We start from the raw sequence: 113,075 nt of genomic DNA on the forward strand, positions 1-113,075 counted from the left end.
CGTTTCGTCGCGCGCCGGGCCCGCCCGGTCTGGATCGTGTGCATGCTCGTGCTCCTGGCCGCGTGCGTCGGGGTGACGCAGCTCCGCGCCGACGGCGTGCCCGCGAGCGACCTGGTGCTGGGGGCGTCCGAGGCGCGTGACGGCCAGGCCGCGCTCGCCGAGCACTTCCCGGGCGGGTCGGGAAGCCCCGCGTACGTGCTGGTCCCCGAAGCGCAGGCGGCTCAGGCCGTCGAGGTGCTCGACGGAGCGACGGGCGTCGACGCCGTGGCCGTGCTCAGCGGCGACGCGCCCGGCGGTCAGTCGCCGGTGAGCGTCGTCGACGGCGCCCTGCAGACCACGGCGTTCGGCCCTCCCGGCACGCCCGCCCCCGCGCCCGCCGTCTCGAACGGCGACGTGCTGCTCGCGGCGACGCTCTCGGACACCGCGGATTCGCCCGCCGCAGACGAGGCCGTGCGGCAGCTGCGCGTCGATCTCACCGACCGGCTCGGCGAGGGCACGGCCCTGGTCGGCGGCGTCACGGCCACCGACATCGACTCCATTGACACGTCGATCCGCGACCGTTCGCTGATCATCCCGGTCGTCCTCGTGGTGATCCTGCTCATCCTGATGGCGCTGCTGCGCTCGATCGTGGCCCCGCTGCTGCTGATGGGAACGGTGGTGGTGTCGTTCGGCGCCGCCCTCGGGATCAGCGCCCTCGTCTTCGACGGCGTCTTCGGCTTCCCGGGCGCCGATCCCGCCGTCCCCCTGTACGGCTTCGTCTTCCTCGTCGCACTCGGGGTGGATTACAACATCTTCCTGATGTCGCGCGTGCGGGAGGAGTCGCTCGCGCACGGCACCCGCGCGGGCATCCTGCGCGGTCTGGTCGCCACCGGCGGCGTCATCACCTCGGCGGGGCTCGTGCTGGCGGCCACGTTCGCGGCCCTCGGCGTCATCCCGATCCTCTTCCTCGCGCAGATCGCCTTCATCGTCGCCTTCGGCGTGCTGCTCGACACCTTCGTGGTGCGCTCGTTGCTCGTGCCCGCCCTCGCGTACGACCTCGGTCGACGCATCTGGTGGCCCTCGAAGCTCGGTCGGCAGGAGCGGGCGGATGCCGACGCGCCTAGGCTCGAGGCATGACCCGGGCCCTGTTCATCGTCGATGTCCAGAACGACTTCACCGAGCACGGCGCCTTGGGCGTCGAGGGAGGGGACGCGGTCGCCGAGCGCATCTCGCGCTTCCTCGAGCGACACGCGGGGGAGTACTCCGTGATCGTCGCCTCGCGCGACTGGCATCACGGCGACGATGACAACGGCGGGCACTTCTCGTCGACCCCCGACTTCGTCGACTCGTGGCCCGTGCACTGCGTCGGTGGCACCCCTGGCGCCGACTACGACGAGTTCTTCGACACCTCGCGGGTCACGCACCACCTCAAGAAGGGGCAGGGCAAGCCCGCCTACTCGCTCTTCGAGGGAGTGTCCGACGAGGGAGAGACCGCCGCGCAGATCCTCGAGGCCCACGGCATCCGCGACATCGATCTGGTGGGGATCGCGACCGACTACTGCGTGCGCGCCTCGACCCTCGACGCGCTGGCGGCCGGTCGCGGGGTGCGCGTGTTCACCGACCTGATCGCGGGGGTGCACCCCGACTCGAGCGCCACCGCTCTCGCCGAGCTCGAGGCAGCCGGTGCACGGCTGACCCGCTCGGCGGAGTGAGTTCGACTACACGCACCCGGTCGGGTCGTCGTCGTCGACGCGGGGGATCGAGAGGGTCACCGTGGTGCCCTCGCCGGGTGCGCTGACGAGGCGCAGTCGGCCGCCGTGGGCGTTGGCCACGCGTTGCACGCTGGCGAGTCCGATGCCCTGACCGCCGTCGCCCTTCACGGCGTAGCGGCCGCGTTCGCCGTCGTTGGTGATCACCGAGAGGTCGTCGGGATGGATGCCGCGGCCGGTGTCGCGCACGCGCACGGCAGCGCCCTCGTCGGTCTCGAACACCGCGATCTCGATCTCGTGGTCGGAGTACTTGGCCGCGTTCTCGAGCACGTTCGCGATGGCGCGGCGCAGGCCCAGCACGTCGCCGCAGACGGGAATGGGATCCATCTGCGCGTAGACGACGCGCTCGGACGCGGCTCCCGGGAGGACCAGCGTGACGGCACCCCGGGCGATGAGATCCATGGTGGCGCGGTGGCGACCGCGCGCCGACTCCGGGTTGACGTTGGCCATGAGCGCCTCGGCCATCGCGACGATGTGGTCGCTCGCCTCGCCCGCCCGCTGCAGCAGGCGATTGTCGTCGCCGATCTCCTCGCCGATGAGGTCGAGGTAGCCGCGCAGCGCGGTCACGGGGGAGAGCAGATCGTGGGCGAAGGTGCGCTGCAGGGCGATCCGCTCGTCGGCGGCCTGCTTCTCGCCGGTCAGGTCGCGCACGATCTTGACGAACCCGAGCACCTGGCCCTGGTCGCTGCGGATCGCCGAGATCGTGACGCGGGCCCAGAACTCGGAGCCGTCGCTGCGCAGGCGCCAGCCGGTGTCTTCGACGTGGCCGTCGCGTTGTGCGGCGGCCAGCAGCGAGTCGGGCACCCCGCGTCGGCGGTCTTCTTCACGGTAGAAGCGCGAGAAATGCGATCCGAGGATCTCGTCTTCGCTGTAGCCCTTGATGCGCTCCGCACCGAGGTTCCAGCCGCGGACGAACCCGCCGCTGTCGAGCTTGACGATCGCGAAGAGGTCGACCTGATCGTCCCAGTCCTGGGGGATCGAGCGTCGGATGCTCGTCAAGGGGTGCGCCGTATCGACCCCGGGCGCGACGGGCGGAGTCGGGGGTTCTTCGGGCACGCTGCTCATCGGACGGCGCGGGCGCGGGTCGGGATACTCGCTGAAGCCATGCGTCGATCATGGCCCCCGGGAGGGGCGGACCGACAGCGATTGACATTCGCCGAACCGGTCCGCTCCCGTGTCACGAGACGGTGACGAGTGTGCGCTGCCAGCCGCTCGAGCCGTCGGGGGCGATGGGCGCCTGGTCCTGGATCTGCACGTTGCCCTGCGCGTCGGTCGCGCGGACCGCAATGTAGTGCGTGCCGGCCTCGGCGGTCCAGTCGAACTTCCACTGCACCCACGACTGGGCGTTGATGGGCGTCGAGAGCTGCGTCTGCTGCCACTCGCCGTTGTCGATGCTGACCTCGACCTTTTCGACGCCGACCGGCTGGGCCCAGGCCATTCCGGCCACGACCACGGGTCCGGCGGCGATCGGCGTGCCGATCTTGGGGGTGTCCACGCGCGACGACATCTTGATCGGCGCCTGCGCGGCGTACCCGCGAGGGGTCCAGTACGCCTCGTCCTTGTCGAAGCGCGTGACGGTGAGCTTGGTGACCCACTTCGTCGCCGAGACGTAGCCGTACAGTCCCGGAACGACCATGCGCACGGGGAATCCGTGCTCGAAGGGCAGCGGTTCGCCGTTCATGGCCACCGCGAAGATCGCGTCGAGGTTGTCGTCGGTGAGCGAAGACAGGGGAGTGGATGCCGTGAAGCCGTCCACGCTCTCGGAGAGCACCATGTCGGCATCCGCCTGCACGCCCGCCATCCGCAGCACGTCGCGGATCGGCAGCCCCGTCCAGATCGCGTTGCCGACGAGGTCTCCGCCGACCTCGTTCGACACGCACGTGAGGGTCACGCCGTATTCGTCGAGACCCATGTTGACGAGGTCGTCGAAGCTGAGCTCGATGGGGTTGTCGACCATTCCGTCGATCGACAGGCGCCACGTGGTGGGGTCGACGTTGGGAACGCTCAGCGCGGTGTCGACGCGGTAGAAGTCGGCGTTGGGGGTGATGATCGGGCTGAGGCCGTCGATCTGCCAGTTGGCGTCGTCGGGGACCGTGACCGTCGACCGCGCGGCAGGCAGGCGAAGGGCGTCGCGAGCGGCGGCGACGGACGAGGTCGCCGCGTTCAGCACACGTGCCCCGACGCCGACGACGACGGCACCGACGGCGGTGAGTCCGGTGAAGAGGAGGAAGTGGCGACGGTCGGTGCCCGTGGCCTCGACGTTCTGCGCGGTGGCGGCCGCGACCCAGCGACGCAGGCGGACCATGGCCAGCATCAGCACGAGGACGCCGGCGATGGTGCCGACGATCGGGGGGAGCCAGCTGAGGGCGCCGGCGCCGGTGCGCGTGACGATTGCGGCGGTGGCGAGGATTCCGCCGATGCCGAGCAGGACGACCCCGACGAAGCGGAAGCGGTATTCAAGAACGCCGGCGACGGCGGCCGCCACCGCGGCGCCGAGCCCGACGCCGGCGAGCAGCGCGATCTTGTCGCTCTCGCCGAACAGCGTGATCGCGAGTTCTTTCAGGGGGCGCGGGACGATGTCGACGATGAACGAGCCGACCGCGAGGATCGGGCTCGCCGAGCGGGCGACCAGTGCCGCGAGGGCCTCGGCGACGGCGAGCAGTGCTGCCGCCGATACGATTCCGGCGAGTGCGGCCCAGATCCAGGCGTGGGGGCGGCGCACCGACGTCTTCCGGTCGGTCTTCGCCGTGGTGTCGGTGGTCATGGCAATCCCTCGTCTCCGGCCGTCGCGCACGCGTGACGAGGCCTCACACCTCATTCGGAGCGGAAGGGGAAACGGATGCCGTTGGGGTGAGTGCGAAGACGGCGACGCCCGACACGATGAGGGCCAGGGCGAGGGCGAGACCCGCGGTGATCGGCTCGCCGAGCAGAGGGACCGCCACCACCGCCGTGAGCACGAGGCTGAGTGCGCCGGCCGCAGCGGGGATGCTGCTGCCGAGGTTCTTCACGGCGACGACGTAGCAGGCGGTCGAGAGCAGGCCGGTCCCGATGCCCTGCACGAGGGCGTAGCCGCCGAGGGCCCCCAGGTCGAGGGAGCCCGAGAACAGGTGCGACGGCAGGGCGCCGGTCGCGGCGAGCACGGCGGCGCCGAGGAGTGAACCGAGCGAGACGACGACGATCACCCCGACGGGGTCGAGGCGCGTGCGAGCGAGTCCGACCGTGTAGGCCGCCCACACGAACCCCGCGGCCAGCAGCACGGCGATGCCGCCGGGGCCGGCCGATCCGCCGGTGAAGACCGCGCTGGCGGCGACGCCCGCGACGATGGCAGCGAGGGCGAGGGCTCGACGGCGGGGGATGCCGCGCCGGCTGCGCGCGAAGAGCAGGAGCGTGACGAAGAGGGGCACCGTCCCGGGCACCAGCAGGCCGGTCAACGCGGCGGAGGTGAGGTGGGCGCCCCACGCGAACAGCAGGTAGTGGGGGAGTCCGGCGAGCAGGACCAGCGTGACGATGAGCGCCCGCTCCCGGCGAAGAGCGCGAAGCGTGCGGGGGATCCAGGGCGACAGCACGAGCGCGGGCACCGCGAACCGCACGATCGCGGCATCCGCCATCGTCAGTCCGGCTCCCTCGAGGGCTCGAGCCGACAGGGCGAACGACGACCAGAGCGCGACGACCGCGGCCACGGCAGCGAGGCCGATCACGGTGGAGCGAGCGAGCGCGGGGTGGCGCGGCAAGGCGAACGTGGTCACCCGCTGAGCGTAGGGATTCGCCGGTGGCAGCCGATTGCGAAAGTTGCCCGGGAATCGTCGGTCTTGGCAGAATCTGCCCGATGACGAGTGTTGATGGCATCGACAAGCGGATCTTGCACGAATTGCAGCAGAACGGGCGTCTCACGAACCAAGAGCTCGCGGATCGTGTCGGCCTCTCGCCCTCGCCGTGCCTGCGGCGCGTGCGCCACCTCGAACAGCAGGGGGTCATCGAGGGCTACCGTGCCGTCGTCGCCCCGAAGGTCGTCGGGCTGAGCATCACCGCGTTCGTGCGACTGCGCCTGGCGACGCACGAGGGCGCGACGGTGGATGCCGTGGAGCAGCGTCTGCGCGCGATCCCGCACATCGTCGAGGCGCACCTGCTGGCGGGTGACTGGGACTACCTCGTGCGGATCGTCACGCCGAGCTTCGCCGAGTACGAGCGTCTGCTGCGCGAGCACCTGCGTGCGATCCCGTCGCTGGCCTCGATCGACACCACGTTCGCCTTCGCCGAGACGAAGCCCCTGTCGCCGCTCCCGCTCGGTGAGGAGACCGCGCGCCGCTGATCGGGTCGACCGGACACTCGATCAGGAGAGGAACGCCACCGCCAGGTCGGCGATCGGGAGCCCCGAGGCGGCGATCTCGCGTTCGATCGCCGCGTGGTGTTCGGCGGGGGCGGCGAGCTGCACCTTCTCGATCCCGTCGATGGGCGTCCCGCCCCCGCCGAGGTGGAGCGCCGTCGCTCCATAGGTGTCGATGAGCCGGGTGAGGAGGTCGTGGTAGCGCTGTGCCTCGCCGGGGCCGACGACGACGCCCAGCTGCGGGCCGCTCACCTCCACGGGAGTGCCGGGGTCGACGCCCGCGGCCGTCCGCAGCGCGTCGGCGCCGGCGACGAGGGGGAGAAGGCGGTCCGCCGTCTCGCGGCCGTCGATCGTCGAGATCCCCAGGCGCGCATCGTCCCAGATCGCGGCCTGCACGTTCTCCCCGGGCGCGAGTCGGCCGATCTCGGTCACGACCGGGGCGGGATCGAACCCGACGTCGGGACACCCGCCGTCGGCCTCGCCCGCGAACGAGACGCGCGTGTCGGCGACGGTGACGACGTCGAAACCCCACGACACGGCATCCGGATACTCCGACGAGCACGCGAGGCGCCAGACCTCGTCGAGGTCGTCACCGGAGACGGTCACCGAGAGGGACGCGTGCGGCTGGACGAACAACGGCGCCTCGACCCAGCGTTCGCTCTGCACGTCCGTCACCCCGGGGATCGACGCGACGTGCGCGCCGAGTGCGTCGAAGGCGGGGTCGGAGCGCGGGAAGCGCGCCTCGTCGGCCATCAGGCCGAACATCATCACGCCCCCGCCGAGAACGGCGACCGCCGCCGTCGCAGCGGCGACGACGGCGATGCGGGACCGCAGGCTCGTCGGCATCCGTCGACCTCCTCACCCGGAGGGTACGAGGGTCGCGTGAACGCGGGGAGAACTCAGCGCGTGTTCGCGCGGTCGCCGCGCTGCTTGCTCATCTTCGCGATCACCTTGCGGCGGATCTTCTGCACCTTCGGGTCTTTCCAGACCCGGTAGGCGACGGTCCCCGCGGCGGCGGCGCGCCCGATGGCCGTGCGGGCGATGACGGCGCCCGCGAGGGCGACCGCTCCGGTCCCGATCCAACGTCCGACTCCCATGGTGACTCCTCTGCTCGCGTCGTGAGGTGTCCACCCCACACGATCGAGCAGCGGATGCCGTGCCGCTTGCGTCACCGCGGGCGATGTGCCTGCGCTCAGCGGACGGCGGCGCCCACGGGGGCGGCGAACGGCTCCAGGGCGGCGATCACGTCGTCGGAGAGCGTGGCCTTGCTCGCGTGCACCGCGTCGTCGACCTGGCTCGGACGCGAGGCGCCGATGATCGCGGTGGTGACCACGGGGTCGCGCAGCACCCACGCCACCGCCAGTTGCGGGATCGACAGTCCCGCCTCGCGGGCGACGCCCTCGATGCCGCGGATGCGCTCGAGGTAGTCGTCGGTGAGGGCGCTGCCGTCGAGGAAGCGGCTGTCGGCGGCGCGCGAGTCGGCCGGAACGGTGCCGTCGAGGTACTTGGCCGTCAGCAGACCCTGAGCGAGCGGCGAGAACACCGCGCTGCCGACGCCGAGGTCGCGCAGCGTCGGGAACAGGTCGGCCTCGGGCGTGCGGTCGAACAGCGAGTACCGCGGCTGGTGCACGAACAGGCGCACGCCCTCGGCGGCGAGCAGTTCGTGCGCGCGGCGGGTGAGGTCGGCGGGGTAGTTCGAGATGCCGACGTAGAGCGCCTTGCCGCTGCGCACGATGTCGGCGAGGGCGGTGACCGTCTCGTCGATGGGCGTGTCGGGGTCGACGCGGTGCGAGTAGAACACGTCGACGTAGTCGGTGCGCATGCGGGTGAGGCTCTGCTCGAGGGAGCGCATCAGGTACTTGCGGGATCCGCCGTCGCCGTAGGGGCCGGGCCACATGTCGTAGCCGGCCTTCGTCGAGAGGAACAGCTCGTCGCGGTAGGGGTGCAGGTGGCTGTCGAGGACGGTGCCGAAGGTCGACTCGGCGGCGCCGTAGGGCGGGCCGTAGTTGTTGGCGAGGTCGACGTGCACGACCCCGCGGTCGAACGCGTGCAGGAGGATCTCGCGCTGCGAGTCGAGCGTGCGGCCGCTGCCGAAGTTCTGCCACAGACCGAGCGAGATGCGGGGCAGACGGATGCCGCTGGCACCCGCCCGCGCGAACGGGACGTCGTCGTAGCGCGCGGTCGACGCGGAGAAGGCGGAGGTCAGGCGGGGGTCATCGGCAGCGATGGGCATGGACCGACTCTGCCACGGATGACCCCGCTCGCGCGTCAGGCCGGGACGCGCGCCAGTTCGTCGCGCAGGATGCGGGCGCCGGCGGAGAGCGCGCTCATCTTGTCGAACGCGACCTGGCGCGGCAGGGGGGCCATGCCGCAGTTCGAGCTCGCGATCAGCTTGTCGGCGTCGACGAACTCCAGGGCGCGCCGCAGGGTGTCGGCGACCTCGTCGGGCGTCTCGATGTCGTGGCCGGCCACGTCGACGGCGCCGAGCATGACCTTCTTGCCGCGGATGAGCTCGATCACATCGATCGGCACGTGCGAGTTGTGGCTCTCGAGCGACACGATGTCGATGCTCGAGCTCTGCAGCAGAGGGAACGACTGCTCGTACTGGCGCCACTCCGCGCCGAGCGTGGCCTTCCAGTCGGTGTTGGCCTTGATGCCGTAGCCGTAGCAGATGTGCACGGCGGTCTCGGCGCGCAGGCCCTCGACCGCGCGCTCGAGGGCGGCGATGCCCCAGTCCTTGGTCTCGTCGAAGAAGACGTTGAACGCGGGCTCGTCGAACTGGATGATGTCGACGCCCACCGCCTCGAGCTCCCTGGCCTCCTGGTTGAGGATGGTCGCGAACTCCCAGGCGAGCTTCTCTCGGCTGCGGTAGTGGCGATCGGCGAGGGTGTCGATCATGGTCATCGGGCCGGGAAGGGCCCACTTGATCGGGCGATCCGTCTGCTGCCGAAGGAAAGCGGCATCCGCGACGAACACCGGCCGGCGACGGCTGACCGCGCCGACGACGGTGGGCACGCTCGCGTCGTAGCGGTCGCGGATGCGCACCGTTTCGCGGTTCTCGAAGTCGACGCCCTCGAGGTGCTCGATGAAGGTCGTGACGAAGTGCTGACGCGTCTGCTCGCCGTCGCTGACGATGTCGAGGCCGCGGCGCTCCTGCTCCTGCACGGCGGCGCGCAGGGCGTCGCGCTTGCCCTCGGCGAGGGTGTCGCCCTCGAGTTCCCACGGCGACCAGAGCACCTCGGGGCGGGCGAGCCATGAGGGCTTGGGGAGGCTGCCGACGAGGGCGGTGGGGATGAACGAGTTCACGGTGGGGGTCTCCGGGGGAGTCATCGGGTCGGGAGGGCGTCGGCGACGAGCCAGGCGTCGAGCACGGCGCGGTGCGGGGTCACGAAGTGCTCCTCGGTGTACCGCCCCTGCGTGAGGCCCAGGCGGCTGCGTTCCTCGCGGTCGTAGGCGATGTCGGTGCGCGTGAAGTCGTCGTGCTCGAGGGTCGGACGGAAGACCTCGCCGGCGGGGGAATGGGCGTTGTAGATCTCGGGGCGGTAGATCTTCTGGAACGTCTCCATCGTGGCGATCGTGCCGGCCAGCTGCAGGTCGGAGTAGTCGGCGAGCAGGTCGCCCTCGAAGTAGAACGCGAGCGGGGCGACGCTGCCGTGCGGCATGAAGTAGCGCACCTGCAGGCCCATCTTGCCGAAGTACTCGTCGGTGAGGCTGAAGCTGTCCTGCTCGTACTCGAAGCCGAGCACGGGGTGCTCGACGCCGGTGCGGCGGTAGGTGCGGCTCGTCGAGACGCTGATGCACACGACGGGCGACTGCGTGTAGCGCTCGCGGTAGGCGGCGGAGCCCAGGAAGTGCTGGAAGAGCTTGCCGTGCAGGATGCCGAAGTCGTCGGGCAGGGTGAAGGGGCCGCCGTCCGCGTTGGCCGCCGGCAGCAGCACGCTGAAGTCGTAGTCGCGCAGGTACGACGAGAAGTTGTTGCCGACGATGCCCTGGTGGCGCTCGCCGGTGGCGGTGTCGACGACGTGGATGTCGAGCACCTCCAGCAGCGGGAACTCGCGGTCGGCTCCGGCGTCGTCGTCGAACTGCAGGTGGGCCGAGACGATGTCGAGCTCGACGCGGTACGTGTCCGCGCCGCCGCCGACGAGATCGTTCACGCGGCGGTCGATCATCGCGAGGGCGTTGCGCAGGTTCTGCTGACGGTGCTCGCCCCGGGCGAGGTTGGCGAAGTTGGTGGTGATCCGCGAGCTGCTCGACGGCGCGTAGTCCTCGTCGAAGCGGGTGGTGGAGATGCGGAACGTGATGTCGTTCGCCATGTCAAGCCAATCGAGAGGGGCCGGGTGGGCCGTGCGGTGATCGTGTCCCCATGGTGCGCTTCGGGCGGGGTCATCGGGTAATTCCGTTGAACTATGCGGAGGTATAGCCTTCGACTATGGCTAAGCGGTCGAGCGGCATCACCCTGCAGCAGCTGCAGTACTTCATCGAGGTCGCGGCGGAGGGCTCGATCAGCGCGGCCGCCGATCTGCTGTTCGTCGCGCAACCCACGATGTCGGCGGCGATGCGCGACCTCGAGACGCGCGTCGGTCGTGACCTGCTCACCCGCTCCGCGCGGGGGGTCACGCTGACCGTCGACGGTGTGGAGTTCCTCGGCTACGCCCGCCAGGTCGTCGAGCAGGCCGAGCTTCTCGAGCAGCGCTACCTCGGTCGCCCGCCCTCGCGGCGCCTGCTCGGCGTTTCGGCGCAGCACTACTCGTTCGTCGTCGACGCGTTCGTGCGCATGGTGAAGGCGACGGATGCCGCGGAGTACGAGTTCTCCCTGCGCGAGACCCGCACTTTCGACATCATCGAAGACGTGCGCACCCTGCGCAGTGAGATCGGCGTGCTCTTCCGTAACGACTTCAACCGCAACGTGCTCGACAAGCTGCTGCGGGACTCGGGACTCGCCTTCCATCCGCTCTTCCGCGCCGAACCGCACATCTTCGTCTCGCGGCGCAATCCTCTCGCCGGTCGCGAGCGCGCGAGTCTCGACGATCTCGCCGACCTGCCGCGTCTGACTTTCGACCAGGGTGCGAACAACTCGTTCTACTTCGCCGAGGAGATCCTCTCGACCCTGTCGAGCCGTCAGGAGATCCGCGTCTCGGATCGCGCCACGATCTTCAACCTCATGATCGGCCTCGACGGCTACACGATCTCGACCGGCATCATCAGCGACGACCTCGACCCCGAGATCGTCGCCGTGCCCCTCGAGGTCGACGAGCGCATCGAGATCGGCTGGATCGGTCGCACGGCCATCCCCCTCACCGAGCAGGCGCAGCGCTACCTCGTCGAGATGCGCGCCGTGGTGGCGGAGTTCGGGGTCGAGCTGATCGGCTGACGGCCGCGTCCTGCGGGTCGCGAAGGGCGACCGGATGCCGAGGTCAGTGGCGTTTCGAATATCGCTACATCCGCCGAAATTATCCTTCACGGTCGTGTCACGCTCCGGAAACGCCTCGTCCCTACTTTCGAGTCGAGCACCTCCACCCTATTTCGCTACTTCTACGCATTAATCGGCCTCCCCGAAGCAGCCGAGCGTACGAATCAGATCGGAGCCACCGTGTCCTTCCTCCCCTTACCCACCGCGCGCAAAGCCGGCGTCGGCCTCGCCGTCGTGGCATCCGCCACCGTTCTGCTGGCGGGGTGCGGCCGCGCCGACACCGCCCCCGCCGCCTCGGCGGTCTCGATCGGCGACGGGCCGGCCACCGGCACCGTGCAGCTGTGGGCCCCCGACGGAGACGCCAAGGCGCTCTCAACGGTGCTCGCCCCGTTCGAGGCGGCCAACCCCGATCTCGACGTCGAGATCACCCTCATCCCCTCGAGCGACTACAACACCAAGCTGCAAGCGGCACTCGCCTCGGGCACCGGCCCCGACATCGCGCAGGTCTACACCGAGGCGCAGACGCAGTTCACCGGCGGGGGCGACTTCGCGCCCGTTCCCGACGGTCTCGTCGACCCTGCCGCCTTCTTCCCCGGATCGTGGGAGGCCGGGGTCATCGACGGCGTCGCCTACTCGGTGCCGTGGTACGCCTACACCTACGCCCTCGTCTACCGCGCCGACCTCGCGAAGGCGGCGGGCGTGACCGCTCCGACCCAGTGGAGCGAGCTGTCGGGGTTCCTCAAGGGCCTGCAGAGTGCGGGTGCGGTCAAGGGCCTCGGTGCCGACGTCGGCTGGGACAGCTACAACGGCCAGGACCTCGCGCAGTACGTCTGGCAGGCAGGCGGAGACCTGCTCTCGGCCGACGGCAGCGCCTGGACGCTCGACACCCCCGAGATGATCGACGCGATCCGCTACAACGCCTCGTTCTTCACCGAGGGCACGGCCGACACCTCGGGCCCGGGATTCCTCGACGCGCAGCCGTACTTCGTCGAGGGCAAGACCGCGTCGATGTTCACCGGCCCCTGGGTCATCGGTCAGCTCGACGCCGTCGCCGGCACCGACGGGTGGACCGCGGCCAACGTCGCCACCGCGCCCGTCCCCGGTGGCGCGAGCGGCAGCATCGGAGCCGTCGCCGGCGGCAGCTGGGGCGTGCTCGCGAACAGCGACAACGCCGACGCGTCGTGGAAGGTGATCCGCGATCTGGCGGCCCCCGAGACGCAGGTCGCGCAGTTCAGCGCCATCGCCTCGCTCCCGGCCGTGCAGGCGGCGTGGAAGGACCCGGCGATCGCGAGCCAGCCGCTCCTCGACGCCTTCTTCACGCAGCTGCAGACCGCGCGCAACTACCCCCAGAACAGCACGTGGCCGCAGATCGCGACGCACATGGGCACGGTCATGGAGTCGGTCGCCAAGGGTGCCGAGACGCCCGAGGCCGCGGCATCCGACATCCAGGCCTTCGCCGAGAACCTCGGCACGGGGAAGTGAGACGCCCATGACCTCGTCGTCGACCCTGGGGACGCCGCGCGCGACGCGGCGGCCCCGGGGGCGGCGCCAGACCGGCGCCGCCTGGCTCTTCCTCGCTCCCTTCGCGGTGCTGTTCGTGCTGTTCACCGCGATCCCCGCCATCTCCGCCCTGGCCTTCAGCCTGACCGACATGCACGGCCGCGACCTTCGCGACCCGTTCTCGGTCAACCTCGTCTTCTTCGACAACTACCTCCGCCTCTTCGCCGACGAGCGCTTCGTCCGCGACATCGGCAACACCGTGCTCTTCGTGGCCGTGGGAGTCCCGCTCACCATGGCCGTGGGCTTCGTGCTCGCGCTCGCCCTGAACACCGGCATCCGGCACCTGCGGGGAACCTTCCGCGCCGTCTTCTTCGCGCCGGTCGTGACGAACATCGTCGCCGTCGCGCTCATCTGGCAGTACGCCTTCAACGCCAACGGCACCGTGAACGAGGTGCTCGCGGCGATCGGCTTCGCCGGACCCAACTGGCTCGACGACCCGAACCTCGCCATGCCGGTCGTGATCCTGCTGGGTGTCTGGCGCAACTTCGGCACCGCGATGATCCTGTTCCTCGCGGGTCTTCAGGCCGTGCCCGAAGACGTGCACGAGGCGGCCGCGCTCGACGGGGCGAACGGGTGGCGGCGACTGCGCCTGATCACCGTGCCGCTGCTCATGCCGACCATCCTGCTCGTGTCGGTGCTGCTGACCGTCTTCTACCTGCAGGTGTTCGACGAGCCGTATCTGCTCACAAACGGCGGACCGCTCGGATCGACCGAGTCGCTCGCGCTGTACACGTTCAACCAGTTCGGGTTCGGCAACTTCGGCACCTCGTCGGCCGCCTCCGTCATCATCCTGCTGCTCGTCGCGATCGTCAGCGTCGTGCAATTCCGTCTGCTGAGGCCCCGCACATGACACTCCTGCGCACCCCCGAACGCTCCTCGCTCGCGCCGTCGGCGGAGTCCGGCACCGCTCCCGTGCCCGCGACGCCCGAGTCGCCGCGCCGCGCCCCGCGCCGCCTCCCCGCGATCGCCCTGTACGGCGCCCTCGCGCTCGCCGCGGTGCTGACGCTGCTGCCGTTCGCGTGGGTCGTCAGCGGATCGTTGCGCTCGCTCGACGAGATCCGCTCCGACCCCGGCGCATGGCTGCCCAGTGCTCCGACGCTCGACAACTTCGTACGCCTGTTCACCGGCGAGGGGTTCGCGGTCTACCTCGTGAACAGCCTGGTGGTCGCGGCGATCGTCGTGGTGGGCAACATCGTCACCGCCTCGCTCGCGGGCTACGCCCTGTCGAAGTTCGACTTCCGCGGCAAGAAGCTCGCGTTCGGTGCGGTGCTGGCGGCGCTCATGGTGCCCTACACCGCGGTGTTCGTGCCGCAGTTCGTCGTCACCGTGAACCTCGGTCTGATCGACACGCTGGCCGGCATCGCGGGGCCGAGCATCACCCTGCCCCTGTCGATCTTCATCATGCGCCAGTACGCCTCGTCGGTGCCCGATGAGCTGCTCGAGGCCGCCCGGCTCGACGGGGCGGGCGAATTCCGCACGTTCTTCCGCGTGTTCCTCCCGCTTGCGGGGCCCGCGGTCGCCACGATCACGATCATGTCCTTCCTCAATTCGTGGAACAACTTCATCTGGCCGCTCATCGTCGCCCAGAGCACGCGCACCTACACGCTGCCGGTGGGGCTGGCAGCCACCAACAAGGCGGCCGCGAACCTCACCGACTACGGGCTCAGCCTGGCTGGTGCGCTCGTGGTCATGCTGCCGGTGCTGGTGCTGTTCCTCTTCCTGCAGCGCTACTTCGTGCAGGGCATCGCCGCGACGGGCATCCGGTGAGCGGCCGCCTCCCCGCCGCCGCGGGCCGTCCGACGCGGCGCATGCCGATGCGCGGCGTCGACCCGAGTGCGCTGCGCCGGCTGAACACCTCGGTGACGCTGCGCGCGTTGGCCATCGAGTCGGACCCCGTGTCGATGTCGGCCCTCGCCGAGGTGACGGGCCTCTCGCGTCGCACGATCGAGCTGATCCTCGACGACCTCGTCTCGGCGGGGTGGGTCGTCGAGCTCGAGCGCGTTCCGACCAGCGGAGGCGCGGGCCGGCCGCCGCGACGGTTCGAACTGCGGGCCGAGCACTCGGTGCTGGTCGCGGTGCGCGTGACCACGCTCGCTGCGACCGCCGTGATCGCCGACGCCCGCGGCCGCATCCTCGGCCGTGCGCACGACGCCCTCACCGACTACCTCGACCCCGCGAAGAGCCTCGACCTCACCGCACGCCTCGTCCACGATGCGCTCGCCGACGCCGGGGTTCCCGCCGACCGGCTGCGCGCCGGAGCGATCGCCGCCGGTGGAGCCATCGACGAGAGCGGCGTGATCCGCCGCCTCGTGCACGCCGAACCGTGGGTGGGCGTCGACCTTCCCGCCGAGCTCGCCCGCCGCGTGCCGGTGGCGTGGTTCGCCGACAACGACGCCAACCTCGGCGCCCTGGCGGAGCAGTGGCGGGGAGCCGCGCGCGATCACCGCGACATCGTGTGGGCGATCCTCGGCAACCGCACCGGTCTCGGCACGCTCATCCGCGGCGCCGTGCACCGCGGCTTCCGCGGGGCGGCGGGCGAGATCGTCGAGGCCGAGCAGCTCGACGCCCAGTCGTTCGCCGACCGGCCGATCGGCTACCTCACCTCCCCCCACGACGAGGAACGCCTCCTCGCGGCCGACGTGCTCGACCGGGCGCGCGCGGGCGCCGACGATGCGGTCGCCGAGGTCGACGCCTTCGTGCAGCACGTCGCCGCGATCCTCACGACCCTGTCGTGGACGATCGCCCCCTCTCTGATCGTGCTCGGCGGGGGCCTCGAGGCCGGTGCCGACCTGCTGCTGCCGCGCCTGCGCGCCGCGCTCGCCGAGGCACGCGCCCCCGACATCGAACTGCGCGCGAGCACCATCGGCCCCGACGGTCCGCTGATCGGTGCCCTGCGCTTCGTGCTCGACCGCATGGACACCGAACTCTTCGGCCCCGTCCTTCCTTCGGCATCCGACCATCAGACGTCGTCCGCCGCACCCCGCACCCCCCAGGAGCAGAACGCATGACCCCCACCAGCCACCCCGACGTCCTCATCGTGGGCAGCGGCATCATGGGCGCCATCGTCGCCCGTCTGCTGCGGCAGCACGACGCCGGAGCGCGCATCGTCATGATCGACGGCGGCAGTCCCATCGGCGACACCCCGGGCCTGCACCTCCACGACGTCGCCGATCCCGACCTGTGGGACCGCTACAACGAGCGGGTGTCCTCCGGCATCCAAGGCATGTACACCGGCGCGGAGGTCGTGCGCGAGGTGGCTCCGGATGCCGCGGACCTGACGCCCGGGATGTTCCACGCCCTGGCGCTCGGCGAGGACGCCGACGACATGCCCGCGAGCGCCCTCGCATGGAACGCCGGGGGAATGGGCATCCACTGGACGGCGGCGACTCCCTGGCCCTCCGGGTTCGAGACGTTCGCCGGGGAAGGGGACGACGCGTGGGCGGCGGATCTCGCGACCGCGCGCGAGGCGCTGGGGGTCACCCCCGTCGCGTTCCCGCCGACGGCGCCCGGGGCGATCGTGCTCGACGTGCTGCGCGGTCTCTTCGCGGGGGGCGGATCCGCCGACCGACGCCCGCAGCCGATGCCGATGGCCGTGCACCGTGCGGCGAACGGATCGCTCGCGCGTACCGGGCCGGCGACGATCTTCCCGCCGATCGGCGGGGAGGACGACGCGGACTTCTCGCTGATGACCGGGAGCCTGGCGACGCGCCTGCTCGTCGACGACGACTCCCGACGCGTCCTGGGCGCGCGCGTGCGCGACGTCGCCACCGGCGTCGAGAGCGACCTCTTCGCCCACGCCGTCATCGTCTGCGCCGACGCCGTGCGCACCCCGCAGTTGCTCTTCGCCTCCGGCATCCGCCCCGATGCCCTGGGCCGCTACCTCAACGAGCACGCCTTCCTGACCGGTCGCGTGCTCCTGGACCTCGACGCGTTCGGGCTCGAGCTGGCCGATCTGCCGCCGCTGCAGCGAGGGGAATTCTGCACCGACTCGCTCTGGCTGCCGCACAACGGAGCAGACCAGCCGCTGCACGGCCAGATCATGAACACCACCTACGCGGATGCCGCGGGCGAACCCCTCGCCTACTCCGTGGGCGTCTCGCTGTACACGCCCGTGGAGTCGCGGCCCGAGAACCGGCTGACGTTCTCGGAGACCGAGGTCGACGTGTTCGGCATGCCGCGGGTCGCGTTCGACTTCTCGTACTCCGAACGCGATCTCGCCCACATCGACGGCGCGCGGGCGCAGCTGCAGCGCATCGCCGAGAAGCTCGGCCCCTTCGACCCCGCCACGGAGTCTGCCCTGCTCGAGCCGGGGTCGTCGCTGCACCTGACCGGTACCGTCCGCTCGGGTGAGACCGACGACGGCGCGAGCGTCTGCGACCCCGAGGGGCGCGTGTGGGGCTGGCAGAACCTTTTCGTCGCCGGGAACGGGGTCATCCCCACCCCCGTCGTGGCCAATGCCACGCTCACCGGCGCGATCACGGCCGTCCGTGCCGCCCGCGCGCTCAGCCGTCTCACGGCGCCCGCTTCGCTCTGACACCCGCTTCCCCCCCCCCCCCCCCCCCGAGAGAAGGACTCCATGCACCTCGCCACCCGCGCGACCTCGTACCGCATCGACCTGCCCGCGTGGATCGACGACGAGCTCGTCGACGTCCCCGACGCCATCCCCGACCGCACCGAGCGCATGCGCCTCGTGCACCGCCTCGCCGCACGGAACTTCCGCGAGGGAAACGGCGGACCATTCGCCGCCCTCGTCGCCGAGACCGCCACGGGGCGGATCGTCTCGGTGGGGGTCAACGTCGTGCTGGCCAGCAACGTCTCGAGCGGTCACGCCGAGGTCACCGCGCTGGGCCTCGCGCAGACGGCGCTGGCGTCGTGGGATCTCGGGGGAGAGGGGATGCCGAGCCACGAGCTGGTCGTCAACTGGCGCCCCTGCATCCAGTGCTACGGGGCCACGATGTGGTCGGGCGTGCGGACGCTCGTCGTGGCCGGCGACGGACCCGAGCTCGAGCAGATCACGACGTTCGACGAGGGGCCGCTGACGGCCGACTGGGCGGCGGAGTTCGAGGCGCGCGGGATCGAGGTCGTGCAGGACGTGCTGCGCGACGAGGCCCTCGCGGTGTTCCGCGATTATCGGGCGATGGTGGATGCCGGCGGGGCCCTGGTCTACAACGCCCGGGGCGGTGCCGAATGAGCGTCCGTGCCGACCGCATCGCGCTCAACCCGATCCAGTGGGCGAACGTCAAGGCCGACCCGAGCGACCCCGACAGCGACGACCTGTGGCTGTTCGCGGATCCCGCGTTCCGCGCCGACTACCCCGGCATCCTGCGCGCGATCCGCGAGGCAGGCTTCGCCGCGGTGATGATGGAGGTGCTCGACACGCAGACCCTGCAGGACTACGCGCGCATGGTCGCGGACGCCGGGCTCGCCCTGGCGCCGGGATACGCGAGCATCGCTCTGCCCGAGGATCACGGTGTCGCGCTGGCGGCGGGCAGCGCCGAAGAGGTGCGCTGGTTCGACGGCGTGCGCCGCAAGGCCGAGGAGTCGAACTTCTTCGGCCTCGACACCGTCTTCCTCGCCCCCGAGATGTCGTGGAGCGACACCGCGGTGCGGAACAACGTGAGCGTCGCCGTCGGTGCGGCCTTCGACGCGGGCCGCCTCGACCGCGTGATCGACATGATCGGTCGCTCCGCCGAGGTGCTGCGGGCCGAGGGTGTTCGCGCCGGTCTGCACAACCACATCGGCACGTGGATCGAGACCGAGCACGAGATCGAAAGCACCCTCGCGGCGATCCCCGCCGATCTGCTCGGGGCGTCGTTCGACATCGGGCACCTGGCGTGGGCGGGAATCGACCCGGTCGCGATGGTGCGCCGACACGCCGATCGTGTGCTCGACCTGCATCTCAAAGACCTCGACCTGTCGGTCGCCGAGCGCTCGCGCCTGACCCCCACGCCGTACCGAGAGGCGACGGATGCCGGGATCTTCCTCGAACCCGGCCTCGGCGATCTCGACCTGGATGCCGTGCTGGCGGCCCTCCCCGAGGAGTGGGCGGGCTGGACGATCATCGAGGTCGACCGCGCGAGCATGGACCCGATCGCGAGCGCCGCGGTCAGCTGGGAGTGGACGGCGGCGCGGCTGCGCTGAGGGGTGTGGCCCGCGCTCGGTCGCGCTGGCGGCGAGGATTGCGGTCTCGAGCCCGCGGACGCCACCGTCGGAGATCCGTCGGTGTCCGACGCGTCGGTGTCAGGATGGGGCATGGCATTCGGGATGGCCCGCGACGTGTTGCGCCCCACGGACTCCTCGCGCGCGGACCGGGTGACGTACGTCGAGCTGTTCTTCGACTTGATGTTCGTTCTCGCGCTGACGCAGTTGTCCGCCTACCTCTTCGAGAACCAGACTCCGCTCGGCGCTTTCGAGGGCGTCATCATGGTGTGCGCACTGTGGTGGGCGTGGGTGTCGACCACCTGGGTGACCAATTGGCTCGATCCCGTGAAGCTTCCCGTGCGCGGAGCGGTCGTCGCTCTGGGTTTCGTCGCGCTCGTGATGAGCGTCTCGATCGCGGAGGCATTCGGTGATCGAGCGTGGGCGTTCGCTGTGGCGTACGTCGTCCTGCAGATCGGGCGCACGGGATTCATCGTGTGGGCGACCCTTCGTCATGACCGGCGGGTGGCGCACGATTTCGCTCTGATCCTCGGGTGGACCGTCGTCGGCGGCGCCCTCTGGATCGTCGGTGCCGTGCTGCCGCCTGCCTGGCAACTGCCGTTGTGGACCGCGGCTCTCGCTCTCGAACTGCTCGGCACGATCCTGGGGTATCCGATACCTGGTCGAGGAAAAGTGCTGCTGCAGTCGTGGGACCTGTCCGGTCCCCACATCGCCGAACGGACGGCGCTCTTCGTCCTCATCGCCGTCGGCGAGGGATTGCTCGTCACCGGCCTCGCGTTCGTCGAGAAGGAATCGTCCGCGTCCTCGGTGGCGTCGCTGGTGACGGCGTTCGTCGCCGCCGCGGCGGCGTGGTGGATCTACTTCGATCACGGCGAGCGCGTCGGCGCGGAGGCGATCGAGGCGTCAGACGAACCTGGCCGACTCGCTCGCACGGCCTACACCTGGGTGCACCTTCCGATCATCGGCGGGATCGTGTTGCTGAGTGTGGGCGACAAGGAAATGCTTTCGCATCCCGACCAGCGAAGTATCGCCGCGACGATCGTCATCGTCGGCGGGCCCCTCCTCTTCCTCGCCGGCACCGTGCTGTTCCGGCGCACCCTCGAAAGGCGGTGGCCGCGTGCTCAGCTGTTCGGCCTCGTCGGTCTGGCCGTGCTCGCGGGGATGGCCCTTCTCCTGCCTGTCCTCGACGCGCTCGGGCTGTCGATCGCGGCCGCGGTTCTTCTCGCCGGTGTGGCGGCGGCCGAGACCGTCGAGCGGGTGCGTCGTGGGCGCAGAGCGGGGGGATGAATGCACCTCCGCCACTTCCGCCGGTGCTGACGGTAGTGATCACGCTCTTCTCCCACGACGGGCCGCGAACCCGGTGACAGCGGACGGTCTGGGCCAGAAGTACGCCATAGTGGCGGCATGCCGATCGAGACGCGAGAGCGCAAGAGGGAGCGATCCTGCATGGTGATGACCATCGTGTGGGTGGTTCTCGGCTCCGCCATGATCGTGATCGCGGTGATGTCGGGAGAATTCTCCGCATGGCAGCTCGTCGTCACGGGCTTCTTCACCCTCAACGCGCTGCCGTGGTGGCTCTACCTGCGCCACGAGCGGCGCAAGCGCGAGAAGTTAGCGCAGAGCGGGACGCCACTATCTTCTCCATTCGACCGCGATCGGTATCCCCCGGTTTAGAGCGTGGTTGCGCCACGACGGGGAGTACAGTGGGCAGTCGTCCCGTGGACGCTCTGGGTCGTTCCCTCAGGAGTTCTGGCGCACGATAGCCCCATCCATGCGAGTGATGCGGTGCTCCACACGCCGAGGCCTCATGGACGTCTTAGAGCCATGATGCACCTCGGACATGACCCCGGTTCGAGGCGTTCGCCGCCGAGCGCGCCTAATTCGCTCCTGCTCACGGAAACAACGCCCGGAGAGACCATCAGCGTCACCAGCGTCTATCTGAAGCGAGTGCCATGACCAGCGCCAACCCCACATTCGTCTACGAGGTCAACGGTGCCTCGTTTGCCAACCTCCCCAACAGCCCGCGGTCCTACGAGGACAACCTGCGCCGCATGCTATCTCTGGTCGGGGAACCGGGTCGCTCCACGTTCGCGCTGTCCAAGCTGCCGGACGGTCAAAGCATTTGGGACGTCAAGCGGGAGACGTTGCCTAGCGTGTTCCTTCAGGCGGCAGGAACCGCGGAAGACATGACCGTTGAGTGGCGGCGCCTGGATCAGGACGGCGTGGAACGGCTATATACCGTCGGACGGGGGGCCGCGCGGGGGGCGAGCCCACGATGACCATCGAGTTCCTCGACGGCACGGGCCGCGCATTGGTGCACCCAGATGAAGCCTTCACCGCGGAAGAAGCAGGCGAGATCTTCGTGCACTACTTCCACACCCTCACTGTCCCCGCCCACTATGTCCTGCGCGAGGTCGACCTGCCCCTGCCGACAGCGTGACGATGCCCTTGGATGGTGAGACGCCGTTCAAGCCGACGAAGTGATGGGCGCCGAGTTCAACCCGCCGTTCGACGCCCTCATCGCAGCAGATGACGCGTTCCAAAAGCAACGCACCCCCGCCGATGGCGAGGGTGCTTCGATGTCTCAGGCGTCGCGTGAAATCCTGAACATCGCTTTGGGCGATATTTCGAGTAAGCGCAATATGGTGGGGCTTGTTGAGAGGTACTCGAGTTTCTTGATTCGTCTCTCATCACGTTTTCTCTTCGACGGGACGATAGTGTGCTTGGGGCGATGACCGCTATTGTGCGCGGGGGGACCATATCGCTTCGAGCCATCGGTCTTGACTACTATTCTCTGTCTAACAGCTTCGAGTATTTCAACCTTGCGTTCTATTCGCCGATACGGTGGGCGTGCTCTCAAAGTTTTCGGACGATAGATTGGGGGATCGGTAGCGAAGCTGCCAAGGCTAGTCGGGGCGCAACCTTGGTGCCGACGCGAGGTCTGGTGCGCCGTTAGGCGCCCCGTTTCTCGTAGTATTGCGGTTCGATATCCATGGAGGAAACGATGAACAAGAGCCTTTTACTCATCAAGCCGGATGGTCTGCGTGACGATCGCAAAACGCGGGCGGTTTATAAGGCGGCAAGTTCCCATGGCCTGCGTATCACGCGCGAGCTAGACACGCGTGTCGGGTCGGAATTAGTAGATGACATTTGGCCAAAGTTCTCTTCTCGGTCTCACCAGTTGGCGTCATTGATGCTACGGGCCTACTTGGGCAATCGGACAGTGCGGGTCCTTTATGTTGAGGCGGATAATGCGGTAATCGCGCGTAGCCGCGCGGTGCGTAAGGAGGTGCGAGAACAATTCGGCGATTCGATGTTCGCGAACGTCGTGCACACTCCAGCGGACGAGGAGGAGCGGATCGCCAATCTCTCCTTCTTCAGCGCACTAGAGCAGGGCGTAGAGTACCAAAGACATCTCGATCTTTCCGCCGGCCCTGGCCATTTTGGTCGATTTGCAGCATTCCCTATAGACGCTCTGCAACGCCTCGTGGAGCTCTTGTGGTCTGGGGAGGATGACGATTGGGGCTTCCTTAAGTCCTCACGTGACTTCGGGGAGTGGATTTACCTTCTGCCCGGAAGCGATAACTCCATCGACTACGAGGTTTCGGTTCTATGCGAGCTTTTTCCTGATCGCCCGGTCGAGTGGTGTGTTCACCGTTTTGTGGAGGCGGAGATCTTCGGTAGTGCACCCCTCGCGAGGTTAGATGAGGGGGCCCCCATTGATGTCTTGCGTAGATTTCAGGGTGAGGGCGTCCGTGCGGTCACAAGTAAGGACGGCTTTCATCTGACCGATGACGCATCTGAAGCCAAGCCGGGCCGCAGTGGACAGCCGCCCCGTACCTCGCCGAGCTCGACGACTGACTGACGCGGAGAAGATGGCGTTCGTTGAGGGCTACAAGCGGGGAGAGCTGGTTGCTGATCTAGCTCGGCAGCTCGGAGTCCATCGCACGACGCGTCCTGGTGGGACGTCGCTCGAGCCGGCCGCCCGTTGAGTTGGAGCCGTCAGGTGCCCTGAGGCTTCGGCGGTGTGCGCGAGGACTTCGGTGCCGGAGTGGCGTCAACGATCGCGGCGATGGCATCGCGTTTGCCTGCTGCCTCGCGTTCGATCTCGTCGCGGACGTCCTTCGCGCGTCGTTGAATGGCTGGATTGGCCCTGGTCTTGTCGATCCAGGCTTCGATAGCGGGGCGGACTTCGTCGGTGACGGTCCGGTCGTTGAGCTGGGCGATGATGTCCAGCTGCGTGCGGGTGGACTCGTTGAGTCTGACCCCGAGGGGTTTGATCGGGCCGTAGTCGAGTCCGTTGGCGGACGCAGCAGAGGCGGGCGGGGTGGTGGCGTTGGACTCGCTCATGGGCGAGTCACCTCCTTGACGGGTGCGGCCCGAGAACTCGATTGGTTCTCTCCAAGACCGCATACGGCAACGAAGCTACGGAGCGGGTGCCAGAGCTGAACTGCAGCACCCGCTGTGCACATTGAACGCCGAAATAGGCGGTACGCCAACCGTCCGATCGGCCCCCTCAGGGGAGAACGCAGACTTTGCACCTATCGGCCGGGGGCGCGATTTCTATATGTTTGCCCAAAAGAGGTCACTCAGCTCGCTCGTGAAAGGACTCTGGTGGGGCTCACATACATCGTTTCGTTACTATCCGCTGCTTTCCTCGCAATCGTGCCCCTCACGGCCAGCCCACCCGATGAACCCAATTCGACCGACTCTCCCACCGTAACTTTCATCGCAGTCGAGGACGCCACCTTCCCTGAGGTTCTGAAGTCGCTGAATGAATCCAATCCTTCCGAGGACGTCGCCGCGTTCCTGTCTGCGCAAGCCGACGACCCCAGTCCTGAGCTCGAGGAACTCGGGCTCACCGACGTGCCGATCGAGAGTGCCCGCGAGATGCTTGACGATGCGGCTGCGGTGGCGGCTGAGGACGCCGGGGTTGACCCCGGCGACGACAGCCCCCAGGCGTTTTCGGACCCGACCCACGTCGCGTTGATGGCACCCGCTTCGTTCTCAGCCTCGGGACCAGCCGTGAAGATGTCGATTGACACAGCAGGGGTGGCGGGCGAGGCAATCAACAACCGGTTCTCCTGGAAGCGATCCGATCGCGCCTACCTCCGGGAATGCAATGGGTGGTCCTGCTGGGCAAACTCCTGGCTCGACTGGCGCGTCGTGACAGACCCGGGCAAGAACAACACGCGTACCAATGTGCAGTTCCTCAAAGGCGGCGAAGGCAAGCTCGGAGCAGTCCGCCTGCGGACCGTCGTTCTGTCGAGCGGTAGGAACATCTCAAGCACCACGGCGCGGTGGAATGCGAATGTTTCGGGCCAGAACCAGTGGAACAGCAACCACCAGTCAACGCAGGGGCGCAACTTTCAGATGTACTACAAGCTGGATTTTATCGGTCCGAACAACTCGACCAGCTCTTATGAGTTCAAGTCCCGCATTACGGGCGCGTGCAACGACCCATACCCCGCCGCATACCGTTGCTTGTTCTGAGAGGAGAGTGCTTATGACCGACGCGGATGATGTAAAACGTCTCTCCTCAGCTGATCTTTGGCGTCTGGCGGATGAGCCGGGGCTATCGATGGAGGTGTGTAGAGCCATCATGGAGGTTGGTGAAGAGGCGGTTCTCGTCAGCCTCGCGTGCAACTATGAAGCGCCTGAAGCCGCGCTCTCGATCTTGGCATCCCGAACCGATCGGGTCGGGGAACTTGCTAGAGAAAATCCAAACGCTGCCGCTTCGGACAAAGACCGAGCACCGATCGGTAATTTCGGATCGTCTGGGATTGCCCGGTTCGCCGAACAGCGCCAAGCAACCTGGGAGCAAGCGAGAGCCCTCGCCGATGCCTACGACCGCGCGCCCCACCCGGGAGGGCCCCTCCTTGGGGATGTATGGCGCGACATCTTGGCGAGAAAGTGACTAGGCATCAACGGGTGAGCCGTTTTTTAACTCCACGACCTGGGCGTTCGAAGCTAACCGATAGTGCCTAGTCGCCTGCGCTGGGAGCCGAGCGTCGGCGTGCAATGCGCGGAAAATCTTACTGTCAGCAGCGATCACAATAGAGCGGCTTGGCGTGATGCCCGGTATGGCCGCAACCTAGCGGCCGCGGCTCTCTGGCCAGATACGTGTCATAAGCGAATTCGTCGGCCGCTGGGGCGGGATCGGAAGATGGCGTCAGAACCCATCTCGGACGACTGGATCTGGGGCCGAGGACTTTGGGGCTCTAGCGAATCGACCGTGCCGCGCCGGAGGATGAGGCTCTCACAGCGGCCGACGTCACTGAGCGCGTTCCTCTCCTGGCTTGTCGCGTTCGAGGTCGCGCTGATTGTCTTCCGAGAAGCCCATGGAAGCCTTGATCGCGCAGATTCGTAGGGTAAAGACCCCTGCGGGCGACCTCCTACGGTGAAGCTCCGCCTGCAGCCGCAACACGTGGGTCTGCGGTTCCGCCGCACGATCCTCGGCGAGTTGGTGTCGGCTGACGGCGCGATCTACGGCACATAGGACCCGTCCCGCCACGTCCCCCCCCTGGTCGGACCTCCCGCAGATGCGTCGCCCGTTCCGCATCGGCGTCGACTTCGCTGTTGCCGTCCTCGGACCGCTCGCCGGGTAGGACGAAGCGAGGCGCCTCACCGAACAGGTAGTCATCGGAGAGGGTCGCGATTTCGGCCGCGAGGGAGATGTGCAGGCGTGCGCGAGACTCGCCCGCGGCGGGCGGCTTGCCGAGCCCGGCGCGGGTGGCTGCGCCGACGGTGAACTCGCTGGCGGAGCTGCGTAACGAGCTGGGGATCGGCCATGGGCAGTCCTCTCGCAGCGCGGCGCTTGCGCGTCACGCACGTCTGGCGCTGAACGCGACCGTGACGATCGCGGAGTTCGTCCTCGACACGTGGCAGGCGCGGATCGAATCTGGGGCGTTGGAGCTCTCCAACTAATCTGTGACCGCTCCGAAATCACATCTGACGGATGGTCGCGAGAGCCGCGTCGAGGGTGTGGAGGGCGTGGAGGACCTGGATCGAGTGCGTGAAGATCAGGCTGATGAACATAGCGGCGTCTGTCTTGGCCATGACGGAGCGGGAGACGACCCAGGCGGCCGCTGATTCGATGCCGAACATCGCTCTTGGTGATATTTCGAGTAACGCTGACGTGGTGGGCCCGGAGGGGCTCGAACCCTCGACCCGCGGATTAAAAGTCCGATGCTCTGCCAACTGAGCTACAGGCCCTGATGTCTCCAGCGTACCGGGCGCGAACGGGCCCGCGTGTTCACCGGCGCGTGCGCGCCACGATCCAGAACAGGTACGCCCCGCCCACCACGCCCGTGACGAGCCCGACCGGGATCTGCAGGGGAGCGAGCGCCCGCTGCGCCACGACGTCGGCGATGAGCAGCACCGTCGCGCCGATGGCGGCCGACCCGACGAGGGGGATGCCGCTGGTGCCCATCACCCGCCTCGCTAACTGGGGCGCGGCGAGGGCGACGAAGCCGATCGGTCCCGCGACGGCGGTGGCCGTGCCGGTCAGCAGCGCCGCCACGACGACGAGCACGAGCTTGGCGCGGCCCGTACGGACACCCAGCGAGCGGGCGGTGTCGTCACCGAGCTCGAGCGCGCGGAAGTCGCGGTGCACGAGGACCAGCACCGTCGACAGCACGATCAGCGAGCCGAGGAGCAGGGCGACGTCGGATGCCGAGGCGGCCACGAGACTGCCGTAGAGCCATTGCGTCGCGTTGCGGGCGATCTCGAGGGGCGCCCGCGTGAGCAGGTAGTCGTTGAGGGCCGAGAGCAGCATGCTGAGCGCGATCCCCGCGAGGATCGTCTTCTCGCGCGAGATCCCGACCCGCCGGGCGATCATCATGACGACCACGACGGTGAGCAGCCCGCCCATCCACGCACCGGCCGCTGGCGACGCGGTGGGCGCGATGAGGGTCAGCCCGATCAACGCCCCGGTGGCCGAGCCGGCGCTGAAGCCGACGATGTCGGGGCTCGCGAGCGGATTGCGGGCAAGGGTCTGGAACACCGCCCCGGCGAGCCCGAGAGCGGCGCCGATCGCGAGCGCGGCCGAGATCCGAGGAACCCGCAGGCCCAGCACGACGAGCGAGGTACGCGCATCACCTGTGCCGGAGAGGGCGGATGCCACGTCTCCCACCGACGCCTGGAACGAGCCGGTCGTCAGCCCGACCACCGCCGCCACCACGGCGACGGTCAGCGTCACGCAGAGGGTGATGACGGGGCGGCGGGAGCGGCGCCGCACGAGCGCGGTCACGTCGACTTCCGCAGGATCAGCCACAGCAGCAGGGGAGCGCCGACGAAGGCGGCGACGATCCCCGCCTCCACCTCACTGGGAAGCGCGATGACGCGACCGACGACGTCGCTCGCGAGCGTCAGGGTGGCGCCGCCGACCGCCGCAAGGGGGAGCGAGGCGCGAAGGCCACCGCTCACGGATCCGCGCACGAGGTGCGCGACCAGCAACCCGATGAACGCGAGCGGGCCGGCCGCGGAGGTGGCGGCGGCGCAGAGGACGGTGATCGCGGCACCCGCGCCGAGGATCACCGGGAGCGGGGAGACGCCGAGAGCCCGGGCGAGGTCGTCACCGAGACGCAGCTGATCGAGGCCGCGCGCGACGACGATCGCCAGCACGATCCCTACGGCGGCGAACGGCAGCAGCTGCGCGGCGACGCCGGGATCGCGTCGCTCGAACGACCCGACCGCCCAGAAGCGGAACGACTCGAACGTGTCGTCGTCGGCGAGCGTGATGATGCGAACGAGCGCGCCGAGACAAGCGCTGAGGGCGACCCCCGCGAGCACGAGCCCGACGGTGTCGCTGCGTCGCCCGGGTCGGGCGGCGAGGGTGACGAGCACGGCCGCGCCGGCTGCCCCCGCGAAGGCGAACCAGACGTAGCCGCTCGCGGTACCGATGCCGAACACGGAGATCGCGACGACGACGCCGAGGGCGGCACCCGCGTTCACCCCGAGAAGTCCGGGGTCGGCGAGCGGGTTGCGGGTGAGCGCCTGCATGAGCACCCCGGCCACACCGAGGCACGCACCCGCGAACAGTGCGGTGATCGTGCGCGGCAGGCGCAGCTGGTGCACGATGACGCCCACGGCATCCGTGCGATCCGAGAACAGTGCCGAGACGACGTCAGCCGGTGAGACCGCCCGCGATCCGACGGCGAGACTCGCCACGATCACGCCCATCAGGACGACGGCGAGGCCCAGCGTGACGACCGCGAGGCGCGCTCTCGAACGGCGTCGCAGGCGCGCCGAGGAGTCGGCATCCGCAGACACGGCCGGGTGGATGTCGAGCACAAAGGTAAGGATAACCTAACCCTGTGACTGCTTTTCGTTCCCTGTCTTCCCGCCATCGTTTTCGTCCCCTCGTCGCCGCTCTCGGTGCCGTCGCCGTCGTCGCCCTCGCGGGCTGCGCCGGCCCCGCCGCCTCCACCCCGAAGGTGGATGCCGAAGCCGCGGCGACCGGAGAGTGGGTCGTCTCGCGCGACCTCGAGCCGGGCATGGGCTCCGACGAGGCCGACGGTGTCTTCCCCCGCGAGGTGACGCACTTCGCGGGGGTCACCGAGATCCCCGCCGCGCCGACGCGCATCGCGGTGGTCTCGACGGGGCAGCTCGATGCGTTGCTCGCGCTCGGCGACGTCCCCGTCGCCGCGACCCGGGCCGAGAACAGCGGGCTCGTTCCGCCGTACCTGCGCGACGCGTTCGCCGACGACGCGGCATCGCTCGACGCGATGACCGACATCGGAGAACGCACCGAGCCCGACCTCGAGGCCATCGCGCAGGCGGCGCCCGACCTCATCCTCATCAACTCGACGCGCGGCGAGGCGCTCTACGACGCGCTCTCGGCGATCGCCCCGACGGTGGTGACGAAGGGCAACGGCGTGAACTGGAAGAGCGACTTCCTGCTCATCGCCGACGCCTTGGGCGACGAGAGAACGGCTCGCGGCGAGCTGGATGCGCTGCAGAGCGACAGTGCGGACTTCGCCGCGACGCACGCCGCGGGGGAGCCGACAGTGTCGTTCCTGCAGTCGACCGGCGATCGCACGCGCATCATGGGCGTGCCCTCGTTCGCGGGCGGGATCGCCGAAGACCTCGGTCTCGGACGGCCGGAGTCCCAGCGGTTCGACGAGACATCGCAGGAGATCAGTGCCGAGCAGATCGACCTCGCCGATGCCGATCACGTGTTCTACGGGGGAACGGGGCAGGGCGTGTCGTTCATCGAGGACGCCCCCCTGTGGTCGACCCTCTCCGCCGTCGCAGACGGGAAGACGACGACCGTCGACTTCGACCCCTGGTTCATGAACGCCGGCCCCGTCGCGGCGCGGCTCGTGCAGGACGAGATCGTCCGCGTCCTCGGTTCCTGACGAACGAAAGCGAGCGCCGGACCCCCTCGCCTGGGGTCCGGCGCTCGCCGTCAAGGTCGATCACTGAGTGATCGGTCGGATGCGCGTCGCCGCGCGTCCGAGGACTTACATCGGGGGCATCAGCACCGAGTCGATGAGGTACACCGTGGCGTTGGCCGTCTGGACGCCACCGCAGATGACGTTGGTCGAGCCGTTGACGGTGATCGCGTCACCCGAGCCGGCGACGGTCACGTCCTGGCCCTCGACGGTGGTGTGCGTGCCGTCGATCTCGCTGGGCGAGAGCTGGCCGGGGACCACGTGGTACGTGAGGATCTTGGTCAGGGTGGCCGAGTCGGTCTTCAGCGAGTCGATGGTCGCGGCGTCGATCTTGGCGAACGCGTCGTCGACGGGGGCGAAGACGGTGAACTCGCTGCCGTTCAGGGTGTCGACGAGGTTCACGTCGGGGTTCAGCTGGCCCGAGACGGCTGCGGTGAGCGTCTTGAGGAGGGGGTTGTTCGACGCGGCGACCGCGACCGGGTCAGCGGCCATACCGGCGACCGAGCCGGCACCGGAGGGAACGGCGGCGGCGTAGTCGGCGCAACCGGGGCCCACGAGGTTGGAGGCCGGGTCCATGGCGCTGGACGAAGCCGACATCGACGGCGATGCGGACATCGACGGCATCGACGAGGACTCGTCGGTGGTGCTGCCGCCGGCGGTGGAGCCGCCCGAGCAGGCGGTGAGTGCGAAGGCCGAGCCCAGAACGAGGGCGAGACCAGCAATAACGGGCTTCTTGTTGGTGAGCATGACATTCCTCCGAAATCGTCCGGATCGCGTCTGCGACCCGTCAGGGACACCCCGGTGCGAGGGGCGGTTCGCCGTGGAGCGGCTTACACAGGGCATTCGGGACCCCCGGCGCATCGGATTGCGGAATGTTGCGATTCACCAGGCTCAACGGCATCCGGATCTCGAGAAATACCAGATCAGCGGGTTGAAAATATTCTCGAGAATATTTTTCGACGAGTTCGGTCCGCGTTCGGAAAGGGCGGGGAGGGCCGCGGGCGCTACCTCACGCGCGACGCGCGCGCACCCACGCGTGCCCACGCGGAGACGTACGCAATGATGGGACTCATGGTGATCGACGGCTTCGACCTCCCCGATGAGGGGCCTGCGCCTGCCGATCATGTCGGGGCCTTGCTGCAACGCGTGGCCGCCGGCGACCGCTCCGCTTTCGCCGAGCTCTACGACACGCTGTCCGCTCGCGTGTTCGGTCTCATCCTGCGCGTGCTCGTCGACCGGTCGCAGAGCGAAGAGGTTTTGCAGGAGGTCTTCCTCGAAATCTGGCAATCCGCTGCGCGCTTCACTCCGAACAGAGGGCAAGGAAGATCGTGGGTTCTCACGATCGCGCACCGACGAGCGGTGGACCGCGTGCGGTCGTCGCAGTCGAGTGTCGATCGCGACGTGCGCGCAGGATTCCGCGATATGGATGTCGCTTATGACGCCGTGTCGGAAAAAGTAGAGATGAAAATAGAAGGGCGGCGCGTCGTCGATGCATTGGCGGCGCTTCCCGAAGCACAGAAGGAAGCACTCACGCTCGCCTATTTCGGTGGGTACAGCCAAAGTGAGATCGCAACCCTCGTCGGGGCACCGCTCGGCACGATCAAGACCAGGATGCGCGACGGCCTGTCGCGCTTGAGGATGGAAATGGGGGTGGACAAGTGAACGAGAGGGATTTCGCCGACCTCGCCGTCGGACACGCGCTCAACGCGCTTTCCGAGGCTGATGAGCGCGCGTACCAGGAGGCTCTCGCGGGGAACCCGAACTGGGACCACCACGTGCGCCACGCCGTCGATGCGGTCGCCGCGATCGGCGACTCCGTCGAGCCCGTCGAGCCCCCGCCGTCCGTGCGTGCGTCGCTGTTCGCCCGCATCTCCGAGCTGCCGCAGGACTCAGCGGCATCCACTTCTTCGAACGAATCCGCCGTCGATGACGAGGACTACGCCGCGGCTGGGCCCGCCGTCGTCGAGCCCGAACGCGAGGCCGTCACCGTCGGTGCGTCCTCGGCATCCGGCTGGGGCGCCCGCCGCTGGTTCGCGCTGGCCGCGTCGTTCGCCGCCGTCCTCGTTCTCGGCTTCGGCGCCGTCACCGTCAGTCAGCTGTTCGCCCCGCCCGCCGCGGTCGTGGCCCTGCAGCAGATCGAAGACGCGCCCGACGCGCAGTCGGCCTCTGCCACCATGCCCGACGGCACGGTCGCCACGGCCCACTGGTCGCCCTCGAGCGGCAAGAGTGTGCTCGTCGCCGACGGCATGCCGGCGTTGCCCGACGGCAAGACCTACGAGTTGTGGTTCGTCCGCGGTGAGAACCAGATCGCCATCCCGGCCGGGATCTTCGAGCCGGATGCCGACGGCAACGCCACGGCCCAACTGGCGGGCGAGATGCACAGCGGTGACGTCATCGCCGTGACCGTCGAACCCGCCGGCGGTTCGCCCGACGGCACGCCGAGCTCGGCCCCCGTGCTCGCTGTCGCCACGGCGTGAGCTGCCCCGCCTGAGTCCGGCCCGGCCTCCCGGGGCGACGCTCTAGCCTGGATGCATGAGCGATTCCCCCCGCGAGTTCCACAAGCCGGTCCGGCGTCCCGCCGAGCTCTTCGACCGCCTGTTCTCCGCCGAGGATCCGGCTGAGGTGTCGCGCGTCGCGCACAGCACCGCTCAGGCGCTCCTGTCGCGGGTTCGCGCTGATCCGACCGTCGACGTGGTGGAGCGACTGGTCGCCTTCACCGACGACCACGGCATCGACGACATCGCCGAGCTGTGGTCGCGCTCGCCGGCGCGGTCGCTGCCCGGGGCACTGTGGCGGCTCTACCTGCTGCAGCTCATGATCCACGACGACGCCGCGACCGCCGCCCTGCTGTACGAGCGCGGCCGGGTCGAGATGGCGACGGTGGATGCCGTGGTGGCCGGGGCCCCTGCCCCCGCCGGGCCCGAAGAGCTCGTCGCGCTCATCGACACCATCCTGCGCGGTCTGTTCGAGGGGGACTTCGCCGTCGCCCTCGATCGCGCAGCGGCGTTCTGCCGAGTGCAGGCGGCGGGGTCCACCCATCTCGCCGACGACTACGAGAACACCGAGTCGGAGCGGGCGAGCGCCCTGACCACGCGTGCACTGCGACTCGCGACCTACGCCGAGGATCTCTCGGCATCCGCCGCTCTGTGGCGCCGCGACGCGCTGACCTGAGCGATCCGCGGGAGAACCCACCGCGGAAAAGAAAAGTGCCGGACCGCAGAACGCCTCTCGGCGCAAGGCCGCTCAGAGCGGCAGAAGATGGAGCCCGGGGTTACTGCGGCCCGGCATGAAGAGTGTAACAAGACCGGCGCGAAGGCATTCCCTCCGACAGCCCCGTTGACAAGCCCCGGGCGTGTCGCCTTGCGCGTCTAGGCTCGCGGTATGGCTTGGCGTTCCGCTCTTGTGCTCGACCCCGCGGCATCCGACGACACCCGAGAGGAGTGGGACGCGACGTTCCGCGTCGTCGACCCCGACGGACCCGTCCTTCCGCTCGGAGAGCTGAGCGCCCAGCGCGGCGACGGGATCTTCGAGTCGCTCGGAGTCGTCGACGGGCACGTGCAGGAGGTGGGTCCGCACCTGGCCCGCCTCGCGCGCTCGGCCGAGCTCTGCGAGCTGCCCGCACCAAACCCCGCGCAGTGGCGGGCGGCGATCGCCCGCGTCGCCACCGAGGCGGGCTCGGGCGAGAACGTCATGAAGCTCGTCCTGAGCCGAGGTGTGGAGCAGGGCCCGACCCCGACCGCGTGGATCACCCTCGCCACCGCGCCCGACAACTCCCGCTCCCGGAGCGAAGGTGTCGACGTCGTCACCCTCGACCGCGGCTATACCCTCGACGCCCCCGCGCACGCGCCGTGGCTGCAGCTGGGTGCCAAGACGCTGTCGTACGGCGTGAACATGGCGGCCATCCGCGAGGCCCAGCGTCGCGGGGCAGACGACGCCGTCTTCGTCACCACCGACGGGTTCGTGCTCGAGGCCCCCACGGCATCCGTCGTCCTCCGCGTCGGTGATCGCTTCGTGACCCCGTCGCCCGCCGCCGGCATCCTGCACGGAACGACCCAGCTGAGTCTGTTCTCGTTCTTCGAGGCCCGCGGCTTCTCGACGGCGTACGAGACGGTCCCGGTGGCCGATCTCGCGACGGCGGATGCCGGTTGGTTGCTGTCGAGCGTGCGGCTCGCCGCCCCGATCCGCTCCGTCGACGGCACGCCGGTGCCGGTCGACCGCGCGTTCACCGACGAGCTGAACGCCTACCTGCTGGGCCCGCGCGACTGAGGCGCGAACGGCGAAGGCCCCGCCGGAGCGGGGCCTTCGCGGTGCGCGGGGTGCTTATCCGAAGCGACCCGAGACGTAGTCCTCGGTCGCCTGGACGCTGGGGGCGGTGAAGATCGACGCGGTGTCGTTGTACTCGATGAGCTTTCCGGGCTTGCCGGTGCCGGCGATGTTGAAGAACGCCGTCTTGTCGCTCACGCGCGAGGCCTGCTGCATGTTGTGCGTCACGATCACGATCGTGTACTCGCTCTTCAGCTCGCCGATCAGCTCCTCGATCGCGAACGTCGAGATGGGGTCGAGGGCCGAGCAGGGCTCGTCCATCAGCAGCACGTCGGGCGAGACGGCGATCGCGCGCGCGATGCACAGACGCTGCTGCTGACCACCCGAGAGGCCGCCGCCGGGCTTGTCGAGGCGGTCCTTGACCTCGTTCCAGAGGTTGGCGCCCTGCAGCGACTTCTCGACGAGGGCGTCGGCGTCGCTGCGCGACATGCGCTTGTCGTTGAGCTTCGCGCCGGCCAGCACGTTCTCGCGGATCGACATGGTCGGGAACGGGTTGGGACGCTGGAAGACCATGCCGACGTGACGACGCACGAGCACGGGGTCGACGCCGGGACCGTAGAGGTCGTCGCCGTCGATGAGCACGCGGCCCTTCACGTGACCGCCCGGGATGACCTCGTGCATGCGGTTGAGGGTGCGCAGGAACGTGGACTTGCCGCAGCCCGAGGGGCCGATGAACGCGGTGACCGAGCGGGGCTCGATGTCGATCGAGACGCCCTCGACCGCGAGGAAGTCGCTGTAGTAGACGTTGAGGTCCTGGACCTCGATGCTCTTGGACACGAGTGAGTGCCTTTCTGGGCTCAGCGCGCCTTGGGCGCGAACACCGCCGCCACGATACGGGCGATCAGGTTGAAGATGACGACGAGGACGACGAGCAGGAAGGCCGCACCCCAGGCGTTTGCCTGCGACGCGTCGATGTCCTGCCCGGGGAAGCTGTACGCGGTGTACGCCATGACGGGAAGCGTCTGCATCGGTCCGTCGAAGGGGTTGGAGTTGAAGTTGTCGGTGAAGCTGGCGGCGATGAAGATCGGCGCGGTCTCACCCACGACGCGGGCCACGGCGAGCACGACGCCGGTGATGATTCCGGATGCCGCGGTGCGCAGGACGACCTTGATGATCGTCGCCGAACGCGGCACGCCCAGGGCGAGGGACGCCTCGCGCAGGTCGGCGGGCACAAGGCGCAGCATCTCTTCGGTCGAGCGGATGACGATGGGGATCATCAGCACGCAGAGGGCGATGGATGCCGAGAAGCCGCTGAACGCCTTCGGACCGATGACCAGGCTGAACAGCGAGAACGCGAACAGACCGGCGACGATCGAGGGGATGCCCGTCATCACGTCGACGAGGAAGGTGATGGCGCGACGCAGCGGGTTGTTCGGCTGCGCGTACTCGACCAGGTAGACCGCGGCGAGGATGCCGATCGGCACGGAGATGAGCGCGGCGATGCCCGTGATGATCAGCGTTCCGGCGATGGCCTGCCACGCACCCGCCGTGGCGACGACCTCGAGGGTGTTCGGGTCGAAGGTCGATCCGCCGGTCTGGGTGATGAAGTTCCAGTTGACGACCGCGAGGCCCTTGGAGACGACGGTCCAGAGGGTCGAGATCAGCGGGGCAACGGCCAGCAGGAACGCGACGGTGACGAGGCCGCGCACCACCCGGTCGACCGCCTTGCGACGGTTCTCGACGATGGTGGAGCCGACGCCGATCGCGATGAGGTAGATGATCGCCGAGAGGATCAGCCAGGTCGCGAGGTTGAAGCTGCCGAGCAGCAGCTGCACGCCGGCGACGACGATCGCGACGCCCACGAGCATCATCGGCTCGATGTAGCGCGGGAGCTGCCCGCTGGTCAGCGCCAGGGGAGCGGAGGGGGCCGTGACGGTCATGAACGCTTGCCCTTCTTGCGGCCCTTGGACCCGGGTCCGGTCGCACCGATGATGTAGCGGGCGAACATGTTGACCGCGAGCGACACGACGAACAGCATCAGGCCCGTGCCGATCAGCGCCGAGCGCTGCAGGTCGGTGGCGATGGGGAAGTTCAGCGCGATGTTGGCGGCGATGGTCTGGGAGTTGTACCCGTCGCTGAGCAGCAGGACCGAGTAGATGAGGCTGGGCGACACGATCAGCGCGATGGCCATGGTCTCGCCGAGCGCGCGGCCCAGGCCGAGCAGCGTGGCCGAGACCATGCCGCTGCGGGCGTAGGGGAAGACCGACAGGCGGATCATCTCCCACCGCGTCGCACCGAGGGCGAGGGCCGCCTCTTCGTGCAGGCGCGGGGTCTGCAGGAACACCTCGCGGGTGATCGAGGTGACGATCGGGAGGATCATCACGGCGAGCACCACGCCACCGGTGAGCATGGTCGAGCCGGTCGACGAGACCGGACCCTGGAAGAGCGGGATCCAGCCGAGGTACTGGTTGAGGAACTCGCCGACCGGCAGCAGCAGCGGGCGCATGACGATGATGCCCCAGAGGCCGAAGACGATCGAGGGGACCGCGGCCAGCAGGTCGACGATGTAGCCCAGGAATCCGGCGATGCGGCGCGGGGCGTAGTGCGAGATGAACAGCGCGATGCCGATCGCGACCGGAGCGCCGATGATCATGGCGATGAGCGCCGCCCAGATGCTGCCGAACAGCAGCGGGCCGACGTACTGCCAGAAGTTGGTCCATTGGCCGTTCTGGTAGCCGGCGAGGTCGCCCTCGGTCCAGTTGCCCGTGATGGCGGGCAGGCCGCGCAGGATCAAGAAGATCGCGACGCCGGCGAGGATGATCATGATCGACACCGCGGCGGTGGTCGACAGACCGAGGAAGACGGAGTCTCCGACGCGGCGCCTGCCGACGATGCTCGAGCGAGGCTGCGACGGCGGCGGGGAGGCGGGCGAGGTCTCGGGTTCGGTGACGGTGTCAGTCACGGGGGACCTCACGCTCGGCACGGGTCATGGGTTCTCCTCGATCGGGTGTTCTCTGAGGATTTCGGCTCAGCGGAACGTTCGACGGTGGTCGACCGTTCCGATCAGCCCGGCCCGGCCCGCAGGTGAATGCGGGCCGGGCCGAGTCCGACGAGATGTTTACTTGATGGCCGAGAGGGTCTCCTGCGCGGCCTCGAGGACCGACTCGGGCAGCGGAGCCGAGCCGGCGTTCTTGGCGGCGACCTCCTGGCCGAGGGTGCTCGTGATGAAGCCGAGGTACGACTTCACGAGCTCGGCCTGCTTGGCGTCCTTGAACGAGGTGCAGGTGATCGCGTACGACACGAGCGGGATCGGGTAGGTCTCGGCGGTGAGCTTCGAGTAGTCGAACTTCTTCGACAGGTCACCCGTGACGCCGTTGCTGGCGTCGGCAGCCGCGAGGTCGAAGGTCTTCGAGACGGCCTCGCCGCTGTACGCGATGGCGGTGCCGTCCTGGACGATCGACGCGGCGTTCAGGTCGCCGATGGCCGAGTGGTCGGCGTAGCCGATGGTGCCCGTACCGGCCTTGACGGCCTCGACGACACCCGAGCCACCCTTCTGCTTCGACACGTTGCCCTCGATCGGCCAGTCCTTGCCGGCCGGGGAGGTCCACACCGACGACTGGGTCGCGGCGAGGTAGTTGGTGAAGTTGGTGGTCGTGCCCGAGCCGTCCGAGCGCGCGACGGTGGTGATGGGGCCCGCGGCGAGGGCAGTGCCGTTGTCGGCCGTGATGGCCGGGTCGGACCAGTCGGTGATCTGCAGCGCGAAGATCTTCGCGATGGTCTCGCCCGAGAGCTTGAGGTCGGTGACGCCGGGGATGTTGAAGATGATCGCGACACCGTCGAGGTAGATCGGGATGTTCACGCCACCCTCGGTGCACAGCGCCTTCGACTGGGTGGTCTGGTCGGCGGTGAGGGGAGCGTCGGAGCCGGCGAAGTCGTAGGCGCCGCTCAGGAAGTTGGTGACACCGCCGCCGGAGCCCTGCGACTTGTCGTAGTTGATCGTGACGCCCTTGGCCTGGGCGTTGTACGCGGCGGTCCACGCGGCCTGCGCGTTCGACTGGGCGCTCGAGCCGCCCGACGTGATGGTGCCCGTGAGGGCGGTGTCGACGGTGAATGCCACGCCGGAGTCGGAGGGGGAGGCCGAGGTGCCGGCGGCGTCGCCACCGGAGGCCGAGGGGCCGGCGCAACCGGCGAGCGCGAGAGAGGCGACGGCGGCCACGGTGCCCAGCTGGGCGAGGCGGGAGATCTTCACTGTGTGAATCCTTCGGATGTCGGGAACTGGAAACCCGGTGCAGGGCTCTCCGGCACGGTAAACAGCGACTGCTAACAGACTGCGTTGTGCGGGTGAACGGCAGGTGAACCGGGCGCGCCGTTCCGGGGTGTTCTGCGGCGGAATCCGTTTCCCCGGGGCCGGTACTCTTCCGTCCGTGACGACACCCGCCTTCGCCGCACAGGCTCCGCTCGATCGAACGGCCGCCGCCGCCCCCGCCCGCACGCTGATCGACCTTCTCAGCGACGTCGCGTCGCGGCATCCGGAAGCCTCGGCGATCGACGACGGATCGGGCGCGCTGAGCTACCGCGAACTGCTGGCGCGCGTGTGGCGCACGGCCGCGGCGCTGCACGCCGCCGGGGTGCGCCGGGGCGACCGCGTGGGGGTGCGGATGCCGTCGGGCTCGAAGGAGCTGTACGTGTCGATCCTCGCGGTGATGGCGGCCGGGGCGGCCTACGTGCCCGTCGACGCCGACGACCCCGACGAGCGAGCGCGATTGGTGTTCGGCGAGGCGGGAGTCAAGGGCATCGTGGCCGGTGACGGCGAGTTCGTCGCGAGCGATCCGGATGCCGACCTCGTCCGCCTGTACGAGGGCGATGCGCCCCACCCGAGCACCAACGCGGTCCCCGTGGTCGCGCCCCCGGGCGTCGACGACGACGCGTGGATCATCTTCACCTCGGGCTCCACCGGGGTGCCCAAGGGAGTCGCGGTCACCCACCGGTCGGCTGCGGCGTTCGTCGAGGCGGAGGGACGTATCTTCCTGCAGGGCGATCCGCTGGGACCGGGCGACCGGGTGCTCGCCGGGCTCAGCGTCGCCTTCGACGCCTCGTGCGAGGAGATGTGGCTGGCCTGGGGGCACGGTGCGTGCCTCGTGCCGGCGCCGCGCTCGCTCGTGCGCTCGGGTGAAGACCTCGCCCCGTGGCTGCTGCGTCAGAGCATCAGCGTCGTGTCGACGGTGCCGACGCTCGCGGCGATGTGGCCGGCCGACTCGATCGAGAACGTGCGCCTGCTGATCTTCGGCGGGGAGGCGTGCCCGCCCGAGCTGGCGGCGCGACTCGTCGCGAAGGGGCGCGAGGTGTGGAACACCTACGGCCCCACCGAGGCCACCGTCGTCGCGTGCGCCGCGCCGCTGGACGGATCGCTCCCCGTGCGCATCGGCCTGCCGCTCGACGGCTGGTCGCTCGCGGTCGTCGACGGCGAGGGCCTGCCGGTCAGCGAGGGCGAGGTGGGGGAGCTCATCATCGGCGGCGTGGGCCTCGCCCGCTACCTCGACCCCGCGAAGGACGCGGAGAAGTACGCGCCGATGCCGACGCTGGGGTGGGAGCGCGCCTACCGGTCGGGTGACCTCGTGCGCTTCGACCCGGCGGGCCTGGTGTTCCAGGGACGCGCCGACGACCAGGTGAAGGTCGGCGGTCGACGGATCGAGCTCGGCGAGGTCGAGTCGGCACTGCAGGACCTGCCCGACGTCAGCGCTGCCACGGTCGCCGTGCGCACCACCGAGGCCGGGGTGCCGGTGCTCGTGGGCTACCTCGTCATGGAGGAGGGGGCGGAGCTCGACCGGTCCGCCGCGCGGGCGGCGCTGGCCGAGCGACTGCCCGCGGCGACCATCCCCCTGCTCGGCGTCGTCGACGCCCTGCCGGTGCGCACCTCCGGAAAGGTCGACCGCGCGGCGCTGCCGTGGCCGCTGCCGGGCGTCGACGCGCCCGCGGCGACCGACTTCTCCGCCGACGAGGCGTGGTTGGCCGAGCAGTGGCAGGCGGTGCTGGGGCTCGCCGTCACCGACCGGAAGAGCGACTTCTTCGATCTCGGAGGCGGCTCGCTCGCCGCCGCGCAGCTGGTGTCGCGCATCCGCGTGCGCGTGCCGGAGTTCTCGGTCGCCGACATCTACGACGTGCCGCGACTGGGCGCGATGGCGAAGGCCCTCGGCCCGCAGCTCAAGGACGAGACGCCCGCGTCGTTCCATCGGGCCGCGCCCACCCCGCGATCGACCCAGTGGGTGCAGACGTTGCTCGGGGCCCCGCTGTTCATCCTGTCGGGCGTGCGGTGGTTGCTGTACCTGCTCACGGCATCCGCGATCCTGCAGACCGTGCCCGGCTTCGAGGTGCTCCCCTCCGTTCCCTGGCCCGTGCTCGTCATCGGCCTGCTGATCTTCTCGACCCCGTTCGGGCGCATGGCCATCGCCGTGGCATCCGCCCGCCTCCTGCTGGCGGGGGTGCGCCCCGGCGACTATCCGCGCGGCGGCGGGGTGCACATCCGCCTGTGGCTGGCGGAGCAGATCGCCGACCAAGTGGATGCCGTGGGCCTGGCCGGAGCGCCGTGGGTGTCGTATTACGCGCGGGCCCTGGGCGCACGCATCGGCCGCGACGTGGATCTGCACGCTCTGCCGCCCGTGACGGGGATGCTCGTGATCGGCGACGGCGCCTCGATCGAGCCCGAGGTCGATCTGACGGGGTACTGGATCGACGGCGACCTCGTGCGCATCGGCCAGGTGCGCATCGGGGCCGGGGCGACGGTCGGCGCCCGATCGACCCTCGCGCCCGGTACCCGCATCGGTCGACGGGCCGAGATCGCCCCGGGCTCCGCGGTGTTCGGTCGGGTCAAGGCCGACCAGTCGTGGGCCGGCTCTCCCGCCGAACGGGTGGGCGGGATCGCACGGGACTGGCCGCGCGAGCGGCCCGCTGCCCCCACGCGGTGGTTGTGGGCGTACGCGGTGTCGGCCGTCGTGCTCGCGCTCCTGCCGCTCGCCGCCTTCACCGTCGGAGGACTCGTGCTCGCCCAGGGCCTGCGCGGCAGCGCGGAGCTCGCGCAGGCAGCCGGGGCGGCGTTCGCGTGGCTCGTTCCGGCCGTGGCCGTGACGGGGCTCGTGTTCGCGGCATCCGTCGTGCTTCTCGTGCGTCTGTTCTCGATCGGGCTCGTCGAGGGCACCCACCCGGTGCGCAGTCGCGTCGCCTGGCAGGCGTGGACGATCGAGCGACTGCTCGACGCCGCGCGCACGATCCTCTTCCCGCTGTACTCGTCGCTGTTCACGCCGGTGTGGCTGCGCATGCTGGGCGCGCGCGTGGGTCGCGACGTCGAGGCGTCGACCGTGCTGCTCATCCCGTCGATGGCGCGCATCGAAGACGGAGCGTTCCTCGCCGACGACACGATGATCGCGTCGTACGAGCTGCACGGCGGATGGATGCGCATCGGTCCCGTGCGCATCGGCAAGCGCGCGTTCCTCGGCAACTCCGGCATGGCGGCCCCCGGACACCGCGTGCCCCGCGACGGACTGGTCGCGGTGCTCTCGGCCGCCCCGCCCAAGGCGAAGGCGGGGTCGTCGTGGCTCGGCTCACCCGCCGTGCGCCTGCGTCGCCTGTCGGCGGAGGGCGACGAGTCGCGCACGTACCGGCCTACTGCCGGTCTGCGGCTCGCGCGCACGCTGTGGGAGCTGTGCCGCTTCGTGCCCGTCGTCGTCACGTGCGCCATCGGGCTGGGCGTGCTCTTCGCGCTCGCCGCGCTGTGGGACACGGTCGGTCCGGTGGGGACGCTGCTGCTCTCGGGCGTCGTGCTGCTGGGCGCGGGAGCCGTGGCCGCCGGGGTGTCGACCGCGGCCAAGTGGGCGATCGTCGGCGTCATCCGGGCGGGCGAGCAGCCCCTGTGGTCGAGCTTCGTCTGGCGCACCGAGGTGTCGGACACCTTCACCGAGATGGTCGCCGCACCCTGGTTCGCCCGTGCGGCCGCGGGGACGCCCGCGCTGGCGGTGTGGCTGAGATCCCTCGGCGCGAAGATCGGCCGGGGCGTGTGGTGCGACAGCTATTGGCTGCCCGAGCCCGACCTGGTCACTTTGGGCGACGCGTCAACCGTCAACCGCGGATGCGTGGTTCAGACGCATCTGTTCCATGATCGAATCATGAGCATGGACACCGTCGAGTTGGAACCGGGTTCCACGCTCGGCCCCCACAGCGTCGTGCTGCCCGCCTCGACCCTCGGGGCGCACGCCACGGTCGGACCCGCGTCGCTCGTCATGCGCGGCGAGACGGTGCCCGTCGGTTCGCGGTGGAGCGGCAACCCCATCGGCCCCTGGCGCGCGGTCAAGGTGCGCGCCTACCAGTCGACCTCGTGAGCGCCGACGCCTACGCCCCGCAGAGCGGCGACCTCTCGTACGACGTGACGTCGTACGACCTGGTGCTCGGATACCGCGTACGCACGAACCGCCTCGAGGGGGTGGCCACGATCTCCGCCGTCGCCCGGCAAGCGGTGACGTCGTTCGCGCTCGACCTGGTCGGGCTCCGCACCTCGCGCGTGAAGGTCGATGGCGAGGCGGTGCGGTTCACTCCCGGGCCCCGTGCGCTCCGGGTGACGCCGGCGCGGGCGCTCAGCGTCGGCGAGGCGTTCGAGATCGAAGTAGCGTACGCGGGGGCCCCCGCGCCGCGTCGGTCGCGGTGGGGCGCGGTCGGGTGGGAGGAGCTCACCGACGGTGCCCTCGTGGCCGGGCAGCCGGTCGGAGCCCCCACGTGGTTCCCCTGCAACGACCGACCCGACAACCGGGCTCCGATGCGCCTCGAGATCACCGTCGACGACGGCTACACCGCGGTGGCCACGGGAGTCGAGAGCGTCAGCTCACGTCGAGGCGGTCGGGTGACCTCGACGTTCGTCTCCGACGTGCCGACCGCCACCTACCTCGCCGCCGTGCACGTGGGGCGGTATCGCACGCGCCCGCTCGCGGGCTCCGGCACCGGGGTCGTTCCCGCCGTGACGGTGAGCGCGCCGCCCGCCCTCACCGCGGCGGTCGATCGCGCCTTCGCGCCGGTGCCCGAAATGCTGCGGCTCTTCGACACCCTCTTCGGGCCCTACCCCCAACCCGCGTGCACGCTGGTGGTCACGGCCGACGAGCTCGAGATCCCCCTCGAGGCCCAGGGTCTGGCCGTGTTCGGGATGAACCACCTCGTCCCCGCCGCCCAGCGCCTCGTCGCACACGAGCTCGCGCACCAGTGGTTCGGCAACAGCGTGGGGCTGGCGCGCTGGAGCGACATCTGGCTCAACGAGGGCTTCGCCTGCTACGCGGAGTGGTTGTGGTCGGAGCACTCGGGCGGACCGACCGTGCAGACCTGCGTGGGCGAGTACCACGCGCGCTTGGCGGCGAAACCGCGCGATCTGCTGCTGGTGGATCCCGGGCCCGACGACATGTTCGACGATCGGGTCTATAAGCGCGGGGCGCTGACCCTTCACGCGGTGCGCCGTCAGCTGGGCGACGCCGCCTTCTTCGGCCTGCTGCGGTCGTGGACCGCGGAGCACCGCCACGCCCTCGTCACCACCGACGACTTCCGCCGCGCCGTCGAGCGCGTCGGGGGAGCGGATGCCGTGGCGACGCTGTCGCGCTGGATCGATTCCGAGGCTTTGCCGCCCCAGCCCTGACCGGGTGATGCGGCCTGGGCAGGTCGCCGTTCGAGAGGCCCGCCTGTCGTTGCCGACCGCCGATGCGGGGGCGCGCGTGCGCCTGCATTCGACGCGAGCGCGTCTGCTCGACGCGGGTGCGTCTGCTCAACGCGGGCGCTGCTGCCGACGGCCGACCGTCGATGCAGGGACGGGCGTGGACGCGCGTGCGCTTGCATTCAGCGCGAGTGCGTTGCTCAGCGTGAGCGCGCCTGCTCAGCGTGGGCGCTAGCGCGAGCGCGTCTGCACGCGGACGCGGGTGCAGGGCGGTGCGCGCCAGAAGGGTGGGGACGGGGCGCCGAGTGCGTGGGTGCGGCTGCAGGGTGCGGGTGCGGGGTGGTGTGCGTCAGAAGGGTGGGGGTGGGTCGGCAAGGGCGCGGGCGCATCTGCTCGATACGAACGCATCAGCCCGGCGCGGGCGTGTATGCCAGGCGCGGGCGCGTCTGCGAGGCCCGGGTGCGGGTGCGGGTTGGCGCGCGAGGGGTGGCGTGGGTGCATGGCTGTGCGGGTGTCAGAAGGGTGGGGGTGTGCTGTTGTCGTCGGGGTCGGGTGGGGGTGGGTCGTCGGGGGTGAAGCGGACGGCGGGGGAGTAGGGGAGGGGTTCGTCGGTGTAGGTGCGGCCGGTGGGGGAGGTCCATGTGAGGATGCCGCCGGGGAGTTGGGTGACCTGCCAGCGGGTGAATTGTTTGTGGGTGTGGTGGCGTTGGCAGAGGTGGGCGAGGTTGGTGATGGTGGTGGGGCCGCCTTTGGCGTGGTCGTGGGTGTGGTCGACTTCGCAGCGGATGGCGGGGATGGTGCAGCCGGGCCAGCGGCAGTGGCGGTCGCGGGCGCGGAGGTGGCGGTCGATGGCGGTGGTGCGGTGGTAGGTGTCGGTGTGCAGGACTGCCCCGGTGAGGGGGTGGGTGAGGACGCGGTCCCAGGGGGTGGGGGTGGTTTCGGCGAGGGTGCGGGCGGTGTGGGCGTCGATGGGTCCGTGGCCGATGAGTTCGGCGGGGTCGTGGTTTTCTCGGGTGGGGTCGAGGATGGTGAGGGCGGGCACGACGATCTGGACGCGGGCGCGGATGGTGCCGAGGGTGCCGGGGCCGTCGTCGGTGCGGGTGGGGTCGGCTTCCGGGGCGGCGGCCAGCAGCAGGTCGGCGAAGATGTCGGCGCGCAGCTGCGCGGTGGTGCGCTGGTCGGTGGCGAGCACGGTGGCGGGGGAGAGCGCGGCTTGAGCGGCGGACTGCCCCGAAACGGAGTCGGAAACGGGGGCGGATGCCGCGGCGAAGGCGGAGACGGGTCGGGACTCAGAGTCTGACGGGGAATCGAGGCCGAGATGGAGACCGGGCTGTGCGCCGGATACCGCGGAGCCGGTTGCGCCGGCGCCAGTCGCGTCGACACCAGCGAGGGACCCGTCGCCCCCGTCGAGCCCGAGCCCGAGCCCGCCCCCAGCCCGAATGTCGAGGAGTGCGCGGGCTTGATGCGTGAGGCGGTCGTAGATGCCGACGGCGAGGACCGTGGGCAGGGTCGCGATCAGGTCGGACATGCCGTCGGCTTGGGTGAGGAGACGGACGCAGCGGGTGTCGCGGCCGCGCTGGTGGCGTTCGGTGAGGGTGGTGGGGTGCAGTTTCTCGGCCAGGACCGCCAGACGGGAGCGGAGGCGTGCGGGGCTGCGGCCCTCGGCGGTGGCGACGGCGAGAAGGTCGAACTCCGCCTTCTTCTCCGGCGGGAGGGCTGAGCCGATGTCGGCGATGACGTGGGCGTGGGCGCGGGTGAGAGCCCCCGCCTCCCACGCGGCGAGGGTGGTGGGGTAGTCGTCGACGAGGGTCATCGCCTGACACATCTGCCGCTGCACCGACCGGTCGGAGAGGTTCTCGGCCGCGGCGAGCTCGGATGCCACCTCGCGGAGGGCCAGTTGCGCGGCGCGGGCGGACGCACGCTGGTCGGCGAGGACGTCGAGGGCGAGGTGCCCGGCCTCAGCGAGAGCGCGGGTGCGGGCGACCTCCGCGGCGGCGAGCACAGCGCCGGTGGAGCGGACCTCGGCGAGCACCGCGGACAGGCCACGCGGGCCGTTCTCCGGGGGTGTCGACGAGGTCTCGTATGACATGTGTGCATGCTAGCGACGACCTCCGACATTGAACCCGGGTACCACAGCGCACCCGGAAAACCCCAGGTCAAACGGACGCAGGTGATCTTGCGGGTGAAGTCCGCCACGGCATCCGGAAGCGTCCGAAAACCGCCGTGCACCCCCGCTGTCGCGGGCGCGACCATCGCGCGAGAGCCCCAGCGCTCACGACCCGAGAGCGACGGCCGCGACGATGCCCGTCGGTGACTTCACGTCCTCGCCCCGCCAGACGACGTTGTCGGCCCTCGCCTCCTGCACGCGCGCGCTCCACCCGTGTTCGGTGAGCGAGACCTCCACACGCGCCGGATCCACCGCGAGTCCCCGCCCGTCGGCTTTGAGCACCGCCTCGACGCGCGCCCACGAGAGCGCGTCACCGCCACCCGGCAGCACGCGTTCGAGGCCCGTGACGTCGGCGGGCACGGCATCCACTCCGATCGCCGCATGCTTCTGCGTCATCGCGACGACCGTCCACCCGGCCGCGTACGACACCGAGACCGCGGCATCCGCCCCCTCCACCCGCACGCGACCGTGTTCGCCGCCGCACGAGGGGCACCGCGAGACGAAGCGAGCGGACGGCAGCAGCTCCGCCAGCACGGCACGCGACACCGTTCGACGGTCGACCCCGGGGGGCACCGCGCGCCAGACGACGCGGATGCCGGGACGCAGCGTCACACCTGCGGTTCGTGCGTCTCGATCGCGACGATCCCCGCACCGGGGTGCTCGACGGGGACGTGCACGACCGAGAACGCCGCGGGCTCGAGCGCCGACGAGCTGCCGAGGTACGAGCCCCGCATGGTGCCGGTGGCCAACGCCAGCTCGTGCATGATGTCGGGGAGCACGGGACCGTGGCTGACCACGACGACAGGCTTGCGGGCGCGGACGCGTTCTCCGACGACCGCACGCGCGTCGGCGGTGCCTTCTTCCCAGGCGTCTTGACCGATCGCGGCGCTCACGACGATGCGCTGGCCGAGCGCCTGCGCGATGGGGGTCGCGGTGCGCACGCATCGCTCGGCCGGACTCGACACGATCCGACGCACGCCGAAGGCGAGGAGGGGGCCGACGATCGCCTGCGACTGCCGGCGTCCGCGGGGGGTGAGGGGCCGGGCGGTGTCGGTGCCGTCCCACTCGTCGCGCGAACGGGCCTTCGCATGGCGCAGCACCACGATCGGGAACGTCGGCAGTGCGCGTTCGTCGACGATCCGCGTGAACTCGTCGAGGATCTCGGTGTCGACCGGGTAGCTGAGGTGCTTGCGCGCCTTCTTCAGGCTCACCCACTCGATCGCCGCGACCTCCTTGTTGGGCACGAAGCTCGAGGTGCGCACGGCGGCATCGGTGGCCTCGGCGGCCCAGTAATGCACGATCTTGGTGCGCGAGCTCGGCATCCGGTATCGAGACACCCCGACCGGCACGCCGAGGCTCACCCGGATGCCGGTCTCTTCGCGGATCTCGCGCACGGCCGTCTCGGCGAGCGTCTCACCGGGGTCGACCTTGCCCTTGGGCAGGGTGACGTCGCGGTACTTCGTGCGGTGGATGACGAGGATCCGCAGCTTGCCCTCGACGATGCGCCACACGACACCGCCGGCGGCGTAGACGGCGGTCTCCGTCACCGCGCCGTCCGCGAGCGTCGCTTGCGCTGCACCAAGCTCATCGTGTGCTCCTGCAGGTCGACGAGCAGGGCGCCCTCGGCGTCGACGCTGTGACGCGTCCACTCGCCCTCCGACCCCAGGTGCCACGAACTCGTGCCGTCGTCCATCGCCAGGTCGAACAGCGAGGTCAGCTCGCGCACCTGACCCGGGTCGACCACGCGCACGAGCGCCTCGACGCGGCGGTCGAGGTTGCGGTGCATCATGTCGGCGCTGCCGATGAACATCTGCGTGTCGCCGTCGTTCGCGAACGAGAAGATGCGCGAGTGCTCGAGGTAGCGACCGAGGATCGAACGCACCGTGATGTTCTCGCTCATGCCCTCGACGCCGGGTTTGATCGAGCAGATGCCGCGGACCCAGACCTCGACGGGCACGCCCGCCTGGCTGGCGCGGTACAGCGCGTCGATGATCTGCTCGTCGACCATCGAGTTGACCTTGATGCGCACACCCGCGGTCTTGCCGGCGAGGGCGTTCTGGCGCTCCTTCTCGATGTGTCGCAGGAGACCCTTGCGCAGGTGCAGGGGGGCGACGAGCAGACGCTTGAACTTCTTCTCGATCGCGTAGCCGCTCAGCTCGTTGAACAGGCGCGTGAGGTCGCGGCCCACCTGGTCGTCGACCGTGAACAGGCCGAAGTCCTCGTAGATGCGGCTCGTCTTGGGGTTGTAGTTGCCCGTGCCCACGTGGCTGTAGTGGCGCAGGCGGCCCTCTTCTTCGCGGATGACGAGGGCGAGCTTGCAGTGCGTCTTGAGTCCGACCAGGCCGTAGACGACGTGGACGCCGGCCTTCTCGAGCTTGCGTGCCCAGACGATGTTGTTGGCCTCGTCGAAACGGGCCTTCACCTCGACGAGCGCGAGCACCTGCTTGCCGGCCTCGGCGGCGTCGATGAGCGCCTGCACGATGGGGCTGTCGCCCGAGGTTCGATACAGCGTCTGCTTGATGGCGAGCACGTGCGGGTCGCGGGCGGCCTGCTCGAGGAAGCCCTGCACGCTCGTCGCGAACGACTCGTAGGGGTGGTGCACGAGCACGTCGCCCTTGCGGATCGCGCCGAACAGATCGGCGCGGCCGTTCTGCTCGGGCGGCTGGAAGGCCAGCGCCGTCTTGGGCACGTGGGGCGGGTAGCGCAGGTCGGGCCGGTCGATGCGCGAGAGGTCGAAGAGGCCGCGCAGATCGAGGGCACCGGGCAGGCGGTAGACCTCCTGCTCGGTGATGTCGAGCTCGCTCAGCAGCAGCGAGCGGGTGACCTCGTCCATGTCCTCGGTGATCTCGAGGCGGATCGGGGGTCCGAATCGACGGCGCAGCAGCTCGGCCTCGAGCGCCTGGATGAGGTTCTCGGTCTCATCCTCTTCGATCGTCATGTCTTCGTTGCGCGTGAGGCGGAACGCGTGGTGGTCGAGCACCTCCATGCCCGGGAACAGGTCGCCGAGGTGGTTGGAGATGAGCTCCTCGAGCGGGAGATAACGCACGCCCGGCCCATCGCCGCCGATCTCGACGAAGCGGGGGAGCATGGGGGGCACCTTGAGGCGCGCGAACTCCTGGCGGCCCGTGCGCGCGTTGCGGATGCGGATCGCGAGGTTCAGCGACAGACCCGAGATGTAGGGGAAGGGGTGCGCCGGGTCGACGGCCAGCGGCATGAGCACCGGGAAGACGTTGCGCTGGAAGTACTCGGTGAGTCGCTCGGCGGTGGGCTCGTCGAGCGAGCCCCACGACACGACCTCGATGCCCGACTCGGCGAGGGCGGGGCGCACCTTCTCGGTCCATGCCGCCGCGTGGCGCAGCTGCAGACGATGCGCTTCGGCCGAGATGTCGGCGAGCACGTCGAGGGGGGCACGACCGACGTTGGTGGGAACGGCCAGACCCGTGACGATGCGGCGCTTGAGACCGGCCACGCGCACCATGAAGAACTCGTCGAGGTTGCTGGCGAAGATCGCGAGGAAGTTCGCGCGCTCCAGCACAGGGACGGTGGGGTCTTCGGCGAGCTCGAGGACGCGCTGGTTGAACGCCAGCCAGCTCAACTCGCGGTCGAGGTAGCGGTGGTCGGGCAGCTGGTCGTCTTGGACTTCTACGGCTTCGTCGAAGTCGTCGTCGTCGGCGTCGCCGAGTCCGGCATCCAGCGCGTCGTGTTCGATCATCCCCACATCATTGCAGGGGTCGGTGACACGCGCGTGAACACGGGGTGCGCGTGGCCGCGTCGCGGCCTCAGGCGGGGGCGGATGCCGCGGGCTGGGGGTCGTCTTCGTAGACGTTGAACCGATAGCCGACGTTGCGCACGGTGCCGATGAGCTGCTCGAGATCGCCGAGCTTGGCGCGCAGGCGCCGCACGTGCACGTCGACCGTGCGCGTGCCGCCGAAGTAGTCGTAGCCCCAGACCTCGCTGAGCAGCTGCTCGCGCGTGAACACCCGCGAGGGGTGGGTGGCGAAGAAGTGGAGGAGCTGGAACTCCTTGTAGGTGAGGTCGAGCGGCTTGCCGTGCACCTTCGCCGAGTAGGAGGACTCGTCGATCGTGATGCCCGACGTCGAGATGCGCGTGGAGACCTGCTCGGCGCTGCGCCTGCCCATGGCCAGGCGGATGCGCGCGTCGATCTCGGCGGGGCCTGCTCCCACGAGCACGACGTCGTCGATGCCCCAGTCGGTCGAGACGGCGGTGAGACCGCCCTCGGTGATGATGAGCACGAGAGGAGCCTCGATGCCGGTGGTCGAGAGGATCTTGCACAGCGACTTGGCGCCGACGAGGTCGAAGCGGGCGTCGACGAAGATCACGTCGGCGCTCGGCGCGTTGACCATCTGGGCGGCCTCGGCCGGGATCTGGCGGACGCGATGGCTCAGCAGTTCGAGCGCGGGCAACGCCGCGCCGCCGCCGGGGGCGGAGCTGAGAACGAGAAGCTGAGCCAAGGAGACCTCCCCGCGCGGTCTGCCGCGCACCCGATCATCTTAGGGTGACGCGGCGCGCCGCTCGTGTCACCGGCGTTCCGCGTGCGCGGGAGCGCACCCGTGGGTGATGATGGGGACATGTCGACCCCCGACCTCGCGCCGCGCCGGACGTTCAGCGGCATCGTCGCCGTGTGGGTGCTCGCGGCCGTCGCCGGAGTGCTCATCGGCCTCCTCGCCCCCGCGCACTGGCGCGCGCAGTGGATCAGCGTCGCCCTGGGCGGATGCCTGATCGTCTCGTTCGCCGTGCAGCTCTGGTACGGCCGCTCGCAGGCCTTCATCCAGCGCATGGCGATCAGCAGTCTGGGGGCCGCGGTGGTGCTGGGTCTCATCACGGCCGGTTTCGCGCTGGCGGCCGTCGTCTCGGGATAGAGTTGGGGCATGGACCTCCTCGCGCTCGAACTGTTCTTCGTGGGACTTCTCGGCCTCGCCTCGCTGGCGATCGCCTTCGTGTCCGGAACGGTCATCTGGAACCTCTTCCGCGGTCAGCGCTGACGGTCGTCTCGTGATCGAGATTCCGACCGATCTCCCCGCCGACCTCGTCCCCCTCTCGTGGCTCGTCGGCGTCTGGGAGGGCACCGGCGTCATCGACTACGAGGTCGACGGACGTTCCTACTCGGGTGAGTTCGCCCACCGGGTGAGTTTCAGTCACGACGGCGGCGCGTTCCTCAACTACTCCGCCGACGCCTGGCTGATCGACGCGGGCGACCGCCGTCCGCTCGTCTCGGAGATCGGCTACTGGCGCCTCGCCCGCCCCGCGGGCGACGCCGACGCCGGTCCCGCCCTGCTTCCCCCCACCGCCCCCGCCGTCGAGCGCACGGCCGACGACGTCGAGGCCCTGCGCAACGCCGGCGGCGGCTTCGACATCGAGGTCAGCCTCGTGCACGCCGACGGGGTGCTCGAGCTCTACGTCGGTCAGGTGAAGGGTCCTCGCATCGACCTCGTCACCGACGCCGTCGTGCGCGCCTCGGGGGCGAAGACCTACACCGCGGCGACGCGGCTGTACGGCCTCGTCGACAACCATCTCCTGTGGGCGTGGGACATCGCCGCCCTGGGCCGCGAGCTCGGCTCGCACGCCTCGGCGCGTCTCGCCCGGGCGGAGTGATCATGGCCTCCCTCTCCGAGATCCCCGGAGCCGTGCTCGACGACCGCGGCCTCCGTCACGTGGGCTCGCCCGTCGCGGAGCAGCGACGCCTGGCATCCGGAACCGCCGTCGCGCCCCTGGGTGACCGTCGCGTCGTGTCGGTGTCGGGCGAAGACCGCCGGAGCTGGCTCGACTCGTTGTCGTCGCAGGCTCTCACGCACCTCGCCCCGGGCGTGTCGACCGAGATGCTCATCCTCGATCCGCAGGGTCGCGTCGAGCACGCGGCATCCGTCGTCGACGACGGCGAGACCGCCTGGTTGATCGTCGACGCGGCCGATGTCGAGGGCCTCGCCGCCTGGCTCACGCGCATGCGCTTCCGCCTGCGGGTGGAGGTGCAGGACCGCTCGGCCGATCTCTTCGTGGTGGGCGGCACCCGCGCTGCGGTGAGCGGCCTCCCCGCCGTCGCACCGGTCTGGATCGACCCGTGGCCCGACGTGTCGCCCGGCGGGTGGGCCTACGCCCGCGTCGATCCGCACCCGGGAGCCGACCGCGACTGGGCCGAGGCGATCCTGGATGCCGCGGAGTTCGACGCCCTCGTCGGGCGCGCGGCGCGCGGCGAGATCTCCGTCGCGGGTCTCGACGCCGTCGAGGCGCTCCGGGTGGCCGCCTGGCGACCGCGCGTGTCGGTCGATGCCGACGAGCGACTGCTTCCGCACGAGATGGACTGGCTGCGTACCGCGGTGCACATGTCGAAGGGCTGCTACCGCGGCCAGGAGACCGTCGCGAAGGTGCACAACCTCGGTCACCCGCCGCGTCGGGTCGTCGCTCTGCAGCTCGACGGCAGTGACAACGTGCTCCCCGCCCGCGGCGACGCCGTGCGCGCCGGCGACGACGTGATCGGTGCGATCACCTCGGTGGCCATGCACCACGAAGAGGGCCCGATCGCGCTCGCTCTGGTCAAGCGCAACGCGCCCGAGGGAGTCCCGCTCCTCGTCGACACCGCCGACGGCCCCCTCGCCGCCGCCGCGGAGACCGTCGTCCCCGCCGACGCGGGAGCAACCGCCTCCGTTCCGCGTCTTCCGCGCCTGGGCCGCCGCCGCTCCGCGGAATGACAGACGACGACGCCTCGACGACCGTCGGGGTCGTCGTGCCCCGATCCCGGCTGCGCACCACGCTGCGCCGCAGGGTGCTCCGGGTGCGCGAGTCGCTCCCGGCCGCGGCGCAGATCGTCGCCGCCGCCACCGCCGCCTACGCGTTCGCCCACTTCGTACTCGGCCACCCCGTGCCGTTGCTCGCGGCCACCGTGACGGTCTCGAGCCTCGGGCTCGTGCGCGATGCGCGGCCGTGGCGGGTCGCCGAGACCGTCGCGGGCATGCTCGTCGGCATCCTGATCGCCGAGCTCGTGCTGCTGCTCGCCGGCGCCGGGTGGTGGCAGATCGCGCTCGCGATGTCCCTCACGCTCGTGGTCGCGCGCTTCCTCTCGCCGCAACCGGGGTTCGCGCTGGCCGCGGTCACGCAGTCGCTCATCGCTCTCGTGCTCGTCACCGGCGCACCGTTCCTGCGTCTCGTCGACGGCGCGGTCGGCGGGCTCGCCGCGCTCGTGGTCACCGCCCTCATTCCCCGCACCCTGCGACGCACCGAGCTGCGCGACGCCGACGAACTGTTCGACGCGCTCGATGCGGCGATGGCGAGCATCGTGCGGGCACTCCGACGGGGTGACCGCGTCCGCGCGGAGCGCGCACTCGAGCGCGCCCGGTCGCTGCAGACCTACGTCGACGCGTGGAGCGGATCACTTGAGTCGGGGCGCGAGGTGGCGCGCATCTCGCCGTTCCTGCGGGGCCAACGCAGCGAGCTGCAGCGGCACGAGCGCGTGCGCGCGGCGCTCGACCTCACCACCCGCAACCTCCGCGTCGTCGCCCGGCGCGCGGCCTATCTGTGCGCCGACGGCGTGAGTCGCCCGGTTCCGGCCGACCTGCTCGCCGACCTCGCCCGCGGTGCGGCGCTCGTTCGCGAGAGCCTCGACGACATCTCGATCGAGCCGGTCGCGAGAGAGGCCGTCGCCGCGGTTGCGCGTCGCCTCGACCCGGCCGCGCTGCTTCCCGACGGCGGTGTGGGCGAGCTCAACCTCGTGTCCGCGCTGCGGCCGCTCGCCGTCGACCTGATGGTGGCGGCGGGCATGCCGGCCGCCGAGGCGCGGGCGTTGCTCCCGCGCATCTGAGCTCAGCGCGGAGCGACCGCGTGCCAGGCGACGCCGATCTCGCCCAGCCGCCACCGCTCGCGGCGCAGCAGCGGCCATCCCGCATCCTGCAGGGCGAGCATCGCGGTGCGCCAGCGGTGCACGGGACCGAACGGGGCGACCGCGGCGGCGCGGACCCACTCGCGCTCCAGAGCCGCGACGAAGGAGTGCACGCGCTCGCCCTCGACGTTGCGGTGGATGAGGGCCTTCGGCAGTCTCTCGGCCGCGACGGCGGGGGAGTCGAGCTCGGCGAGCCGCAGCGACACGGTGAGCGACCGGGGCACGGCATCCGCCCCCACCTCCACCCAGGTGGCGATGCGCCCAATCTCGTCGCAGGTGCCCTCGACCAGGATGCCGTCGGGCTGCAGCCGCGCGCACATGCGGGCCCAGGCCTCGGCCATGTCGGCCTCGTCGTACTGGCGCAGCACGTTCATGGCGCGGATCACCGCGGGGCGACGCCCACCCGGCAGCGGCACCTCGAACCCGCCGCGCGCGAACGACACTCCCTCGACGCCCGCGGACTGCTCCCGCGCACGGGCGACACGGTCGGGGTCGATCTCGAGGCCGAGCACCTCGGCGTCGGAGCGCTGGCTGCGCAGGCGCGCGAGGAGCTCGAGCGGGGTGACCGCGCTCGCGCCGAAACCCAGATCGACCACGAGCGGATCGTCGGTGCGCCGCAGCACCGGATGCCGCGCGATCCAGCGGTCGATGCGGCGCAGACGGTTGACGCCCGTCGTGCCCCGGGTGGGGCGTCCGACGGGCGAGGGGGTCACTCCGACATGATGCCAGCCCGGGCTCGGGTGCGAGGCGCGCGCCTCGGTAGCATGGACCCATGCCTCACACGCTGATCCTGCTCCGCCACGGGCAGAGCGAATGGAACAAGACCAACCAGTTCACCGGCTGGGTCGATGTGCGACTCACCGATCAGGGCAAGGCGGAGGCGAAGCGCGGCGGCGAGCTGCTCGCCGAGTCCGGCATCCTGCCCGACGTGCTGCACACCTCGGTGCTGAGCCGCGCGATCCAGACCGCCAACCTCGCCCTCGACGCGGCCGACCGCCTGTGGATCCCGGTCAAGCGCTCGTGGCGCCTGAACGAGCGCCACTACGGCGCCCTGCAGGGCAAGGACAAGGCCCAGACCCTCGAGGAGTTCGGCAACGAGCAGTTCATGCTCTGGCGCCGCTCGTTCGACGTTCCGCCGCCGCCGCTGCCCGCAGACGACCAGTACAGCCAGGTCGGCGACCCCCGCTACGTCGGCATCGACGGCGAGGTGCCCGACACCGAGTCGCTGAAGATCGTCATCGACCGCATGCTGCCGTACTGGCACAGCGACATCGTCCCCGACCTGCAGGCCGGCAAGACAGTGCTCGTCACGGCCCACGGCAACTCGCTGCGCGGACTGGTCAAGCACCTCGAGGGCATCAGCGACGCCGACATCGCCGAGCTGAACATCCCCACCGGCATCCCGCTGGTGTACCGCCTCGACGACGAGATGAAGCCCCTCGGCCCGGGCGAGTACCTCGACCCCGAGGCCGCCGCCGCGGGAGCCGCCGCCGTGGCCGCGCAGGGCAACAAGCACTGAGACCGCAACGACGAAGGGGGCGGATGCCATGGCATCCGCCCCCTTCGTCGTTCGCGATCAGATGACCGGGCTGGGCTCCACGACGGTGTCGTCGTCGGCCCCGGCCCAATCGCCGGTCGCCAGGTAGATGACCTTCTTCGCGACCGAGACCGCGTGGTCGGCGAAGCGCTCGTGGTAGCGGCTGGCGAGCGTCGCGTCGACGGTCGCCGTGGCCTCGCCCTTCCAGGAGTCGCCCAGCACCTTCTCGAAGACGTTCACGTGCAGCTCGTCGATGGCGTCGTCGTCGTCGCGGATCGCCTCGGCGAGGCGCAGGTCCTGCGTGCGCAGCAGCTCGGCGAGCTTGCGCGCCACCTCGACGTCGAGTTCGCCCATGCGGGTGAAGGTGCTCTTGAGGCCCTTGGGGATCGCGCGCTCGGGGAAGCGCGAGCGGGCGAGCTGGGCGATGTGCTCGGCCATGTCGCCCATGCGCTCGAGCGAGGCGCTGACGCGCAGCGCCGTGACGACGATGCGCAGGTCGCGGGCCACGGGCTGCTGGCGCGCGAGGATCTCGATGGCGAGCTCGTCAAGCTCGACGGCCTTCTCGTCGATGATCGCGTCGGCTTCGATGACCTCTTCGGCCAGGGAGACGTCACTGGTTCCGAACGCACGGGTGGCGCGGTCGATCGCGATGGTCACGAGGTCGGCGATCTCGACCAGGCGGCTCTGGACGTCCTCGAGGGACTGGTGGAATACTTCGCGCATCGCGGGTACCTTCCTCGTCGGCGGCACGGCACAGGGAGTCCCGCGGCCTTCGGGGATTCTTCCCAGCGAAGGTTAACGAGTGGTGCAGTGACAGTGAATAGTAGCCTCTGCCGCGCCGGTGGCGGGGGTGAACGGCCGGTGACGCCGAATCGACCCCTCTACGCTGAACGTATGGAACACACGCAGCTCGTGCTGCTCGCGCTCCTCGCCGGCCTCCTCGTCGGAGCAGCGATCGTCGGCCTCGTGGTCGGCGCCCTCCGCGCCCGCGATCGTTCGATGGCGCAGACCGCGGTCGACGTCCCCGAGGGCGTCGAGGCGATGCTCGACGCGATGGACGACCCCGCTTTCGTCTGCGACACGTCGTCGACGGTGCTGGCGCTGTCGCCCGCGGCCGAGGTGTTCGGCGTGCACGCCGGCGAGGTCATCGCGGCCGAGGAGCTCAAGCGCGTGGCGCGCGTCGCCCGCGACACCGGTTCCGCGATCGCCGAGAACCTTCGTCTGCGTCGCGGCGCCGCGCCGGCCGAGGCCCGACTCGTGGCCGTGCGCGCGACGCCGATCTCGCCCCGGCTGACGCTCCTCGTGCTGCGCGACATCACCGAGCGCGAGCGCGTCGAGGAGATGCGCCGCGACTTCGTCGCCAACACCAGTCACGAGCTGAAGACCCCCGTCGGCGCCGTGGGCCTGCTCGCCGAGGCGATCGAGTCGGCCGCCGACGACCCGGCCCAGGTGCGGCACTTCGCCTCGCGCATGCAGGCCGAGGTCACCCGGCTCGCAGCGCTCGTCAACCGCATCATGAGCCTCTCGCGCCTGCAGGCCTCCGACGAGTTGCGCGACGTGAGGGACGTCTCGATCGACGAGGTGGTCACCGCCGCTCTCGAGGCCTACACCGTGCAGGCCGATGCCGCCCAGGTCACCGTCGTGCGCGGCGGCACCAAGGGGCTGTGGGTGCGCGGCGAGCCGCAGATCCTCACCGAGGCGCTCGGCAATCTCGTCGCCAACGCCATCGCCTACTCGCCGCAGGGCTCGAAGGTGGGCGTGGGGGTCAAGCTCGACGAGACCGTGGTCGAGATCGCCGTCACCGATCGCGGCATCGGCATCCCCGAGAGCGACCAGCACCGCGTGTTCGAACGCTTCTACCGGGCCGACCAGGCGCGCTCGCGTCGCACGGGCGGCACCGGCCTGGGTCTCTCGATCGTCAAGCACGCCGTGCAGCGCCATGGCGGAGAGGTGCGGCTGTGGTCGCGCCCCGAGCGGGGGTCGACCTTCACCATCCGCCTGCCGATGACCGAGGCGCCCGACCTCGACACCGTTCGTCCGAAGCCCCGTCGCAAGTCCCGCAAGACCTCGACGACACCCGTACCCGCGAAGGGAGACACCGCATGACCCGCGTTCTGATCGTCGAGGACGAGCCCGATCTGGCCGACCCGCTCGCCTACCTGCTGCGCCGCGAAGGATATGAGGTGGAGATCGCCGAAGACGGCGCGCTCGCCCTCACCGCCTTCCGCGAGCGCGGAGCCGACATCATCCTGCTCGACCTGATGCTGCCCGGAATGCCCGGGACCGAGGTCTGCCGTCAACTGCGGCTGACCTCGCAGGTGCCGATCATCATGCTGACCGCCAAGGATTCCGAGGTGGACATCGTCGTCGGTCTCGAACTCGGCGCCGACGACTACGTCACCAAGCCCTACTCGACGCGCGAGCTGCTCGCCCGCATGCGCGCGGTGCTGCGGCGACGCACACCCGATGACGCCGACCTCGACGACCGCGTCCTCTCGGGCGGTCGCGTGGTGCTCGACATCGACCGGCACACGGTGGCCGTCGACGGAGGCGAGATCAGCATCCCCCTCAAGGAGTTCGAGCTCCTCGAGGTGCTCATGCGCAACGCCGGTCGCGTGCTCACGCGGGGCCAGCTCATCGACCGGGTGTGGGGGACCGACTACTTCGGCGACACCAAGACCCTCGACGTGCACATCAAGCGCATCCGCTCGCGCATCGAGCGCAACCCGAGCGAGCCGGTCATGCTCGTGACGGTGCGCGGCCTGGGCTACCGCTTCGAGGCCTGAGCCCGGGCCCCGCTCGGCGGGAACGACGAAGGCGCCGACGGATCACCGTCGGCGCCTTCGCGTGTGTTCAGGAGGCGGGCGTCGCGCTGGGCGTCGGCGTCACCGTCGGCAGGCCGCCGACCGGGGTCAGCGAGCCCGAGGGCTGCGGGGTCGGCGCGAGCGTCGACAGGTACTCGAGGGCACCGTCGAGCACGGGCACCTGGATGAGTGCGCCCTGGCCGTCGCCGGACTGGAAGTACACGGGCACCGTGGTGCCGGGGGCGGCGTCGATGCCGTCGAGGCGGAGGGGCTCGACGTCGTCGGACAGGTCGCCGAGGCTCAGCGTGCGGTTGGCCGGCACGTTCACCGACGAGCGCACGGCAGACGAGCCCTCGCCGACCTCGACGCGCAGCGTCAGCGGGTCGGAGGTCGAGTTGACGACGGCGGCGACGAGGTTGCCGGTCGTGCCCTCTTCGTCGACGACGATGAGGGCGTTGCGCACGTCGAGGGGGCCGGAGTCTGCGGGGACGTTCACGCCGTCGGACGCCGAGTACGGGATGGTGGTCGCCTGGGGGGCGATGAGGTTGCACCCGGTCGTGCCCACCAGGACAGCGGCACCCAGGGCGACGGACGCGATCAGGCGCGTTTTCACGGATCCTCCAAGATCGACGGACGGCATCCTGATCATCCTACGGGGTCCGCGCCGCGCGGCCGTTCCCGTGCGCACGTCCACGGTCGCCCCGCGTGCGGGTGGGGGAGGGGCCCAGGGTGGGCGGAACCTTAGCGCATGCGGGCCTGTGGTATCCTGGATGTTGCCGAAAGGACATAACTCCATGCTTTTTGAGGTTGGCGAGACCGTCGTTTACCCGCACCATGGCGCGGCCACGATCATCGAGGTCAAGGAACGCGTTATCAAGGGCGAGACGAAGAAATACCTGAAGCTCAACGTCACCCAGGGAGACCTCGTCATCGAGGTCCCTGCTGACAACGTCGACTTGGTCGGCGTTCGCGACGTGATCGGCAAAGAGGGTCTCGACCGCGTGTTCGAGGTGCTGCGTGCGCCCTTCACCGAGGAGCCGACCAACTGGTCGCGTCGCTACAAGGCGAACCTCGAGAAGCTCGCGTCGGGCGATGTGATCAAGGTCAGCGAGGTCGTGCGCGACCTGTGGCGCCGCGATCAGGACCGCGGCCTGTCGGCCGGCGAGAAGCGCATGCTGGCCAAGGCGCGTCAGATCCTCGTCTCCGAGCTGGCCCTGGCGGAGAAGACCGACGAAGACCGTGCGAGCGTCGTGCTCGACGAGGTCCTCGCGTCCTGACGCTCCGGCGCCGGGACCCCCGCGCTGCCGCCCCGTCCCCGTCGTCGAGAACCGATGACGCGGGCCGGGGCTTTCGGCGTTCCACGGCGTGCGTCGGCTCGCGCTAGCGTGATCGGGTGACTCTCACCCCCGTCCCCCACCTCGCGGTCATCGTCGTCGCGGCCGGCTCCGGCACCCGCCTGCGCGGGGGAGCGCCCAAGGCGTTCGTGGGCCTCGACGCCCGGTCGATCCTGCACCACGCGCTGCGGGGCGTGTTCTCCGCCCCGGCCGCACAGGTCGTGGTGGTCGTCCCCGAGGGCTACGAGGGCGACGCGACCACCGATGCGCTCGACGCCGCGGGCGACCGGGGCGAGCTCGTGACGGTCGTCACGGGCGGAGCGACCCGCCAGCAGTCCGTCGCCGCCGGGCTCGCGGCCCTGTGGGGCGATGTCGACACCGTCCTCGTGCACGACGCCGCCCGGGCTCTCACCCCGGCCGCGGTGTTCGAGCGCGTCGTGGCGGCGCTCGACGACGGCGCCGTCGCCGTGATCCCCGTTCTCCCCGTCGTCGACACGATCAAGCGCGTCGACGGGGCCGGCCGGGTCGTCGCCGCGGTCGATCGCTCGGAGCTCGCCGCGGCCCAGACGCCGCAGGGTTTCCGTCGATCCGTGCTCGAGGCGGCCGCGGCATCCGCCGACGCCGACCACACCGACGACGCCGCCCTCGTCGCGGCCGCCGGACACCCCGTCGTCACGGTCGAGGGCGATGCCCGCGCCTTCAAGGTCACCACCGCTCCCGACCTCGACCGCGCCCGCTCGCTCGTCGCGGTCGCCGCCGAGGTCGAGGCCGCGCCGACACCGGCGACCGGCATCCCGCGCGTCGGCCTGGGCACCGACGTCCACGGCTTCGGCGGCGAGGGCACCCTCTGGCTCGCGGGTCTCGAATGGCCGGGGGAGCAGGCCCTCTCGGGTCACTCCGACGGCGACGCCGTCGCGCACGCGATCGTCGACGCCCTGCTGGCGGCGGCGGGCCTCGGCGACATCGGCACGCACTTCGGCACCGATCGGCCGGAGTTCGCCGGCGCGCACGCCACCGCCTTCCTCGCGCACACGGTCGGCCTGCTGGCGGCGGCCGGGTGGCGGGTGGGCAACGTCGCGGTGCAGGTGCAGGCCAATCGCCCGCGCTTCGCCGCGCGTCGCGTCGAGGCCGAACGGGCCCTGTCCCACGCCCTCGGCGGCGCCCCCGTCTCGGTGAGCGCGACCACCACGGACGGACTGGGCTTCACGGGACGGACCGAGGGCGTCGCGGCCTTCGCGACCGCGCTCGTCGTGCCGGCCTAGAGCTCGCGCGTCATGAAGGTCGACAGCGGATCAGGGGCGTAGGGCGCGAACGCCGGGCACTCCACGAAACCTTCGCTCGCATAGAGCTTCCGGGCCGCGACGAAGTCGGCTGTGCTGCCGGTCTCGAGCCAGAGGCTCCGGATGCCGCGTTCTCGTGCATCGGCCATGATGCGACGCAGGATCGCTCGGCCGACACCGCGACCCAGGTGCGCTTCGACGACCCGCATCGACTTGAGCTCCGCCCGCTGGTCGCCGAGGTCTTTGCAGGCGCCGATACCGGCGATCTCGCCGTCGATCCAGGCCGACCACAGGGTCACGCTGTCGGAGGTGAGGCGGTCGACGTCGAGGGCGTGGACGCTCTCGGCCGGGGTGTTCTCGTGCATTCCGGCGAGGTGGGCGGCGACGAGGGCGCGCGTGGGTTCTCCGGACAGGTCGTCGGGGCGGATGGTGAGGTTCACGTCGGCACCCTAACCGCTGCGTGTTTCACGCACGGGTCGCGGCGAGGGGCGGCCGGTAGGCTGGCCCGGTGACCGTTCGGCTGTATGACACGAAAGCGCAGGAGCTGCGCGACTTCGTTCCCCTCGACCCGTCGAACGTCACGGTCTACGTCTGCGGGCCCACCGTGCAGTCGGGTCCCCACATCGGTCACGTGCGCGCCGCCCTCGCCTTCGATCTGCTGCGCCGCTGGCTCGCCCACCGCTACGGCCGTGTCACCTTCGTGCGCAACGTCACCGACATCGACGACAAGGTGCTCGCCAACGCCAGCGACGACGAGCCCTGGTGGGCGTTGGCCTATCGCATGGAGCTCGAGTTCTCTCGGGCGTATGCCGCCGTCGGCATCCTGCCCCCGACCTACGAGCCGCGCGCGACCGCATCGGTCACGCAGATGCAGGAGCTGATCGCCGAGCTCATCGAGCGCGGTCACGCCTACGCCGCCGCGGGCGACGTGTACTTCGACGTGCGCTCGTGGCCGGCATACGGCGAGCTGACCCGCCAGAGCCTCGACGCGATGGAGTCGGCGGCCGACGCCGATCCCCGGGGCAAGCGCGATCCGCGCGACTTCGCGCTGTGGAAGGGCTCCAAGGCCGACGAGCCCGCCTCGGCCACCTGGGCGTCGCCGTGGGGTGCCGGACGACCCGGCTGGCACATCGAGTGCTCGGCGATGTCGCGCCGGTACCTGGGTCCGGAGTTCGACATCCACGGCGGCGGCCTCGACCTGCGCTTCCCGCACCACGAGAACGAGATCGCCCAGTCGACCGCGGCCGGCGACGCCTTCGCCCGCTACTGGGTGCACAACGGCCTCGTCACCGTCGACGGACAGAAGATGTCGAAGTCGCTCGGCAACTTCACGCTCGCCGCCGACGTGCTCGACGCCCACGATCCGCTCGTGGTGCGCTACGCCCTCGCCGCGGCGCACTACCGTTCCAACCTCGACCTGAGCGAGGCGTCGTGGGCCGAGGCGGAGTCGGCCCTCGGTCGCATCCGCACCTTTCTCGAGCGCGCCGAGCGCGTTGCCCGACCGGGCTGGTCGGAGGCCAAGGAAGGCCTTCCGACCGAGTTCGTCGAGGCGATGGACGACGACCTCTCGGTGCCCCGGGCGCTGGCCGCGATCCACACCAGCATCCGGTCGGGAAATGCGCTGCTCGACGCGGGCAAGTACGATGAAGCGAAGCAGGACGTTTCGGACGTCCAGCAGATGACGCTCCTCCTGGGGATCAATCCGCACTCTCCTCAGTGGAGCAGCGTCGGCGGAGGAGCCGAGACCGCCGCTCTGGACACCCTGGTCCAGACGATGATCACGCAGCGCGCACAAGCGCGTGCGGACAAGGATTGGGCGGCCGCGGATCGCATCAGAGACGCGATCGCCGCCGCAGGAATCACGCTGGAAGACACTCCAGCCGGAACACATTGGAGTATCGATGGCTAAGCCTGGACGCCCGGGAGCACGCAACCCCGGCAAGAAGAAGGGTCCGCTCAAGGGCACCGGCGGGCACTCCCGCAAGGCGCTCGAGGGTCGTGGTCCCACCCCCAAGGCCGAGGACCGCGCCTGGCACCCCGCCGGCAAGCGCAAGGCCGCCGAAGAGCGCTACGCCGCCGCCGGCGGCAAGGGCCGCCCCGGTGTGCGCGCGGTCGGCAACCCCAACCGCAAGAGCCCCAAGGCCGCCGACGACACCGAGACGGTCACCGGCCGTAACTCCGTGCTTGAGGCGCTGCGCGCGAAGATCCCCGCCACGGCGATGTACATCGCCCAGCGCGTCGAGATGGACGACCGCGTCAAGGAGATGCTGTCGATCGCGACCAACCGCGGCATCCCGGTGCTCGAGGTCACGCGCCCCGAGCTCGACCGCATGGCCGGCTTCGACGGCGTGCACCAGGGCGTCGCGCTCAAGGTGCCGCCCTACTCCTACGCCCACCCGCAGGACCTGCTCGAGCAGATCATCGACCGCGGCGAGGTGCCGCTGCTGGTGGCCCTCGACGGCGTCACCGACCCCCGCAACCTCGGCGCGATCATCCGGTCGACGGGCGCCTTCGGCGGTCAGGGCCTGATCATCCCCCAGCGCCGCTCGGCGAGCGTCAACTCCGCCGCCTGGAAGACCAGCGCCGGAGCGGCCGCCCGCATCCCCGTCGCGCTCGCGGCGAATCTGACGGCGACGCTCAAGGAGTTCAAGAAGCAGGGCGTGTTCGTGCTCGGCCTCGACGGCGACGGCGACGTGTCGCTGCCCGCCCTCGAGCTCGCCGACCGCCCCGTGCTGATCGTCGTCGGCTCCGAGGGCAAGGGCCTCTCGCGCCTGGTCACCGAGACCTGCGACCAGGTCGTGTCGATCCCCATCTCGACGGCGACCGAGTCGCTCAACGCCGGAATCGCGGCATCCGTCGCCCTGTACCAGGTGTCGACGATGCGCGCGGCGCGCTGAGAAGCGACTCTCCTGCTCTGAATCACCGAAGAACACCCCGGGTCGCGTTGCCCGCGCGGTGAGATCACGGCACGCTGGGTCGAGGACGAGGTCTCGTCCCTTCGACTCACGAAAGGAACGCTCATGCCCCGCATCGCCGTCATCGGAGGCACCGGCTACGCCGGCAGCAACATCGTGACCGAGGCCGTGCGCCGTGGTCACACGGTCGTCTCGGTCGCGCGCACGGTTCCCGCCGAACGCGTCGAGGGTGCCACGTACATCGAGGGCACCGTGCTCGACGTCCCCGGTCTCGTGGCGGAGCTTGAAGGCGTCGACGTGGTCGTCTCGGCCGTCGCCCCCCGCGGCGACATGGAGGGCAAGCTGCGTCCCGCGATCGCCGAGCTCGTCGCGGCCCTGCCCGAGAACGTGCGTATCGGGGTCGTCGGAGGCGCGGGCGGATCGCTCGTCGCCGAGGGCGGACCGCGCCTGATCGACACCGACGGCTTCGCCGAGGAGTACAAGCCCGAGGCGCGCGAGGCCATCGGCATCCTCGAAGACCTCGAGGCCGACGACACCGGACGCGACTGGTTCTACGTGCACCCCGCGGGCGGCTTCGGCGCCTGGGCCCCGGGCGAGCGCACCGGCTCGTACCGTGACGGCGGCGCCGTGCTCGTCACCGACGACGAGGGCAACTCCTTCATCGGCGGTGCGGACTTCGCCGTCGCCGTCGTCGACGAGATCGAGAACCCGAAGCACTCGCGCGAGCGTTTCACCGTCGGGTACTGACCCGCGGAACATCGAGGCCGCGGCATCCGGATCAGCTTCCGGATGCCGCGGCCTCTGTCGTCCTGCGGTGTTCGGCCCGTCAGACCAGGTCTCGCCAATCGACCAGATCGGTGTCGGTGGTCGGCACCTCGCCCGTGGAGGGGGCATCGGCGTCCGACACCGTCGGGATCGACAGCGTGTCGGTGGGAGGTCCCATCACGGTGGCCTCGTCGCGGCGGTGACGCAGCACATCGTCGATGTACGAGCTGACCACCTCGGCCAGCGGCACCGACCGGCCCCGCGCCTGCGACATGTACCAGCGGTGCTCGAGCACCTGGTGGAACACCTCGGCGGGCTCCAGCTTGGCGCGCAGGTCCCAGGGGATCGCCATGACGATCGGCTCGAACACGCGGGTGAGCCACTCGTGCGCGACCATCTCCTCATCGGCGCCGAGGCGTGACACGCGGGCGCGGAACTCGTCGAGGTCGTTGAGCAGACGGCGGGCCTGGTTCTCTTCTACGTCGAGTCCGGTCAGGCGCAGCAGGCGACGCTGGTGGTGGCCGGCATCCACGACCTTCGGTTGGATCGACACCCGGGTGCCGTCGCTCGCGGTACGGATCGACATCTCGCCGATGTCGAAGCCCAGGGCGTTCAGACGGTGCACGCGTTCGGTGATGCGCCACGACTCGTCGACGCCGAATGTCTCTTTGTCGGTGAGCGCGCCCCACAGCGAGTGGTACGACGACACCAGGCCGTCGGCGACCGCGACGGCGTCGACCCCGCCCTCGAGGCGTCCGCCGGCTTCGAGGTCCATGATCTCGCCCGCGATGTTGATGCGCGCGATGTCGAGGTCGTGCGCGCGCTGGCCCGGGGTCAGGCGGTTGCCGTGCAGCTCGCCCGTCTCGGCATCGACGAGGTACGCGGCGAACTCGCCCGCGTCGCGGCGGAAGAGCGTGTTCGACAGCGAGACGTCGCCCCAGTAGAAGCCGACGTTGTGCAGACGTACGAGCAGCACGGCGAGGGCGTCCACCAGACGCGTGGCCGTGTGGGGACGCAGCACCTGCGTGAACAGCGCGCGGTAGGGGAGTGAGAAGCGCAGGTGCGCCGTGACGAGCGCCGCGGGAAGCGGACGACCCGAGGCGTCGGTGCGCCCGGCGATGACGGCGACGCGATCGACGCACGGGGCGTCGAGACGATCGAGGTTGCCAAGCATGTCGTACTCGCGGCGGGCCATCTCCTCCGTCGTCTCCTTGATGGCGACGACCCGACCCGAGAGGTTGGCGAAACGCACGAGGTGACGCGAGATGCCCTTCGGCAGGGCGACGATGTGGTTGCTGGGCCAGTCGGCGAGACCGGTCGACCAGGGCAGTTGCAGAAGCCCCGGGTCGACGGTGCTGGCGGTGATGCTGAGCGATTCGGACACGGATGCCTCCGGGAAATGAGGCGGCGCGCCCCCACCCGAGAAGATCGGGGTCGGGGACGCGCCGCCTCGGTGCGTGGGTCAGGCCGAAGCGATGGCCCGGTCGGTCAGGCGCTCGCCCGACTCGAGGTCGAACACGTGGATGTGTCCGGGGACCGGGGCCAGCACGACCGTCTCGCCCGCGTTGGGGTGACGGCGACCGTCGACGCGCGCGACCAGATCGGTGCGCTTGCCGTTGATCTCGGTGTGACCGTAGAGGTAGCCGTCGGCGCCGAGCTCCTCGACGAGGTCGACGACGACCGTGAGGCCGCGGCCGTCGGCCGGAGCGACCTGGATGTCCTCGGGGCGCACACCGATGGTGACCTCGGAGCCGTTGGCCTTGCCGATGGTGTCGGCCTCGATGGGAACGACCAGATTGCCGAACTGAACGCCGCCCTCGGCCAGGTCGGCCGTGAACAGGTTCATCGCGGGCGAGCCGATGAAGCCGGCCACGAAGACGTTCTTGGGGGTCTCGTACAGGTCGCGCGGGGTGCCGACCTGCTGGAGCAGGCCGTCCTTGAGCACGGCGATGCGGTCGCCCATGGTGAGCGCCTCGGTCTGGTCGTGGGTGACGTAGACCGTGGTGACGCCGAGGCGACGCTGCAGCGACGCGATCTGGGTGCGGGTCTGCACGCGGAGCTTGGCGTCGAGGTTCGACAGCGGCTCGTCCATGAGGAAGACCTGGGGCTGACGGACGATGGCGCGACCCATGGCGACGCGCTGACGCTGACCACCCGAGAGGGCCTTGGGCTTGCGGGTCAGGTACTGCTCGAGGTCGAGCAGCTTGGCGGCCTCGAGCACGCGGGCGGCGCGCTCTTCCTTGCCGACGCCGGCGATCTTGAGCGCGAAGCCCATGTTCTCGGCGACGGTCATGTGCGGGTACAGCGCGTAGTTCTGGAAGACCATCGCGATGTCGCGGTCCTTCGGCGGGACGTCGGTGACGTCGCGGTCGCCGATGAGGATGCGGCCGGAGTTGACCTCTTCGAGGCCGGCGAGCATGCGCAGCGACGTGGACTTGCCGCAGCCGGAGGGGCCGACGAGGACGAGGAACTCACCGTCTGCGACGTCGAGGTTGAGCTTGTCGACTGCGGGGCGGGTTCCGCCCGGGTACAGACGGGTTGCGTTGTCGAAGGTGACGGACGCCATGTTTTCTTCTCCTTCACCGGCAGGTACGTGCCGGACGATCCGTAGTGAATGGAATGAACGGGGGCGACCCCGTGCGCCCGACGTTGGACGCAGGGTCAGTATCGCACGTGTCTGGTCATTTCTCAGCCAGCCTGGCTACCATCGATGGGCGGTCGCCCCACCCGCGCGGCCCCCCTGATTTCGTGCGGCGTCGTCCGCGCCCGGAAGGTTTCATGTCCCACGACCAGTCCCCGAACGTGCCCGCCGAACGCGATCGTCGCGAGGCGGTGCGCGAGAAGGCGCAGCAGGTCAAGGCGAAGCAGACGCGGTGGCGCATCGCCCGTCGCTCGCTGATCGGCATCGGCGCCGTCGCGGTCATCGCGGTCGGCGCGGTCGGAGTCTCGTTGGCCCTCAACTCGCGCGAGGCGCGGTCGCAGGCCCTTCCCGATGCGGCGAACGAAGACGGCTTCGTCGTCACGAGCGCCTCGGCCGTCGAGGACCCCCTCGCCGACCAGACCGTCGACGGTAGCGCCGCGAGCATGTCGGCGCAGGCCGCGCCCACCGCCGAGCCGTCCGCGGCGGCGACCCCCGAGCCCACCGGCACCGCCGCCCCCGTCGACATCCGCGTGTACGTCGATTACATGTCGACCGAGGCGCGCGAGTTCCAGACGGCCAACGCCGGGCAGCTGTCGAAATGGGTCACCGACAAGGCCGCGACGCTGACGTACTACCCGGTGGCGATGCTCACCTCGAAGTCGAACGGCACCAAGTACAGCCTGCGCGCCGCCGGCGCTGCCGCCTGCGTGGCCACGCACTCGTCGGACCGCTTCTTCGCCTTCAACCACGAGCTGCTCACCAACCAGCCCGCGGTCGACTCCGACGGCTACAGCGACCAGCAGCTGGCCGACATGGCGCAGGGCGCGGGTGTGAGCGACATCGCCACGGTGCGCGAGTGCATCGAAGACGAGACCTACACCGCGTGGGCCAAGGCGGCGACCGACCGTGCCATCAAGGGCCTGCCCGGCACCGACGGCCAGGCGCTCACCGCCACGCCCACGGTGCTGGTGAACGGCACCGAGTACGTCGGCAACATGGACGACCCCAAGGAGTTCGCGCAGTTCGTGCTCACGGTCGACAGCAACGCGTACTACTCGACGGCGACGCCGACTCCCTCGGCAACGCCGTCCGCGGCCCCGGCGGGCTGACCGATCCCTCCCAAAGACGTGGACGTATGGGATTCTGTACGTATGAACGATGAGCTCGAGGACTCCCCGCCGCGGCGGTCCCGTGATCAGTTGAACATCTGGGTGGCGGAGTTCCGCGAGCAGGGTCACTTGTTCGCGGGTCAGCTCAAGGTCGTCGAGCAAGAAGACGCCGACAGCCAGGACACCGGCCTCGTGGTGATGAACCTGATGAACGCGAAGGCGTCCATCTACATGCAGCCGACGGGCTACGACGAGCCGCTCTGGGAGGCGACGCTCACCTCGCGCCCCGAGGACCTCACGCTGTCGCCGCACGAGATGGCGAGCCTGGCCGCCGAGCTCGTCGTCGCGGGCAACCTCTGCTCCTTCCTGCAGTGGAAGTCGCTCGAGTGGGACCGCGAGAGCGGAACGCACCGCGACTGACCCGTCGGGAACGGCGCCCGCGCCGTTCTAGACTCGTCGATCGAGATGCTCCGCGTCTCATGCCGGCTTGGCGCAATTGGTAGCGCACCGTACTTGTAATACGGGGGTTGCAGGTTCAAGTCCTGTAGCCGGCACCTCTCTCCAGACGTCCGTCCCGGATGCCGTGAGCTCAGGCGCGTCCGCGCCCTCATACGACGCGTGCCGAGCCGTCCACTCCCGGAACGGCGCCGTCGCGTCGTCGACCGCGACCTGTTCGCTCGGGAGTGCGCGCTCCGACACGGGCTTGGCGTACTCGTCGTAGAAGGTGGCGAGCGTCATGAGACGGTTGCCGTCCTCGTAGTGCTCGCCCTCTTCCTCGCGGGTCACGGCGAAGAAGAGGCGGTCGGGCTGGGCGTAGTAGACGGCCCCCAGGCACATGGGGCAGGGGTAGGCGGTGACGTACATGTCGTGGCCCGACAGATCGCCGAGCCCCTTCTCGGCCGCAGCGCGGATGGCGCGGATCTCGGCGTGCGCCGTGGGGTCGCCCTCCTGGGCGACGTGGTTGACGGCTTCGGCGACGATCTCGCCGTCCTTGACGATGAGGCACGCGAACGGCTTGCCGCCCGCCTCGACGTTCTCCTTCGCGCGCGAGATGGTCAGCGCCGAGAGTTCCTGGTGGTTCATGGCTCGACGCTAGGCGAGCGGACCCGACGCGGACCGGGCTGTGCAGCCAGGTGGGTTCGTGCTACCGCGTCACGAGAACGTCTGCGCGAGGGCGACCAGGAACAGGAACGCCGACGCGATGGTCACGAGGCCGGCGAGAAGGGCCCCCGCGATGGCCGCCCATCGCAGAGGCCCGGGCCGCGACCCCGCCTCCCACGCGAACATCAACGCGGCGACGCCGACCACCAGCATCACCAGGGCGCCGAGCAGGTCGGCGGGAGCCCACACGGCGGTCGAGAGCGCGACGACACCGGCCACGAACGCGAGCACGTGTCGCGGGTGGGTGCCCGGGGCGGGCTCGTCGGATGCCACGTGGATCCGTCAGCGCAGGCGCACGCGCAGCCACCGCACGCCGTGCGGGGCCAGCGTGAGACCCGCGCCGAGCCACACGGGGTGCACCTCGACGAGATCGAGCGCCTCGGGCGCGAGGCCCGACAGAGTGACGGCGTCGATCTCGGCCGGGGAGTCGGCGACGTTCGTCAGCACGAGCACCGCGAACCCGACGTCGCCCGGGCGCAGGAAGGCGACGACGGATGCCACGTGCGTGTCGAACGCGACGAGCTCGTTGCCCGCGAATTCCGGCGTCGACCGGCGCACCTCGGTCAACCGCGTGAGGCGTGAGTACACGCGACCGGCGACGGTGTCGGCATCCGTTCGCTCCGCGTACCTCTCGGCGGGGCGGTGCGGGCGGTGCACCCAGCGGCTGTCCCCGGCCTCTTCCGCACGCTCGGCGTAGGAGTAGTCGTTGAGCTGCGCCACCTCGTCGCCGAGGTAGAGAAGCGGGATCCCGCCCGTCGACAGGGCGAGCGCGTGCGCGAGGATCACGCGGTCCTCGCCTCCCGCGTCGCCGGCCTCGATGCCCGCGAGCGAGGCCGTCGTGCCGGTCACCCGGGCGTCGCCGGTGCGCGGGTTCTCCTGGAACGGCACGCCGCGGGCGAAGGATCCCTCGGCACGGCCGACGTAGAAGTCGTTGAGGAAGCGGCGGTGCGGGTACCCGTCGATGCCGAGCTCGGCGGCGTCCTCGTCGGCGAAGGTCCAGCCGATGTCGTCGTGACTGCGCACGTAGTTCACCCAGGCGGTGCCCGCGGGCAGGGCGTGGCGGCGTTCGAGCGCCTGCTGCAGCAGGCGGCCGTCACGGGTGGCGAGCGCCTCCCAGGTCAGCGCCATCTGCAGCGGGTTGTACGAGATCTGGCATTCGTCGGGCGAGATGTACGACACCACCTCGTCGGGGTGCACGATGGCTTCCGACTTGAACAGCATCCCGGGGGCGGCCATGCGCAGCACGGCGTTGAACGCCTGCAGCAGCAGGTGCGCCTCGGGAAGAGACTCGCAGGGGGTGCCGAGCTGCTTCCAGATGAAGGCCACGGCATCCATCCGCAGGATCTCCACGCCCTGGTTGGCGAGGAAGAGCATCTCGCCCGCCATCGCCTCGAAGACGGCGGGATTGGCGTAGTTGAGGTCCCATTGGAAGTGGTAGAACGTCGCCCAGATCCAGCGGCCGTCGTCGAGCTGCACGAAGGAGCCGGGGTGGTCGTCGGGGAAGATCTCGCGCGTCGTCCGCTCGTAGGCGTCGGGCATCTCGCGGTCGGGGAAGATCAGGTAGAAGTCCTCGTACCCCGCCTCGCCCGAAATGGCCTTCTGCGCCCACTCGTGCTCGTTGCTGGTGTGGTTGAAGATGAAGTCGACGACGAGCGAGATGCCCGCCCGTCGCAGGTCGGCGGCCAGCTCCGCGAGCTCCTCCATCGTGCCGAGCTTCGGGTTCACGCGGCGGTAGCTCGACACGGCGTAGCCGCCGTCGCTGTTGCCCTCGGGGCTGTCGAACAGCGGCATGAGGTGCAGGTAGGTCAGGCCGAGTTCGCGGAAGTACGGGATCGAATCCCGGATGCCGCTGAGCCCGCCGGCGTAGCGATCGACGTAGCAGACCCCTCCGAGCATGCGCTCGCTCTCGAACCAGTCGGGGTCGCTCGCACGTTCGCGATCGAGCGCCTTGAGCGCACGCGGTCGCGAGACCCACGAGCGTCGCGCCAGATCGACGATCGACGCGAGGCGCTCGAAGCCGTCGGGGCGGTCGCCGTACAGACGCACGAACAGCTCGTGCAGGCGCGGGAGGTGCAGTTCGGCGCCGGCGAGGAACTCGCGTTCGGCCTGCGCGTCGGTGAGGGAGGAAAGGATCCGCGCGACGTCGTGGGATCCGGAGTGCAGCTGTGTCACGAGCAAAGCCTGACGCATGATCGGCCCTGCGGGCGACACCGCCGCGGATCGGTGGGCGCCGGGGCGGCTCTGCGGGGCCCGCCCCGGGCCGTACGATCGACGATGGCTCCCGCGCGGGAGCGCGGAGGGAGAGCGGTGTCGGAGCGCGGATCGGTCGGCATCGCCGTCGCCGGAGCGGTGCTCATCGGCGCCCTCACGGCCCTGCAGGCGCGCATCAACGGCTCGCTCGGCGCCGAGGTCGGCGACGGCATCGTCGCCGCGGCGATCTCGTTCAGCTCGGGCCTGGTCATCCTCATCGCCCTGTCGCTTGTCGTGCCCGAAGGGCGCCGCGGCTTCGGACGACTGGTCGCCGGCATCCGGTCGCGTTCCGTGCCGCCGTGGATGCTGCTCGGCGGGCTCGCGGGGGCGTTCACCGTCGCCAGCCAGGGCCTCACGGTCGCCACGATCGGCGTCGCCCTGTTCACGGTCGGTTTCGTCGCCGGCCAGACCACGGGCGGTCTCGTGCTCGATCGGGTCGGCTTCGGCCCGGCCGGTGTCGTGCCGGTGACCGTGCGCCGCGTCGTCGGCGCCGTCCTCGCGATCGCCGGCGTCGTGGTGTGCCTGTCGGGAGACGCCCTCGGGGGCGTGCCCCTGTGGATGCTGATCGTCCCCGCGGTCGCCGGTGCGGGCGTCGCCTGGCAGCAGGGGACGAACGGTCGCCTGCGCGTGCGCGTGGAGAGCCCGCTGACGGCGACCCTGGTGAACTTCATCGGCGGAACGATCGTGCTGGTGATCGCCGCCCTCATCCACGTCGGCGTCGTCGGGGCGCCGCGCGCGATCCCCACCGCGCCGTGGCTCTACGTGGGAGGGGCGGTCGGGGTCGTCTACATCTTCTTGTCGGCGGTGGTCGTGCGCCGCACCGGCGTGCTGCTGCTCGGACTCGGATCCGTCGTGGGCCTGCTGTCGACCTCTGTGCTGCTCGACGCCCTCTGGCCCGCGCCCGCCGCCCCCTCGACCCCGGTCGCCCTGCTCGCGGCGGTCGTCGCGATCGCGGGTGTCGTGGTGGCGGCCGTGCCGTGGCGGCGGCGTCGACGCAGCTGACGGGCCCCCGCGCATACGACGACGCCGCCGGCCGGAGCCGACGGCGTCGTGGCGATCACCTCAGAGGCGGGTCTCGTCGAGCGTTCGACGCTTCTTGCCTCCGGGCATGCGCGAGAGGTGCTTCGCGGCATCCACCGTCTTGCGGCGCACGGGGCGCGAGCGCTGCGGCTTGCCCCCGACGTAGAGCCATCCCAGCAGCACCTCGCCCTTGGCGAGACCGTGCGCTTTCGCGAGCACCTTGCTGCGGGTGTTGTCGTCTGTGCGCCAGAACACGCCGAAGCCCGCCTCGTCGAGCACGAGGCTCAGCATGTGGGCGACTCCGGATGCCACGGCCTCCTGCTCCCACGCGGGGATCTTCTTCGAGCTGAGATCGGCGACCACCGCGATGATCAGCGGGGCGCGGCGGGGCTTCGAGGAGAGCCCCTTCTTGCCGTCGGCCTTGTTGAGCGCGCGGGCGAGCACGTCGCGGTCGGTTCCCCGGATCTCGATGAGACGCCAGGGCCGCAGGGTCTTGTGGTCGGCGACCCGCCCGGCCGCGGCGACGAACGCCTCGAGCTCGGGTCCGGTCGGGGCGAGGTCGGTGACCTTCGACCACGACCGGCGGTCGCGCATGGCTTCGAGCGCGCTCATGCCTCGGCGGTGGGAGAGTCGGCGGGGGTGAAGTTCAGCGACAGCGAGTTCATGCAGTAGCGGTCGCCGGTGGGCGTGCCGAACCCGTCGGGGAAGACGTGACCCAGGTGCGAGCCGCAGTTCGCGCAGCGGACCTCGGTGCGCTGCATGCCGTGGCTGTTGTCGTCGATGAGCTCGACGGCCTCGGGGCGCACCGACTCGTAGAAGCTCGGCCATCCGCAGTGCGAGTCGAACTTGGTGCCGCTCTGGAACAGCTCGTTGCCGCACGCGGCGCAGGTGTAGAAACCGGCGCGGCTCTCGTCGAGCAGCTCACCGGTCCAGGCGCGCTCGGTGCCCGCCTGGCGCAGCACGGCGTACTGCTCGGGGCTCAGCTCGGCGCGCCACTGGTCGTCGGACTTGTCGACGGCGTAGGTCATGGGGTTCTCTCCTTCGTCTCCTCCATTCTCCCCTGGGCGCGGGCGATCGGGTCGAGCTGGGATGATCGGGGAGTGGATCCGGATGCCGTGACGACGACCGTCGCCCGCTACGGGCGCTTCGCCCGAGACGAGGCCCCCGGCCGCTCGGCGGTCTACGAGGCATGGGCGCGGCGGGTCGTCGACGACCCCGCGGTCGCGTCCGCCCTCGCGCGCATCCCCGAGACGCGCCGGCAGCCGCCTCTCGTGTTCGCCGTGCTGCGTCTTCTCGGAGCACCCCTCGACGACGTCGACGCGTGGGCGCGGTGGGTCGTCGCGAATGCCGACGAGGTGGCGGCCGAATGCGCGCGCCGCAGCGTGCAGACGAACGAGCCGCTGCGGTGCGCTGCTCTGCTTCCCGCGCTCTCGCTCATCGACGGACCCATCGCGCTGCTCGAGGTGGGGGCGAGCGCGGGTCTGTGCCTCTACCCCGACCGCTACGCGTACCGCTACCTCCGGGGTTCCGAGACGATCGCGCTGGATCCGACCGATGGTGCGGGCGCCGTCACGCTCGAGAGCGAGCTGACGGGCTCGCCCGAGCTCCGGATGCCGCAGATCGTGTGGCGCGCGGGCATCGACCTGAACACCCTCGACGCGCGCGACGACGGCGACCGCGCCTGGCTGACCGGCCTCGTGTGGCCGGGGGAGGAGGGGCGTCGAGAGCGCATCGCGGGAGCGCTGGACATCGCCGCGGCCGACCCGCCCCTGCTCGTCGCCGGCGACGGCGCCGCGGCGCTGCCCGCGCTCGCCGCTCGGGCTCCGCGCGATGCGACGCTCGTCGTGACGACGCCGGGGGTGCTCGCCCACGTGCCGCGTGCGCATCGAGGCGATGTGATCGCCGCGGCCCGCGCCGCCGGGCGGTGGATCACCCTCGACGCCCCGGGCCTTCACGATGCGTGGTCGCAGCCCCCGCGTGTCACCCGCGGCGGCTTCGCCCTCGCCCTCGACGGCGACGTCGTCGCGGAAGTCGATCCGCTCGGGGCGTGGGTGGCGTGGCATCCGGGATCGCAGGCGGCCCCGCAGTAGCGTCGAGGTGTGCCTCTGACCGACCGTGATCTCGCGTTCCTCGCCTTCGAGGGTGAGTGGAAACGCCACGCGGGTGCGAAAGAGGAGGCGATCCGCGCCGAGTTCGACCTGACGCCCGCGCGGTACTACCAACTGCTCGGTCGTCTCATCGACACCCCCGAGGCCCTCGCCAACGACCCGATGCTGGTGCGTCGTCTGCGCCGCCGTCGCGACGAGGCCGCGGAGCGCCATCGGGCGCGCCTCGGGCGTACAGCGTCTCGCTGAGAAGACCCGAAAACTCCGACCGGTAGCATCGTCGAATGGCCAGATCGACCTTCCCGCGGGATCGCTTCGACGACCTGCCGGACGCCTCCGGCCGCGTCGGGGCGCACCGCGCCGAGAGCCCGCGTTCGCGCGGCTGGATCGTGTTCCTGTGGGCGGCCATCGCCACCCTCGTGCTGATCATCGCGGGCGTCTTCGGCACCCTCGTGCTCTCGGGGCGACTGTCGTTCGGCGACGCCGACGCGCCCGCGCCCGTCATCTCCGCCGAGCCCACCACGCCGTCGGTGGTCGACACGTCGTACACGGTCGTCGTGCTCAACGGCACCCCGCAGGACGGGCTGGCCGCGTCGCTGCGCGAGCAGATCGTCGCCGCCGGGTGGTCGAGCGACGACGTCGAGACGGGCAACTCCGACACCACCGACTTCGCCACCACGACCGTCTACTACAAGGGCGAGGGCGACGCCGCCGCGGCGGAGGGGCTCGCGCAGACCATCGGCGGCGCGCAGACCGCCCTGAGCGACTTCCTCCAGCCGGCCGACGACCCCGGCACCCCCGACGACGAGAGCGCGGCCAAGCGGCTCATCGTCGTGATCGGCCTCGACCGGGCCGGCGGTGCCACGCCCGCACCCACGGGCTGATCCCTGCGACCGAGCCCCCGGGAGCCGCGTGTTTCCGCGGCGTAACAACTTGGGGGCACGCGCGTCAACAATGCCCGCGAACCCCCTCGCGGCGGCATCCGGCGTGCTTACGATGACCTCGTCGTACAGCAACAGGAGATTCGCATGACCCAGGGCACTGTCAAATGGTTCAACGCCGAGAAGGGCTTCGGCTTCATCACCGTCGCTGACGGGCAGGACGTCTTCGTCCACTACTCGAGCATCGAGATGTCGGGCTTCCGCGTCCTCGAGGAAGGACAGGCCGTCGAGTTCACCGTCGGCAACGGGCAGAAGGGCCCGCAGGCGGAGTCGGTGCGCCTGGCCTGACCGCTGCATCGAACGCCGTGGCATCCGCACTCCGGATGCCACGGCGTTCGTCGTTCCACGAGGGTCCGGTGGCTTGCACTCCCCAGGGGCGAGTGCCAGAATGAGTTAGCACTCGCATTCGTCGAGTGCCAAATTTGGAAGTCACCCGTCCGGGAGGGACGACACACTTATGGCAAAGATCATCGCTTTCGACGAAGAGGCCCGACGCGGTCTCGAGCGCGGCCTCAACACGCTGGCCGACGCCGTCAAGGTGACCCTGGGCCCCCGCGGTCGCAACGTCGTGCTCGAGAAGAAGTGGGGCGCCCCCACGATCACGAACGACGGTGTCTCGATCGCCAAGGAGATCGAGCTCGACGACCCGTACGAGAAGATCGGCGCCGAGCTGGTCAAGGAGGTCGCCAAGAAGACCGACGACGTCGCGGGTGACGGCACCACCACCGCCACCGTTCTCGCCCAGGCGCTCGTGCGCGAGGGCCTGCGCAACGTCGCGGCCGGCGCCGACCCCATCTCGCTCAAGAAGGGCATCGAGAAGGCCGTCAAGGCCGTCACCGACGAGCTGCTCGCCTCCGCCAAGGAGGTCGAGTCCAAGGAGCAGATCGCCGCCACCGCGTCGATCTCCGCCGCCGACCCCGCGATCGGCGAGCTCATCGCCGAGGCCATCGACAAGGTGGGCAAGGAAGGCGTCGTCACCGTCGAGGAGTCGAACACCTTCGGCACCGAGCTCGAGCTCACCGAGGGCATGCGCTTCGACAAGGGGTACATCAACCCCTACTTCGTCACCGACCCCGAGCGTCAGGAAGCGGTCTTCGAGGACCCGTACATCCTGATCGCCAACCAGAAGATCTCCAACATCAAGGACCTTCTGCCGATCGTCGACAAGGTGATCCAGGAGGGCAAGGAGCTCCTCATCATCGCCGAGGACGTCGAGGGCGAAGCCCTCGCGACGCTCGTGCTCAACAAGATCCGCGGCATCTTCAAGTCGGTCGCCGTCAAGGCTCCCGGCTTCGGCGACCGTCGCAAGGCGCAGCTGCAGGACATCGCGATCCTCACGGGCGGCCAGGTCATCACCGAAGAGGTGGGCCTCAAGCTCGAGAACGCGACCGTCGACCTGCTCGGCCGTGCCCGCAAGGTCATCATCACCAAGGACGAGACCACGATCGTCGAGGGTGCCGGTGAGTCGGAGCTGATCGAGGGTCGCGTGACCCAGATCCGCCGCGAGATCGAGAACACCGACAGCGACTACGACCGCGAGAAGCTCCAGGAGCGCCTCGCGAAGCTCGCCGGTGGCGTCGCCGTCATCAAGGCCGGAGCCGCGACCGAGGTCGAGCTCAAGGAGCGCAAGCACCGCATCGAAGACGCCGTGCGCAACGCCAAGGCCGCTGTGGAAGAGGGTGTCGTCGCCGGTGGTGGCGTCGCGCTCATCCAGGCCGGCAAGAACGCCCTCGGCAACCTGAACCTCGTCGGTGACGAGGCTACGGGTGCCAACATCGTTCGCGTCGCCATCGAGGCCCCGCTCAAGCAGATCGCGCTCAACGCCGGTCTCGAGCCCGGTGTCGTGGCGAACAAGGTCGCCGAGCTCCCCGTGGGCCACGGCCTCAACGCCGCGACCGGTGAGTACGGTGACCTGTTCGCACAGGGCATCATCGACCCGGCCAAGGTGACCCGCTCGGCTCTGCAGAACGCCGCGTCGATCGCAGGTCTGTTCCTCACGACCGAGGTCGTCGTCGCCGACAAGCCCGAGAAGGTCGCCGCTCCCGCGGGCGACCCGACCGGTGGCATGGACTTCTGATCCACGCCTAGGCATCGCACAGAAGGCCCCCTCCTCCGGGAGGGGGCCTTCTCGCGTATCCGGACGACTGCGTCCTCACCGGCCGCGCTCCGGGGCGCGGCGGACCCGTAAGGCCGGTACCGCGGTCCCACGCGCGATCGGCGGGGCGACCGCGGGGGATCGTCCTCGCGGTGCGAGGCGGCTCAGGCCTCGTCGACCTCGGGGCGGTAGGCCTCGGGGAGACGCTCGAGAGGCTGCGTCTCGATGAGCGCGTGCTCCTCGACGTCGCGCCGGTCGGCGAGGGGGAGCGAGACGCGGAACGTCGCGCCGCCGCCGGGGGTGTCGACGACCTCGACCGTGCCGTGCAGCAGGTCGACTATCGAGGCGACGATCGACAGACCGAGCCCCGACCCTCCGGTCTCGCGCGTGCGCGAGGTGTCGGCGCGCCAGAAGCGCTGGAAGATCTGCTCGCGGATCTGCTCGGGAACGCCCTCGCCGTGATCGATGATCTCGATCCAGCCCATGTCGCTCTCGGCATCCACCCCCACCCGCAAGCCGATGGGGGAGTCGTCAGCGGTGAACCGGCGGGCGTTGCCGAGGAGGTTCGCGACCACCTGGCGCACTTTGTTCTCATCGCCCAGCACGATCGGGGCCAGACGCGGGGTCGCGCGCAGCAGACCCGGGCCGGGCGCGGCCGCGGGGGTCTCTCCCGTGTTCGCCGCCGGGTCGGACGCGTCTTTGGTCCGTCGGCGGAGCCGCGAGAGCGTTGCGCCGGCGATCGCCATCGCCGACGTCGGGGGCGCCGCGCGGCGGCGGCTGGCCGCGGTCGAGGGGCGACCGCCGGCATCGAGCAGCGGATCGAGGGTGATGGTCGGCAGGACCAGTTCGTCGCGAGAGGTCGTGTCGTCGACCGTCACCTCGCGCTGCGGAGAGGTGACGCGCAGGTCGAGGGCGGCGTCGCGCGCGATGGGGCGCAGATCGAGCTCGGTGATGGAGACGTCGCGGCGCTCGTCGAGGCGGGCGAGGGCCAGCAGGTCTTCGACGAGGGCGCCCATGCGGATCGCCTCCTTCTCGATGCGCTCCATCGACTGGGCCACGTCTTCGTCGGAGCGGATCGCCCCCATGCGGTACAGCTCGGCGTAGCCGCGCATCGTGACCAGCGGCGTGCGCAGTTCGTGACTGGCGTCGCCGATGAACCGGCGCATCTGGCGGACCGTCGCGTCGCGCTGACCGATGGCGCCGTCGATGCGGGCGAGCATCGCGTTGATCGCGGTCTTGAGTCGACCCACCTCGGTGTCGGGCACGATGTCGGTGAGACGCTGGCTGAAGTCACCGGCGGCGATGTCCATCGCGGTCGTCTCGACCTGGCGCAGGTTGCGGAACGCCAGGGTGACCAGCAGGCGCGTCAGCAACGCGGTCGCGATGAGGATGAGCAGGGCGACGAACGCGTAGATGCCCAGGTACGCCGCCACGATCCGATCGGTCGGCGCGAGGGGTTGGATGACCATCTGGGTGTAGACGCCCGGATTGCCCTGCGGCTGCAGCACCCCGACGCGCGCGAGGAAGTGCTGCCCCGAGGTGGGGTCTTCGAGCTCTATGCGTTTGTCGATCTGCAGGTAGGTCTGCTCGAGCGTGAACGTCTGCGGGATGTCGGGAAGCGACGTCGACGCCGTCCCGTTGTAGAACGCCTCACGCTGGCCGTCGGGGCCGTAGACGACGACCATCGAACCGATCTGCGGGGCGTTGTCGACCTGCGAGAACACCGTCTGCCCGTCGACCGACGCCGTCGTGAAGATGCTGTTGGCGATGCTCCCCGCCGCCTGTTGCGCGAGCTGCTCGTCGAGGTTGTTCACCAGGGTCGTGCGCAGGAACACCATCGTGCCGATGCCCGCGGTGAACAGACCGATGGCGAGGAGCGCGACGGTGACGCCGGTGACCTTGGTGCGCAGACTCAGGCCGCGCCACCAGCGCGTGAGGGAATCGTCGGAGGGCGACAGGGGCGATGCCTTCCGCTCAGGCGGTCTTGCCCGACTTCAGCATGTAGCCGAAGCCGCGCTTGGTCTGGATGAGCGGCTCCGAGGAGTGCGGATCGATCTTGCGACGCAGGTAGGAGATGTAGCTCTCGACGATGCCCGCGTCGCCGTTGAAGTCGTACTCCCACACGTGGTCGAGGATCTGCGCCTTCGACAGCACGCGGTTGGGGTTCAGCATGAGGTAGCGCAGCAGCTTGAACTCGGTGGGGCTGAGGTCGATCGAGACGTCGCCGACGCTGACGTCGTGCGTGTCCTGGTCCATCGTCAGTTCACCCGTGCGGATGATCGACTCTTCATCGGCCTGCATCGTGCGGCGCAGGATCGCCTGGATGCGGGCGACGATCTCATCGAGGCTGAACGGCTTGGTGACGTAGTCGTCGCCTCCCGCGTTCAGGCCCATGATCTTGTCTTCCGTCTCGTCCTTGGCGGTGAGGAAGAGGATCGGTGCGGTGTAGCCGGCGCCGCGGAGCCGCTTGGTGACGCTGAAGCCGTTCATGTCGGGCAGCATCACGTCGAGCACGATGAGATCGGGTTCTTCTTCGAGCACGGCCGAGATCGTCTGCGCGCCGTTGGCCACGGCTCGCACCTGGAAACCGGCGAAGCGCAGGCTCGTGATGAGCAGGTCGCGGATGTTCGGTTCGTCGTCGACGACGAGGATGCGAGGAGCTGTCATGCCCTCATTATCGTGATCCCACCCAGCAAAGTGCTGGATATGGCTCGGAAAGCCGCACCCTGGTATGTCTCAGGCGGCTGCGGCGTCGATTCCGTCGGCGTCCAGGATCGTGTACGCGTACCCCTGCTCGGCGAGGAAACGCTGGCGGTTCTGCGCGAAATCCTGGTCGACCGTGTCGCGGGCGATGAGCGTATAGAAGCTCGCGGTGTGGTTCGACTGCTTGGGTCGCAGCAGTCGACCGAGGCGCTGCGCCTCTTCTTGACGGGAGCCGAACGACCCCGACACCTGGATGGCGACGGAGGCCTCGGGCAGGTCGACCGAGAAGTTCGCCACCTTCGAGACCACCAGCAGCGGGATGCTGCCGTCGCGGAAGCCCTGGAACAACTCTTCGCGCTCGGAGATCGGGGTCGCTCCGGTGATCTGCGGAGCGCCGAGGGCCTGCGCCAGCTCGTCGATCTGATCGAGGTACTGACCGATCACGAGAACACGCTCACCCGGATGCCGCTGCACGAGCCGACGCGCGACCTCGATTTTCGCCGGCGCGGTGGCGGCCAGGCGATAGCGGTCCTCGTCGGCGGCGGCGGCGTACTCGAGCCGTTCGTCGGCGGGGAGGTCGATGCGCACCTCGTAGCAGGCGGCGGGGGAGATGAAGCCCTGGGCCTCGATCTCCTTCCACGGCGCGTCGAACCGCTTGGGACCGATGAGGCTGAACACGTCGCCTTCGCGACCGTCTTCGCGCACGAGCGTCGCGGTGAGGCCGAGCCGGCGGCGCGCCTGCAGGTCGGCGGTGAGCTTGAACACCGGTGCGGGGAGTAGGTGCACCTCGTCGTACAGGACGAGGCCCCAGTCGAGCGCATCGAGCAGGGCGAGGTGGGCGTACTTGCCGCCTCGCTTGGCGGTGAGGATCTGGTAGGTCGCGATGGTGACCGGCTTGATCTCCTTGACCTGGCCGGAGTACTCGCCGATCTCCTCGGGCGTCAGACTGGTGCGCCGCAGCAGCTCGTCGCGCCACTGGCGCGCGCTGACGGTGTTGGTCACCAGGATCAGCGTCGTCGTGCGCGTGTCGGCCATGGCCCCGGCGCCCACGAGCGTCTTGCCCGCGCCGCAGGGGAGCACGACGACGCCGGACCCGCCCTCGGAGAACGAGTCGACAGCCTGGCGCTGGTAGGGGCGCAGGCTCCAGCCGTCTTCGGCGAGATCGATCGGGTGGGGGGTGCCCGGGGTGTAGCCCGCGAGGTCTTCGGCGGGCCAGCCGATCTTGAGCAGCTCCTGCTTGATGTGGCCGCGCGCCCAGGCGTCGACGAGGAAGGTGTCGGGGCTCGGGTGCCCGATCAGCAGGGGAGCGATGCGCTTGTTGCGCGAGACCTCGCTGAGGACGGCGGCATCCGTCGAGCGAAGCACGAGGGCGCCCTCGTCGTTGCGTTCGATGACGAGGCGGCCGTAGCGATTGACGGTCTCGCGGATGTCGGTGCTGACCGAGGCGGGCACCGGGAAGCGCGACCAGTTGTCGAGGGTCGCGAGCATCGCGTCGGCATCGTGGCCGGCGGCGCGGGCGTTCCACAGCCCCAGGCGCGTGATGCGGTAGGTGTGGATGTGCTCGGGCGCGCGTTCGAGTTCGGCGAACACCGCCAGCTCGTGCCGCGCCGTTTCCGCCTGAGGGTGAGCCACCTCGAGGAGCACGGTGCGGTCGCTTTGCACGATGAGGGGACCGTCAGCCATAACGTTCGATCCTACCGGGGTCGGAGAAGGACGGGCCGACCGTGCACGCCGTGCGGCGTCACGCGACGGGAGCGACGCCGTCGATGTGCGACAGCGGCAGGGTGCGTTCGACGTCGGCGCCGCGGTCGCGCCCGCGCAGGCGTCCGCCGCCCAGACCCGTCGCCTCGAGACGGAACACGCGCGCCGTTCCGTCGGGTAGACGCACCGTCACGTCGATCACCGCGCGAGCGCGCACGGCCTGATCCAGCTCGCGTTCGAGCCACGCGGCATCCGAGTCCTCGGCCCCCGCGCGCAGGCGCGCGATCAGCGGGGCGTAGGTCTCATCGGCATCCGCGCCGGGAGTCTGCTCGGTGGCGAGCCTGGCGCGCTCGAGGGCCCGCGGTCGGCCCTGCTCGTCGACCGCGACGGCGGGGTAGTGCGCGTCGGTGAGCGCCCAGAAGACCACGTCGGCCGACACGTGCGACTCGAGGGCGTCGTCGGTGCGGGTGAGAGCGATCGAGCGGAGCGACTGGTCGATCTCCATCGAGCGCAGCAGCGTCTCGTCGTCGGTGACGACCCGCGTGAGGGACGAGGTCGCCTCGGTCATCACGCGCACGCGGCCGTGCTCCGCCGCGGTGCGCTCGATGACGTACGCGAGCGGCTGGGGGAGGCCCGTCAAGGAGATGCCCGAGAGGAACTCGCGCAGCGAGTCGGCGGTCTCGCCCGCGGTGATCGCGGCGCCGATGGTCGCGGCGCTGAAGCGGTAGCTCGAGGCCTGGGCGCGCGACTCGCGGGTGGCCATCGACCGCAGGCGCACGTCGAGGTGGGGAGCGAGGGGGCCCGGGGCGATGGCGGTGAGGTCGTTCTGCAGGTAGACGCGGTCGACCTCGGGCGGGAGCAGTTCGCGCAGCGCGGAGGTGTCGACGTCGCCGCCCTCGGCGAGGGGCTGAGCCCACGGGGTGATGCGGCCCGCGGCATCCGTGAGTCCCCAGCGGATCAGCCGTTCGGTCCACAGTGCCGCGCGCTCGGGAGCCTCGGGGTCGAAGGGGGTCGCGCCGGCCCACAGGTGCAGGGGGATCCATCCGCCGTTCTCGGAACGGTAGGCACGAGGGAGGGCGTCGCGCAGTGCGACGGCGGTCTGCTGCCACCGCTCGAGCGTCGGCAGCTTGAGCCATTCGCGACCGGCGGGCGAAACGAGCCAGGCGCGGTCGTTCGATCCGAGCAGCCCGACCGAGGCGGCGAGCCCGACCAGCAGATCGGCGTCGGCGGGGGTCTCGACGGCTCCCGCATCGACCAGGCGGCGGCGTTCGGTCGCGCCCAGCGAACCCGATCCGATGCGCCCGAGCGGGGATCCGAGGGTCTGCAGGAGCACGTCGGCGACCGAGGCGGCGTTGGTGAAGGCGGCTTCGGAGGCAGCGGCGACGGATGCCGCGGACTCGGAGGCACCCGGTTCTCGTGCGGCGGTGCGCGGCTCGGCGAGACCGTCGGGACGGGCCTCGCGCACGGCATCGGCGACCGTGGGGAAGGGGACTCCCGCGTCGTCGACGAGGGCCCGGGATGCGAGGTCGGCGCGCACGCGGCCGGTCGCGGCCTCGCCGTCGACGGCGGCCACGAGGGCCTCGGCCTCGTCGCGGGAGAGAGCGGGAAGGCCGCGCGCGACCGATGCCGGCTCGAGCAGGGCTTCCGCGGCGTCGAACATGTCGCGCCAGGTGCTCGAGGGCGAGATCTGCCGCTCGTCGAAGAGACGGCCGAGCTCGGTGTCGGTGAGCGCGCTCAACGAGACCGCCAGTGCGCGTTGTGCGGAGGTCTCGGCCACGTCATCGGGCCCTGTTGGCCCGGCCCTTTCGAACGAAGCTCATGATGAGCACGGCCATCAAGCACGCGAAAGCGATCGGTGGGGCGATGTAGACCAGCAGCCCGACGGTGGGCCAGACGCCCGAACCCATGTCGGCACCGTAGCTGGAGCCGATGATGATGGCGAAGAAGCACAGGATCGACAGCACGAGAAGGCCAAGCGACATGAACGCGAGGATGCGGTCGATGCGGCGGACGGGGACGTCGTCGCCCGGCGTGCTGCCACCGGAGGTGCGGGTGCTCATCGGGCTCAGCCTACTGCCTGGCGGCGGTGCCGTAGGCTGGAAGACCGGGATCCGATCGGCTCCCGTGTTCCGCCGCGCGATCCGCGCACTCATCCAGCGAGGTGTCCATGCCCACCGGCAAGGTCAGGTTCTACGACGACGAGAAGGGCTTCGGCTTCATCAGCACCGATGACGGCCAGGACGTGTTCCTGCACGCCACGGCTCTGCCCGCCGGAACCCCGGGCCCGAAGGCCGGGACCCGCCTCGAGTTCGGCGTGGCCGACGGCAAGCGCGGTCTGCAGGCGCTCTCTGTGCGCGTGCTCGATGCCCCCGTGAGCCTGTCGAAGCGCTCGCGCAAGCCCGCCGACGACATGGCGATCATCGTTGAAGACCTCGTGAAGCTGCTCGACGGCATCGGCGGCGACCTGCGTCGCGGTCGCTACCCCAACGGCCCGCACGCCCAGAAGATCGCCGCGGTCCTGCGCAAGGTCGCCGATGACTTCGAAGCCTGAGTCGGCCGCGGACGAGCGCCTGACCGGCGCCCACGATCTCGCGGTGTCCGCGCTGCGCGAGATCACCCCCGCCGACACGATCGGCCCCGCCGCCGACTACGCCCTCGAAGACGACGGTGTCGTCTCGCTGCGCTTCCACACGCGCCTCTCGGGCTACCCCGGATGGTTCTGGACCGTCAGCGTTGCGGTCGTCGACGACTCCGAGCCGACTGTGCTCGAGGTCGAACTGCTGCCCGGTGACGGAGCGCTGCTCGCCCCCGACTGGGTGCCGTGGGCCACGCGTCTCGCCGAGTATCAGGCGGCGCAGGTCGCTGCCGCCGCGTCCGACGACGATCACGGTGACGCCGACGAGCACGGTGACGCCGACGAGCACGGTGACGACGACGATCACGACGGCGACGATCCCGACGAGGACGAAGAAGACGACGACGACGACGAGGAGCCGAAGGCGCGCTTCCACGCCGGCGACCTCGACGGCGTCGACATCGACGAGCTCGACGCTCCGGCCGCGGAGGCCGACGACGAGGGCGACGACGACGACGACATCCTCGATGACGATGACGATGACGATGACGATGACGACGACGACGACGAGGACGACGACGACCGCGACGAGGGCGACCGCAGCTACTGACCTCTGAACGACGAAGGCCGTCCCGCGCGATGCGGGACGGCCTTCGTCGTTCATGGCGTCAGGCGCCGGGCAGATTCTCGATCGTGTAGTCGATGGCGCCGATCAGGCGGCGCACGTCGTCGGGCTCGATCGAGACGAACGTGGCCACGCGCAGCTGGTTGCGGCCCAGCTTGCGGTACGGCTCGGTGTCGACGATCCCGTTGGCGCGCAGGCTCTTCGCGATCGCGCTCGCATCGATGCTGTCGTCGAAGTCGATCGTGACGACGACGGGCGAGCGGTCGGCGGCGTCCGCGACGAAGGGGGTCGCCACCGCACTGGCATCCGCCCACTCGTACAAAGCGGAGGACGACTCCGCCGTGCGCGCGGCCGCCCACTCGAGGCCGCCGTTGTCGAGGATCCAGTCGAGCTGCTCGTCGAGCAGCAGCAGGGTCGCCAGGGCGGGGGTGTTGAGCGTCTGCTGCAGGCGGGAGTTGTCGACCGCGTTCTTCAGGCTGAGGAACTCGGGGATGTAGCGGTCGGATGCCGCGATCTTCTCGATGCGCTCGATCGCCGCGGGCGAGACGGCGGCGTACCAGATGCCTCCGTCGGAGCCGAGGTTCTTCTGCGGGGCGAAGTAGTAGACGTCGGCCTGGGTGGCGTCGAAGTCGATGCCGCCCGCGGCGCTGGTGGCATCGATGACGGTGAGGGCACCGGCATCCGCGTTCACGCGCTGGACGGGGGCCGAGACGCCCGTCGAGGTCTCGTTGTGGGGCCAGGCGTAGACGTCGACGCCCTCGACGGCCTCGGCGACCGTGCGGGTGCCCGGCTCGGCGCGGCGCACGTCGGGAGCCTGCAGCCACGGCGCCGCGGCGGCCGAGGCGAACTTGCCGCCGAACTCGCCGAACACGAGGTTCTGGCTGCGGTTCTCGATCAGGCCGAAGGCCGCGGCGTCCCAGAACGCCGTCGACCCGCCGTTGCCGAGGATGATCTCGTAGCCCTCGGGCAGGCGGAACAGCTGCGCGAGACGCTCGCGCGTGCTGGCGACGAGGTTCTTCACGGGCGCCTGACGGTGCGAGGTTCCGAGGATCGACGCCCCGCGGGTGACGAGCGCCTCGAGCTGCGCGCCGCGCACCTTCGAGGGGCCGCACCCGAAGCGACCGTCGGCGGGCAGGAGATCGGTGGGGAGTTCCACGTGCGGCATGGCACTGATTCTAGGGCGAGCCTCCGGGCGGGCCCGCGCTCATGTCGGAGGGGGTCGGTAGGCTGGGAGGACTTGCCGCGCGACATCGAGGACACCTGAATGACCGATCTGATCGACACCACCGAGATGTACCTGCGCACGATCCTCGAGCTCGAAGAGGAGAAGATCGTGCCCCTGCGGGCGCGTATCTCCGAGCGCTTGGGGCACTCCGGACCGACGGTCTCGCAGACGGTCGGGCGCATGGAGCGCGACGGTCTCGTCGTCGTGTCGGAGGACCGCCGGCTCGAGCTCACCGACGCCGGCCGGCAGAAGGCCGTCGACGTCATGCGCAAGCACCGTCTCGCCGAGCGTCTGCTCAGCGACGTGATCGGCCTCGATTGGGCCTACGTGCACGACGAGGCCTGCCGCTGGGAGCACGTCATGAGCGAGCAGGTCGAGCGCCGCCTCGTCGAGCTGCTCGGGCACCCCACCGAGTCGCCGTACGGCAACCCCATCCCCGGACTCGACCAGCTCGGCGACGCCAGCAGCGTCACGTTCGACGACGGCGTGGTGGGCCTGGTCCGCAAACTCACCGACGCGGGCGGACCCATCTCGGGCACGGTCCGCCGGCTCGCCGAACCCGCGCAGGTCGACCCCGAGCTGCTGCAGCAGCTGAAGGCCGCGGGCGTCCTGCCCGGAGCCCACGGCGACTACCGCTTCAACGAGGGCTACGTGCTCGTGCAGATGGACGGCGTCGACGAAGGCCTCGAGCTGCCCGTCGAGGTGGCCTCGCACATCTTCCTCGTCGCCGAGGCCTGATCGGCGGCGCTCCTACCCGAGCATCCGCCGTGCACGCCTCCTGAAGCGTGACATGTTCGTTATCTTCGGGTAGCCTCTGAAGGTCCACAGGCGAGAAGCCCGCCGTCGGACCCCTCGCGGTTTTGCCTCATCGGCTCGTCGTCTGCAGAGGGTGAAGCCCGCACATCGTGCCCCTTATTCGAGTGCTGACGAGCCAGCGTGACCGCTCCCGGGTGATCGCGCAGAGGCGCCGGAGGAACTTTGGCTGAAAACACCGATCCCGCTGCGGACCTACCCGAGGTCCCCGCGACCGGACCCACACGCAAGAGCACCCGTGCCGCTGCCGTCGTCCCGTCGGCGAAGCGTCCCGTGGTCACCTCGATCACCGCGGCCGCACCCGCCGCCCGCACCGCACCCGCACGTAGCACGTCGTCGCAGCGCCGGTTCGGCAAGCCCGTGCGCAGCGCCGTGATCCTGTCGATGGTCGCCGGCCTCGTCGCGACGGTCGCGATCCCCGCGTACGCCGCGACCATGCCGGCCGCCGAAACCGTGACGCTGCAGCAGATGTCGGCTCCCGACAACCAGTCGCTGGTCGTCGCGTCCGACTCCACCGCCGCGACGCTCGACCGCAGCAGCTACTCGGCGACCACCGCCGAAGAGATCCAGAAGAAGAAGGATCAAGAGGCCGCCGCGGCCGCCGCCGCCGAGCGCGCCCGTCAGCTGGCCGCCAACGCGTCGAAGGCGTCGAGCAGCAGTTCGTCGAGCTCCGTGTCGGTCGACCTCAACATGACCGCACCGGGCTCCGGCGAGGTGCGCTGGCCCCTCACCAGCTACAAGCTGGGCCGTGGCCTGTGGGACTCCGGCTACCACCAGGGCGTCGACCTGCTCGCGCCGCAGGGGCAGCCGATCTTCGCCGCCGCCGCCGGCGTCGTCAAGGTCTCGCAGGAGAGCTACGGCGGCTACGGCGTCGCGATCGTCATCGAGCACGTCATCAACGGCCAGAAGGTCTCGACCACCTACGGGCACATGACCTACGGCACCCGTCAGGTGCAGGCGGGTCAGACCGTCGCGGCGGGCCAGGTCATCGGCCTGGTCGGCTCGACCGGCAGCTCGACCGCCAACCACCTGCACTTCGAGGTGCACATCAACGGCTCGGTCGTCGACCCCTACGCCTGGTTGCAGCAGAACGCGGGCTGAGCCCCACCATCACGCGAGACGGCGTGTCGGAGACGATGTTCTCCGACACGCCGTCTGCTGTTTCCCCGAGTGGCCGACCCCGGGCGTGTCGTGGTGGGTTAGCCTGTCAGCGACGTCGGAAGAACCGAAGGGAAGACCGATGAACACCAGCCCGCGCATCCGCACCATGGATGCGCTCGGGCTGCTCGTTCTTCGGCATCGTGTGTTCGGATGCCGCGGCCTCGCCGCGACTTCGAAGGCGCTGTCTGCCTAGACAGCGCCTTTTTTCATACCCCTGAGTGCCCTCCTCGTCACGAGTCGAACATCCGAGAAGCCGTCTCGGCCATTCGAGAGGAAACGGAATGCGCACACTGGTGCTGAACGCGGGCTACGAGCCCCTCGCGGTCGTGTCGTTCAAGCGAGCCCTCGTGCTCGTGATGAACGAGAAGGCCATCGTCGTCGAACGCATCGAGGAAGACCCCGTCTGGGCGGCCGCGGGCGAGTACGATCGCCCGGCCGTGATCATCCTCACCCGCTACGTGCGGGTTCCGGGAGCCCGTCGCGTCCCCGTCACACGCCGCGGCGTGCTGCGGCGCGACGCCCACCGGTGCGGGTACTGCGGAAAGGCGGCATCGACCATCGACCACGTCATGCCCCGCTCGCGCGGCGGCAAGGACACGTGGGAGAACCTCGTGGCCTGCTGCCTGGCCTGCAACAACATCAAGGGCGACCGCACCCCGCAGGAGATGCGGTGGGAGCTCCGGCTCGTTCCGGCGCCCCCGCACGGCTCCTCGTGGACCGTTCGCGGCGTCGACAAGAGCGACCCGCGGTGGGAGCCGTACCTGGCGTTGGCGGCCTGAGCGCAGCATCCGGGATCATCCACTCCCCGAACGCTCAGGCGTGCAGGGGAGCGAGGTCTTGCAGACCGGTCACACGCAGGAGATCGAGGCGGTCGGCATCCGGAGTGCCCGGGGCCACCGTGTAGACCACGACGCGCAGGTCGCTGCCCGGCACGCTGAGCACGTCGCAGTCGACCTCGATCTCGCCGACCGCCGTGCGCACGCGCTTGCGGCTGCTGCGGTGCTCGGCGATGTGGGCGGAATCCCACCGGCGCTCGAACTCCGGCGAGTCGCGGCGCAGGCGCGCGACGAGGTCGGCGAGCGAGCGGTCGGCGGGGTACCGACCGAGCGCCGAGCGCAGATCGGCCACGAGGTCGCGGGCGAACTCCTCGTCGTGCACGGCATCCCACGCGATCCCCTCGTGGCCCTGCGTGAAGTGACGCCAGACGACGTTGCGCTCGAGCCCGGGGCGCCGGAGGGGATCGCCGTCGAACGCGGCCCAGAGGGAGTTCCACAGCAGGAGGTCGTGCGCGGCGGTGAAGACCGCGAGGGGCACGTCGGTGAGGCGATCGACCAATCGCTGGACGCCCGGGGTGATGTGCCGGGGCACGAGGCCCCGCGGGGGAGGAGCGCTGCCGGCGACCCGGAACAGGTGGTCGCGTTCGGCCTCGGTGAGACGCAGCGCCGTCGCGAGGGCGCCGAGCATCTGCCCCGACGGATGGGTCGCCCGCCCCTGCTCGAGGCGCACGACGTAATCGACGCTCACCCCGGCGAGGGCGGCGAGCTCCTCGCGGCGCAGGCCCTGCGTGCGGCGCCCGGGTCCGGCGGGGAGGCCGACCTCCTCGGGTCGGACGCGCTCGCGCCACGACCGCAGGACACTGGCGAACTCGCTCATCCCCCCATCATGGTCCCGTGCGCGCCGGGGATCCTGGTACCGGTGGACCCCCCGTCGTCCCGTACCTTGGGCGCCAGCGACGGCGGGCGCAGGATGAGGTCATGACGACGACACTCATCACCGGAGCAAACCGCAGCCTGGGCCTGGAGACCGCCCGGCGCCTCATCGACGCCGGCCACACGGTCTACGCCGGCATGCGCGACCTCGCCACGGGCGACGACGTCCGGGCGCTCGGCGCTCACGCCGTGCAGCTCGACGTGACCGACCAGGCGAGCGTGGACGCCGCGTTCGCCACCCTTCCCGCCCTCGACGTGCTCGTGAACAACGCGGGCGTGCTCGGCACCTCCCACGGCGTCGACGACCTCGACGTCGCGGCGATGACCGAGGTGTTCGACACGAACGTGATGGCCGTGGTGCGCGTGACCCAGGCGGCCCTGCCGCTGCTGCGCCGCTCGGCCAGCCCGGTCATCGTCAACGTGGCCTCCGGAGTCGGGTTCACCCGATGGCTGACGACGCCGGGGCACGACGAGTTCGGCGTTCCGTCGATTCCCTACGCGGCGTCGAAGGCCGCCGTGATCGCCCTGACGGTGCAGTACGCGAAGAACCTGCCCGAGATGCGGGTGAACGCCTCCGACCCGGGATACACGGCGACGGCGTTCAACGGTTTCGGCGGTCACCAGACGATCACCGAGGGGACGGATGCCACCGTCGCCCTGGCCCTGATCGATCGCGACGGTCCGAGCGGGGAGTTCCACGACCGCACCGGGCGGATCGCGTACTGAGGGCACGCGGGGTGCGGGCGGGGTGCGATACCCGCTCGGGGTCGATGTCGGAGGTCGATCGTATCTTCGAGCCACAGGGATTGAGGCGATAGAACAGATGTTCTAACCTGTGGGAGTGAGGGCGATCATGCGGGACCAGGTACAGGCCGTACCCGACATCCATGCGCTGCGCGATCGCCTCGAGCGCATGCAGGGGCGGCGCATGGACGCCCCGGTGCTGCCGACCCATCCCGCGTTCACCTCGCTGCTGCCCGGCGGGGGGCTCCGGTCGGGGTCGGCGTACTCCCTCGCCCGTTCCGCCTCGTTGCTCTTGGCGCTCATGGCGCGCCCCTCGCAGGACGGCGCCTGGTGCGGGGTCATCGGCATGCCCGAGCTCGGTGCCGAGGCGGCGGAGAAGTACGGGCTCGACCTCGATCGGCTCGTGTTCATCCCCGACCCCGGGCCGCGCTGGCTCGCGGTGACGGCGACGATCACCGAGGTGTTGCCGGTCGTCGCCGTCCGGCCCCCGGCCGGCTCCTCCGCCGCACGCGGGGGCGCCGAGACCACGCGCCTGGCCGCGCGTCTGCGCGATCGCGGGTCGGTGCTGCTCGTGCAGGGGGAGTGGCCCCAGGCCGAGGCGGTCATCGACGTGGCCGACCCCCGATGGTCGGGTCTCGGGCAGGGCCACGGGTACCTGGCGGGTCGTGAGCTGACGGTGTCGGTAAGCAGCCGCCGTTCGCCGAACGCACGGCGGGCCCGCATGCTGCTCCCCGCCGCCGACGGGTCGATCGAGCTTCTGGGCGCCCCCGCCGAGCGGCTCGTCCCGCGCGAACGCGACGCCTTCCGTGCGCGGGCGGTCGGCTGATGCAGGCGCCCACGCGCAGCCTGGTGCTGTGGTTCCCCGACTGGCCCATCACGGCGTTCGCGCACGAGGCCACCACCCCGCCGAAGCCGGATGCCGCGGTGGCGGTGTTCGCCAACAACCTCGTCGTCGCCTGCTCGTGGGCTGCCCGCGCGCAGGGCGTGCGCCGCGGGCAGAAGCGTCGCGACGCCCAGGCGCTGTGCCCGTCGTTGCAGGTGGTGGCGGCCGATCCCGTCCGCGATGCGCGGGCGTTCGCCCCCGTCGTCGCGCGGATCGAAGAGCGGGCGCCCGGCGTGCAGATCGTGCGGCCCGGTCTGTGCGCGCTGCGGTCCCGAGGGCCGGCGCGGTACTACGGCGGCGAGGCCGAGGCGGCGCGCATGTTCATCCGCCTGCTCGACGACGAGGGGTTCTCCGGGGTGCGGGCGAGCGTGGCCGACGGCGTGTTCACGGCCGAGCACGCGGCACGGTCCGCCGCCGCGGACGACCCGGTGCGTATCGTCGCGCCCGGAGATGCGGGGGTGTTCCTCGCGCCCCTGTCGATCGCCACGCTCGACGACGACGAATTCGGCAGCCTCCTCTCGCGCTTGGGCGTGCACACGCTGGGCGCTCTCGCAGCTCTCCCCGTCGAGCGGGTGCGCGAGCGCTTCGGCGAACGCGGCGTGCGGTTGCACGCCCTGGCCGCGGGGCTCGACTCCCAACCGGTGCAGCCGCGCACGCCCCCGCCCGAGCTGCACCGCGAAGTGGCGTTCGAACCCCCGCTCGAGCTCGCCGACCAGATCGCGTTCGGCATGCGCGTCGCGGCCGAGGAGTTCATCGCGCAGCTGGGAGCGCACGATCTGGTGTGCACCGAACTGCGGGTCGTGCTCACGGGCGAGCGAGGTGAGCGCAGCGAACGCGTATGGCTGCACCCCGGGTCGTTCGACGCCGCCGGTGTCGTCGATCGCGTGCGCTGGCAGTTGGCCGAAGACGCCCAGGGCATCTTCGGCAGCGGGGTGGCCGGGGTGCACATCGAGCCCGAAGCCGTCGACGCCGCCGCCCATCACGCCAAGGGGCTGTTCGGCGCCGGCCCCGACGAGCGCGTGCACCACGCCCTCTCGCGTGTGCAGGCCATGCTCGGCCACCGCGGGGTGGTGACCCCCGTCATCGGCGGCGGGCGCTGGCTCGCCGAGCGTCAGGTGCTCGTGCCGTGGGGCGACAGGGCGATCACCGCGAAAGATCGCGCGCGTCCATGGCCGGGCAGTCTCCCCGACCCCCTGCCGGCCGTCGTCTACCCCGAACCCCGGCCGGTCGGCGTCACCGACATCGCCGGCGCCTCCGTCACGGTGGGCGAGCGCGACGTGCTCAGCGCTCCGCCGGCGATGCTCGAGACCGCCGGGCAACGCCGCCGCATCAGCGAGTGGGCAGGTCCGTGGCCCATCAGCGAACGCGGGTGGGACCCCCTGCGCGCGCGGCGCGCCCACCGCTTCCAGGTGGTCGACACAGATGGCGGCGCGTGGCTGCTGGTGGTCGAAGAGGGCGAATGGCGAGCGGAGGGGCGTTATGACTGAGGGTCGATCCGTCCCGGCCCGGCCCGCGGGGCGTGTCGCGGCCGCCCGGTCGCGCGAGGCAGGGATGCGCTGATGGGCTGGAACAACCCCCCGGTGAAGTGGTCGGAGCTCGAGCGCATGCTCAGCGACGCCCGACGTCCGACCGGCACGCCGACCAACGGCGACGGCGGAGACAGCCCGGCCTGGTCGCACAAGCGCGGCGCCTACGTGCCGCCGTCGATCGAGCGCCCCGCCGACGCCGTGCCCTACGCCGAGTTGCACGCGCACTCGTCGTACTCGTTCCTCGACGGCGCCTCCTCACCCGAAGAACTCGTCGAAGAGGCCGAGCGCCTCGGCCTGCATGCGCTCGCCCTCACCGATCACGACGGCTTCTACGGGATCGTCCGCTTCGCCGAGGCGGCCGAGGCCCGAGCGGTCAAGACGGTGTTCGGGGCGGAACTGTCCCTCGGGCTCACCGGCCCGCAGAACGGCGAGGCCGACCCCGAAGGATCCCACCTGCTCGTGCTCGCCCGCCGAGAAGAGGGGTATCACCGCCTGGCCGCCGCGATCACCCACGCGCAACTCACCGGTGCCGAGAAGGGGCGTCCCGTCTACGACCTCGAAGACCTCGCCGCGCGCGCTGGCGGGCCGGAGGACTCGCACTGGGCGGTGCTCACCGGATGCCGCAAGGGCGCGGTGCGCCAGGCGCTGGCATCCGAGGGCCCCACCGGCGCCGCCCGCGAACTCGACACCCTGGTGCGGTTGTTCGGCCCCGGGTCTGTCTACGTCGAGCTCATCGACCAAGGCGACCCGCTCGATTCGCGTCGCAACGACGTGCTGGCCGCTCTCGCCGCAGAGAGAGGGCTCCCGACGCTCGCGACGAACAACGTGCACTACGCGGCCCCGCAGAAGCAGCTGCTCGCCGCCGCGGTGGCCGCGGTACGGGCGAACCGGGGCCTGGACGAGCTCGACGGGTGGCTTCCCTCGCACGCGGGCGCGCATCTGCGCTCGGGGGTCGAGATGGCGGCGCGCTTCGCCCGGTACCCGGGGGCGGTGGCGCGGACGGTGACGCTCGCCGACGAGATCGCCTTCCCGCTGCGTCGGGCCAAGCCCGCACTGCCGAAGCAGAAGGTGCCCGAGGGGCACACGCCCATGTCGTGGCTGCGTCATCTGGTGTGGGAGGCCGTGCCCCGCAAGTACCCGAATCTGTCCGACGACGATCGACGGCGCATCGAGCGCGAGCTCGAGGTCATCGAGATGAAGGACTTCCCGGGCTACTTCCTCATCGTCTACGGCATCGTGGCCGAGGCGCGGCGGCGCGGCATCCTGTGCCAGGGGCGCGGCTCGGCGGCCAACAGTGCCGTCTGCTACCTGCTCGACATCACCGCCGTCGACTCGATCTTCTACAAGCTGCCGTTCGAACGGTTCCTGTCGAGCCTGCGCGACGAGGAGCCCGACATCGACGTCGACTTCGACTCCGACCGTCGCGAAGAGATCATCCAGTGGGTCTACGGCGAATACGGACGCGAGCGGGCGGCGCAGGTCGCGAACGTCATCCAGTACCGCCCCAAGAACGCGGTGCGCGACATGGCGCGCGCGCTCGGGCACTCCCCGGGGCAGCAGGACGCCTGGTCGAAGCAGGTCGAGCGCTGGGGAGCGACGCTCGAGTCGGGAGCCGACCACGACATCCCCGACCAGGTCATCGAGTTCGCCTCCGAGCTGCTCAAAGCCCCCCGGCACCTCGGCATCCACTCCGGGGGCATGGTGCTGACCGATCGACCGGTGGGCGAGGTCGTGCCCATCGAGCACGCCCGCATGGAGAACCGCACGGTGATCCAGTGGGACAAAGACGACGCCGCGTGGATGGGGCTGGTGAAGTTCGACCTGCTGGGACTGGGCATGCTCGCGGCGCTGCAGTACTGCTTCGACCTGATCCGCGACGCCACGGGCGAGTCCTGGGAGTTGTCGACGCTGCCGAAAGAAGAGAAGGCGGTGTACGACATGCTCTGCCGGGCGGACTCGATCGGGGTGTTCCAGGTGGAGTCCCGCGCCCAGATGGGGTTGCTGCCGCGCCTGCAGCCGCGCAAGTTCTACGACCTGGTCGTGCAGATCGCGCTCATCCGCCCCGGGCCCATCCAGGGTGGGGCCGTGCACCCGTTCGTGCGGCGCAAGCTCGGGCAAGAACCCATCACCTATGTGCACCCCAAGCTCGAACCGGTGCTCGCGCGCACGATGGGCGTGCCGGTGTTCCAGGAGCAGCTCATGCAGATGGCCGTCGCCATCGGCAACTGCTCGGCCGAAGACGCCGACCTCTTGCGTCGGGCGATGGGGTCCAAGCGCGGGCTCGAGCGCATCGACTCCCTGCGCGAGACGCTCTACGCCGGCATGGCCGAGAACGGCCTGGTCGGGCAGGTCGCCGACGAGCTGTACGCCAAGATCCAGGCGTTCGCCAACTTCGGGTTCGCGGAGTCGCACTCGCTGTCGTTCGCTCTGCTCGTGTACGCCAGCTCGTGGATCAAGCTGCACTACCCGGCGGCCTTCCTCGCGGGACTCCTGCGCGCGCAGCCCATGGGCTTCTACTCGCCGGCGACGCTCACCGCCGACGCACGTCGACACGGCGTGGTCGTGCGCCGCCCCGATTTGCTGCATTCGGGGGTCGAGGCGACGCTCGAGGCCGTCGACGGGGCGGAGGCGAGCACAGGGGCGAGCGCTCGCGCGGGGGTGCGGTTCGAGGCGGCACCGGATGCCGCGACGAGAGCGGCGTCGGAGGGGATCAGCGGTACCGCCGCCCGCGGTCGGCCCGCACCGACCGGGCTCGACGCGTGCGCGCACGCGGAGCAGCCGCCCACCGGGGAGTTCGATCCGTCGGAACCCGATGAGACGCTCGCGCACCGGCGGGACGGCGGATTCACCGTGCGACTCGGACTCGCGGGGGTCACCGGTATCGGCGCCAAGGTGGCTCAGCGCATCGTCGCCGAGCGCGAGCGAAACGGCGCCTACCGCGACCTGCGCGATCTCGTGCGGCGCACGGGGCTGGTCACCGCCCAACTCGAGGCCCTCGCCACGGCAGGCGCTTTCGAGAGCCTCGGGCACACGCGCCGCGAGGCGATCTGGTTGTCGGGTTCGGCGGCCCTGGACCGCCCCGAGTTCTTGCCCGACTCCCTCGTGGCCGTGCAGCCTCCGCTGTTCACCGACCCGTCGAGCTACGAGATCCTCGCGTCCGACCTCTGGGCGACAGGGCTCTCCGCCGACGATCATCCGATGACGCACTTCCGTTCCGCCCTCGATGCGCGCGGTGTGCTCACCTCCCGCGAGCTGCGCACCTTCGAGACCGATCGGCGCATCGAGGTGGCAGGGCTCGTCACCCATCGTCAGCGGCCGGCCACGGCATCCGGGATCACCTTCCTCAACCTCGAAGACGAGCACGGGCTCATGAACATCATCTGCTCGGTCGGAGTGTGGAACAGGTACCGGCGCGTGGCGCGCGAGTCGCCCGCCCTGATCGTGCGGGGCATGCTCGAGCGCTCGGTCGAGGGGGTGACGAACGTGGTGGCCGACGGATTCACCGATCTGCGCGTCGGTGTCGCCCACGCCTCGCGCGACTTCCGGTGACGTCGGAGGGCCTCACTAGACTCGGGCCCACCGTGGTTCGTTCCGACCAGACAGGGAAAACGACATGACCGACACTCCCACTCCGCCCGACGGCTGGTACCCCGACCCCGCCGGAGGCGGCGGGCTGCGCCGCTGGAACGGCACCTCCTGGACCGACGAGGTGCGCTCCGCCGACGGCGCGTCGAGCGCCTCGACGCAGGGGGCGGATGCCGTCGCACACGACGACCACGCGAATGCGGCCGTCGCCGGCGACGTTGCCGAGCACGACGCCGCCGGTCACGACGCTGCCGGCGATTTTGCCGAGCACGATGCTGCCGGTCGCGATGCCGCCGGCGATGTCGCCGGGCGCGACGCTGCCGGTCACGATGCTCCCGGCGATGTCGCCGGTCACGATGCTGTCGGTCACGATGCTCCCGGTCACGACGCAGCCGGCGATGTCGCCGGTCACGATGCCGTCGGTCACGACGCAGCTGGCGATGTCGTCGAGCACGATGCTGTCGGTCACGATGCCGTCGGTCACGACGCCTTCAGCCACGACGACGCGGTCGGCCACGATGCTGCTGGACACGACGCGGTCGGCGCTGCTGCCGGTCTCGACGCCGCCGGGTACGGCACCGACGGTCACGGCGAGCACCACGTGGCGGCGGAGTCGCACGAATCGGATGCCGACGGGGTGCAGCCGGATCCGCTCGGCGCGGCCGACCGCCAGGCGTCCGTCGAGGCGCCGGGCGAGACGCGTGCGCACGAGTCGGCTCAGACACACGGCTCGAGCGGTGCTGCTGCGGCGGCTGCCGCTGCCGGCGCGGTCGGGGGAGCTGCCGCAGCGGGAGTCGCCTCGGCCCACGGTGCCTCCACGGACTCCGGCGCAGCGTCCGGTTCGGGTGCCGCACCCGGATACGGCGCGGCCGCCGGCTCGGGCGCGACTCCGGGGTACGGCGCGACGCCGGCATCCGCTCCCGCCTACGGTTCGACGCCCGCCCCCGGCTCGACGCCCGGCTACGGCTCGACCCCCGCGTACAGCTCGGCACCCGGATACCAGAACGCCCCTGCCTACCCCGCCTCGACGTCCGCTGGCTACGACGCCGCCCCGCGCCGCGACATCAAGACCAACACCGTCTGGATCTGGCTGATCGTCGCGCTGCCGCTGGTGAGCGTGCTCGGGCTGTTCCTCTTCGACTGGGGATCGTTCATCCGCGACTCGGTCTACGCCGACATGGCCTCCGGCGGAATGGGCGGCACCTCGATGACCAGCTCGCTGGTCAGCATCGTCGCGAGCGTCGTGAGCCTCCTGATCACCGCGCTGACCGTGGTGTTCGCCTTCCTCGACTGGCGTCAGCTCCGTGCGCGAGGCGTGGACCGTCCGTTCCACTGGGCGTGGATCTTCACGGTCCTGGCCATCGGCACCGGCCTTGTCTACGTCATCGGTCGTGGCGTGGTGCTGCGTCGCCGCACCGGTTCGGGACTCGCGCCGGTCTGGGCCGCCATCGCGGTCACGGTCGTCTCGCTCATCCTCGGCAGCGTGTGGCTCGTCATGATCCTGAGCCAGGTGTTCGCGGTCATTCAGGAGCTGCAGTACATGTACGGCTACTGACGCACCACCGCCCGGGGCCGGACTCGCCGAAAGGCGGGCCCGGCCTCGGTCGCGTGTGGCCCCACGCGCGCCACTTCGCCGCGGCCGCGATCAGGCCGCCTCCGGACGCGTGCCGAGCGGGCTCAGCCCGTCTGCCCCGCCCGCGCCGTCAGCACCGCATCGAGCAGGGCGTGCGCCGTGTCGTCCTTCGATCCCGCCACCTCGGCGACCACGGTTCCGTCGCGGTCCACGATCACCAGGGCGTTCCGCGTCGATTCGAAACCCTGCGTCCACCCGACCGCGTTCGCGGCCAACAGGTCGACGCCCTTGCGTGCGGCCTTCGCCCGGGCGCGTTCGAGCAGTTCGGCATCGCCGCTCACGGTTTCCGCGGCGAACGCGACGATCGTCTGCCCCGCGCGGCGGTTCGCGACCAGCCCCGCCACGACGTCGCGGTTCTCGCGCAGCTCGAGGGTCAGAGCGCCGGGGGAGTCCTGCTTGCGCAACTTGGTGTCCGACACCGACGCGACGGAGTAGTCCGCGACCGCGGCCGCCATGACGATGACGTCGGCCTCGAGGGCAGCGGCATCCATCGCCCGTCCGAGCTCGTCGGCCGTTCCCACCCCGACGACCTCGATGCCCGGTCCGGGCCGCACGACGCCGTCGAGATGAGCGGCGACGAGGGTCACGCGCGCCCCGCGCTCGGCGGCGGCGTGGGCGATCGCCACACCCTGGCGGCCACTCGACCGATTGCCGAGGAAACGCACGGGATCGATCGGCTCGCGAGTGCCGCCCGCGCTCACGACGACCGCCAGACCCTCGAGGTCTCCCGAACGCGCGACGAGGGCGAGGGCGGCCGAGGCGATCTCTTCGGGCTCCGACATGCGACCCGGACCCGAGTCGCCTCCCGTGAGCACGCCGTCGGCGGGCCCCACGACGTGGACGCCCCGCGCACGCAGCACCTCCATGTTGTGCACGGTCGCCGGATGCCGCCACATCTCGGCGTGCATCGCCGGCGCCACCACGACGGGAGCGGTCGTCGCCAGCAGCGTCGTGCCGAGGAGGTCGGATGCCAATCCCGCCGCCATCGACGCCAGGGTGTTCGCGGTCGCGGGGGCCACGATGACGAGGTCGGCCGACTGGCCGAGCGAGACGTGCCGCACCTTCGCGACGTCGTCGTGCACCGAGGTGGTCACGGGATTGCGGCTCAGCGCCTCCCACGTCGGCAGTCCGACGAACCGCAGCGCGTCGGCGGTCGGGACCACGTGCACGTCGTGCCCGGCCTTCACCAGCAGCCGCACGAGGCTCACGGTCTTGTAGGCGGCGATTCCCCCGGTGACTCCGACGACGACGAACATCGCCCCAGTCTCCCAGGTCGCATCCGCCGTCGGGAGCGCGTCACCAGAACAGGAGATGTCACGGAAACAGGCTGTTACAGCGCCGATCGTCCTGTTCCGGTGACTCCTCCTGTTCTCGTAACGTCGCGGGTGCGTGAGCGGCGACGATGCGCGTGCGGCGGCGCTCACGGCGGGAGCTCACGCGCGAACGGCCCCGCCCCTCCGCCAGCGAGTAGCGTTGACGGAATGTGCACGGTCGTGATCGACGTCCCCCACCGCGCGGGTGAGCCCGTGCGTCTCCTCGCCGTCCGCGACGAGGACCGCGATCGTCCGTGGCGGGGCCTTGGCGCCTGGTGGCCCGAGCGTCCGGGCGTTCTGGGTGTGCGCGACGACCGCGCCGGCGGCGCCTGGCTGGCCGTCGACCCCGACGCCTCGCGCCTCGCGGTGCTCCTCAACCGCGAAGACCTCTCGGCCCGTCGCGACGACGAGGTGGTGAGCCGGGGGAGCATCCCCCTCGATGCGGTCGGCGCCGGCATCCCGGACGCTCCTCTCACGCGCGGCTTCAACCTCGTCGAGGTCGACGCGCACGGCGCGCACCTCGTCGAGTGGGACGGCTTCGAAGCCCGCCGCACGCGCCTCGCGCCCGGGACCCACATGATCGCCCACCACGCGGTCGACGACCCCGGCACCCCGCGCATCGCGCGCTGGCTCGAGGCGTTCCGCGATGCGGGCCTCGCCGAGGGATCGGAATGGTGGATGCCGTGGCTCGACGTCGTCGAGGCCTCCACCGTCGACCCGTCGGCATCGGTGCTGCGGCGCGACGAGCACGACGGGCACGTGCTCGAGTCGCTGTTGGTATGTGCGGCGACGATCGGTCCGGCCGGCGTCGAGCTGAGCCAAGCGACCCCCGCCGAGCCGGGGACTTGGGACGACGGTCTCATCGCGGGCCTGCGACACGGCATCCGCCCGCTTTCCTCCGACGACTCGGGGGCCGGGTCGCGCGCGACGGCCTCGCCCCGCACCGCGCAGTAGGCTGGAAAAGCCCCGCCTCCGTAGCTCAGGGGATAGAGCGCCGCACTCCTAACGCGGGCGTCGCAGGTTCGAATCCTGTCGGGGGCACCGTTGTTTCTCGCCGCGGGCGCTCGCCGCCGGCGTCGTCTGCGCGGTCGCGCCGCGGGAGGAGATTCGTTCGCCGGAGGATCTCGCGGGCCGGGTAGGTCCTCCCGTGCCCGATCATCCTCCGCTGCCCGAACTGCCCCCGCGGGCCGCCGCGCGGGCGCCGGGGACGTACCGCGATCGGATGATCCCGAGTGTCGATCACGACGGCCGCCCCCGCATCACCCCTCGGCACCCGCCCGTTGCCTCCTCGTGCTCCGTCGTGGCATGATTACTGAACGATCGGTCGGAAAACCTCGCAGGCGAGGTGGACGGGCCCCGCCAGAGTCGGCGGGGGAGAGGAAGACGATGGCGGACGCGTTTCTCATCGGCGGTGCGCGCACCCCGGTCGGGCGGTACGGCGGGACTCTGGCGTCCGTTCGTCCCGACGACCTCGCGGCCCTCGTCGTCGCCGAGGCGGTGGCCCGCGCGGGCGTTCCCGGCGAGGCGATCGACGAGGTGATCCTCGGTGCCGCGAACCAGGCGGGGGAGGACAACCGCAACGTCGCCCGCATGGCCGTGCTGCTCGCGGGGCTTCCCGACAGCATCCCGGGTCTCACCGTCAACCGCCTCTGCGCCTCGGGCATGAGCGCGATCGCGCTCGCCGCGCAGGCCGTGCGCGCGGGAGACGCCGACCTCATCGTGGCCGGCGGCGTCGAGTCGATGACCCGCGCGCCCTGGGTGCAGGCGAAGCCCGAGAAGGCGTGGGCGAAGCCCGGGGCGGCGTTCGACACCTCGATCGGCTGGCGCTTCACCAACCCGCGTCTCGCCGCGAGCGACAAGGCCACCTTCTCGATGCCCGAGACGGCCGAAGAGGTCGCTCGCCTCGACGGGATCTCGCGGGCGGATGCCGACGCCTTCGCGCTGCGCAGCCACGAGCGAGCGATCGCCGCCCAGGATGCCGGTCGGTTCGCGGGCGAGATCGTCGCCGTCGACACCGGTCGGGGCGTCGTCGACACCGACGAAGGTCCGCGCCGCGACACCTCGATCGACGCGCTGGCGAGGCTCAAGCCGGTCGTGAAGGACCGCGAGGTCGTCACCGCGGGCAACTCCAGCTCGCTCAACGACGGGGCTTCGGCCCTTCTCGTCGCGAGCGCCGAAGCCGTCGAGCGGTACGGACTCCGGCCGCGGGCGCGGATCGTCGCGCACGCCTCCGCCGCTCTCGCTCCCGAGATCATGGGGCTCGGCCCCGTGCCGGCGACCGAGAAGGCCTTCGCGAAGGCCGGGCTCTCGGCATCCGACCTCGGCGCCGTCGAACTCAACGAGGCCTTCGCCTCGCAGTCGCTCGCGTGCATGCGCCGCCTCGGGCTCGACCCCGAGATCGTCAACGCCGATGGAGGGGCGATCGCGCTGGGGCATCCGCTGGGGTCGAGCGGCTCGCGGCTCCTCGTGACGCTGCTCGGGCGCCTCGAGCGCGAAAGCGCGCGGTACGGACTTGCGACGATGTGCGTCGGCGTCGGCCAGGGCACCGCGATGATCGTGGAGCGGATCGATGGCTGAGTCGCGCACGTCGGCCGCATCGGCCCAGGTCCCTGCGTCCACCGAGGTCCCTGCGCACACCCAGGCCCCTGCGTCCACCCAGGTCCCTGAGCCCACCCAGGTCCCTGAGCCTGTCGAAGGGACCGGTACCCGCGACGCCCGGGGGCCGGGGGCTTCGACAGGCTCAGCCACCGGCGCGCCGGGTTCAGCCACCTCCGTCACGCCGGCCCCTGCGTCCGCCCAGGTCCCTGAGCCTGTCGAAGGGACCGGTACCCGCGACGCCCGGGGGCCGGGGGCTTCGACAGGCTCAGCCACCGGCGCGCCGGGTTCAGCCACCTCCGTCACGCCGGCCCCTGCGTCCGCCCAGGTCCCTGAGCCTGTCGAAGGGACCGGTACCCGCGACGCCCGGGGGCCGGGGGCTTCGACAGGCTCAGCCACCGGCGCACGCGGATCAGCCACCGGCGCGCCGGGTTCAGCTCCCTCCGTCACGCCGGCCCCTGCGTCCGCCCAGGTCCCTGAGCCTGTCGAAGGGACCAGTACCCGCGACGCCCGGGGGCCGGGGGCTTCGACAGGCTCAGCCACCGGCGCGCCGGGTTCAGCCACCTCCGTCACGCCGGCCCCTGCGTCCACTCAGGTCCCTGAGCCTGTCGAAGGGACCGGTACCCGCGACGCCCGGGGGCCGGGGGCTTCGACAGGCTCAGCCACCGGCGCACGCGGATCAGCCACCGGCGCGCCGGGGTCAGCGCGCCTCCGCATCGACGCCGCCGACGACCGCGTCGTCGCCACCCTCGACCGCCCCGGCGTGCGCAACGCGATCGATCAGGCCATGGTCGACGAGCTGCACGCCCTGTGCGCCGAGCTCGAGGCGGATCCCCGCACGCTCATCGTCACCGGTGCGGGCGGGATCTTCGCCGCGGGAGCCGACATCGCCCAGCTGCGCGAGCGCACGGGCGACGACGCGCGACGCGGCATCAACGCGACGGTGTTCGATCGCATCCGGCACCTCCCGATGCCCGTGATCGCCGCGGTCGACGGCTTCGCACTGGGCGGGGGAGCCGAGCTCGCCTACGCGGCCGACATCCGCCTCGGCACCCCGCGCGTGCGCTTCGGCAATCCCGAGCCGGGCCTCGGCATCATCGCCGCCGCCGGTGCCTCGTGGCGACTGCCCGAGATCGTCGGCCACGCCCGCGCGAGCGAGCTGCTGCTCACCGCGCGCGTGATCGACGCCGACGAGGCCCTCTCCTGGGGGCTGCTGTCGAGCGTGCACGAGCCCGACGACCTGCTGCCCGCCGCGCACGTGGTCGCCGATCGCATCGCCGCGAACTCGGTGCGCGCGACGATCCTGACCAAGCGCGCGCTGCTCGCGCCCCGCGCCGACCACCCCGCGATCGACGGCGAGCTGCAGGCCGAGCTCTTCGACAGCGCCGACAAGCGCGCCCGCATGACCGCGTTCCTCGAGAGGAGGAAGAAGTGACCCTTCCCGAGACCACGTCTCCCTCCCGCGCCGGTACCGCCGCCGCGCCCGACTCCACGGCCGTCGAAGCCACGGCATCCGTCCCCGCCGTCGTCGGGGTACTCGGCGGAGGCCGCATGGGCGCCGGGATCGCCCACGCGTTCCTGCTCGCCGGAGCCCGCGTTCACGTCGTCGAGCGCGACGGGGCCGCCGCCGCCCAGGCGCGGGAGCGCGTCGAGACCGCCCTGGCGCGCTCGGCCGAAAGGGGCACGCGGATCCCGGATGCCGACTCCCTCACCACCGGTGTCGACTCAGAGGCGTTCGCCGAGGCGGGCCTCGTGATCGAGGCCGTTCCCGAGGATCGCGACCTCAAGCTCGACGCCCTCACGCGGATCGAGGAAGCTGTGCAGGGCGATGCGGTCGTGGCATCCAACACCTCCTCCATCTCGATCGACGCGCTCGCCGCCTCGCTCGCCCGCCCCGACAGGTTCCTCGGTCTGCACTTCTTCAACCCCGTGCCCGCCTCGGGCCTCGTCGAAGTGGTGACGGGGGATGCCACCACTGCCGCGGTCGTCACGCGAGCGACCCAGTGGGTCGAGGCGATCGGCAAGACCGCCGTGGTCGTCCGCGACGCGCCGGGCTTCGCGTCGAGCCGCCTGGGGGTCGCACTCGGGCTCGAGGCGATCCGCATGCTCGAGGAGGGCGTGGCCACCGCGCACGACATCGACACCGCGATGGAGCTGGGCTACCGGCATCCGATGGGGCCCCTCCGCACCACCGACATCGTCGGGCTCGATGTGCGCCTCGGCATCGCCGAAGAGCTCGAGCGCGCGTTCGGCGTGCGTTTCACCCCGCCCGCTTTGCTGCGCGACCTCGTCGCCCAGGGGCACCTGGGCCGCAAGACCGGCCGCGGATTCTACGAATGGAGCGCCTCATGACCTTCCTCCCCAGCTACGTGAACGGCGCCTGGTGGGCCCCCGAGAGCGACCCCGATGCGGCGATCGTGCGCGACGCCTCGACGGGTGACGAGATCGTGCGCGTCAGCACGCGCGGGCTCGATCTCGCGGCAGCCGTCGCCTTCGCGCGCGAGACGGGGCAGAAGAGCATCGGCGCGCTGACCTTCCACCAGCGCGCGATGGTGCTGAAGAACCTCGCGATCGCGCTGAACGAGCGCCGCGAAGAGCTCTACGCCCTCTCGGAGCGCTCCGGCTCGACCCGCCGTGACTCCCTCAGCGACGTCGACGGCGGCATCGGCGTGCTGTTCACCTTCTCGTCGAAGGCGCGGCGCGAGCTGCCCGCTGGAAAGGTCGTGCTCGACGGACCGATCGAGCCGCTGTCGAAGGACGGCTCGTTCCTCGGCCGGCACGTCTACACGCGCCTGCCGGGCGTCGCGGTGCAGATCAACGCCTTCAACTTCCCGATGTGGGGCGCGCTCGAGAAGTTCGCCCCGGCCTTCCTCGCCGGGCTCCCCACGATCGTCAAGCCCGCGACCCCCACGGCCTACGTCGCCGAGGCGTGGGTGCGCATGGTCGTCGAGACCGGCCTGTTGCCCGAGGGATCGCTGCAGCTGGTGAGCGGGAGCGTCCCGGGCCTGTTCGACCTGCTCGACCTGGGCGACACGGTCGGGTTCACCGGCAGCGCCTCGACCGCCGAGCGCCTGCGCGCCCAGGCGAAGCCCGGCGTGCGGTTCACGAGCGAGACCGACTCGATCAACGCCTCGATCCTCGGCCCCGACGCCACCCCCGGCACCCTCGAGTTCGACGCCTACGTCAAACAGCTGCTGGTCGAGCTCACGACCAAGGCGGGTCAGAAGTGCACGGCGATCCGCCGCGCGATCGTGCCGACGGGCATGACGGATGCCGTGGCTCAGGCCCTGCGCGACAAGATCGCCGAGCGCGTGGTCATCGGCGACCCGCGCGCCGAGGGCGTGACGATGGGACCGGTCGTCTCGATCGCCCAGCGCGACGAGGTGCTGCGGCAGGTCCGGGCCCTCACCGACGCCGGCGGGCGGTTCGTGGTCGGATCGGCCGAGGCACCCGAGGGAGTGCCCGTCGACGGGGCGTTCCTGCAGCCGATGCTGCTCGCCTTCGCGGATGCCGCGACCCCGGCCGTCAACGACATCGAGGCGTTCGGCCCGGTCGCGAGCATCGTCGAATACGCCGACGTCGCCGAGGCCGCCACCATCGTGGGACGCGGCGGGGGGTCGCTCGTCACCAGCGTCGCCACCCACGACCCCGACGTGGCGACCGAGCTGCTCACCCGCATGGGTGCGATGAACGGACGCGTCCTCTTCCTCGACCGCGACGACGCCCGCACCTCGACCGGGCACGGCGCCCCCGTGCCGCACCTCGTGCACGGCGGCCCCGGCCGCGCCGGCGGCGGCGAGGAGCTCGGCGGCATCCGCTCGGTGCTCCATTACATGCAGCGCACCGCGATCCAGGGCTCGCCCCGCATGCTCACCGCGTTGACCGGGGTGTGGCATCCGGGAGCCGAGACCGACTCCGCCGGTGTCCACCCGTTCCGCAAACCCCTCTCGGATCTTCGGATCGGGGATGCCGTGGAATCGGCCGAACGCGAAGTCACCCTCGACGACATCGAGGTGTTCGCCAACTTCACCGGCGACACGTTCTACGCGCACATGGACGAGGAATCCGCGGCGGCGAACCCCTTCTTCCCGGGCCGCGTCGCGCACGGATACCTGCTCGTGTCGTGGGCGGCGGGACTGTTCGTCGACCCCGCGCCTGGCCCGGTGCTGGCGAACTCGGGGCTCGAGAACCTGCGCTTCGTCACTCCCGTCTCACCCGGCGACCGCATCCGCGTCGCCCTGACGGCGAAGCAGATCACCCCGCGCGAGACCGACGAGTACGGCGAGGTGCGGTGGGATGCCGTGATCCGCAACCAGAACGACGAGCTCGTCGCGCAATACGACGTGCTCACGCTCGTGGCCAAGACGTGGGCGCCCGCTCCTCGGCCGGCCGGGGTGCTCGCATGAGCCTGCGGCCGATGATGCGCAACGACAACGCCTCGCGCATGCTCGGCATGGTCGTCGAGCACGACGCGCCGGGGGAGTCCCGCGTGTCGATGACCGTGCGCGACGACATGCTCAATGGCTTCGCGATCACCCACGGCGGACTCGTCTTCACCCTCGCCGACACGGCCTTCGCGATCGCGTGCAACGAAGACGAACGGGTCACGGTCGCCGGCGGCGCCGACATCACGTTCTTGAAGTCGACGATCGCGGGGCAAACGCTCACCGCGACCGCCGCCCGCCGCGCGCGCAGCGGCCGGACGGGCCTGTACGACATCCGCGTGACCGATGAGACGGGCGACCTCGTCGCCGAGGTGCGCGGCCGCAGCATCACGACGGATCGCCGGCCGCCGGCGCCGGTGGCTGAGCCTGTCGAAGCCGCGGGCGTTCAGCAGGCCCCGGTCCCTTCGACAGGCTCAGGGACCTCGGTTTCGCGCGGAAGCGAGGTTTCGCCGGTGGCTGAGCCTGTCGAAGCCCCGGGCGTTCAGCAGGCCCCGGTCCCTTCGGCAGGCTCAGGGACCTCGGTTTCGCCGGCGGCTGAGCCTGTCGAAGCCGCGGGCGTTCAGCAGGCCCCGGTCCCTTCGACAGGCTCAGGGACTTCGATTTCGCGCGGAAGCGAGGTTTCGCCGGTGGCTGAGCCTGTCGAAGCCGCGGGCGTTCAGCGTGGGCCGGTCCCTTCGACAGGCTCAGGGACCTCGGATGGCTCCGGGACCTCGACAACCAACCCCGCCCCCGAGCGCGACGAGGCGCTCACGACCACGGAGGTGTCCCGATGACCCTGACCGCCGCATCGCGCCCCGACTTCCTGGCATCCGTCGATCCGACCGCGATCCCGCTCGAGAGCCTGCGCGCGCTGCAGCTCGAGCGGCTGCAGTGGACCGTGCGCCACGCCTACGAGAACGTCGCGCTGTACCGGCGCAAGTTCGACGAGGCCGGCGTCGGCCCCGACGACATCCGCAGCCTCGACGACATCCGCCTGCTGCCCTTCACGACCAAGGCCGACCTGCGCGAGACCTACCCCTTCGGCATGTTCGCGGTGCCGATGGCCGACGTCCGCCGCATCCACGCCTCGTCGGGCACGACCGGCCGCCCCACCGTCGTCGGCTACACCGCGGGCGACCTCGACCGGTGGGCCGACCTCGTCGCGCGTTCGCTGAGCGCCGCCGGCATCCGCGCCGGAGATCGCGTGCACAACGCCTACGGCTACGGCCTGTTCACCGGCGGCCTCGGAGCACACGCGGGCATCGAGCGCCTCGGCGCGACCGTGATCCCGATGTCGGGCGGGCAGACCGCGCGACAGGCGCAGCTCATCCAGGACTTCGAGCCGGATGCCATCCTGTGCACGCCCAGCTATCTCCTGACGATCGCCGACGCGCTCGAGGCGGCCGGCGTCGACCCGCGCTCGACCTCTCTGAGGGTCGCAGTGCTCGGCGCTGAGCCGTGGACGAACGAGATGCGTCACGAGATCGAGCGTCGCCTCGACCTCGTCGCGGTCGACATCTACGGCCTGAGCGAGGTGATGGGTCCGGGCGTGGCATCCGAGAGCGCCCTCACCAAGGACGGTCCGCACATCTGGGAAGACCACTTCCTCCCCGAGACGATCGACGGCGAGAGCGGAGAGCCCGTCGGCGACGGCGAGCTGGGCGAGCTGGTGTTCACCTCTCTCACGAAGGAGGCGTTCCCGGTCATCCGCTACCGCACCCGCGACCTCACCCGGCTGCAGCCCGGCTCGGCGTTCCCGGCGATGCGGCGCATCGAGAAGATCACCGGCCGCAACGACGACATGATCATCCTGCGCGGCGTGAACCTCTTCCCGACGCAGATCGAGGAGATCGTGCTGGGCATCGAGAAGCTCACCCCGCACTTCGTGCTCGAGCTGCGTCGAGAAGGACGAATGGATGCCATGACCGTGCGCATCGAGCGGCATCCGGCCCTCGACCGCGAGGTGTGCGAGGCCGCCGGCGTCGTGCTGCAGCAGCGCATCAAGGTGCTGATCGGCACGACCGTCGACGTGCGCGTCGAGGAGCCGGGAGTGCTGCCCCGCAGCGAGGGCAAGTACAAGCGCGTGTACGACCTGCGCTGAGAGCCGGGGCGCGCCGGCCCGGCGGGTCGGGCGGGATGCGCCGCGCCTCTCGGGCACAACGCAGGAGATCGGGAGGCTCCGCCCGAGTCGACCGCCGGGGTTGGCGGGATCGGGCTCGCCGCGCCGCCGTTTCTCCTGCGTTGCGGCCCGGCCCGCGATGCGGCCTCCCCGACGCGGCTCGACGAAGGGGCCTCGCGCCCGCGCGCCCAGGACGCACCGCTTCGTCGAGGACGCACCCGTCGGGCTTCAATCGGGTGCGTCCTCGACGACCGCGTGCGGTCTCGCCGATGCGGCGGTGGCCGCGCGGCGCCTCAGCCTTCCGCGAGCGCGAGGGGCGTGCCGTCGAGCCCGTCGATGAGGTCGCGGAGGCTGTCGAAGACGCTTTCGGCCCCGGCATCCGTCAGCTCTTCTCGGGAGAAGCCGCCGGTTCGGACGGCGATCGTGGGAACGGATGCCTTCGAGGCGGCGATCGCATCCCAGGGGGAGTCGCCGATCATGACGCCGCGTGCGCCCGAGACCCGTGCGAGCGCGGTCTGCACCAGATCCGGTGCGGGCTTGCTGGCCTCCACGTCGTCGGACGTCGTCCACGCGTCCGCGAGCTCGCGCGCATCGAGCAGATCGAGGAAGTGCTCGACGTGGTCCTTCTTGCCCGAGCTCGCCAGCACGACACGGAAACCCCGCTCTTTGACGGCCAGGAGCAGGTCGTGCGCGCCGTCGAACGGGCGGACCTCGTCGATGAAGGGGGAGATCTCCTCGCTCCAGGCGTCGCGCAGGGCGTCGCCGTGCTCGCGCTCGACGGCGTCGCCCACGAGCGCGGGGACGAGCTGGTCGCCGCCCTTGCCGATCGAGCGGTGGATGCGCCAGACCGGCAGAACGAGGTCGAAGCGCCGGAACGCGCGGTACCACGCGAGTGCGTGCTGGTAGTTGGTGTCGACGAGGGTGCCGTCGACGTCGAAGATCGCAGTGTCGGCCATGACCCCACTCCATCCGGTCGGAGATCGAGGGTCACGGCCGTTGCGGCTCGTGCGTCCCCCGGCTACACTTTTACTGAACGATCGGTCTGTAAAAGGAGTCGACGATGACGATGACCGCCCCCACGACGGAGGCCCTCGACGGCGAGGCGATGTTCGACGCCCTCATCGAGGCCGACGGACGCATCGAGCCGCGCGACTGGATGCCCGACGGCTACCGGCGCACGCTGATCCGCCAGATCTCGCAGCACGCGCACTCCGAGATCATCGGCATGCAGCCCGAGGGGGCGTGGATCACCCGCGCCCCGAGCCTCAAGCGCAAGTCGATCCTGCTCGCGAAGGTGCAGGACGAGGCCGGCCACGGTCTGTACCTGTACTCCGCCGCGCAGACGCTCGGCATCACGCGCGACGACATGACGCAGCAGCTGGTCGACGGCAAGGCGCGGTACTCGTCGATCTTCAACTACCCCACTCCCACGTGGGCCGACATGGGGGCGATCGGCTGGCTCGTCGACGGCGCCGCGATCTGCAACCAGGTGCCGCTGTGCCGCGCGTCGTACGGACCCTACGGCCGCGCGATGGTGCGCATCTGCAAGGAGGAGTCGTTCCACCAGCGCCAGGGGTTCGAGATCCTGCTGACGCTCATGCAGGGCACCGATGAGCAGCGGAAGATGGCTCAGGATGCCGTGGACCGGTGGTACTGGCCGAGCCTGATGATGTTCGGACCCCCCGATGACGACTCGCCCAACTCGGCCCAGTCGATGGCGTGGAACATCAAGCGCTTCAGCAACGACGACCTGCGCCAGCGCTTCGTCTCGATGCTCGTGCCGCAAGCCGCGGTGCTGGGCGTGACCCTGCCCGACCCCGAGCTGCGCTTCAACGACGAGACGGGCCAGTACGACATGGGCGAGATCGACTGGACCGAGTTCCAGGAGGTTCTCGCGGGGCGGGGGCCGCTGAACCGCCAGCGCCTGCAGAACCGCCGCGTCGCGCACGAAGAGGGTGCGTGGGTGCGAGAGGCCGCGGCGGCCTACGCCGCGAAGAAGAGCGCTGCCCGCACCGAGACGGCGGCCGCCTGATGGCCACCCCCGGCGGCAGCCCCGCCGAGACCTGGCCCCTGTGGGAGGTCTTCGTGCGCGCGAACCGCGGTCTGAGCCATGTGCACGTCGGCTCCCTCCACGCGCCCGACGCCGAGCTCGCGGTGCGCAACGCCCGCGACCTCTACACCCGTCGCGGTGAGGGCGTCTCGGTGTGGGTCGTGCCCTCGGATGCCGTGACCACGAGCGACCCGGGAGCCAAAGGCGCGTTCTTCGAGTCGCCCGCGGGCAAGAACTACCGGCACGCGGTGTACTACACCGCGTCGGAGGGGGTGCCGCACCTGTGAGCACCTCGACCGAGCACGGTGCAGCGCCGGTGGCGGAGCCGACTGCGGGGGACCGGTCCCTTCGACAGGCTCAGGGACCTGACGCAGCGCCGGTGGCTGAGCCCGTCGGAGACCCCGACGCGGGGGACCGGTCCCTTCGACAGGCTCAGGGACCTGACGCGGTGCCGGTGGCTGAGCCCGTCGAAGCCCCCGACGCCCACGACCTTCACGGCGACGTCTCGCTCGACGTGCGCGAGCTCTCGGCCGAGTTGGCCGGGGGAGAAGACCGCGCGACCGACCCCGACGTCGCCGCCTACGCCCTGCGCCTCGGCGACGACGCGCTGATCCTGTCGCAGAACCTCTGCGGCTGGATCGCCCGCGCGCCCGAGCTCGAAGAAGACGTCGCCCTCGGCAACATCGCCCTCGACCTGCTCGGCCATGCCCGCTCGCTGCTGCGCTACGCGGGGTCGTACGACGGCCGCAGCGAAGACGACCTCGCCTACTGGCGCGACGAGCCGGAGTTCCGCAGCGCCTGGCTGTTCGAGCTTCCGAACGGCGACTTCGCGCACACGATCGCCCGTCAGCTCCTGGCATCCGCGTATCTGCTCGAGCTGTACCGTGACCTCGCGGCGTCCGCCGATCCGGTGATCTCCGCGGTCGCGGCGAAGGCCGAGAAGGAGGTCGACTACCACCGCGACCACGCGGTGCAGTGGACGCTGCGCCTCGCCGGCGGCACCGACGAGTCGCGTCGGCGCTTCCTCGTCGCCCTCGACGACGTGTGGCCCTACCTCGACGAGCTGTTCCGCGACGAGCCGCTGCACGAGCGTCTCGAGGGGATCGCGGTGCGCCCCTCGTCGCTGCGCGGTCGCGTCGACGACGTGCTCGCGGCCGTCCTGGCTGAAGAGGACGTGCCCGTCCCCTCGATCTCCGGCTCCTCCGCGGGGGGTCGCCGCGGCGCCCACCACCCGTCGTTCGGGCCGTTGCTCGCCGAGATGCAGGTGCTGGCCCGCCGGCATCCGGGGGCGACGTGGTGACCGCGACCCTCGAGCACGCGCGCGAGGTCGTCGCGGCCGTCGTCGACCCCGAGGTGCCGGTGCTCACGATCGACGACCTCGGAGTGCTCCGCGACGTGCGCCTCGACGGCGACACGGTGACGGTCACGATCACCCCGACCTACTCGGGCTGCCCCGCGGTCGACGCGATCCGCGACGACATCGTGCTCGCGCTCACCGCGGCCGGTTTCGACCACGCCGTGGTGAAGACCACGCTCACCCCCGCGTGGACGACCGACTGGATGAGCGACGACGGCAAGCGCAAGCTCTCCGAGTACGGCATCGCCCCGCCGACCGGACGCGCGCCCGCGGGACCCATCCGCGTGATGCTGAGCGTCGCGTGCCCCCGCTGCGGCTCGCTGAACACTCGCGAGGTCTCGCGGTTCGGCTCCACCTCGTGCAAGTCGCACTGGGAGTGCCGCGCGTGCCTCGAGCCCTTCGACCACTTCAAGGCCCTCTGATGACGATGACGGATGCCACGACCCCGGCCGCCGCTCCCGGAACCCCGCGCGCCCGCGCCCGCTTCCACACCCTCCGTGTCGCCGACGTGCGCCCGCTCACCCCGACCGCGATCGAGGTGACCTTCGCGGTGCCCGACGACCTCGCTGACGCGTTCGATTACGCGCCCGGGCAGTACGTCGCGCTGCGCGCCCATGTCGACGGCGAGGAGCTGCGCCGCTCGTACTCCATCTGCCGACCGCCGGCGCGCGGCTCGATCAGCGTGGGCATCAAACGCGACCCCGACGGTCGCTTCTCGACGTGGGCGCACGAGGGTCTGCGCCCCGGCGACGAGGTCGACGTCATGAGCCCCCAGGGCACTT

108 protein-coding genes, 3 tRNA genes and 2 pseudogenes (2 of these 113 only partly in view) are annotated in these 113,075 nt (G+C 70.5%); 71 read left to right on the top strand and 42 right to left on the bottom strand.

The annotated features are described in order from the left end of the window. A protein-coding gene (locus ABXS86_RS15500; protein WP_307213073.1) for an MMPL family transporter crosses the window boundary here: on the top strand, nt 1–1,116 show its final stretch. The gene continues 1,137 nt to the left of window position 1, outside the view; only the last 1,116 of its 2,253 coding nucleotides appear in the window; its start codon lies beyond the left edge, outside the window; the stop codon is at nt 1,114–1,116. Further along, the gene (locus ABXS86_RS15505; RefSeq protein ID WP_307213071.1) at nt 1,113–1,691 is read left to right on the top strand and encodes an isochorismatase family protein; all 579 of its coding nucleotides are present in this window, start codon (nt 1,113–1,115) and stop codon (nt 1,689–1,691) included. Before ABXS86_RS15500 ends, ABXS86_RS15505 begins: the two co-directional genes overlap by 4 nt. A gap of 6 nt (nt 1,692–1,697) precedes the next feature. Here the strand turns inward: ABXS86_RS15505 and ABXS86_RS15510 are convergent, their stop codons facing one another. The 3 genes from ABXS86_RS15510 to ABXS86_RS15520 form a co-directional block, all read right to left on the bottom strand. Continuing rightward, nucleotides 1,698–2,813, bottom strand: coding sequence for an ATP-binding protein (locus ABXS86_RS15510; RefSeq protein ID WP_373459182.1), 1,116 nt, complete (start codon nt 2,811–2,813; stop codon nt 1,698–1,700). 112 nt (nt 2,814–2,925) lie between these two features. Next, nucleotides 2,926–4,512, bottom strand: a complete 1,587-nt coding sequence (locus ABXS86_RS15515; RefSeq protein WP_353665050.1) for a molybdopterin-dependent oxidoreductase — start codon at nt 4,510–4,512, stop codon at nt 2,926–2,928. Between the two features lie 43 nt (nt 4,513–4,555). Further along, the gene (locus ABXS86_RS15520; RefSeq protein ID WP_353665051.1) at nt 4,556–5,494 is read right to left on the bottom strand and encodes a DMT family transporter; all 939 of its coding nucleotides are present in this window, start codon (nt 5,492–5,494) and stop codon (nt 4,556–4,558) included. Between the two features lie 80 nt (nt 5,495–5,574). On the opposite strand from ABXS86_RS15520, the gene ABXS86_RS15525 reads away from it, so the two are divergent. Continuing rightward, nucleotides 5,575–6,057, top strand: coding sequence for an Lrp/AsnC family transcriptional regulator (locus ABXS86_RS15525; protein WP_353665052.1), 483 nt, complete (start codon nt 5,575–5,577; stop codon nt 6,055–6,057). A gap of 21 nt (nt 6,058–6,078) precedes the next feature. Here ABXS86_RS15525 and ABXS86_RS15530 read toward each other — a convergent pair whose 3' ends face one another. From ABXS86_RS15530 to ABXS86_RS15550, 5 genes are all read right to left on the bottom strand, one after another. Continuing rightward, nucleotides 6,079–6,918 (bottom strand): hypothetical protein, encoded by an 840-nt coding sequence (locus ABXS86_RS15530; protein WP_353665053.1) that lies wholly within the window; start codon nt 6,916–6,918, stop codon nt 6,079–6,081. A gap of 53 nt (nt 6,919–6,971) precedes the next feature. Next, the gene (locus ABXS86_RS15535; RefSeq protein ID WP_353665054.1) at nt 6,972–7,169 is read right to left on the bottom strand and encodes a hypothetical protein; all 198 of its coding nucleotides are present in this window, start codon (nt 7,167–7,169) and stop codon (nt 6,972–6,974) included. A 95-nt stretch (nt 7,170–7,264) separates the two neighbouring features. Beyond that, the gene (locus tag ABXS86_RS15540) at nt 7,265–8,305 is read right to left on the bottom strand and encodes an aldo/keto reductase (protein WP_353665055.1); all 1,041 of its coding nucleotides are present in this window, start codon (nt 8,303–8,305) and stop codon (nt 7,265–7,267) included. A gap of 35 nt (nt 8,306–8,340) precedes the next feature. Beyond that, complete coding sequence (locus ABXS86_RS15545) at nt 8,341–9,378, bottom strand: methionine synthase (RefSeq protein WP_307213055.1); 1,038 nt, start codon at nt 9,376–9,378, stop codon at nt 8,341–8,343. A gap of 20 nt (nt 9,379–9,398) precedes the next feature. Beyond that, complete coding sequence (locus ABXS86_RS15550) at nt 9,399–10,385, bottom strand: putative oxygenase MesX (protein WP_353665056.1); 987 nt, start codon at nt 10,383–10,385, stop codon at nt 9,399–9,401. A gap of 116 nt (nt 10,386–10,501) precedes the next feature. Between ABXS86_RS15550 and ABXS86_RS15555 the strand changes: the two genes are divergently transcribed. The 14 genes from ABXS86_RS15555 (at nt 10,502) to ABXS86_RS15620 (ending at nt 23,066) form a co-directional block, all read left to right on the top strand. Beyond that, complete coding sequence (locus ABXS86_RS15555) at nt 10,502–11,443, top strand: LysR family transcriptional regulator (protein WP_307213052.1); 942 nt, start codon at nt 10,502–10,504, stop codon at nt 11,441–11,443. A 219-nt stretch (nt 11,444–11,662) separates the two neighbouring features. Next, complete coding sequence (locus tag ABXS86_RS15560) at nt 11,663–12,964, top strand: extracellular solute-binding protein (protein ID WP_353665057.1); 1,302 nt, start codon at nt 11,663–11,665, stop codon at nt 12,962–12,964. Between the two features lie 7 nt (nt 12,965–12,971). After that, complete coding sequence (locus ABXS86_RS15565; protein WP_353665058.1) at nt 12,972–13,892, top strand: carbohydrate ABC transporter permease; 921 nt, start codon at nt 12,972–12,974, stop codon at nt 13,890–13,892. Continuing rightward, nucleotides 13,889–14,809 (top strand): carbohydrate ABC transporter permease, encoded by a 921-nt coding sequence (locus ABXS86_RS15570; RefSeq protein ID WP_353665059.1) that lies wholly within the window; start codon nt 13,889–13,891, stop codon nt 14,807–14,809. Before ABXS86_RS15565 ends, ABXS86_RS15570 begins: the two co-directional genes overlap by 4 nt. Beyond that, nucleotides 14,806–16,050 (top strand): ROK family protein, encoded by a 1,245-nt coding sequence (locus ABXS86_RS15575; protein ID WP_353665060.1) that lies wholly within the window; start codon nt 14,806–14,808, stop codon nt 16,048–16,050. The genes ABXS86_RS15570 and ABXS86_RS15575 overlap by 4 nt, the downstream gene beginning before the upstream one ends. Then, nucleotides 16,047–17,576 carry a GMC oxidoreductase gene (locus tag ABXS86_RS15580; protein ID WP_353665061.1) on the top strand — a complete coding sequence of 510 codons (1,530 nt, stop codon included), beginning with the start codon at nt 16,047–16,049 and terminating at the stop codon, nt 17,574–17,576. Before ABXS86_RS15575 ends, ABXS86_RS15580 begins: the two co-directional genes overlap by 4 nt. 42 nt (nt 17,577–17,618) lie before the next feature. Next, entirely contained in the window at nt 17,619–18,233 is a 615-nt protein-coding gene (locus ABXS86_RS15585) for a nucleoside deaminase (RefSeq protein WP_307213040.1), read from the top strand. Next, a complete protein-coding gene (locus ABXS86_RS15590) occupies nt 18,230–19,183 on the top strand; it encodes a sugar phosphate isomerase/epimerase family protein (RefSeq protein ID WP_353665062.1) in 954 nt (317 codons plus the stop codon). Before ABXS86_RS15585 ends, ABXS86_RS15590 begins: the two co-directional genes overlap by 4 nt. 111 nt (nt 19,184–19,294) lie before the next feature. Then, nucleotides 19,295–20,488: a low temperature requirement protein A gene (locus ABXS86_RS15595; protein ID WP_353665063.1), complete on the top strand. Its 1,194-nt coding sequence runs from the start codon at nt 19,295–19,297 to the stop codon at nt 20,486–20,488. Between the two features lie 117 nt (nt 20,489–20,605). Next, nucleotides 20,606–20,875 carry a hypothetical protein gene (locus ABXS86_RS15600; protein WP_353665064.1) on the top strand — a complete coding sequence of 90 codons (270 nt, stop codon included), beginning with the start codon at nt 20,606–20,608 and terminating at the stop codon, nt 20,873–20,875. A 278-nt stretch (nt 20,876–21,153) separates the two neighbouring features. Next, nucleotides 21,154–21,480: a hypothetical protein gene (locus tag ABXS86_RS15605; RefSeq protein WP_353665065.1), complete on the top strand. Its 327-nt coding sequence runs from the start codon at nt 21,154–21,156 to the stop codon at nt 21,478–21,480. Then, on the top strand, nt 21,477–21,641 hold the full coding sequence (locus ABXS86_RS15610) for a hypothetical protein (protein ID WP_353665066.1): 165 nt from the start codon (nt 21,477–21,479) through the stop codon (nt 21,639–21,641). The genes ABXS86_RS15605 and ABXS86_RS15610 overlap by 4 nt, the downstream gene beginning before the upstream one ends. A 43-nt stretch (nt 21,642–21,684) precedes the next feature. Further along, complete coding sequence (locus tag ABXS86_RS15615) at nt 21,685–21,936, top strand: hypothetical protein (protein ID WP_307213032.1); 252 nt, start codon at nt 21,685–21,687, stop codon at nt 21,934–21,936. A 269-nt stretch (nt 21,937–22,205) separates the two neighbouring features. Next, entirely contained in the window at nt 22,206–23,066 is an 861-nt protein-coding gene (locus ABXS86_RS15620) for a hypothetical protein (RefSeq protein WP_353665067.1), read from the top strand. Nucleotides 23,067–23,203: 137 nt separating this feature from the next. On the opposite strand, the gene ABXS86_RS15625 is transcribed toward ABXS86_RS15620, so the two are convergent. Beyond that, on the bottom strand, nt 23,204–23,551 hold the full coding sequence (locus ABXS86_RS15625; RefSeq protein ID WP_353665068.1) for a hypothetical protein: 348 nt from the start codon (nt 23,549–23,551) through the stop codon (nt 23,204–23,206). Between the two features lie 315 nt (nt 23,552–23,866). On the opposite strand from ABXS86_RS15625, the gene ABXS86_RS15630 reads away from it, so the two are divergent. From ABXS86_RS15630 to ABXS86_RS15640, 3 genes are all read left to right on the top strand, one after another. Then, nucleotides 23,867–24,694 (top strand): hypothetical protein, encoded by an 828-nt coding sequence (locus ABXS86_RS15630; protein WP_353665069.1) that lies wholly within the window; start codon nt 23,867–23,869, stop codon nt 24,692–24,694. A 13-nt stretch (nt 24,695–24,707) separates the two neighbouring features. Beyond that, on the top strand, nt 24,708–25,118 hold the full coding sequence (locus ABXS86_RS15635) for a hypothetical protein (RefSeq protein ID WP_307213025.1): 411 nt from the start codon (nt 24,708–24,710) through the stop codon (nt 25,116–25,118). A gap of 815 nt (nt 25,119–25,933) precedes the next feature. Beyond that, nucleotides 25,934–26,128 (top strand): abortive infection family protein, encoded by a 195-nt coding sequence (locus ABXS86_RS15640; protein WP_307213023.1) that lies wholly within the window; start codon nt 25,934–25,936, stop codon nt 26,126–26,128. Nucleotides 26,129–26,340: 212 nt separating this feature from the next. Here the strand turns inward: ABXS86_RS15640 and ABXS86_RS15645 are convergent. The 3 genes from ABXS86_RS15645 to ABXS86_RS15655 all read right to left on the bottom strand — a co-directional run bounded on the left by ABXS86_RS15645 (nt 26,341) and on the right by ABXS86_RS15655 (nt 28,495). After that, nucleotides 26,341–26,416, bottom strand: a tRNA-Lys gene (locus tag ABXS86_RS15645). A 40-nt stretch (nt 26,417–26,456) separates the two neighbouring features. Next, the gene (locus ABXS86_RS15650) at nt 26,457–27,476 is read right to left on the bottom strand and encodes a FecCD family ABC transporter permease (protein ID WP_353665070.1); all 1,020 of its coding nucleotides are present in this window, start codon (nt 27,474–27,476) and stop codon (nt 26,457–26,459) included. Beyond that, nucleotides 27,449–28,495, bottom strand: a complete 1,047-nt coding sequence (locus ABXS86_RS15655; protein ID WP_353665071.1) for a FecCD family ABC transporter permease — start codon at nt 28,493–28,495, stop codon at nt 27,449–27,451. Before ABXS86_RS15655 ends, ABXS86_RS15650 begins: the two co-directional genes overlap by 28 nt. Before the next feature lie 23 nt (nt 28,496–28,518). Between ABXS86_RS15655 and ABXS86_RS15660 the strand changes: the two genes are divergently transcribed. Further along, complete coding sequence (locus ABXS86_RS15660) at nt 28,519–29,562, top strand: iron-siderophore ABC transporter substrate-binding protein (protein WP_353665072.1); 1,044 nt, start codon at nt 28,519–28,521, stop codon at nt 29,560–29,562. 105 nt (nt 29,563–29,667) lie between these two features. Here ABXS86_RS15660 and ABXS86_RS15665 read toward each other — a convergent pair whose 3' ends face one another. Then, entirely contained in the window at nt 29,668–30,345 is a 678-nt protein-coding gene (locus tag ABXS86_RS15665) for a fasciclin domain-containing protein (protein WP_307213015.1), read from the bottom strand. 324 nt (nt 30,346–30,669) lie between these two features. Here ABXS86_RS15665 and sigK point away from each other — a divergent pair, with 324 nt between their 5' ends. From sigK to ABXS86_RS15685, 4 genes are all read left to right on the top strand, one after another. Then, nucleotides 30,670–31,260: an ECF RNA polymerase sigma factor SigK gene (gene sigK / locus ABXS86_RS15670; RefSeq protein ID WP_373459181.1), complete on the top strand. Its 591-nt coding sequence runs from the start codon at nt 30,670–30,672 to the stop codon at nt 31,258–31,260. After that, a complete protein-coding gene (locus tag ABXS86_RS15675; protein WP_307213011.1) occupies nt 31,257–32,075 on the top strand; it encodes an anti-sigma factor domain-containing protein in 819 nt (272 codons plus the stop codon). The genes sigK and ABXS86_RS15675 overlap by 4 nt, the downstream gene beginning before the upstream one ends. A gap of 55 nt (nt 32,076–32,130) precedes the next feature. Then, nucleotides 32,131–32,769 (top strand): DNA-directed RNA polymerase subunit beta, encoded by a 639-nt coding sequence (locus ABXS86_RS15680; protein WP_251508956.1) that lies wholly within the window; start codon nt 32,131–32,133, stop codon nt 32,767–32,769. Nucleotides 32,770–32,979: 210 nt separating this feature from the next. Further along, nucleotides 32,980–33,864, top strand: a complete 885-nt coding sequence (locus tag ABXS86_RS15685; protein ID WP_353665073.1) for an aminotransferase class IV — start codon at nt 32,980–32,982, stop codon at nt 33,862–33,864. 54 nt (nt 33,865–33,918) lie between these two features. Here the strand turns inward: ABXS86_RS15685 and pstB are convergent, their stop codons facing one another. The 4 genes and pseudogenes from pstB to ABXS86_RS15705 all read right to left on the bottom strand — a co-directional run bounded on the left by pstB (nt 33,919) and on the right by ABXS86_RS15705 (nt 38,110). Then, nucleotides 33,919–34,698 carry a phosphate ABC transporter ATP-binding protein PstB gene (gene pstB, locus ABXS86_RS15690; RefSeq protein ID WP_144833083.1) on the bottom strand — a complete coding sequence of 260 codons (780 nt, stop codon included), beginning with the start codon at nt 34,696–34,698 and terminating at the stop codon, nt 33,919–33,921. 20 nt (nt 34,699–34,718) lie between these two features. Continuing rightward, a complete protein-coding gene (pstA, locus tag ABXS86_RS15695) occupies nt 34,719–35,801 on the bottom strand; it encodes a phosphate ABC transporter permease PstA (protein WP_353665074.1) in 1,083 nt (360 codons plus the stop codon). A 107-nt stretch (nt 35,802–35,908) separates the two neighbouring features. Then, a pseudogene (pstC, locus tag ABXS86_RS15700) lies at nt 35,909–36,685 on the bottom strand (phosphate ABC transporter permease subunit PstC); the annotation flags it as partial. Nucleotides 36,686–36,979: 294 nt separating this feature from the next. After that, entirely contained in the window at nt 36,980–38,110 is a 1,131-nt protein-coding gene (locus ABXS86_RS15705) for a PstS family phosphate ABC transporter substrate-binding protein (protein WP_307213003.1), read from the bottom strand. A gap of 175 nt (nt 38,111–38,285) precedes the next feature. On the opposite strand from ABXS86_RS15705, the gene ABXS86_RS15710 reads away from it, so the two are divergent. Next, entirely contained in the window at nt 38,286–42,230 is a 3,945-nt protein-coding gene (locus ABXS86_RS15710; RefSeq protein WP_353665076.1) for a Pls/PosA family non-ribosomal peptide synthetase, read from the top strand. Further along, nucleotides 42,227–43,522: a M1 family metallopeptidase gene (locus ABXS86_RS15715; protein WP_353665077.1), complete on the top strand. Its 1,296-nt coding sequence runs from the start codon at nt 42,227–42,229 to the stop codon at nt 43,520–43,522. The genes ABXS86_RS15710 and ABXS86_RS15715 overlap by 4 nt, the downstream gene beginning before the upstream one ends. Before the next feature lie 529 nt (nt 43,523–44,051). On the opposite strand, the gene ABXS86_RS15720 is transcribed toward ABXS86_RS15715, so the two are convergent. The 5 genes from ABXS86_RS15720 to ABXS86_RS15740 form a co-directional block, all read right to left on the bottom strand. Next, nucleotides 44,052–45,626: an HNH endonuclease gene (locus ABXS86_RS15720; protein ID WP_353665078.1), complete on the bottom strand. Its 1,575-nt coding sequence runs from the start codon at nt 45,624–45,626 to the stop codon at nt 44,052–44,054. 183 nt (nt 45,627–45,809) lie between these two features. Then, complete coding sequence (locus tag ABXS86_RS15725) at nt 45,810–46,316, bottom strand: hypothetical protein (RefSeq protein WP_353665079.1); 507 nt, start codon at nt 46,314–46,316, stop codon at nt 45,810–45,812. After that, on the bottom strand, nt 46,313–47,251 hold the full coding sequence (locus ABXS86_RS15730; RefSeq protein WP_353665080.1) for an NUDIX hydrolase: 939 nt from the start codon (nt 47,249–47,251) through the stop codon (nt 46,313–46,315). The genes ABXS86_RS15725 and ABXS86_RS15730 overlap by 4 nt, the downstream gene beginning before the upstream one ends. After that, nucleotides 47,248–49,416: an RNA degradosome polyphosphate kinase gene (locus ABXS86_RS15735; protein ID WP_353665081.1), complete on the bottom strand. Its 2,169-nt coding sequence runs from the start codon at nt 49,414–49,416 to the stop codon at nt 47,248–47,250. Before ABXS86_RS15735 ends, ABXS86_RS15730 begins: the two co-directional genes overlap by 4 nt. Nucleotides 49,417–49,483: 67 nt before the next feature. After that, nucleotides 49,484–50,176, bottom strand: a complete 693-nt coding sequence (locus ABXS86_RS15740) for a response regulator transcription factor (RefSeq protein ID WP_353665082.1) — start codon at nt 50,174–50,176, stop codon at nt 49,484–49,486. Between the two features lie 117 nt (nt 50,177–50,293). On the opposite strand from ABXS86_RS15740, the gene ABXS86_RS15745 reads away from it, so the two are divergent. The 4 genes from ABXS86_RS15745 to ABXS86_RS15760 all read left to right on the top strand — a co-directional run bounded on the left by ABXS86_RS15745 (nt 50,294) and on the right by ABXS86_RS15760 (nt 53,514). After that, a complete protein-coding gene (locus ABXS86_RS15745; RefSeq protein ID WP_353665083.1) occupies nt 50,294–50,584 on the top strand; it encodes a hypothetical protein in 291 nt (96 codons plus the stop codon). A gap of 133 nt (nt 50,585–50,717) precedes the next feature. Continuing rightward, on the top strand, nt 50,718–51,317 hold the full coding sequence (locus ABXS86_RS15750; protein WP_353665084.1) for an FABP family protein: 600 nt from the start codon (nt 50,718–50,720) through the stop codon (nt 51,315–51,317). A gap of 2 nt (nt 51,318–51,319) precedes the next feature. Then, the gene (locus tag ABXS86_RS15755) at nt 51,320–52,408 is read left to right on the top strand and encodes a YgfZ/GcvT domain-containing protein (RefSeq protein ID WP_353665085.1); all 1,089 of its coding nucleotides are present in this window, start codon (nt 51,320–51,322) and stop codon (nt 52,406–52,408) included. Beyond that, a complete protein-coding gene (locus ABXS86_RS15760) occupies nt 52,405–53,514 on the top strand; it encodes an FUSC family protein (RefSeq protein WP_307212983.1) in 1,110 nt (369 codons plus the stop codon). Before ABXS86_RS15755 ends, ABXS86_RS15760 begins: the two co-directional genes overlap by 4 nt. A 2-nt stretch (nt 53,515–53,516) precedes the next feature. Here the strand turns inward: ABXS86_RS15760 and ABXS86_RS15765 are convergent, their stop codons facing one another. Beyond that, complete coding sequence (locus tag ABXS86_RS15765) at nt 53,517–54,305, bottom strand: class I SAM-dependent methyltransferase (protein WP_353665086.1); 789 nt, start codon at nt 54,303–54,305, stop codon at nt 53,517–53,519. A gap of 59 nt (nt 54,306–54,364) precedes the next feature. On the opposite strand from ABXS86_RS15765, the gene ABXS86_RS15770 reads away from it, so the two are divergent. After that, nucleotides 54,365–55,111 (top strand): phosphoglyceromutase, encoded by a 747-nt coding sequence (locus ABXS86_RS15770; RefSeq protein ID WP_144833830.1) that lies wholly within the window; start codon nt 54,365–54,367, stop codon nt 55,109–55,111. 57 nt (nt 55,112–55,168) lie between these two features. Here the strand turns inward: ABXS86_RS15770 and phoU are convergent, their stop codons facing one another. Further along, nucleotides 55,169–55,852 (bottom strand): phosphate signaling complex protein PhoU, encoded by a 684-nt coding sequence (gene phoU, locus ABXS86_RS15775; protein ID WP_251508214.1) that lies wholly within the window; start codon nt 55,850–55,852, stop codon nt 55,169–55,171. A 171-nt stretch (nt 55,853–56,023) separates the two neighbouring features. On the opposite strand from phoU, the gene ABXS86_RS15780 reads away from it, so the two are divergent. Next, a complete protein-coding gene (locus ABXS86_RS15780; RefSeq protein WP_307212979.1) occupies nt 56,024–57,235 on the top strand; it encodes a sensor histidine kinase in 1,212 nt (403 codons plus the stop codon). After that, the gene (locus ABXS86_RS15785; protein WP_307212977.1) at nt 57,232–57,915 is read left to right on the top strand and encodes a response regulator transcription factor; all 684 of its coding nucleotides are present in this window, start codon (nt 57,232–57,234) and stop codon (nt 57,913–57,915) included. The genes ABXS86_RS15780 and ABXS86_RS15785 overlap by 4 nt, the downstream gene beginning before the upstream one ends. Before the next feature lie 67 nt (nt 57,916–57,982). Here the strand turns inward: ABXS86_RS15785 and ABXS86_RS15790 are convergent, their stop codons facing one another. Continuing rightward, the gene (locus tag ABXS86_RS15790; RefSeq protein ID WP_269074526.1) at nt 57,983–58,573 is read right to left on the bottom strand and encodes a DNA modification methylase; all 591 of its coding nucleotides are present in this window, start codon (nt 58,571–58,573) and stop codon (nt 57,983–57,985) included. A 154-nt stretch (nt 58,574–58,727) separates the two neighbouring features. Here ABXS86_RS15790 and ABXS86_RS15795 point away from each other — a divergent pair, with 154 nt between their 5' ends. Continuing rightward, nucleotides 58,728–59,210 carry a CarD family transcriptional regulator gene (locus tag ABXS86_RS15795; RefSeq protein ID WP_056229249.1) on the top strand — a complete coding sequence of 161 codons (483 nt, stop codon included), beginning with the start codon at nt 58,728–58,730 and terminating at the stop codon, nt 59,208–59,210. Nucleotides 59,211–59,326: 116 nt separating this feature from the next. Then, the gene (gene ispD / locus ABXS86_RS15800) at nt 59,327–60,529 is read left to right on the top strand and encodes a 2-C-methyl-D-erythritol 4-phosphate cytidylyltransferase (RefSeq protein WP_353665087.1); all 1,203 of its coding nucleotides are present in this window, start codon (nt 59,327–59,329) and stop codon (nt 60,527–60,529) included. Here ispD and ABXS86_RS15805 read toward each other — a convergent pair. After that, a complete protein-coding gene (locus tag ABXS86_RS15805; RefSeq protein WP_307212966.1) occupies nt 60,526–60,987 on the bottom strand; it encodes a GNAT family N-acetyltransferase in 462 nt (153 codons plus the stop codon). The two genes, ispD and ABXS86_RS15805, sit on opposite strands and share 4 nt — an antisense overlap. A 68-nt stretch (nt 60,988–61,055) precedes the next feature. On the opposite strand from ABXS86_RS15805, the gene cysS reads away from it, so the two are divergent. From cysS to ABXS86_RS15820, 3 genes are all read left to right on the top strand, one after another. Next, nucleotides 61,056–62,456, top strand: coding sequence for a cysteine--tRNA ligase (cysS, locus tag ABXS86_RS15810; protein ID WP_307212964.1), 1,401 nt, complete (start codon nt 61,056–61,058; stop codon nt 62,454–62,456). Next, nucleotides 62,449–63,444, top strand: coding sequence for a 23S rRNA (guanosine(2251)-2'-O)-methyltransferase RlmB (gene rlmB / locus ABXS86_RS15815; RefSeq protein ID WP_144833844.1), 996 nt, complete (start codon nt 62,449–62,451; stop codon nt 63,442–63,444). The genes cysS and rlmB overlap by 8 nt, the downstream gene beginning before the upstream one ends. 123 nt (nt 63,445–63,567) lie before the next feature. Beyond that, complete coding sequence (locus ABXS86_RS15820) at nt 63,568–64,209, top strand: NAD(P)-dependent oxidoreductase (protein WP_307212923.1); 642 nt, start codon at nt 63,568–63,570, stop codon at nt 64,207–64,209. A gap of 79 nt (nt 64,210–64,288) precedes the next feature. Here ABXS86_RS15820 and ABXS86_RS15825 read toward each other — a convergent pair whose 3' ends face one another. After that, nucleotides 64,289–65,611, bottom strand: coding sequence for a DUF4032 domain-containing protein (locus ABXS86_RS15825; protein ID WP_353665088.1), 1,323 nt, complete (start codon nt 65,609–65,611; stop codon nt 64,289–64,291). A gap of 78 nt (nt 65,612–65,689) precedes the next feature. Next, nucleotides 65,690–66,793, bottom strand: coding sequence for an ABC transporter ATP-binding protein (locus ABXS86_RS15830; protein ID WP_144833896.1), 1,104 nt, complete (start codon nt 66,791–66,793; stop codon nt 65,690–65,692). Between the two features lie 212 nt (nt 66,794–67,005). Between ABXS86_RS15830 and ABXS86_RS15835 the strand changes: the two genes are divergently transcribed. The 3 genes from ABXS86_RS15835 (at nt 67,006) to ABXS86_RS15845 (ending at nt 68,531) form a co-directional block, all read left to right on the top strand. Beyond that, complete coding sequence (locus tag ABXS86_RS15835) at nt 67,006–67,977, top strand: DsbA family protein (protein WP_230705359.1); 972 nt, start codon at nt 67,006–67,008, stop codon at nt 67,975–67,977. Nucleotides 67,978–68,019: 42 nt separating this feature from the next. After that, a complete protein-coding gene (locus ABXS86_RS15840; RefSeq protein WP_353665089.1) occupies nt 68,020–68,397 on the top strand; it encodes a hypothetical protein in 378 nt (125 codons plus the stop codon). Between the two features lie 61 nt (nt 68,398–68,458). Beyond that, a tRNA-Thr gene (locus ABXS86_RS15845) sits at nt 68,459–68,531 on the top strand. Between the two features lie 223 nt (nt 68,532–68,754). Here the strand turns inward: ABXS86_RS15845 and ABXS86_RS15850 are convergent. The 3 genes and pseudogenes from ABXS86_RS15850 to ABXS86_RS15860 form a co-directional block, all read right to left on the bottom strand. Further along, nucleotides 68,755–69,060 (bottom strand): annotated as a pseudogene (locus ABXS86_RS15850) (nucleoside deaminase); the annotation flags it as partial. A gap of 69 nt (nt 69,061–69,129) precedes the next feature. After that, complete coding sequence (locus ABXS86_RS15855) at nt 69,130–69,411, bottom strand: hypothetical protein (protein ID WP_353665090.1); 282 nt, start codon at nt 69,409–69,411, stop codon at nt 69,130–69,132. A 9-nt stretch (nt 69,412–69,420) separates the two neighbouring features. Further along, on the bottom strand, nt 69,421–71,310 hold the full coding sequence (locus tag ABXS86_RS15860; protein ID WP_353665091.1) for an amylosucrase: 1,890 nt from the start codon (nt 71,308–71,310) through the stop codon (nt 69,421–69,423). A gap of 102 nt (nt 71,311–71,412) precedes the next feature. On the opposite strand from ABXS86_RS15860, the gene ABXS86_RS15865 reads away from it, so the two are divergent. Continuing rightward, nucleotides 71,413–72,390 (top strand): DMT family transporter, encoded by a 978-nt coding sequence (locus ABXS86_RS15865; protein WP_353665092.1) that lies wholly within the window; start codon nt 71,413–71,415, stop codon nt 72,388–72,390. A 60-nt stretch (nt 72,391–72,450) separates the two neighbouring features. Here the strand turns inward: ABXS86_RS15865 and ABXS86_RS15870 are convergent, their stop codons facing one another. After that, entirely contained in the window at nt 72,451–73,020 is a 570-nt protein-coding gene (locus ABXS86_RS15870; RefSeq protein WP_230705363.1) for a nitroreductase family protein, read from the bottom strand. Further along, nucleotides 73,017–73,436, bottom strand: a complete 420-nt coding sequence (msrB, locus tag ABXS86_RS15875) for a peptide-methionine (R)-S-oxide reductase MsrB (protein WP_307212902.1) — start codon at nt 73,434–73,436, stop codon at nt 73,017–73,019. The genes ABXS86_RS15870 and msrB overlap by 4 nt, the downstream gene beginning before the upstream one ends. Nucleotides 73,437–73,508: 72 nt before the next feature. Between msrB and ABXS86_RS15880 the strand changes: the two genes are divergently transcribed. The 5 genes from ABXS86_RS15880 to groL all read left to right on the top strand — a co-directional run bounded on the left by ABXS86_RS15880 (nt 73,509) and on the right by groL (nt 77,531). Continuing rightward, nucleotides 73,509–74,498 carry a DUF2332 domain-containing protein gene (locus ABXS86_RS15880; protein ID WP_353665093.1) on the top strand — a complete coding sequence of 330 codons (990 nt, stop codon included), beginning with the start codon at nt 73,509–73,511 and terminating at the stop codon, nt 74,496–74,498. A 9-nt stretch (nt 74,499–74,507) separates the two neighbouring features. Beyond that, complete coding sequence (locus tag ABXS86_RS15885) at nt 74,508–74,762, top strand: DUF3263 domain-containing protein (protein WP_353665094.1); 255 nt, start codon at nt 74,508–74,510, stop codon at nt 74,760–74,762. A gap of 35 nt (nt 74,763–74,797) precedes the next feature. Continuing rightward, a complete protein-coding gene (locus ABXS86_RS15890; RefSeq protein ID WP_353665095.1) occupies nt 74,798–75,397 on the top strand; it encodes a LytR C-terminal domain-containing protein in 600 nt (199 codons plus the stop codon). 144 nt (nt 75,398–75,541) lie between these two features. Then, nucleotides 75,542–75,742 carry a cold-shock protein gene (locus ABXS86_RS15895; RefSeq protein ID WP_144833918.1) on the top strand — a complete coding sequence of 67 codons (201 nt, stop codon included), beginning with the start codon at nt 75,542–75,544 and terminating at the stop codon, nt 75,740–75,742. Nucleotides 75,743–75,911: 169 nt separating this feature from the next. Continuing rightward, nucleotides 75,912–77,531: a chaperonin GroEL gene (groL, locus tag ABXS86_RS15900; protein WP_307212889.1), complete on the top strand. Its 1,620-nt coding sequence runs from the start codon at nt 75,912–75,914 to the stop codon at nt 77,529–77,531. Between the two features lie 182 nt (nt 77,532–77,713). Here the strand turns inward: groL and ABXS86_RS15905 are convergent, their stop codons facing one another. The 5 genes from ABXS86_RS15905 to ABXS86_RS15925 all read right to left on the bottom strand — a co-directional run bounded on the left by ABXS86_RS15905 (nt 77,714) and on the right by ABXS86_RS15925 (nt 84,013). Next, on the bottom strand, nt 77,714–79,387 hold the full coding sequence (locus tag ABXS86_RS15905) for a sensor histidine kinase (RefSeq protein WP_307212887.1): 1,674 nt from the start codon (nt 79,385–79,387) through the stop codon (nt 77,714–77,716). A 136-nt stretch (nt 79,388–79,523) separates the two neighbouring features. Next, on the bottom strand, nt 79,524–80,216 hold the full coding sequence (locus tag ABXS86_RS15910) for a response regulator transcription factor (protein ID WP_055838218.1): 693 nt from the start codon (nt 80,214–80,216) through the stop codon (nt 79,524–79,526). A gap of 69 nt (nt 80,217–80,285) precedes the next feature. Beyond that, entirely contained in the window at nt 80,286–81,935 is a 1,650-nt protein-coding gene (locus ABXS86_RS15915) for a DNA repair helicase XPB (RefSeq protein ID WP_353665096.1), read from the bottom strand. A gap of 58 nt (nt 81,936–81,993) precedes the next feature. Continuing rightward, entirely contained in the window at nt 81,994–83,730 is a 1,737-nt protein-coding gene (locus ABXS86_RS15920) for a helicase-associated domain-containing protein (RefSeq protein WP_353665097.1), read from the bottom strand. Between the two features lies 1 nt (nt 83,731). Next, the gene (locus tag ABXS86_RS15925; RefSeq protein ID WP_353665098.1) at nt 83,732–84,013 is read right to left on the bottom strand and encodes a multidrug ABC transporter ATPase; all 282 of its coding nucleotides are present in this window, start codon (nt 84,011–84,013) and stop codon (nt 83,732–83,734) included. A gap of 107 nt (nt 84,014–84,120) precedes the next feature. On the opposite strand from ABXS86_RS15925, the gene ABXS86_RS15930 reads away from it, so the two are divergent. Together ABXS86_RS15930 and ABXS86_RS15935 are read left to right on the top strand one after the other, a co-directional pair. Further along, on the top strand, nt 84,121–84,504 hold the full coding sequence (locus tag ABXS86_RS15930) for a cold-shock protein (RefSeq protein ID WP_144833929.1): 384 nt from the start codon (nt 84,121–84,123) through the stop codon (nt 84,502–84,504). Beyond that, complete coding sequence (locus tag ABXS86_RS15935) at nt 84,488–85,138, top strand: DUF3027 domain-containing protein (RefSeq protein ID WP_353665099.1); 651 nt, start codon at nt 84,488–84,490, stop codon at nt 85,136–85,138. Before ABXS86_RS15930 ends, ABXS86_RS15935 begins: the two co-directional genes overlap by 17 nt. 58 nt (nt 85,139–85,196) lie before the next feature. On the opposite strand, the gene serC is transcribed toward ABXS86_RS15935, so the two are convergent. Next, nucleotides 85,197–86,318: a phosphoserine transaminase gene (gene serC, locus ABXS86_RS15940; RefSeq protein WP_353665100.1), complete on the bottom strand. Its 1,122-nt coding sequence runs from the start codon at nt 86,316–86,318 to the stop codon at nt 85,197–85,199. Between the two features lie 99 nt (nt 86,319–86,417). Between serC and ABXS86_RS15945 the strand changes: the two genes are divergently transcribed. From ABXS86_RS15945 to ABXS86_RS15955, 3 genes are all read left to right on the top strand, one after another. Continuing rightward, on the top strand, nt 86,418–87,116 hold the full coding sequence (locus ABXS86_RS15945; protein WP_230705367.1) for a metal-dependent transcriptional regulator: 699 nt from the start codon (nt 86,418–86,420) through the stop codon (nt 87,114–87,116). Nucleotides 87,117–87,464: 348 nt separating this feature from the next. Further along, nucleotides 87,465–88,292 carry a M23 family metallopeptidase gene (locus ABXS86_RS15950; protein WP_353665101.1) on the top strand — a complete coding sequence of 276 codons (828 nt, stop codon included), beginning with the start codon at nt 87,465–87,467 and terminating at the stop codon, nt 88,290–88,292. A gap of 341 nt (nt 88,293–88,633) precedes the next feature. Next, nucleotides 88,634–89,131, top strand: a complete 498-nt coding sequence (locus ABXS86_RS15955; protein WP_353665102.1) for an HNH endonuclease — start codon at nt 88,634–88,636, stop codon at nt 89,129–89,131. Between the two features lie 34 nt (nt 89,132–89,165). Here ABXS86_RS15955 and ABXS86_RS15960 read toward each other — a convergent pair whose 3' ends face one another. After that, entirely contained in the window at nt 89,166–90,005 is an 840-nt protein-coding gene (locus tag ABXS86_RS15960; RefSeq protein WP_353665103.1) for a helix-turn-helix transcriptional regulator, read from the bottom strand. 101 nt (nt 90,006–90,106) lie between these two features. Between ABXS86_RS15960 and ABXS86_RS15965 the strand changes: the two genes are divergently transcribed. The 5 genes from ABXS86_RS15965 to ABXS86_RS15985 all read left to right on the top strand — a co-directional run bounded on the left by ABXS86_RS15965 (nt 90,107) and on the right by ABXS86_RS15985 (nt 98,357). Beyond that, on the top strand, nt 90,107–90,787 hold the full coding sequence (locus ABXS86_RS15965; protein WP_353665104.1) for an SDR family NAD(P)-dependent oxidoreductase: 681 nt from the start codon (nt 90,107–90,109) through the stop codon (nt 90,785–90,787). Between the two features lie 127 nt (nt 90,788–90,914). Beyond that, nucleotides 90,915–91,631, top strand: a complete 717-nt coding sequence (locus ABXS86_RS15970; protein ID WP_154097498.1) for a hypothetical protein — start codon at nt 90,915–90,917, stop codon at nt 91,629–91,631. Beyond that, on the top strand, nt 91,631–93,175 hold the full coding sequence (locus ABXS86_RS15975; protein ID WP_353665105.1) for a DNA polymerase Y family protein: 1,545 nt from the start codon (nt 91,631–91,633) through the stop codon (nt 93,173–93,175). Before ABXS86_RS15970 ends, ABXS86_RS15975 begins: the two co-directional genes overlap by 1 nt. 72 nt (nt 93,176–93,247) lie before the next feature. Continuing rightward, nucleotides 93,248–96,766, top strand: coding sequence for an error-prone DNA polymerase (locus ABXS86_RS15980; RefSeq protein ID WP_353665106.1), 3,519 nt, complete (start codon nt 93,248–93,250; stop codon nt 96,764–96,766). Between the two features lie 64 nt (nt 96,767–96,830). Beyond that, complete coding sequence (locus ABXS86_RS15985) at nt 96,831–98,357, top strand: DUF2510 domain-containing protein (RefSeq protein ID WP_353665107.1); 1,527 nt, start codon at nt 96,831–96,833, stop codon at nt 98,355–98,357. A gap of 122 nt (nt 98,358–98,479) precedes the next feature. Here ABXS86_RS15985 and coaBC read toward each other — a convergent pair whose 3' ends face one another. Beyond that, nucleotides 98,480–99,691: a bifunctional phosphopantothenoylcysteine decarboxylase/phosphopantothenate--cysteine ligase CoaBC gene (coaBC, locus tag ABXS86_RS15990; protein WP_353665108.1), complete on the bottom strand. Its 1,212-nt coding sequence runs from the start codon at nt 99,689–99,691 to the stop codon at nt 98,480–98,482. A 225-nt stretch (nt 99,692–99,916) separates the two neighbouring features. Here coaBC and ABXS86_RS15995 point away from each other — a divergent pair, with 225 nt between their 5' ends. The 8 genes from ABXS86_RS15995 to ABXS86_RS16030 all read left to right on the top strand — a co-directional run bounded on the left by ABXS86_RS15995 (nt 99,917) and on the right by ABXS86_RS16030 (nt 108,868). Beyond that, nucleotides 99,917–100,702: an NRDE family protein gene (locus ABXS86_RS15995; RefSeq protein ID WP_353665109.1), complete on the top strand. Its 786-nt coding sequence runs from the start codon at nt 99,917–99,919 to the stop codon at nt 100,700–100,702. A 14-nt stretch (nt 100,703–100,716) separates the two neighbouring features. After that, nucleotides 100,717–100,789: transfer RNA gene (locus ABXS86_RS16000), tRNA-Arg, on the top strand. Between the two features lie 345 nt (nt 100,790–101,134). Beyond that, nucleotides 101,135–102,325, top strand: coding sequence for a thiolase family protein (locus tag ABXS86_RS16005; protein WP_353665110.1), 1,191 nt, complete (start codon nt 101,135–101,137; stop codon nt 102,323–102,325). A gap of 733 nt (nt 102,326–103,058) precedes the next feature. Further along, nucleotides 103,059–103,778: an enoyl-CoA hydratase/isomerase family protein gene (locus ABXS86_RS16010; RefSeq protein ID WP_353666256.1), complete on the top strand. Its 720-nt coding sequence runs from the start codon at nt 103,059–103,061 to the stop codon at nt 103,776–103,778. Next, nucleotides 103,775–104,695 carry a 3-hydroxyacyl-CoA dehydrogenase family protein gene (locus ABXS86_RS16015; RefSeq protein ID WP_353665111.1) on the top strand — a complete coding sequence of 307 codons (921 nt, stop codon included), beginning with the start codon at nt 103,775–103,777 and terminating at the stop codon, nt 104,693–104,695. Before ABXS86_RS16010 ends, ABXS86_RS16015 begins: the two co-directional genes overlap by 4 nt. Then, nucleotides 104,692–106,749 carry a phenylacetic acid degradation bifunctional protein PaaZ gene (paaZ, locus tag ABXS86_RS16020; protein WP_353665112.1) on the top strand — a complete coding sequence of 686 codons (2,058 nt, stop codon included), beginning with the start codon at nt 104,692–104,694 and terminating at the stop codon, nt 106,747–106,749. The genes ABXS86_RS16015 and paaZ overlap by 4 nt, the downstream gene beginning before the upstream one ends. Then, a complete protein-coding gene (paaI, locus tag ABXS86_RS16025; protein ID WP_353665113.1) occupies nt 106,746–107,561 on the top strand; it encodes a hydroxyphenylacetyl-CoA thioesterase PaaI in 816 nt (271 codons plus the stop codon). The genes paaZ and paaI overlap by 4 nt, the downstream gene beginning before the upstream one ends. Continuing rightward, nucleotides 107,558–108,868, top strand: coding sequence for an AMP-binding protein (locus ABXS86_RS16030; protein ID WP_307212831.1), 1,311 nt, complete (start codon nt 107,558–107,560; stop codon nt 108,866–108,868). Before paaI ends, ABXS86_RS16030 begins: the two co-directional genes overlap by 4 nt. A gap of 311 nt (nt 108,869–109,179) precedes the next feature. Here ABXS86_RS16030 and ABXS86_RS16035 read toward each other — a convergent pair whose 3' ends face one another. Then, nucleotides 109,180–109,842 carry an HAD family hydrolase gene (locus ABXS86_RS16035; protein ID WP_353665114.1) on the bottom strand — a complete coding sequence of 221 codons (663 nt, stop codon included), beginning with the start codon at nt 109,840–109,842 and terminating at the stop codon, nt 109,180–109,182. A gap of 104 nt (nt 109,843–109,946) precedes the next feature. On the opposite strand from ABXS86_RS16035, the gene paaA reads away from it, so the two are divergent. The 5 genes from paaA to paaE all read left to right on the top strand — a co-directional run. Next, nucleotides 109,947–110,918 carry a 1,2-phenylacetyl-CoA epoxidase subunit PaaA gene (paaA, locus tag ABXS86_RS16040; protein ID WP_353665115.1) on the top strand — a complete coding sequence of 324 codons (972 nt, stop codon included), beginning with the start codon at nt 109,947–109,949 and terminating at the stop codon, nt 110,916–110,918. Beyond that, nucleotides 110,918–111,223 (top strand): 1,2-phenylacetyl-CoA epoxidase subunit PaaB, encoded by a 306-nt coding sequence (gene paaB, locus ABXS86_RS16045; protein ID WP_055838158.1) that lies wholly within the window; start codon nt 110,918–110,920, stop codon nt 111,221–111,223. Before paaA ends, paaB begins: the two co-directional genes overlap by 1 nt. 167 nt (nt 111,224–111,390) lie before the next feature. Next, nucleotides 111,391–112,236, top strand: a complete 846-nt coding sequence (gene paaC / locus ABXS86_RS16050; RefSeq protein ID WP_353665116.1) for a 1,2-phenylacetyl-CoA epoxidase subunit PaaC — start codon at nt 111,391–111,393, stop codon at nt 112,234–112,236. Then, nucleotides 112,230–112,715, top strand: coding sequence for a 1,2-phenylacetyl-CoA epoxidase subunit PaaD (gene paaD / locus ABXS86_RS16055; RefSeq protein WP_353665117.1), 486 nt, complete (start codon nt 112,230–112,232; stop codon nt 112,713–112,715). Before paaC ends, paaD begins: the two co-directional genes overlap by 7 nt. Continuing rightward, nucleotides 112,715–113,075 carry the beginning of a 1,2-phenylacetyl-CoA epoxidase subunit PaaE gene (gene paaE, locus ABXS86_RS16060; protein ID WP_353665118.1) on the top strand. The gene runs 776 nt beyond the window's last position, so the window shows 361 of its 1,137 coding nt (coding positions 1–361); its start codon is at nt 112,715–112,717; the stop codon falls past the right edge of the window. Before paaD ends, paaE begins: the two co-directional genes overlap by 1 nt.

Origin of the sequence: Microbacterium sp. che218 (assembly GCF_040436305.1) — a bacterium.
GTDB lineage: Bacteria > Actinomycetota > Actinomycetes > Actinomycetales > Microbacteriaceae > Microbacterium > Microbacterium algihabitans.

Bases quoted from the DNA above. Each gene is read 5' to 3' on its own strand.
- ABXS86_RS15960 (WP_353665103.1), bottom strand. From the start codon at position 90,005: ATGAGCGAGTTCGCCAGTGTCCTGCGGTCGTGGCGCGAGCGCGTCCGA.
- ABXS86_RS15665 (WP_307213015.1), bottom strand. From the start codon at position 30,345: ATGCTCACCAACAAGAAGCCCGTTATTGCTGGTCTCGCCCTCGTTCTG.
- ABXS86_RS15505 (WP_307213071.1), top strand. From the start codon at position 1,113: ATGACCCGGGCCCTGTTCATCGTCGATGTCCAGAACGACTTCACCGAG.
- ABXS86_RS16035 (WP_353665114.1), bottom strand. From the start codon at position 109,842: ATGGCCGACACTGCGATCTTCGACGTCGACGGCACCCTCGTCGACACC.
- ABXS86_RS15605 (WP_353665065.1), top strand. From the start codon at position 21,154: ATGACCAGCGCCAACCCCACATTCGTCTACGAGGTCAACGGTGCCTCG.
- ABXS86_RS15865 (WP_353665092.1), top strand. From the start codon at position 71,413: ATGGCTCCCGCGCGGGAGCGCGGAGGGAGAGCGGTGTCGGAGCGCGGA.
- ABXS86_RS15945 (WP_230705367.1), top strand. From the start codon at position 86,418: ATGACCGATCTGATCGACACCACCGAGATGTACCTGCGCACGATCCTC.
- ABXS86_RS15955 (WP_353665102.1), top strand. From the start codon at position 88,634: ATGCGCACACTGGTGCTGAACGCGGGCTACGAGCCCCTCGCGGTCGTG.
- ABXS86_RS15610 (WP_353665066.1), top strand. From the start codon at position 21,477: ATGACCATCGAGTTCCTCGACGGCACGGGCCGCGCATTGGTGCACCCA.
- ABXS86_RS15590 (WP_353665062.1), top strand. From the start codon at position 18,230: ATGAGCGTCCGTGCCGACCGCATCGCGCTCAACCCGATCCAGTGGGCG.
- sigK (WP_373459181.1), top strand. From the start codon at position 30,670: ATGGTGATCGACGGCTTCGACCTCCCCGATGAGGGGCCTGCGCCTGCC.
- ABXS86_RS15840 (WP_353665089.1), top strand. From the start codon at position 68,020: ATGAACGATGAGCTCGAGGACTCCCCGCCGCGGCGGTCCCGTGATCAG.
- ABXS86_RS15585 (WP_307213040.1), top strand. From the start codon at position 17,619: ATGCACCTCGCCACCCGCGCGACCTCGTACCGCATCGACCTGCCCGCG.
- ABXS86_RS15570 (WP_353665059.1), top strand. From the start codon at position 13,889: ATGACACTCCTGCGCACCCCCGAACGCTCCTCGCTCGCGCCGTCGGCG.
- ABXS86_RS16005 (WP_353665110.1), top strand. From the start codon at position 101,135: ATGGCGGACGCGTTTCTCATCGGCGGTGCGCGCACCCCGGTCGGGCGG.
- ABXS86_RS15985 (WP_353665107.1), top strand. From the start codon at position 96,831: ATGACCGACACTCCCACTCCGCCCGACGGCTGGTACCCCGACCCCGCC.
- ABXS86_RS15790 (WP_269074526.1), bottom strand. From the start codon at position 58,573: ATGCCGTCCGTCGATCTTGGAGGATCCGTGAAAACGCGCCTGATCGCG.
- ABXS86_RS15970 (WP_154097498.1), top strand. From the start codon at position 90,915: ATGCGGGACCAGGTACAGGCCGTACCCGACATCCATGCGCTGCGCGAT.
- ABXS86_RS15925 (WP_353665098.1), bottom strand. From the start codon at position 84,013: ATGAGCACCCGCACCTCCGGTGGCAGCACGCCGGGCGACGACGTCCCC.
- ABXS86_RS15755 (WP_353665085.1), top strand. From the start codon at position 51,320: ATGGCCTCCCTCTCCGAGATCCCCGGAGCCGTGCTCGACGACCGCGGC.
- paaZ (WP_353665112.1), top strand. From the start codon at position 104,692: ATGACCTTCCTCCCCAGCTACGTGAACGGCGCCTGGTGGGCCCCCGAG.
- ABXS86_RS15515 (WP_353665050.1), bottom strand. From the start codon at position 4,512: ATGACCACCGACACCACGGCGAAGACCGACCGGAAGACGTCGGTGCGC.
- groL (WP_307212889.1), top strand. From the start codon at position 75,912: ATGGCAAAGATCATCGCTTTCGACGAAGAGGCCCGACGCGGTCTCGAG.
- ABXS86_RS15535 (WP_353665054.1), bottom strand. From the start codon at position 7,169: ATGGGAGTCGGACGTTGGATCGGGACCGGAGCGGTCGCCCTCGCGGGC.
- serC (WP_353665100.1), bottom strand. From the start codon at position 86,318: ATGCCGCACGTGGAACTCCCCACCGATCTCCTGCCCGCCGACGGTCGC.
- ABXS86_RS15785 (WP_307212977.1), top strand. From the start codon at position 57,232: ATGACCCGCGTTCTGATCGTCGAGGACGAGCCCGATCTGGCCGACCCG.
- ABXS86_RS15615 (WP_307213032.1), top strand. From the start codon at position 21,685: ATGGGCGCCGAGTTCAACCCGCCGTTCGACGCCCTCATCGCAGCAGAT.
- ABXS86_RS15625 (WP_353665068.1), bottom strand. From the start codon at position 23,551: ATGAGCGAGTCCAACGCCACCACCCCGCCCGCCTCTGCTGCGTCCGCC.
- ABXS86_RS15720 (WP_353665078.1), bottom strand. From the start codon at position 45,626: ATGTCATACGAGACCTCGTCGACACCCCCGGAGAACGGCCCGCGTGGC.
- ABXS86_RS15995 (WP_353665109.1), top strand. From the start codon at position 99,917: ATGTGCACGGTCGTGATCGACGTCCCCCACCGCGCGGGTGAGCCCGTG.
- ABXS86_RS15895 (WP_144833918.1), top strand. From the start codon at position 75,542: ATGACCCAGGGCACTGTCAAATGGTTCAACGCCGAGAAGGGCTTCGGC.
- ABXS86_RS15835 (WP_230705359.1), top strand. From the start codon at position 67,006: ATGTCCCACGACCAGTCCCCGAACGTGCCCGCCGAACGCGATCGTCGC.
- ABXS86_RS15635 (WP_307213025.1), top strand. From the start codon at position 24,708: ATGACCGACGCGGATGATGTAAAACGTCTCTCCTCAGCTGATCTTTGG.
- ABXS86_RS15795 (WP_056229249.1), top strand. From the start codon at position 58,728: ATGCTTTTTGAGGTTGGCGAGACCGTCGTTTACCCGCACCATGGCGCG.
- paaI (WP_353665113.1), top strand. From the start codon at position 106,746: ATGAGCCTGCGGCCGATGATGCGCAACGACAACGCCTCGCGCATGCTC.
- ABXS86_RS15930 (WP_144833929.1), top strand. From the start codon at position 84,121: ATGCCCACCGGCAAGGTCAGGTTCTACGACGACGAGAAGGGCTTCGGC.
- ABXS86_RS15760 (WP_307212983.1), top strand. From the start codon at position 52,405: ATGACAGACGACGACGCCTCGACGACCGTCGGGGTCGTCGTGCCCCGA.
- ABXS86_RS15780 (WP_307212979.1), top strand. From the start codon at position 56,024: ATGGAACACACGCAGCTCGTGCTGCTCGCGCTCCTCGCCGGCCTCCTC.
- ABXS86_RS15565 (WP_353665058.1), top strand. From the start codon at position 12,972: ATGACCTCGTCGTCGACCCTGGGGACGCCGCGCGCGACGCGGCGGCCC.
- ABXS86_RS15965 (WP_353665104.1), top strand. From the start codon at position 90,107: ATGACGACGACACTCATCACCGGAGCAAACCGCAGCCTGGGCCTGGAG.
- ABXS86_RS15975 (WP_353665105.1), top strand. From the start codon at position 91,631: ATGCAGGCGCCCACGCGCAGCCTGGTGCTGTGGTTCCCCGACTGGCCC.
- ABXS86_RS15830 (WP_144833896.1), bottom strand. From the start codon at position 66,793: ATGGCGTCCGTCACCTTCGACAACGCAACCCGTCTGTACCCGGGCGGA.
- ABXS86_RS15555 (WP_307213052.1), top strand. From the start codon at position 10,502: ATGGCTAAGCGGTCGAGCGGCATCACCCTGCAGCAGCTGCAGTACTTC.
- ABXS86_RS15580 (WP_353665061.1), top strand. From the start codon at position 16,047: ATGACCCCCACCAGCCACCCCGACGTCCTCATCGTGGGCAGCGGCATC.
- ABXS86_RS15910 (WP_055838218.1), bottom strand. From the start codon at position 80,216: ATGACAGCTCCTCGCATCCTCGTCGTCGACGACGAACCGAACATCCGC.
- ABXS86_RS15980 (WP_353665106.1), top strand. From the start codon at position 93,248: ATGGGCTGGAACAACCCCCCGGTGAAGTGGTCGGAGCTCGAGCGCATG.
- ABXS86_RS15870 (WP_230705363.1), bottom strand. From the start codon at position 73,020: ATGAGCGCGCTCGAAGCCATGCGCGACCGCCGGTCGTGGTCGAAGGTC.
- ABXS86_RS15525 (WP_353665052.1), top strand. From the start codon at position 5,575: ATGACGAGTGTTGATGGCATCGACAAGCGGATCTTGCACGAATTGCAG.
- ABXS86_RS15540 (WP_353665055.1), bottom strand. From the start codon at position 8,305: ATGCCCATCGCTGCCGATGACCCCCGCCTGACCTCCGCCTTCTCCGCG.
- ABXS86_RS15550 (WP_353665056.1), bottom strand. From the start codon at position 10,385: ATGGCGAACGACATCACGTTCCGCATCTCCACCACCCGCTTCGACGAG.
- ABXS86_RS15595 (WP_353665063.1), top strand. From the start codon at position 19,295: ATGGCATTCGGGATGGCCCGCGACGTGTTGCGCCCCACGGACTCCTCG.
- ABXS86_RS15510 (WP_373459182.1), bottom strand. From the start codon at position 2,813: ATGAGCAGCGTGCCCGAAGAACCCCCGACTCCGCCCGTCGCGCCCGGG.
- ABXS86_RS15770 (WP_144833830.1), top strand. From the start codon at position 54,365: ATGCCTCACACGCTGATCCTGCTCCGCCACGGGCAGAGCGAATGGAAC.
- ABXS86_RS15735 (WP_353665081.1), bottom strand. From the start codon at position 49,416: ATGATCGAACACGACGCGCTGGATGCCGGACTCGGCGACGCCGACGAC.
- ABXS86_RS16030 (WP_307212831.1), top strand. From the start codon at position 107,558: ATGACCCTGACCGCCGCATCGCGCCCCGACTTCCTGGCATCCGTCGAT.
- ABXS86_RS15620 (WP_353665067.1), top strand. From the start codon at position 22,206: ATGAACAAGAGCCTTTTACTCATCAAGCCGGATGGTCTGCGTGACGAT.
- paaB (WP_055838158.1), top strand. From the start codon at position 110,918: ATGGCCACCCCCGGCGGCAGCCCCGCCGAGACCTGGCCCCTGTGGGAG.
- pstA (WP_353665074.1), bottom strand. From the start codon at position 35,801: ATGACCGTCACGGCCCCCTCCGCTCCCCTGGCGCTGACCAGCGGGCAG.
- ABXS86_RS15680 (WP_251508956.1), top strand. From the start codon at position 32,131: ATGAGCGATTCCCCCCGCGAGTTCCACAAGCCGGTCCGGCGTCCCGCC.
- ABXS86_RS15915 (WP_353665096.1), bottom strand. From the start codon at position 81,935: ATGGCTGACGGTCCCCTCATCGTGCAAAGCGACCGCACCGTGCTCCTC.
- ABXS86_RS15530 (WP_353665053.1), bottom strand. From the start codon at position 6,918: ATGCCGACGAGCCTGCGGTCCCGCATCGCCGTCGTCGCCGCTGCGACG.
- ABXS86_RS15745 (WP_353665083.1), top strand. From the start codon at position 50,294: ATGTCGACCCCCGACCTCGCGCCGCGCCGGACGTTCAGCGGCATCGTC.
- ABXS86_RS15890 (WP_353665095.1), top strand. From the start codon at position 74,798: ATGGCCAGATCGACCTTCCCGCGGGATCGCTTCGACGACCTGCCGGAC.
- coaBC (WP_353665108.1), bottom strand. From the start codon at position 99,691: ATGTTCGTCGTCGTCGGAGTCACCGGGGGAATCGCCGCCTACAAGACC.
- ABXS86_RS15685 (WP_353665073.1), top strand. From the start codon at position 32,980: ATGGCTTGGCGTTCCGCTCTTGTGCTCGACCCCGCGGCATCCGACGAC.
- paaA (WP_353665115.1), top strand. From the start codon at position 109,947: ATGACGATGACCGCCCCCACGACGGAGGCCCTCGACGGCGAGGCGATG.
- ABXS86_RS15600 (WP_353665064.1), top strand. From the start codon at position 20,606: ATGCCGATCGAGACGCGAGAGCGCAAGAGGGAGCGATCCTGCATGGTG.
- ABXS86_RS15935 (WP_353665099.1), top strand. From the start codon at position 84,488: ATGACTTCGAAGCCTGAGTCGGCCGCGGACGAGCGCCTGACCGGCGCC.
- rlmB (WP_144833844.1), top strand. From the start codon at position 62,449: ATGGCTAAGCCTGGACGCCCGGGAGCACGCAACCCCGGCAAGAAGAAG.
- phoU (WP_251508214.1), bottom strand. From the start codon at position 55,852: ATGCGCGAAGTATTCCACCAGTCCCTCGAGGACGTCCAGAGCCGCCTG.
- ABXS86_RS15820 (WP_307212923.1), top strand. From the start codon at position 63,568: ATGCCCCGCATCGCCGTCATCGGAGGCACCGGCTACGCCGGCAGCAAC.
- ABXS86_RS15905 (WP_307212887.1), bottom strand. From the start codon at position 79,387: ATGGTGTTCCTGCGCACGACCCTGGTGAACAACCTCGACGAGCAGCTC.
- msrB (WP_307212902.1), bottom strand. From the start codon at position 73,436: ATGACCTACGCCGTCGACAAGTCCGACGACCAGTGGCGCGCCGAGCTG.